The sequence below is a fragment of the Lysinibacillus sp. NPDC093197 genome (assembly GCF_044754025.1).
GTDB lineage: Bacteria > Bacillota > Bacilli > Bacillales_A > Planococcaceae > Lysinibacillus.
Genome location: NZ_JBIVOH010000010.1, coordinates 83,663 through 166,308 on the forward strand (window position 1 = coordinate 83,663; position 82,646 = coordinate 166,308).

70 protein-coding genes, 1 rRNA gene, 1 pseudogene and 1 riboswitch are annotated in these 82,646 nt (G+C 37.6%); of the genes and pseudogenes, 10 read left to right on the forward strand and 62 right to left on the reverse strand.

Annotation, left to right across the window (positions count from 1 at the left end; genetic code table 11):
• Nucleotides 1-600: 600 nt before the first annotated feature.
• On the reverse strand, nucleotides 601-1,485 hold the full coding sequence (locus ACIP9G_RS20600; protein ID WP_340822278.1) for a radical SAM/SPASM domain-containing protein: 885 nt from the start codon (nucleotides 1,483-1,485) through the stop codon (nucleotides 601-603).
• 209 nt (nucleotides 1,486-1,694) lie between these two features.
• Here ACIP9G_RS20600 and ACIP9G_RS20605 point away from each other — a divergent pair, with 209 nt between their 5' ends.
• A complete protein-coding gene (locus tag ACIP9G_RS20605; protein WP_401021861.1) occupies nucleotides 1,695-2,135 on the forward strand; it encodes a hypothetical protein in 441 nt (146 codons plus the stop codon).
• 69 nt (nucleotides 2,136-2,204) lie between these two features.
• Here the strand turns inward: ACIP9G_RS20605 and ACIP9G_RS20610 are convergent, their stop codons facing one another.
• The 3 genes from ACIP9G_RS20610 to ACIP9G_RS20620 all read right to left on the reverse strand — a co-directional run bounded on the left by ACIP9G_RS20610 (nucleotide 2,205) and on the right by ACIP9G_RS20620 (nucleotide 6,883).
• Complete coding sequence (locus ACIP9G_RS20610) at nucleotides 2,205-3,605, reverse strand: SpoVR family protein (RefSeq protein WP_340822276.1); 1,401 nt, start codon at nucleotides 3,603-3,605, stop codon at nucleotides 2,205-2,207.
• A gap of 49 nt (nucleotides 3,606-3,654) precedes the next feature.
• A complete protein-coding gene (yhbH, locus tag ACIP9G_RS20615; protein WP_401021863.1) occupies nucleotides 3,655-4,821 on the reverse strand; it encodes a sporulation protein YhbH in 1,167 nt (388 codons plus the stop codon).
• A 166-nt stretch (nucleotides 4,822-4,987) separates the two neighbouring features.
• Nucleotides 4,988-6,883: a PrkA family serine protein kinase gene (locus ACIP9G_RS20620; RefSeq protein WP_401021964.1), complete on the reverse strand. Its 1,896-nt coding sequence runs from the start codon at nucleotides 6,881-6,883 to the stop codon at nucleotides 4,988-4,990.
• A 200-nt stretch (nucleotides 6,884-7,083) separates the two neighbouring features.
• Between ACIP9G_RS20620 and ACIP9G_RS20625 the strand changes: the two genes are divergently transcribed.
• On the forward strand, nucleotides 7,084-8,079 hold the full coding sequence (locus ACIP9G_RS20625) for a M23 family metallopeptidase (RefSeq protein ID WP_340822272.1): 996 nt from the start codon (nucleotides 7,084-7,086) through the stop codon (nucleotides 8,077-8,079).
• Between the two features lie 361 nt (nucleotides 8,080-8,440).
• Complete coding sequence (locus ACIP9G_RS20630) at nucleotides 8,441-10,135, forward strand: methyl-accepting chemotaxis protein (protein ID WP_401021867.1); 1,695 nt, start codon at nucleotides 8,441-8,443, stop codon at nucleotides 10,133-10,135.
• A gap of 46 nt (nucleotides 10,136-10,181) precedes the next feature.
• Here the strand turns inward: ACIP9G_RS20630 and ACIP9G_RS20635 are convergent, their stop codons facing one another.
• From ACIP9G_RS20635 to ACIP9G_RS20645, 3 genes are all read right to left on the reverse strand, one after another.
• Nucleotides 10,182-10,877 carry a hypothetical protein gene (locus ACIP9G_RS20635; RefSeq protein WP_401021869.1) on the reverse strand — a complete coding sequence of 232 codons (696 nt, stop codon included), beginning with the start codon at nucleotides 10,875-10,877 and terminating at the stop codon, nucleotides 10,182-10,184.
• Nucleotides 10,878-11,071: 194 nt separating this feature from the next.
• Entirely contained in the window at nucleotides 11,072-11,266 is a 195-nt protein-coding gene (locus ACIP9G_RS20640) for a hypothetical protein (protein ID WP_401021872.1), read from the reverse strand.
• 153 nt (nucleotides 11,267-11,419) lie between these two features.
• Nucleotides 11,420-11,920, reverse strand: coding sequence for a YehS family protein (locus ACIP9G_RS20645; RefSeq protein ID WP_401021874.1), 501 nt, complete (start codon nucleotides 11,918-11,920; stop codon nucleotides 11,420-11,422).
• A 192-nt stretch (nucleotides 11,921-12,112) separates the two neighbouring features.
• Between ACIP9G_RS20645 and ACIP9G_RS20650 the strand changes: the two genes are divergently transcribed.
• Nucleotides 12,113-12,313, forward strand: coding sequence for an alpha/beta-type small acid-soluble spore protein (locus ACIP9G_RS20650; protein WP_340822267.1), 201 nt, complete (start codon nucleotides 12,113-12,115; stop codon nucleotides 12,311-12,313).
• Nucleotides 12,314-12,368: 55 nt separating this feature from the next.
• Here the strand turns inward: ACIP9G_RS20650 and ACIP9G_RS20655 are convergent, their stop codons facing one another.
• From ACIP9G_RS20655 to ACIP9G_RS20690, 8 genes are all read right to left on the reverse strand, one after another.
• Nucleotides 12,369-13,004 (reverse strand): ABC transporter ATP-binding protein, encoded by a 636-nt coding sequence (locus tag ACIP9G_RS20655; protein WP_401021876.1) that lies wholly within the window; start codon nucleotides 13,002-13,004, stop codon nucleotides 12,369-12,371.
• Nucleotides 13,005-13,008: 4 nt separating this feature from the next.
• A complete protein-coding gene (locus ACIP9G_RS20660; RefSeq protein WP_401021878.1) occupies nucleotides 13,009-14,652 on the reverse strand; it encodes an ABC transporter permease in 1,644 nt (547 codons plus the stop codon).
• 3 nt (nucleotides 14,653-14,655) lie between these two features.
• The gene (locus tag ACIP9G_RS20665; protein WP_401021879.1) at nucleotides 14,656-15,774 is read right to left on the reverse strand and encodes a Fe(3+) ABC transporter substrate-binding protein; all 1,119 of its coding nucleotides are present in this window, start codon (nucleotides 15,772-15,774) and stop codon (nucleotides 14,656-14,658) included.
• Nucleotides 15,775-15,957: 183 nt separating this feature from the next.
• A complete protein-coding gene (locus ACIP9G_RS20670; RefSeq protein WP_401021966.1) occupies nucleotides 15,958-16,995 on the reverse strand; it encodes a Fe(3+) ABC transporter substrate-binding protein in 1,038 nt (345 codons plus the stop codon).
• A gap of 19 nt (nucleotides 16,996-17,014) precedes the next feature.
• On the reverse strand, nucleotides 17,015-18,460 hold the full coding sequence (locus ACIP9G_RS20675) for a HAMP domain-containing sensor histidine kinase (protein WP_401021882.1): 1,446 nt from the start codon (nucleotides 18,458-18,460) through the stop codon (nucleotides 17,015-17,017).
• Nucleotides 18,457-19,134: a response regulator transcription factor gene (locus tag ACIP9G_RS20680; RefSeq protein ID WP_401021884.1), complete on the reverse strand. Its 678-nt coding sequence runs from the start codon at nucleotides 19,132-19,134 to the stop codon at nucleotides 18,457-18,459. Before ACIP9G_RS20680 ends, ACIP9G_RS20675 begins: the two co-directional genes overlap by 4 nt.
• A 507-nt stretch (nucleotides 19,135-19,641) precedes the next feature.
• On the reverse strand, nucleotides 19,642-20,883 hold the full coding sequence (locus ACIP9G_RS20685) for an MFS transporter (protein WP_401021885.1): 1,242 nt from the start codon (nucleotides 20,881-20,883) through the stop codon (nucleotides 19,642-19,644).
• A gap of 73 nt (nucleotides 20,884-20,956) precedes the next feature.
• The gene (locus ACIP9G_RS20690) at nucleotides 20,957-21,874 is read right to left on the reverse strand and encodes a LysR family transcriptional regulator (RefSeq protein ID WP_401021886.1); all 918 of its coding nucleotides are present in this window, start codon (nucleotides 21,872-21,874) and stop codon (nucleotides 20,957-20,959) included.
• Nucleotides 21,875-22,107: 233 nt separating this feature from the next.
• Between ACIP9G_RS20690 and ACIP9G_RS20695 the strand changes: the two genes are divergently transcribed.
• Together ACIP9G_RS20695 and ACIP9G_RS20700 are read left to right on the forward strand one after the other, a co-directional pair.
• The gene (locus ACIP9G_RS20695; RefSeq protein ID WP_401021887.1) at nucleotides 22,108-23,418 is read left to right on the forward strand and encodes a GntP family permease; all 1,311 of its coding nucleotides are present in this window, start codon (nucleotides 22,108-22,110) and stop codon (nucleotides 23,416-23,418) included.
• Between the two features lie 65 nt (nucleotides 23,419-23,483).
• Nucleotides 23,484-24,239: a 3-hydroxybutyrate dehydrogenase gene (locus tag ACIP9G_RS20700; protein ID WP_401021889.1), complete on the forward strand. Its 756-nt coding sequence runs from the start codon at nucleotides 23,484-23,486 to the stop codon at nucleotides 24,237-24,239.
• Nucleotides 24,240-24,269: 30 nt separating this feature from the next.
• On the opposite strand, the gene nikE is transcribed toward ACIP9G_RS20700, so the two are convergent.
• From nikE to ACIP9G_RS20755, 11 genes and pseudogenes are all read right to left on the reverse strand, one after another.
• Nucleotides 24,270-25,091, reverse strand: coding sequence for a nickel import ATP-binding protein NikE (gene nikE, locus ACIP9G_RS20705; protein ID WP_401021890.1), 822 nt, complete (start codon nucleotides 25,089-25,091; stop codon nucleotides 24,270-24,272).
• A 32-nt stretch (nucleotides 25,092-25,123) separates the two neighbouring features.
• Complete coding sequence (gene nikD / locus ACIP9G_RS20710; protein WP_401021892.1) at nucleotides 25,124-25,942, reverse strand: nickel import ATP-binding protein NikD; 819 nt, start codon at nucleotides 25,940-25,942, stop codon at nucleotides 25,124-25,126.
• Between the two features lie 15 nt (nucleotides 25,943-25,957).
• Nucleotides 25,958-26,791: pseudogene (gene nikC, locus ACIP9G_RS20715) on the reverse strand (nickel ABC transporter permease subunit NikC).
• Nucleotides 26,788-27,732, reverse strand: coding sequence for a nickel ABC transporter permease subunit NikB (nikB, locus tag ACIP9G_RS20720; RefSeq protein ID WP_401021893.1), 945 nt, complete (start codon nucleotides 27,730-27,732; stop codon nucleotides 26,788-26,790). Before nikB ends, nikC begins: the two are co-directional and overlap by 4 nt.
• Before the next feature lie 17 nt (nucleotides 27,733-27,749).
• On the reverse strand, nucleotides 27,750-29,381 hold the full coding sequence (gene nikA, locus ACIP9G_RS20725; protein ID WP_401021896.1) for a nickel ABC transporter substrate-binding protein: 1,632 nt from the start codon (nucleotides 29,379-29,381) through the stop codon (nucleotides 27,750-27,752).
• Between the two features lie 135 nt (nucleotides 29,382-29,516).
• Nucleotides 29,517-30,470 (reverse strand): tRNA dihydrouridine synthase, encoded by a 954-nt coding sequence (locus tag ACIP9G_RS20730; RefSeq protein ID WP_401021969.1) that lies wholly within the window; start codon nucleotides 30,468-30,470, stop codon nucleotides 29,517-29,519.
• Between the two features lie 445 nt (nucleotides 30,471-30,915).
• Nucleotides 30,916-32,862 (reverse strand): lipoteichoic acid synthase, encoded by a 1,947-nt coding sequence (gene ltaS, locus ACIP9G_RS20735; protein WP_401021898.1) that lies wholly within the window; start codon nucleotides 32,860-32,862, stop codon nucleotides 30,916-30,918.
• 484 nt (nucleotides 32,863-33,346) lie between these two features.
• Nucleotides 33,347-34,192, reverse strand: coding sequence for a methyl-accepting chemotaxis protein (locus ACIP9G_RS20740; RefSeq protein ID WP_401021900.1), 846 nt, complete (start codon nucleotides 34,190-34,192; stop codon nucleotides 33,347-33,349).
• 20 nt (nucleotides 34,193-34,212) lie between these two features.
• Nucleotides 34,213-35,667, reverse strand: coding sequence for a benzaldehyde dehydrogenase (yfmT, locus tag ACIP9G_RS20745; RefSeq protein WP_401021902.1), 1,455 nt, complete (start codon nucleotides 35,665-35,667; stop codon nucleotides 34,213-34,215).
• A 454-nt stretch (nucleotides 35,668-36,121) separates the two neighbouring features.
• Nucleotides 36,122-36,904, reverse strand: a complete 783-nt coding sequence (locus ACIP9G_RS20750; protein WP_401021905.1) for an SDR family oxidoreductase — start codon at nucleotides 36,902-36,904, stop codon at nucleotides 36,122-36,124.
• Between the two features lie 17 nt (nucleotides 36,905-36,921).
• Nucleotides 36,922-37,692, reverse strand: coding sequence for an SDR family NAD(P)-dependent oxidoreductase (locus ACIP9G_RS20755; protein ID WP_401021907.1), 771 nt, complete (start codon nucleotides 37,690-37,692; stop codon nucleotides 36,922-36,924).
• 140 nt (nucleotides 37,693-37,832) lie between these two features.
• Here ACIP9G_RS20755 and ACIP9G_RS20760 point away from each other — a divergent pair, with 140 nt between their 5' ends.
• Nucleotides 37,833-38,426, forward strand: coding sequence for a TetR/AcrR family transcriptional regulator (locus ACIP9G_RS20760; protein WP_340822254.1), 594 nt, complete (start codon nucleotides 37,833-37,835; stop codon nucleotides 38,424-38,426).
• 100 nt (nucleotides 38,427-38,526) lie between these two features.
• Here ACIP9G_RS20760 and ACIP9G_RS20765 read toward each other — a convergent pair whose 3' ends face one another.
• Both ACIP9G_RS20765 and ACIP9G_RS20770 read right to left on the reverse strand, forming a co-directional pair.
• Nucleotides 38,527-39,510, reverse strand: coding sequence for a bile acid:sodium symporter family protein (locus tag ACIP9G_RS20765; protein ID WP_401021909.1), 984 nt, complete (start codon nucleotides 39,508-39,510; stop codon nucleotides 38,527-38,529).
• Between the two features lie 11 nt (nucleotides 39,511-39,521).
• Nucleotides 39,522-40,907: an FAD-binding oxidoreductase gene (locus ACIP9G_RS20770; protein WP_340822251.1), complete on the reverse strand. Its 1,386-nt coding sequence runs from the start codon at nucleotides 40,905-40,907 to the stop codon at nucleotides 39,522-39,524.
• Between the two features lie 239 nt (nucleotides 40,908-41,146).
• On the opposite strand from ACIP9G_RS20770, the gene ACIP9G_RS20775 reads away from it, so the two are divergent.
• Complete coding sequence (locus ACIP9G_RS20775; RefSeq protein ID WP_401021912.1) at nucleotides 41,147-41,857, forward strand: FadR/GntR family transcriptional regulator; 711 nt, start codon at nucleotides 41,147-41,149, stop codon at nucleotides 41,855-41,857.
• A 286-nt stretch (nucleotides 41,858-42,143) separates the two neighbouring features.
• Here ACIP9G_RS20775 and ACIP9G_RS20780 read toward each other — a convergent pair whose 3' ends face one another.
• On the reverse strand, nucleotides 42,144-43,226 hold the full coding sequence (locus ACIP9G_RS20780) for a LuxR C-terminal-related transcriptional regulator (RefSeq protein WP_340822249.1): 1,083 nt from the start codon (nucleotides 43,224-43,226) through the stop codon (nucleotides 42,144-42,146).
• 163 nt (nucleotides 43,227-43,389) lie between these two features.
• Here ACIP9G_RS20780 and ACIP9G_RS20785 point away from each other — a divergent pair, with 163 nt between their 5' ends.
• The gene (locus ACIP9G_RS20785; protein WP_401021915.1) at nucleotides 43,390-44,283 is read left to right on the forward strand and encodes a 3-hydroxyacyl-CoA dehydrogenase; all 894 of its coding nucleotides are present in this window, start codon (nucleotides 43,390-43,392) and stop codon (nucleotides 44,281-44,283) included.
• A 266-nt stretch (nucleotides 44,284-44,549) separates the two neighbouring features.
• On the opposite strand, the gene ACIP9G_RS20790 is transcribed toward ACIP9G_RS20785, so the two are convergent.
• The 19 genes from ACIP9G_RS20790 to ACIP9G_RS20880 form a co-directional block, all read right to left on the reverse strand.
• Nucleotides 44,550-44,810: a hypothetical protein gene (locus tag ACIP9G_RS20790; protein WP_401021917.1), complete on the reverse strand. Its 261-nt coding sequence runs from the start codon at nucleotides 44,808-44,810 to the stop codon at nucleotides 44,550-44,552.
• A 64-nt stretch (nucleotides 44,811-44,874) separates the two neighbouring features.
• Entirely contained in the window at nucleotides 44,875-46,083 is a 1,209-nt protein-coding gene (locus tag ACIP9G_RS20795; RefSeq protein ID WP_401021920.1) for an MFS transporter, read from the reverse strand.
• 732 nt (nucleotides 46,084-46,815) lie between these two features.
• Nucleotides 46,816-47,670 (reverse strand): malate synthase, encoded by an 855-nt coding sequence (locus ACIP9G_RS20800; protein WP_340822243.1) that lies wholly within the window; start codon nucleotides 47,668-47,670, stop codon nucleotides 46,816-46,818.
• Nucleotides 47,671-48,209: 539 nt separating this feature from the next.
• A complete protein-coding gene (gene rlmD, locus ACIP9G_RS20805) occupies nucleotides 48,210-49,574 on the reverse strand; it encodes a 23S rRNA (uracil(1939)-C(5))-methyltransferase RlmD (RefSeq protein WP_401021922.1) in 1,365 nt (454 codons plus the stop codon).
• A 209-nt stretch (nucleotides 49,575-49,783) separates the two neighbouring features.
• Nucleotides 49,784-49,906, reverse strand: coding sequence for a cytochrome bd oxidase small subunit CydS family protein (gene cydS / locus ACIP9G_RS20810; protein ID WP_340822240.1), 123 nt, complete (start codon nucleotides 49,904-49,906; stop codon nucleotides 49,784-49,786).
• Between the two features lie 12 nt (nucleotides 49,907-49,918).
• Complete coding sequence (locus ACIP9G_RS20815) at nucleotides 49,919-50,944, reverse strand: cytochrome d ubiquinol oxidase subunit II (RefSeq protein WP_340822237.1); 1,026 nt, start codon at nucleotides 50,942-50,944, stop codon at nucleotides 49,919-49,921.
• Entirely contained in the window at nucleotides 50,941-52,287 is a 1,347-nt protein-coding gene (locus tag ACIP9G_RS20820; RefSeq protein ID WP_340822235.1) for a cytochrome ubiquinol oxidase subunit I, read from the reverse strand. Before ACIP9G_RS20820 ends, ACIP9G_RS20815 begins: the two co-directional genes overlap by 4 nt.
• Nucleotides 52,288-52,642: 355 nt before the next feature.
• On the reverse strand, nucleotides 52,643-53,557 hold the full coding sequence (locus tag ACIP9G_RS20825) for a diacylglycerol kinase (protein WP_340822233.1): 915 nt from the start codon (nucleotides 53,555-53,557) through the stop codon (nucleotides 52,643-52,645).
• A gap of 177 nt (nucleotides 53,558-53,734) precedes the next feature.
• On the reverse strand, nucleotides 53,735-54,295 hold the full coding sequence (locus ACIP9G_RS20830) for a thioredoxin family protein (protein WP_401021925.1): 561 nt from the start codon (nucleotides 54,293-54,295) through the stop codon (nucleotides 53,735-53,737).
• 168 nt (nucleotides 54,296-54,463) lie between these two features.
• On the reverse strand, nucleotides 54,464-55,891 hold the full coding sequence (gene gatB / locus ACIP9G_RS20835; RefSeq protein WP_401021928.1) for an Asp-tRNA(Asn)/Glu-tRNA(Gln) amidotransferase subunit GatB: 1,428 nt from the start codon (nucleotides 55,889-55,891) through the stop codon (nucleotides 54,464-54,466).
• Nucleotide 55,892: 1 nt separating this feature from the next.
• On the reverse strand, nucleotides 55,893-57,356 hold the full coding sequence (gene gatA / locus ACIP9G_RS20840; protein ID WP_340822228.1) for an Asp-tRNA(Asn)/Glu-tRNA(Gln) amidotransferase subunit GatA: 1,464 nt from the start codon (nucleotides 57,354-57,356) through the stop codon (nucleotides 55,893-55,895).
• A gap of 24 nt (nucleotides 57,357-57,380) precedes the next feature.
• A complete protein-coding gene (gene gatC, locus ACIP9G_RS20845; protein WP_024364473.1) occupies nucleotides 57,381-57,668 on the reverse strand; it encodes an Asp-tRNA(Asn)/Glu-tRNA(Gln) amidotransferase subunit GatC in 288 nt (95 codons plus the stop codon).
• Between the two features lie 335 nt (nucleotides 57,669-58,003).
• Nucleotides 58,004-59,140 carry a CamS family sex pheromone protein gene (locus tag ACIP9G_RS20850; protein WP_340822225.1) on the reverse strand — a complete coding sequence of 379 codons (1,137 nt, stop codon included), beginning with the start codon at nucleotides 59,138-59,140 and terminating at the stop codon, nucleotides 58,004-58,006.
• A gap of 107 nt (nucleotides 59,141-59,247) precedes the next feature.
• Nucleotides 59,248-61,245, reverse strand: coding sequence for an NAD-dependent DNA ligase LigA (ligA, locus tag ACIP9G_RS20855; RefSeq protein WP_401021932.1), 1,998 nt, complete (start codon nucleotides 61,243-61,245; stop codon nucleotides 59,248-59,250).
• 14 nt (nucleotides 61,246-61,259) lie between these two features.
• Complete coding sequence (gene pcrA, locus ACIP9G_RS20860; RefSeq protein ID WP_401021933.1) at nucleotides 61,260-63,512, reverse strand: DNA helicase PcrA; 2,253 nt, start codon at nucleotides 63,510-63,512, stop codon at nucleotides 61,260-61,262.
• Nucleotides 63,513-63,543: 31 nt separating this feature from the next.
• Complete coding sequence (pcrB, locus tag ACIP9G_RS20865) at nucleotides 63,544-64,233, reverse strand: heptaprenylglyceryl phosphate synthase (RefSeq protein ID WP_401021935.1); 690 nt, start codon at nucleotides 64,231-64,233, stop codon at nucleotides 63,544-63,546.
• Nucleotides 64,234-64,341: 108 nt separating this feature from the next.
• Nucleotides 64,342-64,662: a YerC/YecD family TrpR-related protein gene (locus ACIP9G_RS20870; protein WP_004225717.1), complete on the reverse strand. Its 321-nt coding sequence runs from the start codon at nucleotides 64,660-64,662 to the stop codon at nucleotides 64,342-64,344.
• A gap of 16 nt (nucleotides 64,663-64,678) precedes the next feature.
• Complete coding sequence (locus tag ACIP9G_RS20875) at nucleotides 64,679-65,731, reverse strand: DUF3048 domain-containing protein (RefSeq protein ID WP_401021937.1); 1,053 nt, start codon at nucleotides 65,729-65,731, stop codon at nucleotides 64,679-64,681.
• 85 nt (nucleotides 65,732-65,816) lie between these two features.
• The gene (locus ACIP9G_RS20880; RefSeq protein ID WP_340822218.1) at nucleotides 65,817-67,538 is read right to left on the reverse strand and encodes an adenine deaminase C-terminal domain-containing protein; all 1,722 of its coding nucleotides are present in this window, start codon (nucleotides 67,536-67,538) and stop codon (nucleotides 65,817-65,819) included.
• Between the two features lie 301 nt (nucleotides 67,539-67,839).
• Between ACIP9G_RS20880 and ACIP9G_RS20885 the strand changes: the two genes are divergently transcribed.
• The gene (locus ACIP9G_RS20885) at nucleotides 67,840-68,280 is read left to right on the forward strand and encodes a hypothetical protein (RefSeq protein WP_401021940.1); all 441 of its coding nucleotides are present in this window, start codon (nucleotides 67,840-67,842) and stop codon (nucleotides 68,278-68,280) included.
• 92 nt (nucleotides 68,281-68,372) lie between these two features.
• On the opposite strand, the gene purD is transcribed toward ACIP9G_RS20885, so the two are convergent.
• From purD to rrf, 14 genes are all read right to left on the reverse strand, one after another.
• The gene (gene purD / locus ACIP9G_RS20890; protein WP_401021943.1) at nucleotides 68,373-69,629 is read right to left on the reverse strand and encodes a phosphoribosylamine--glycine ligase; all 1,257 of its coding nucleotides are present in this window, start codon (nucleotides 69,627-69,629) and stop codon (nucleotides 68,373-68,375) included.
• Between the two features lie 265 nt (nucleotides 69,630-69,894).
• On the reverse strand, nucleotides 69,895-71,421 hold the full coding sequence (purH, locus tag ACIP9G_RS20895; RefSeq protein ID WP_340822215.1) for a bifunctional phosphoribosylaminoimidazolecarboxamide formyltransferase/IMP cyclohydrolase: 1,527 nt from the start codon (nucleotides 71,419-71,421) through the stop codon (nucleotides 69,895-69,897).
• Between the two features lie 183 nt (nucleotides 71,422-71,604).
• Nucleotides 71,605-72,174: a phosphoribosylglycinamide formyltransferase gene (gene purN / locus ACIP9G_RS20900; RefSeq protein WP_401021946.1), complete on the reverse strand. Its 570-nt coding sequence runs from the start codon at nucleotides 72,172-72,174 to the stop codon at nucleotides 71,605-71,607.
• Entirely contained in the window at nucleotides 72,174-73,229 is a 1,056-nt protein-coding gene (purM, locus tag ACIP9G_RS20905) for a phosphoribosylformylglycinamidine cyclo-ligase (protein ID WP_401021949.1), read from the reverse strand. The genes purN and purM overlap by 1 nt, the downstream gene beginning before the upstream one ends.
• Nucleotides 73,230-73,408: 179 nt before the next feature.
• The gene (gene purF / locus ACIP9G_RS20910) at nucleotides 73,409-74,833 is read right to left on the reverse strand and encodes an amidophosphoribosyltransferase (protein WP_340822212.1); all 1,425 of its coding nucleotides are present in this window, start codon (nucleotides 74,831-74,833) and stop codon (nucleotides 73,409-73,411) included.
• Nucleotides 74,809-77,043: a phosphoribosylformylglycinamidine synthase subunit PurL gene (purL, locus tag ACIP9G_RS20915; protein WP_401021952.1), complete on the reverse strand. Its 2,235-nt coding sequence runs from the start codon at nucleotides 77,041-77,043 to the stop codon at nucleotides 74,809-74,811. The genes purF and purL overlap by 25 nt, the downstream gene beginning before the upstream one ends.
• On the reverse strand, nucleotides 77,030-77,713 hold the full coding sequence (gene purQ, locus ACIP9G_RS20920; RefSeq protein ID WP_340822209.1) for a phosphoribosylformylglycinamidine synthase subunit PurQ: 684 nt from the start codon (nucleotides 77,711-77,713) through the stop codon (nucleotides 77,030-77,032). Before purQ ends, purL begins: the two co-directional genes overlap by 14 nt.
• A gap of 2 nt (nucleotides 77,714-77,715) precedes the next feature.
• Nucleotides 77,716-77,964 carry a phosphoribosylformylglycinamidine synthase subunit PurS gene (gene purS, locus ACIP9G_RS20925; RefSeq protein ID WP_024364458.1) on the reverse strand — a complete coding sequence of 83 codons (249 nt, stop codon included), beginning with the start codon at nucleotides 77,962-77,964 and terminating at the stop codon, nucleotides 77,716-77,718.
• Between the two features lie 2 nt (nucleotides 77,965-77,966).
• Nucleotides 77,967-78,677, reverse strand: a complete 711-nt coding sequence (gene purC / locus ACIP9G_RS20930) for a phosphoribosylaminoimidazolesuccinocarboxamide synthase (protein WP_401021955.1) — start codon at nucleotides 78,675-78,677, stop codon at nucleotides 77,967-77,969.
• 127 nt (nucleotides 78,678-78,804) lie between these two features.
• Entirely contained in the window at nucleotides 78,805-80,100 is a 1,296-nt protein-coding gene (gene purB, locus ACIP9G_RS20935) for an adenylosuccinate lyase (RefSeq protein WP_340822206.1), read from the reverse strand.
• 13 nt (nucleotides 80,101-80,113) lie between these two features.
• Nucleotides 80,114-81,238: a 5-(carboxyamino)imidazole ribonucleotide synthase gene (purK, locus tag ACIP9G_RS20940; protein ID WP_340822205.1), complete on the reverse strand. Its 1,125-nt coding sequence runs from the start codon at nucleotides 81,236-81,238 to the stop codon at nucleotides 80,114-80,116.
• Entirely contained in the window at nucleotides 81,235-81,723 is a 489-nt protein-coding gene (purE, locus tag ACIP9G_RS20945) for a 5-(carboxyamino)imidazole ribonucleotide mutase (protein ID WP_340822204.1), read from the reverse strand. Before purE ends, purK begins: the two co-directional genes overlap by 4 nt.
• A 212-nt stretch (nucleotides 81,724-81,935) precedes the next feature.
• Nucleotides 81,936-82,034, reverse strand: a riboswitch (purine riboswitch).
• Nucleotides 82,035-82,125: 91 nt separating this feature from the next.
• Nucleotides 82,126-82,320 carry an NETI motif-containing protein gene (locus ACIP9G_RS20950; RefSeq protein WP_340822203.1) on the reverse strand — a complete coding sequence of 65 codons (195 nt, stop codon included), beginning with the start codon at nucleotides 82,318-82,320 and terminating at the stop codon, nucleotides 82,126-82,128.
• Nucleotides 82,321-82,558: 238 nt separating this feature from the next.
• Nucleotides 82,559-82,646 (reverse strand): 5S ribosomal RNA (gene rrf, locus ACIP9G_RS20955); the annotation flags it as partial.

Genomic DNA, 82,646 nt, shown 5'->3' on the forward strand with positions numbered 1-82,646 from the left:
CTTACGTGTGTGCCCGCGGAAAGCGCAGTGGATTTTTCCGTTTTAGGAACTACTACTCTTATGCCATGGGGCTATACCGTGTGCCAGTCACTCATACTATTTCTAAGCTTTGCATTCTAAACTAACAAAGGAAAAATCCACGTAGACTCCTGCGGGAACGCACGCAGCGTAAGACGCAACAAGCCGCGCGTTAGCGAGGGTTGCGGCTTACGTGTGTGCCCGCGGAAAGCGCAGTGGATTTTTCCGTTTTAGGAACTACTACTCTTATGCCATGGGGCTATACCGTGTGCCAGTCACTCATACAATTTCTAAGCTTTGCATTCTAAACTAACAAAGGAAAAATCCTCGTAGACTCCTGCGGGAACGCACACAGCGTAAGACGCAACAAGCCGCGCATTAGCGAGGATTGCGGCTTACGTGTGTGCCCGCGGAAAGCGCAGTGGATTTTTCCGTTTTAGGAACTATTCTTATGCCATGGGGCTATACGGCGTACCAGTCACTCATACTATTTCTATGCTTTGCAGAAAGCGACCGTCCGCAACGGATATCGACGGTCACAGCAAGATTCGTGCAGTCAAAGTAACACTTTTCTCTTTTACCCTATTCGCCTTCCATACCGAACTTTTGTCGGTAGCCACATTTTCTACATAACTCTTCGACCGCTTCTCGTCTTGAAAAACCATCAACTAAATTATTGGCACGCTCGCCTTCTACAATTTCACTAAAGGACTGCTCATGTACATTCCCCAAGTTGATAACACCTTCTCCATCAAGACAACATGGCACAACTGTACCATCTACAAGAATGGCTGCTTGGCTGCGTAACGCATGACAAAAGCCTTTGCCTTCATCCTCAGGCGCAAGCAAACTTGGCCATCTAAATTCATGATCCTGATTTAAATAAACATTGTTCGCAATTTTTACGCCCTTGCCCGGCTGAACTTTTTCCTCAATGCGAAAATCGAGATTATATTCATTTTCTAAAATTTCTAATGTCTCACGGTTTCTTCTAGCAGCAAGATCTGTAACATGATCCTGCTGTAAATTCCACAGACGATACGAAATTATTGTGTTAAATTCTTTTGCTTCGCGGACAAAATCTAAAATATCCCCTAAATATTTCTCACGATTTTCAGAGCCCTCATGGCCATCAAAGCTGTGTAATGAAAAATTAATTTGGCGTAGTGCTGGCTTGCCCAATAACTTTTCACGATTCTTTTTAATAAGTGTGCCGTTCGTCGTAATATTCACCTTAAAGCCCTTGTCATGTGCCGCGTCTAATAGCTGATTAATCCGCGGATGCAAAAGTGGTTCACCTTTAACATGCAAGTAAATGTATTTAGTATGAGGTCGTATTTCATCAAGTATTTTATTAAACTGTTCTACCTTGATAAGCCCTTTTGCACGCTCAGTTGGCGGGCAGAAACTACAAGCTAAATTACAGACGCTTGTTATTTCTATATAAACCTTTTTAAATGTTTTCAACGTTTATTCACCGTTCCAGTTCCATAGATATTCATATAATCTTATTCATTTTAACAAATTTTCGTTACGTCGCGCAGAAATTCATTATTAATAACTACTGCTTTATATAATATCTTCAATATTTCCGATATGTATAAGGCTACACGTACAAGTGAACCCCTAAAAAATTAATACTTTAATAATAATACTTAATGAAAGGGGTGAAAACTATGACAGGTTATAATAATGCCTCTAGAAATTCTAATCACTCTGAGGAACCAGAAAGAGATAAAGAAGCAAAAAATAACATTACTATAAATATCACTTTTAATATTGGCAACACAGAGAACCATTTTGAGCAAAGAGCTGAAGGTGGCGGTCAAATCAATAAAGATGTTGGTACAAATGCCAACCAAGGCGGACAAAATGCGCTCAATCATAGCCAAACAAGAAATCTTAATTCTAAATTCGCTGACGGTAATGGTAGAAGTGGAATTGCCGGAGATAATAATGATGAAGCTGGTGGACAACAAGGTATAAAAGTCCGAGATAGTTTAGTCATTGATAGTGATATACATTCGACTTCTAATCAATCACAAGACGTTGAAGAAGAAGAATTACAAGATTCAGCAATTGAAGAGCATCCTTCTAACAATGAAAACAATGAATAAAGTTATCTCAATAAAAAAGTAAAACTTCTATCTGTAGGGTTTTTCATCCTACCTGATAGAAGTTTTACTTTAGACAGAGCGCTTATAATTTTTTGTACCATCATACGAATAAAGCATCGGTTTTCCCTCAACAAACGTCTCTAAATGCACAGGACGCCCCCACAATTGATAAATATACGGCAATACATTTTCTAAATAATGTGGATCTAGCTCCATTCCCTCATAACCATGCACTAAATATAGCTCTCCATTTCGTAGATAATCGCCGTTTTTCACAACGATATATGGGAACCCTCCATTAACGCGCATCGATACAAGCTGATCACGAACCATTTCATGATCTTTGTCTGTAATGCGATATTCATTACCCTTTTTCTGGAATAAATATAGATCCTCTTGCTTTGCTAAATCCTTTGTTAAATAGTTGCGAATAAAGGAAATATCGGATTCAATTTCACGCACCTCAAACATCTTTTCACGTCCGCTATTTGGTAGTACCCCTAATCTTAGCATCTCTTCACTTGGATTATTATAGCGTTTTTCAATATCCTCAAATATTTTCAAGCCCAAATAATAAGGATTGATTGATGTTTTTGATGGCTGCACAACACCCGCGTTTAATTTGGCATATTCAATCGTCTCTACTGTTGTTAAATTGAGTTCACGCATGATGCGCTGATGCCAAAAGGAAGCCCAACCTTCATTCATTATTTTCGTTTCTAATTGAGGCCAAAAATATAGCATTTCCTCACGCATCATTGTTAAAATATCACGTTGCCATCCCTCTAGTTCACGACTATGCTCTTGGATAAAAAGTAATAAATCCTTTTCCGGTTTCATTGGAAACTGTTTAATTTTTCTACGTACCGACCTTTGCTCTTTTTCCTTATTATCTAAATTCCAAAGGTCATCATACGGCGATCTAGAAGTAACAATTTCTTCTTCATCATGCTCTTCATCTTCTGATGACAGCTTTGGTCTTAATAAAGAAGGATCGATATGTTCTTGAATAGCTAATATCGCATCTAAAAACTGTTCTACCTCTTCCTTCCCATATTCCCTTTCATAGCCCGCAATCCGCTCTGCAGTTGCTGTCATACTCTCTACCATATCTCGTCTTGTATTAGAAAATCGTACATTGTTTTTAAAGAAGTCACAGTGTGCTAATACATGCGCAATAATTAGCTTGTTTTGCGTGAGAGAATTCGTATCAAGTAAAAATGCATAGCACGGATTTGAGTTAATAACAAGCTCATAAATTTGACTTAGCCCTAAATCATACTGTAGCTTCATCTTATGAAATTGCTTTCCAAAGCTCCAGTGGGAAAAACGCGTAGGCATACCATATGCGCCAAATGTATAAATAATATCTGCAGGACATATTTCATAACGCATTGGGAAAAAATCTAACCCAAACCCTGTTGCAATTTCTGTTATTTCATCAATCGCACGGTGAAGCTCCTTCTCCATTTTTCAACCTCCTCCTCTGGAAAAATGAATGCTTCGCACCTTCCTAATATTAATTTTCATTTTGCAACTCATGTTTTTGGAAAAAGCTCTTTAAGGCATCATAGACATCGCCTTTTTTCTTTAAAATATGATACCTAAACTTTGGATCATCAATTTTTTTATACGTATACATTAATGTTGAAAAACGATTATGTTGATTTACTTCGCCATATCCAAACATGCTTGAGACGTCCATCAATTCATTAACTAGCTTTAAACATTTTTCATTATCCATTGAAATGTTTTCACCATCTGAAAAATGCACAGGATAAATATTATAACGACTAGGATTATACTTCTCACGAATCAACTCTAACGCTTTAATATAAGCCGAAGAACAGATCGTTCCGCCGCTTTCCCCTTTTGTGAAAAACTCTTCCTCTGTCACTACTTTTGCCTCTGTATGATGTGCTATAAATTCAATTTCAACTGTTTCATATTTCGACCGTAAAAATCTCGTCATCCAAAAGAAGAAACTTCTAGCACAATATTTTTCAAAAGCACCCATAGAACCACTTGTATCCATCATTGCAAGGACTACAGCCTTTGATTCAGGCTTCTCCACTTCATCCCATGTTTTAAAGCGTAAATCATCATTATGAATTGGTGTAATTTGCGCTTTTCCTTCCATGGCATTGCGTTTCAGCGCATTCAATATTGTGCGCTTCTTATCCACATTACCCATAAGCCCTTTTTTCCTTATATCATTAAATTCAATTTTTTCGGTTTTAATATCTGCTTTTTCTTTTTGCTGTAAATTAGGAAGCTCCAGCTCTTTAAATAACACACTTTGAATTTCTTCCATACTTACTTCTGCTTCATAATAATCTTGACCAGGCTTGTCACCAGCTTCTTTCCCATTGCCCTGCTGATTGCTCTTGCTACCGTCACGCGCGACAACATCCCCTACGCTACTATCACCTTGTCCTTGACCTACATGCTTAGAATTATCATAATTGTATCGAATTTTATATTCATCGAGGGAGCGTATAGGTATTTTAATTACCTCACGACCATTTGACATGACAATACTTTCTTCACTAACTAAATCGGGTAAATTATTTTTAATCGCTTCTTTAACCTTTTCCATATGACGTTGCTGGTCTTGGTGCCCTTTACGATGGAGGGACCAATTTTCCTGAGAGATGACAAAACCCTTATTTTCGTTTTCAGTCATTTTTATCCTCACCCATCTATCAAATTCGCTTTTTCTATACTATGCTAGTGATCCGCTTTATTGAACTTTTTTAGAGAAATAAAAGGAGTGCCCTAAAATTGGGACACTCCTATTACGTCTATCAATTACGCTTTTGGCATAATTGTGGCTGCCACTAAAATGAAAATTAACGATTCAGTAAGCTTCCTACATATTGTAATAACTCATTTGCTGACGTTGTATTATAGCCGTGTTCATCGACAAGTCTTGCTACAACTTCATTAATTTTCTTCAACTGTGACTCATCAGGCATTTTGGAAGAAGTCGTAATTTTCACAACATCTTTTAAATCAGCAAATAATTTCTTTTGAATCGCTTCTCGCAATCTTTCGTGAGAATTGTAGTCAAACCGTTTTCCATTTCTTGCATAAGCCGAAATACGAATTAATATTTCCTCACGGAATGCTTTTTTCGCATTTTCAGAAATACCAATTTGTTCTTCAATGGAGCGCATTAATTTTTCATCTGGATTCATTTCTTCACCAGTTAAGCGGTCAAATATTTTATTTTTATTACAAAATGCCTCTACATTATCGAGGTAATTATTCATTAACGTTTTTGCAGATTCCTCGTACGAATAAACGAACGCTTTTTGCACTTCATTTTTGGCAATATCATCATACTCTCTTCTTGCCACAGCTATATAGTTCATATATTTTTCTCGATCTTCCTGCGATATAGAAGCATGCTGATCAAGACCATCCTTCAGTGCGCGCAAAACATCCAATGCATTAATCGATGGAATTTCTTTTCGAATAATAGCTGAAGAAATACGATTTATAATATACCGTGGATCAATACCGTTCATGCCTTCGTTAGGAAACTCTTTTTTAAGCTCCTCTAAGTCAACGGAATTAAATCCCTCCACATTTTCTCCGTCGTACAAGCGCATTTTCTTTATAAGATCCACACCTTGTTTTTTCGGAACTTCCAGCCTTGTTAGGACCGAAAAGATTGCTGCGGCCTTCAATGCATGTGGCGCAATATGAACATGGGACATATCACTTTCATTAATCATTTTTTCATAAATCAGTTCTTCTTGGCTCACTTTTAAATTATAAGGAATTGGCATTACAATAATTCGCGAGTGTAATGCTTCGTTCTTTTTATTAGAAATGAAGGAACGATATTCAGTTTCATTAGTATGGGCTACGATTAACTCATCCGCACTAATTAAGGCAAATCTTCCTGCCTTAAAATTCCCTTCCTGCGTCAGTGACAACAAATTCCATAAAAACTTTTCATCTAATTTCAGCATTTCTTGGAATTCCATCATCCCTCGGTTTGCCTTGTTTAACTCTCCATCAAAGCGATAAGCACGAGGGTCTGACTCTGAGCCAAATACGCCAATTGTCGAGAAATCAATGCTACCCGTCAAATCCGCAATATCTTGAGATTTTGGATCAGAAGGTGTAAAGGTTCCTATACCTACACGTTTGTCTTCAGAAAAAGTTATACGTTCAATGATGACATTCTCAATACGTCCATCGTATTCTTTTTCAAGACGCATCGTATTTAAAGGCGATAAGCTACCCTCAATTCGTATTCCATACTCTTCAAAAAAGTCATGACGTAAATGATGTGGAATTAAATGCAGGGGATCCTCATGCATTGGACATCCTTTAATTGCATAAACTGCTCCCTCTTCCGTACGCGAAAACTGTTCAAGTCCACGCTTTAACAAGGTCACGATCGTTGACTTTCCTCCACTTACTGGCCCCATCAATAACAAAATTCGCTTTCTAACATCTAATCTTCTTGCTGCTGGATGGAAATATTCCTCCACCAGTCTTTCAATTGCTGATTCAAGCCCAAAAATTTCTTGCCCGAAAAATTGATACATTTTTTGCTCATCGCGTTCCTCTACTCCAGCGCTTTTAATCATATTGTAGACGCGAGAATGGGCTGTTTGAGCAACTTCAGGTCTTTCCTTCAGAATGCTTAGATAATCTGCAAATGTACCTTCCCACTTCAGTCGATTTTCTTCTTCGCGATAGCTTTTCACTTTATCTAAAATGTTGATAGCCTTCCCTCCATTCAGGGCTTGATTTATAACATAGTATGAAGTTAAAGACATTATGATACCCATTACTTTTTCTTTGATTAAGTTTCTTCTTATTGTTCCTTTTTTTTCTTGCTACAAAAAGGCATTTACTGTATGTAAAGCGGACTTATGAAATATAAAATTTCGGTTATTCTAATCTGTAGAAAGGAGGTTCAATTTTGAGTCGTCATTTTATTTTCCTTCTGACATGTATGCTAGTGTGGAGTTATTTCTTTCCAACAGTTACATTGGCAAATGAAGGACCTAGTAATGAGGAAATTTTACAACAACGCATGTCTTATTATGTTCAATACGATGAATTACTGATTCCATGGCATTTCTTAGCAGCAATCGACCAATATGAGCGCAATCTCCAATCTGTTCGTAAAGATATTCCTAAACGAGATGGCTACATTGCCATTCAATTTTCTGATGAATATTGGTCAGGCGCATTAAATCCTGTCAAGGAAGATACGATACCCGAAACAATCAGTTACTTCGGTGGAATGGGACTTGATGGCAATAATGATGGAATCGCTAGTCCTAAAGATGATCTAGATGTTATATACTCCATGGCAAGCTATTTAAGTAAATTTGGTTCTACAGATGAGGACTTCAAACTGGCTTTATGGGAATATTACAAAAGTGAAGAAGCTGTCAATCAAATCGTAACAATTTCTACTTTGTATAAACATTTTAAAACAACGGAGCTAGATGCTCATACATTCCCTATTCCAACTCGCTACAATTACAGCTTTAGAGGTACTTGGGGCGACAACAGAGGCTGGGGCGGTAGACGCATCCATGAAGGTACAGACATATTTGCCAGCTATGGGACGCCTATACTTTCCACTTCCTATGGTGTAGTCGAAATCAAAGGCTGGAACCAATTTGGTGGATGGCGAATTGGCATTCGAGATAATCATAATTCTTATCATTATTATGCCCATCTTGGTAGCTATAATAAGGACATTAAGGTTGGAGATGTTGTGGAGCCAGGAACAATACTCGGCTATGTCGGTAGCTCTGGTTATGGGAAAGAAGGAACTTCAGGAAAATTCCCACCACACCTTCATTACGGCATTTATAAATTTAATGGTCGAACAGAATGGGCATTCGATCCATATCCTTCCCTCTTGCAATGGGAGCGTCAGGCCAAAAAGGACAAGCAATAGTTGAAATTGCTAAGGGCAATTTTTTAGCGTTTATAGCCCTTTATACACAGCGTAAGCAGAGACATAAAGCAAGCCCCCCACGAAAACTATGTGGAGGGGCTTGTTTTTTTAATATATCTTTTTGATTAGTGTGCAGTGATGTAGGAAATTAATAATTTATCGCTTTCTAAAAATGACATTAACATAGGCAAATAGATAGACATTTTTTGCATTCTAACAAAAATATAAGAAAATTGTAAATTAATTATGCCAAAAAACCTTTTTTAGTATTTTCATCAAAAAAATTCTACTTTTCTTATGAAATAGTAATAAAATAAAAAGATAGGACTAGTTCTATAGAAAAAGCGAAAGGATGGGAAAAATGAACCATTTATTTCAGTTTAAATCAATCAAAGCGCGCATTTTAAGTAGATTTATAATTTTATTAGTATTATTTGTGTGTTTTACTACTTATACTTATTTTTCTAATACAAACATGGAGAAGCAAGCAACAGGACTTGTTAAGGAAGATTTAGTTGTTTTAGAAGCAAGTAAAAATCTATCTATGTCTATTAGTGTACGATTATCTTCAGCCCTAAGTTATGTTGTTACGGGCGATGAAAAATACATAGATACTTTTAATGAGTACCGTCAAATTGCTGAGGATAATAACCGTATCGTGGAGCAATATGAAAAAACGGCTGAACGTGAAAAGCTTGTAGAGAAAGCTCGTGAATGGAGCAACCGTGTTAATAGTGAAGTATTTGAAGTATATAAAAAGGGCGATAAACAATTAGCATTAGAAAATTTAACATCTATTAATCAGCTCGTCGATGAAGTTCGTGATGGCTATGAAGAAGTAGCTAATAAACGCGCTGAATCGATTACGCAAGTCGGCAATGATGTCGTTTCAACAAGTTCAAACAATAAATCCATTGGGTCCACTGTAAGTCTCATCTTAATTGTTGCAGGCATACTTTTAGCGATTTTTACAGCAAGTCGAATTGCTAAGCCAATTACGATTGTTTCAAATCGTATGAGAGAATTAGCTGATGGGAATTTGCGTCATGATAAGTTTTCAGTAACAAACCAAGATGAAATTGGGCAATTAATGCTTTCTGCCAATGACCTGAATGAGAAATTAAAGGATACTATAAGCTCTATTCATAATGTTTCAGAAACGGTCGCTGCTAGCAGCGAGGAATTAGCGCAATCTGCCAATGAAGTTCAAACAGGTACAGAACAAATTTCTTATACTATGCAAGAGCTTGCTACGGGAACTGAAACACAAGCATCTACAGCTAGTGATTTAGCAGAAACTATGACAACTTTCCAACGCAACATTCATGAAACAACGCAAGAAGGAATGGAGTTAAAAGAACATTCGGGGCATGTACATGATTTAACAACGTCAGGTAAAAAATTAATGGTACAATCAACAAAACAAATGGCAACTATTAATGACATTGTATTGGATTCTGTGAAAAAGGTAGAAGGCTTAAACGAGCAGTCTGCTGAAATTTCGAAGCTCGTTTCAGTAATTGATGAGATTTCAAACCAAACGAATTTACTTGCTTTAAATGCTGCAATTGAAGCGGCACGTGCAGGAGAGCATGGCAAAGGCTTTGCGGTTGTTGCCGATGAGGTACGTAAGCTTGCCGAACAAGTGCAATTCTCTGTTACTGATATTTCAACAATTGTTCACCGCATTCAAAACGAAACAGGAAGTGTAACAAATTCACTACAATCTGGCTATGAGGAAGTAAGAAAAGGTACTGCGCAATTAGATCAAACTAATAATACTTTCGATCAAATTTCTCAAGCTATTGAAGATATGAATGACAATATCAATGTCATTTCAACTAACATAACAAAAATTTCACAACACTCCGAAATGATTAATGGTTCTATTGATGAAATGGCTTCTATTTCCCAAGAGTCTGCTGCAGGCGTAGAGCAAACAACTGCAACTGTCGAAGAAACAGCCGCGACGATGGATGAAATTTCAAAGAGTGCAAATCAACTTGCAGAAATGGCTGAAGAACTAAATACACAACTACAAAAATTTACTTTATAACAGTTTTACAAGCTATCCGAAATGTTTTTCGAGATAGCTTTTTTTATTACTGCCACCGTCGAATTGGCACTCTTTCAAGTTCATAGCGTTTTATAATAATACTGATCTTTTGATACCATTGCTCACATAACTCCATTGCCTCTATATACGTTTCATCTTCTTTGGAAATCGCATCCTCTTGTTCTAAAAAGGCATATTCAATAATTGGAGCCGTAATATTATCTACCACCATCTTTATAGCTAATTGTGAAACCTCCTCCATTTCCTCATATTCTTCTTCCTCAATCTCATCTTCTTCTCCTAAAGAGCTTCCGTCTTCTTCTAGTAATGATTCACTAAAAAGTCCGTTACTAGTTCTGGCAATGATATGACCATCTTCAAAAATGGCTACTTCATAAATTTCATTAAAATGGACTTCCTTCTTTATTAACTCAGCTTCCCAATCTTCTTTAACAGCTACTAATAGTGTTTTTGTATGCTCATTGAGCAATAATGCATGTAAACCGTCACTGGCGATTGTGCCATGTGTATGTGGGATATTATTTAACTCCTCTTCACTTGCTCTTTTTAGCTCTGTCATTATTTTATAAGTATGATATTTCCATTTAATATAACGAATGACCCCAACAGTAATTAAAGCAAGTCCAATTAAAAAATACGCTTTCTTAATTAGTATGGCTTCCATTGCATTTGCTAAAAACAAATAAATTGTACCTAACAATAATAGAAAGACTGTTTTCATTATTATCCCACCTTCAAAATAAATAATAGATAGGAAAAATACATCTATATACTAGAAATCTTATTCAGTAATCTCTCTTTTCATTCTTCATTTGAATAGCTTGCCACTACAAAAAAGCAGCGACAACGTTTTTTAAGACGTGTCGCTGCTCTACTATTAATAAACACTTACCCCTAAATGTTTATTGTATAAAATCATGCAAATTGTGTTACGAGTAAAACAGATGGAATAAAGGATAAAGCAAAAACAAACATATACCATACTGAAGTACGGCGTAATGAAAAACGAACTTTTTTGTGTTCTGCATAAAAAATATCTAACATGATTGCTACTATTAATGGAATACTAATGCAAGAAACAACAATTAAAATAAGATCAAAAAATATCATAAAAGCACCCCTCTGTTCATGAACATTTCTTTTCCCTTTTGTGACAACATTGTGTCAATTCAAGTGTACACAATTTTGTCACATATTGCAATGGTCAAAAGAAAAAAATGGTACTTTTACAATATATTTTTTAATTAAGTAATGATTGTTGTTTTAGTCTCTATATTTATATGTTAAACCTTTTAAAAAATTCCTTACGAATCGATCACCGCATTCTTTGTAGTTACGATGGCTTGGATTTCTTAAGATTGCACCGAGTTCACCTTTCGATACTGACACGCCACCTTCAGCTAAAAGCTCAAGCATATCCTCAGTTGTTAAAGCTAGTGCAATTTTCACTTTTTTCATCAGCATATTATTTGAGCTTTCATTACCAGTCACTGGTGGGGGTCCTTCTTGTTGACCTTGTGTTGATGGTTGTGGGCCTCGTTTAAATGTAATTAAACCATTTAAAAATGCCTCTAACATTTTATTATTACATTTGATGTAATTTTCTGGGATGTTATCTTCTTCTTCATCTTTAATTTTTATTAGCATATTTAAAACATCTTCTTTTGAATACTTCATGCCACCTAGCTTAAAGATTTCCACCATATCCGTATTTTTAATATCTAATGCATATCGTAAACGAATCAAAATATCATTATTCGTCATATCAAAACCTCCTCGATCTTCTAGCTAAACCTTAATTTTAAGAGCCAGGATTTATTATAACAGAGTAAATTGCATTTTTAGCTAGCTTTCCTGTTATTCCTAACTATAGTATATAGTTTGCACATTTCCTTCTTTTTAAATGTATGAAATACTAGCTCACGACCATTCTAATATCACAAGGAGGTGAGAAAAATGGCTAACAACAATCGCAGTTCAAATAAGCTTCAAGTTCCTGGTGTACAAGAGGCTGTCAATCAAATGAAATATGAAATCGCACAAGAATTCGGCGTACAACTAGGGCCAGATGCTTCTTCTCGCGCAAACGGTTCAGTAGGTGGAGAAATTACAAAACGACTAGTAGAAATGGCTGAAAAAAGAGCAAAAGGTTTTTAAATAAAAAAAAGTGCCAGTCACTAAAACAATTTTGAATTGTTTTAGTGACTGGCACTTACATTTTAAGCACACGGTCACATATCGCATCAATGTCGGCAGGATCATGCGAAACAAACAAGCAGGTTATGTTCGCTTTTTGTAAAATTTGCCGAAGTTCATTGCGAATATTAGCTTTCAATTCTGCATCTAGACTGCTAAAAGGTTCATCCATCAGAAGCACAGAAGGCTGTGGAGCAAGCGCTCTAGCTAAGGCAACACGTTGTTGCTGTCCTCCACTGAGCTCATGGGGATAGCGCTTTGCATATTCTGTCATTTGCAATAACTCAAGCATTTGTTCCAAGCGTAAACGACGCAAAGTCCGATTTAGTTTATGTAATCCAAAAATAATATTATCCGCTACGGTCATATTTGGAAATAAGGCATAGTCTTGAAAAACCATTCCTACACAACGATGCTCAGGCTCTACAAAAGTACGCTCACCGGCTATCAACCGACCATCGATGGAAATAATCCCTCGTTCCGGCATTTCGAGTCCCGCTAACAATCGCAGAAGTGTACTTTTCCCGCTACCACTTGGACCGAGAACACCAACAATTTCTCCTTTAGACATTGTGAAAGAAAGTTCATCGATAACCGCTGGAAGTCCATTTGCAAAACGGAACGTCATTTTTTCAACGGATACAAAGGACATTTTGTCATCCCCTTTCTTTCTTAATAATAATAAGTACTGAAGCTAATCCGATTAGAACTAGCAATAAAGATGGTAGCGCAGCATCAAAGATACGTTCATCTGTTGCATATTGGTAAGCACGTGTCGCTAACGTATCAAAATTAAATGGTCTAAGTAGTAATGTCAGTGGAAGTTCCTTAATAATTTCCACAAAAGTTAATATAAAACCACTTAGCAACGCACCTCTTAAAAGTGGGAGCTCTATTCGAAAGAATGTCGACAAACTACCTCTCCCTAATGTTCGAGCCGCTTCTGTATAAGCCCGAGGCAACTTGTCATACCCCGCTTCCAATGAACCATACCCAGTTGCAATAAACCGAATTACATAGCCAGCTATAAGCATTGTTAATGACAAGCTGAGCACGAGCACGCCTTCCTCCTTGCCGAATAACGTATAGAGTGATGCCAGCTTTTCATCTAGCGCAAGAAATAGAGCGAGAACACCAATTGCAATAATCGCACCTGGTACAGAATATCCTGCTGACATCAAACGCGTAAGTGCTTGTAAAAACGGTGAAGCAAAAATTACTGCTGCCCTTGAGGATAAAAGTGCAATAACTAGAATAAGCGCCGTTCCTATAGTGGCTCCTTTTAGCGTATTGATAGTTAAGTCAAAAAAATCAGATCTCCAAATTTTGCTCCCATATTGAAATGTCCATACTATTAATTGGCTTACTGGTGCAACAAAAGAGAGTAGGAATATAATTGTACAAAATATCGTGGCAACCCAAGCTTTGATTCCCTTCAATTGTTGCGGTTTAAGCCTATTGCTTCGATTTGCCTTCGCTGCATAGCGACGATTTCTTCTCAACAGTCGTTCGAACATAAAAATAGCAATTACAACGAGCATAAGCCAGGCAGCCAATTTCAACGCTGACTCTATATCATACATACCAAACCAAATCTGAAATATTGCGGTGGAAACGGTCTGTACGCCAAAGTAATTGGCTACTCCGTAATCGCTCAATACTTCAAAAACAACAAGCATTACACCTGCCATAATAGCGGGTCTAGCAAGTGGCAGTACTACCTTAAAAAAAATTGAAAATGGCTTATGTCCAAGTAATCGTGCATTTTCAATAAAGGATGCACTCTGAGATTGTAAAAAAACCCGCGTTATAATGAATATATATGGAAATAAAAACAGTGTTAGTATAAAAATAGCTCCGCGCTCTGACATTACCTCAATGGAACCTGGTGGTAGCTCAATACCAAATTTATTGCGAAGCATTGCTTGAATAACACCGGTATAGCCAGTCATATAGCTATACGTATAAGCAGCTATATACGGTGGAACTGCTAGTGGCAAAATAAATGCCCATTTATAAAAGTTACGCAATGGGAATGTATATCCGACTACAAGCCAAGCAAGTACTACTGCAATTAATGTGGCAAAGAAGCTGGTGATTAGCACCAGCTTCAATGATCCCAAAATATAATCTGCCAATAAAAATTGCAAAATGTTGTCCCAATTTTCATTGGCAGGACGGAACAGACCAGTCAATACGTAAAGGATTGACAGCAATACCATTGCAGCACCCAAAATACTTGTTATCGTCCAAACATTTATACGTCTCCAAATGTATTTTGGAAGCAGAGTTTGTTTCATCTTTTACTTCCAACCAACTTTATTGGCGATTTCCACAGCTTTTGGATTTAACTCACCATACTTTGCAAAGTCAACGTTTTGGTGCTTGAACTTGCCCCAACTTTCTAGAAGCCCTGGAAGCGTTGCTTGACTGTTTACTGGAAACTCATAGTTGGCATGAGAAATTTTTGTTTGAGCTTCTGCCGCAGTTAAAAACTCTAATAGTTTTAAAGCATTTTCCTTGTTTTTGCTATGTTTAACAAGTCCGGCGCCGCTAATATTAATATGTGTTCCTGTCGTTTGCTGGTTCGGGAAAAATACGCCGATATTCTCAGCAACCTTGACCTCCTCAGCATCATCAGAAGAAGACATATGTCCAACATAATAAGTATTCAAAATCGCGACATCACCTACACCAGAAACGATTGCTTTGGCTTGATCGCGATCACCGCCCTCTGGCTCACGTGCAAAATTCGATACAAGACCAGCCGCCCAAGCCTCTGCTTCTTTTTCTCCCATAACATCAATAAAGGAAGCAAGCATCGATTGGTTATATAGGTTTGTTGAAGATCTTACAACTACTTTTCCTTTCCACTTATCAGTTGCTAAATCCTCGTAAGTCGAAAGCTGGCTAGGATCAACGCGGTCTTTTGCATAGACGATAACACGCGCTCGTGTAGATAATGCAATCCAATGATTTTCTTTGTCACGCAAATCACTAGGAACTTGTTTATCCAATTCGTCTGACACAATTGGTTGTAGAATCCCCTCAGTTTTAGCTGAATTTAGAATACCACCGTCTACAGTTATGAACAGATCAGCTGGTGTACTAGCTCCTTCACGCTTCATGCGTTCAATCAACTCTGGTGCTTTTCCTTCCACCACGTTTACTTTAATGCCCGTTTGCTCTGTGAATTGATCGTATAGCTCCTTATCCACATCATAATGACGAGCTGTATAAATATTAACTTCACCGCCCGATTTGCTAGACTCTGTATTATTTGCATTGGAAGCCTCCGCCGTTTTTGCTGATGAAGATTCCTTGGCACTACTTTGGCTAGAACTGTTTGCACTACATCCAGCCAGCACAAAAACAAGTACAAGTACAAATGTTAAAAACGTTGAACTGTATTTGTTGTACATCTTATTTCCTCCCTAAATTATTTTCAGCAATTGATAATAACATTCATTCTCATTTATCCTGAAAAAAAATAACCTTCAAGTCATAAATGAAAATTATTATCTATACTGTCTATAATTTAGTTTAGCAACTGAAAATGAGAAAACGCTGAGAAAGGAAAAATTTTTTCACTTTCAAATATCTCTTTATTGCCAGCCTACATTTTCAAAAATTTCCGTTGCATTGTTGTGTAATCTTCTTAGACTTGCAACATCAATCGGTTGCCTTTTGAAGTTTTGCCAATCTTTTAATAGTGTAGGCATCGTTGATTCTGGGTTCACTGGAAATTCAAAGCTTCCTTGTACTAACAAAGTTTGTCCCTCTTTGCTCGTCAAAAATTCAGCAAATTTAATGGCGTTTTCTTTATTTGGGGCATTCTTGGCCAAGCCAATTCCACTAATATTTACATGAGTACCTGTCGTCAGTTGATTCGGAAAAAACACCCCTAGTTTTTCAGCAATTTCCCGCTCTTCTGGATCGTTCGAGTTCAACATCTGACCAATATAATATGTGTTCATAATGGCGACATCTCCAACCTTTGCTACAATTGCCTTCGCTTGAGATTTGTCCCCGCCTTCTGGTTCACGGGCAAAATTTCGCACAATTCCTTGTGCCCATTTTTCTGCCTGCTGTTCCCCATGCAGTTCAATAAACGAAGCCAACAAGGATTGATTGTATAAGCTTGAGGAAGATCGGACCAATACTTTGCCCTTCCATCGCTCGTTTGTCAAATCTTCATATGTTGACAACTCTTCCATCCTTACACGGTCTTTTGCATAAACAATAACCCTAGCACGAGTAGCAATTCCAAACCAGTAATGCTCTTTGTCACGCCACTCCATAGGTACATTTCGTAGCAAAGTTTCCGTTTTTATTTTTTGCAGAACGTCTTGTTGCTTTGCGAATTCCAGTGCCCCTCCATCAACTGTTAACAATATGTCAGCAGATGAAGCTTCCCCTTCTTTTTTCATACGTTCTACAAGCTCCTCCGCTGTTCCCTTCACTTCATTGACATGAATGCCTGTACGCTTCGTAAATTCTTGAAACAACATACTGTCAACATAATAGTGTCTAGTTGTAAATACATTAACAACCTGTCGACTGTCTTCAGATTCCGCTTGTCGTGTCAAGCTACTAAGCGAACAACCCGTATTGATGAGCAGAATCCCCCCTGACAATAGCATGGCTATTCTTTTAACTAGCTTATTCACTTGGTTCAGCCTCCCTTTTTTTAAAACGAAGATGACATGTAAACGAAACTGTTACGGTCGTCCCTAAAGATTCCTTGCTTTGGATTGTTATTTGACCGTTGTACTGTTCTATTAACCGTTTAGCAATGGCAAGCCCTAGACCAGTTCCTCCCTGCTTGCGACTTCTTGTTTTATCCACCCGATAAAAACGCTCCATTACAAAAGGCAAATCTTTCTCTGGTATACCAATTCCACGATCAGTTACTTCAATGAACGCCTTATCATGTCTAACATAGCCTGCAATACGTATGGCAGAACCAATTTCTGAATATTTCACCGCATTGTCCAGCAATATCATTAAAATTTGTTCCAAATGACTATCAGAAACCATCATCTCTCGTTCCTCAAAACCTTCAAAAGACGTTTCAAATGTGTAATTGGGATGTAGTTGTTCACATTTTCCGACTGTCTTTAATATAGCTTGATCTGCTTGGAAAACTACTTCTTCACTAAAGTTTCCATCCCTCTCTGCACTCGTAAGAAGGAGCAGATCCTGAACGAGCGATTTCATACGAGTAAGTTCATGGTAGGAAATATTTAAAGATTCCTCCATCACTGAAGGATTATGCTTTCCCCAACGAAGTAGTAAGGACAAATGTCCATCGATAATCGCAATAGGTGTTCTTAATTCGTGTGAAGCATCCTCGACAAATTGGCTTTGTTGATGAAAAGACTGTTCAACTTGATCCATCATCTTATTAAACATTTTCATTAAGATGGCAATTTCATCATTACTTTTCGGAACTTCCATCCTTTCCTGTAGCCCTTTCCGCCCGACATTTTGTATCGTCATTGCCATCGACTGCAATGGCTTTAACAATTGTTGGGCAAGCAAGCCACCACCCAAACCGCTTAAAATAACTGCCCCTAATCCAGATAAAACAAAGACGCGTAAAATATCTTCAGTAAATTGCTTAAATTGATCTATGTTTTTTACAATCTCGACGGTTCCTTTAAAAGAATGAATCGTGATGGGGCTTCTCATGATTAAAAAAGAATGATCTGCATAATCTGTAATAACGATTTCTGTTAAAGCGCTTTGCTTTGGAGGAATCCATTCTTCTGGGATACCATCAGATACTGAGATAATCTTGTTATTTTGCTTATTAATAATACGTATTAATTGCCCTTTTTGATTTTTTTTATTTAAATCATTTCGTATTTGAGGCAATTCGGTTTCAGCAAATTCAACTTCCTTCTCTAGCAATTCATTCAGAACGTCATTCATTTGTTGACGTATATGTACTTTCTCTTGACCAATCATCCATTTTTCCACAAATATATATTGAACGCTATTATAAGCAATGAAAAGCAACAAAATAAAAAAAGCAGACCATAAAGTAAGCTTCCATTTAATCGGCATTGATGATAACCATCGTTTACGATTTCGTTGTATCATTGTTTCATCACGTAGCCCATTCCACGAACCGTTTGAATATAGCTTGCTTGTCCAGGTTGGTCAATTTTATTACGTAAATACCTAATATACACATCTACAACATTCGTATCGACGACTGTCTCAAAGCCCCATACTTTATCGAGGAGCGTTTCACGGTCCATTACCCGATTAATATTTTGCATAAGCGCTACTAATAAATCAAATTCACGCTTCGTTAGTCCAATTTCAACATCTCCTCGTTTAACAACTCTCAGATCTAGATTGACAGATAAATCTTGAAACGTAAGAAGTGCTTGGCTTGTAGCAGCACTGTCCTCTAGCCTTCTAAAAATAACTCTCATGCGCGCCTGAAGCTCCTCAATGGCAAATGGCTTTGGTATATAATCATCAGCTCCACAATCGAGACCCGAGACTTTATCCTTAATGCTATCCCTTGCCGTCAGCATGATGACAGGTGTTTTTTTCAATGCGCGAATTCTCCTACATACTTCTAATCCATCTAGCTGTGGAAGCATAAGGTCTAGTAAAATAAGGTCCCATTCCTCGGAAAGCGCAAGATGTAGCCCCGTCACACCATCATAAGCCAAAACAACATCATACCCTTCACGCTGGAGCTCCAATTCTACAAAACGTGAAAGATGCTGCTCGTCTTCTATGAATAGAATACGTTTCATTCCACTCAACTCTCCTTAATGCCTTTTTAAATTACTATTTTATGAGTCTAGTATAGCTTATCAAAAGCTAATTGAGAATCAATTGAGAATAAAAGTGCCAGTCACTAAAACAATTTTGAATTGTTTTAGTGACTGGCACTGCAATTACTTCTTCTTCGCTCCATTAATCATGACAATAATGAAGACTAATAAAAGAATAAGTAATCCACCTATAATTACGTATCCGACCATACTAGTTATACCCAAAACGTTGTTGCTCCTTCCCATACGTAAAGTGGAACAAAATCTTTCCGATAATAATGAAATTGTTAAAATTCCACTTTAGTTTACCTATTTAAAATAACCTTCTACTTCTATTTCTTCAACTAAACTGCTCTATTACTATAATAAATTCAACCACTACAACTTAATTTTTATTCACATTAATTTCATTTTTCCCGATAATGGCGAAATATAATCTTCTACTTATGCTTGTGGAAGAAGATTTCACTTTTGAAGTCCTATTTCTCAACGCTTTTCTTGAAAGAGCAACACACCAAACAAACCAATGATGGAGAAGATAACTGGGGCAAAAAAACCATAGTAGTAGCCATCGCCTAAATTACCTGAAGTAGATTGAAAATAATCCAATAAATATCCGAAAATAATCGGTAGTAAGACAGCACTTAGAAAACCACCTGTATTTGCAAACCCCGAAACTACCCCAGCTTCATTTAACGGGAATGATTGTCGTACAGCAGCAAAAGTTAAAGCACTTGCACCGTAGCCAAAGCCAATAATAAAAAATAATAACATTAATAAGAATAAAGATGGATGCCCATTGAATAAAAGAAACGAACACCAACCGAGTAAAACGATCATATGAACGGCAATATATGGTCTTTTTATTGTTTCTAACCTACTTGAAATCCAACTAGTTAAAGGAGCTCCAATAAGTGCCCCAATAAGACCTACCATAATGAATTGACTTGCATCCGAACGTGTCATGTCATACATATTCATCCCATATGGTACAGCCCAAGAGCTAATAAATCCCACATAGCCTCCTACTACACCAAAATGACAAAAGAATAGCGCCCATGCTTGGGGATGTGAAAATATTCGTTTCACTAAGACGAATGGTTTTTCGCGTTGTCCTTCTGCTGTGACAACTACTTGCTCATCCTTAAACAGTTTTTTCGGCTTTTTTACAAGGACAAAATAAAGAACAACACCACAAAAACATAATAATAACCCCGCTGAAAAAAATGCCGCTCTCCAACCAAGTAAATCTATCCATTCGGAAAAAGGGACTGTCGCCAATAAAAAACCAAGACTCCCAGTCATACCTGCTAAGCCAATTAACCGAACAAATTCCTTTCGATAAAACCATTGAGCTAAAATGAGCACCATATTAACCCATATGGTCGCATCCCCTACCCCAGTAAGTATTCTTGAAAAGAACAGCACGAATTCATGTGTACCAAAACTATAAATTATTGTGCCTAAACCTGTAAGCGTCGCACCAATAATTAAGAAAAAGTTCGGACCATAACGATCAGCCAAAATCCCCATTGGAATTTGCAAACTTGTGTATACAAAAAATTGTATACTCGTTAACAAGCCAATCGTTGCTGCTGTGACATGAAAATCCCGCATCAATTGCTCTGTAATTAATCCAGGTGCTGTTCGTTGACTCGCCATTAACAAATAAGTAAATAATACAACAACAAATACAATCCATCTGTATTTGCTATTTTGTTTGTCCATTAATATCTACTCCTATTGGCTTTTACTAAAATATATGAAAAGGTGCCAGTCACTAAAACAATTCAGAATTGTTTTAGTGACTGGCACCATATTTTTCTTTTGTGAATTGTAAAAATGCCGAAGCTGCAGGAGATAAGACACTATCCTTTTTGTAACTAATGACAACATTGTTTTTATAGGTGGGATTTCCTAATGTATAAAAATTCGATTCAAAGTTCAGTTGATCACGTGTAATGACACATTCGGGTATTATAGTCATACCTACCCCGCTGTTCGCTAATCTAAATGCATTTTCTATATTATTTGTTTCCAACACAATATTAGGTTTTATGTTGTACCGTTCAAAAATTTGATCCGTTAATCGGCGCAATCCAAGCCCTGGGTTTAGTAGCACAAACTTTTCTTTGTTTAAACTCGAAGGTTGAAAAGGTATATGAGTTGCTGTCTTAATATTTTTTTGATAGTAAGCGTGACCTGGTGGCACTACTAAATATATATCTTCTTCATAAAGACTTTCATAAACAAGCTCTGTATTCGTAATAGGTAACATATTGATACAAATATCAATTTTATTTTGAAGTACTAATGCTTCCATCTCATTGGCCGATGCTTCTTCAAGTTCAATTTCTATACCAGGATACTTTCTCATGAAATGCGGAAGAAATTTATAAAGTGTATGGGAAGCTAAAATTGGGTTAATGCCAATAATTAGTCGGCCCTTTTTTAAATTTGTTATCGATTCAATTTCACGTTCTAATCTCTCGTATGTTTTTTTTATATCTATCATATAAGAGACGTATAATTCGCCTGCATAAGTTAGTGTCAAAGGTGTTACTTGGCGATTAATTAATTCTACACCAAGCTTCTCCTCTAGATTTTTAAAAAACTTACTTAAATAGGGCTGCGAAACAAACAGTGCACTTGCTGCTTGGGATATATTCCCGTATTCTTCAATGGCCTGTAAATAGGCTAGTGATAAATCTTCCTTCATATATATTAACTCCTCAATTCCATGTATAAATATCACCTTATTATAGAATATATGCGACATTAATAGAATTTTTATGTATTTAGTAAAATATAAATTGCATTTTTTATGAATGATAACCATTTTGTTATAGACATGATAATAGAAATAGTATTATAAAATCCGACATATTTACGACATAATAAAACTGTCAAATAGCTGAAAATTGACACTAGAAAATGTGGAGGACAAATAGTATGGGTACATTAGGAATTATTGTTGCAATCTTTTTTGTCGTATTTTTGGCAATGAGAGGTTACAGCATTGTATTTATAGCGCCTGTAGCTTCAATTATTGTCATCGTAACAAATGGTATGAACTTTTTTCCATCGTTAATTGGAAATGAAGCTTCCTATATGACAGGGCTTACAGGGTTTATCATTAATTTTTTTGCAGTATTTTTATTAGGTGCTATTTTAGCACAGTATATCGAAAAGAGTGGTGCAGCTCAATCCATTGCTCAAAAAGTATTATCAATTACTGGAACAGAGAAACCATTTTCTGTATTAATCGCAATTTTCGTTATTAGTGCCATTTTAACTTTCGGTGGTATTAGCTTATTCGTGGTACTGTTCGTAATTATTCCATTAGCAAAACCATTATTTAAACAGTTAAACATTTCATGGAACCTTATTGTTATTCCTGTATTTTTAGGAATCGGTACATTTACTATGACAATGTTGCCAGGTACACCTTCTATACAAAACGTTGTACCAACAAATTATTTAGGCACTACTGTAACCGCTGCACCTTTAATAGGAATTATCGCAACCATTGTCGCGATTGTTGTTGGTGTTTGGTATATGAAAAACGCTCTAAATAAAAGTTTAGCTAAAAATGAAAAATTTGAAGCGAGTGAAGATAAAGATAATCAAGCCGTCTTAAAAGAAGATATCCCCCCTTTCTTCTTAAGTATTTTACCGATTTTAGTACTAATCCTGATTATCTTTGTTGGTAGTGCACTCAAAGTACCAAACATTGTCTTAATGGGTTTAGGTGCAGGCGTAGTTGTCTCTGCAATTGGTTTTCACAAATATATTCCATCACATAAGCAAGCTCTTAGCCTTGGAGCCAATGGAGCCATTAATCCAATCTTCTTTACGGCAGCTTCAGTAGCATTTGGTGTGGTCATTACATTAGCACCTGGTTTCAAAGTAATCTCTAATTTAATTTTAGGGATTCCAGGGAACCCACTGATTAGTTTAACGATTGCTTCAAGTGCGCTTGGTGCAATTACTGGTTCAGCATCTGGCGGTCTAGGTATTGCAATGGAAGCGTTCGCACAATCGTACTTAGCTATGGGTGTAAATCCAGAAGCAATGCATCGTATATCAGCAATTGCATCAGCAGTGTTTACAGGTTTACCACATTCCGGTGCCATTCTATCAACATTTGCTTTAACTGGATTAACTCATGAAAAGGCTTTTAAATATTCATTTTTAAGTATGACATTACCAAATTTATTAGCATTAATCGCAGCTTTAATCGTTGGCGTTTTATTCTATTAATGGTTTGGAGAAGATGAGAGTGCTTCTCCAATTATAAAAATATTAATAAAGGTAGGAGATATATGATGAATAAAGAACGTACAGTTATTATTACAGGTGCAGCTCAAGGAATTGGATATGCAATTGCTCAGGAATTCATTGCCAATGGTGACTATGTAGCAATATTCGATATTAACGAAGAAGCAGCCGTTAATGCAGCTTTACAATTAGGCAATGCTAAAGGCTACCGTGTAGACGTAACATCAGAAGAAAATGTAAAGACAGCTATGGATGCTGTAATTTCTGAACGTGGGTCTGTAGAGGTTGTTATAAACAATGCAGGTATTCAATTTATTTCAAAGGTTGAAGACTTCCCAGTAGAAAAATGGGATTTAGTAAATGGCATTATTTTAAAAGGGACATTCTTAATGACAAAACATGCACTTCCCAACATGAAACAAAATGGCTATGGCCGTATTATTAACATTGTATCTGCACACGGTCGTATCCCTGATGCATACAAATCCGCTTATTGTGCTGCTAAAGCTGGACAAGTTGGATTTACTAAAGTCGTGGCATTAGAAAATGCTACTAGTGGTATTACTTGTAATGCAATTGAGCCTGGCCCAGTTCGTACAGAATTAATCGAAAAGCAATTACCCGTATTAGCAGAAAAAGACGGTACTTCTGTAGAAGAGGCATTAAACCACCACATCCTAGGCAAACAATGGATGAAACGTTTACTTGAGCCATCTGAAATAGCAAAAACTGCAGTATTTTTAGCATCAGAAGGTGCGGCTGCAATCACAGGGGAAGCAATCCCTGTAACTGGTGGTATGTAAGAAATGTAGAGTGCCAGTCACTAAAACAATTCAGAATTGTTTTAGTGACTGGCACCTTTGTTGTGGATGCTCAGGCAACATAGAGTCTATCATTTTCTTTACAACAGGATGTTCTGATGCAAAAAATTGCCTTTTTGAATTGTATAAATTGACTAATTCTCCTCTTTCTATTACACCTAATGTATCACTAATCGCGCAGGCTGCTTTAATATCATGTGTAATAAAAAAATAAGATAATCCATAGTCATTTTTTAGATCTCTTAGTAACCCTAAAATAAGGGTTTGATTCACCATATCTAAACTACTAACAGATTCGTCTAAAACAATTAGCTTTGGCTTAAGTGAAATTGCCCTTGCTATATTGATACGTTGCAATTGGCCACCACTAAATTGATGCGGATATTTTTTCAAGTCCTTTTCACTGAGCCCTACCCTTTCCAATAATTCAATAACAACGCGCCTTTGTTCAGCTATTGTCAGCTTTTCATAATTTTCTAGTGGTTCTGCAATAATCCGTTCGGCAGTCATTCGAGGGTTAACGGACGAGTAAGAATCTTGAAAAACAGCTTGCAAATTACGGCGAATTTTTTGACGAGTGTGCTTATCTACTGTATAAATATCATGCCCTTGAAACAGAACTTGTCCATGCTGTGGTCGTTCCAAACCAAGAATCACTTTACCTAACGTGCTTTTACCAGCTCCACTCGTACCGAGTATTCCTAAGCAGTTTCCTTCCTCAATCGAAAGAGAGATACTAGAAAGCACTTTTTTAGGACGATTGTGCCTTTTAAAAAAGCTTCGGAAGCCAAATCCGTAGCTATGAGTTACTTCATTAACTTGCAATAAACTCATTTGTTCACCCCCGCTAACATGACTATCATCACTCAATTTATATATTCTTCTATGTGTAATATTGAACGTGCATTTAATAGCCTCTTCGTATAATCAGACTGTGGCTCATTAAATAATTGAAAGACATCTGCTTGTTCGACTATTTTGCCGTTTTGCATAACTACTACTTCATCAGCCATTTCTGAAATGACACCTAAATCATGAGAAATTAATAAAATGGCTGAGCCATATTCAGAACGTATTTGATGTAAGTGATGTAACACCTTCTTCTGATTGTTTACATCAAGTGCAGTTGTTGGTTCATCTGCAATAATAACAGCTGGATGTAAGCATGCTGCAGTAGCAATCATAACCCTTTGAAGCATACCGCCACTTAATTGAAAAGGATACTGTTTTAAAAGATTCACCGGATTAGGTAAGTTCACATGTTGTAAAGCCTCGATGGCAAGCTCTCTAGCTTGTTTTTTATTCCACTGTGTATGAGAGCGTATTGTTTCTATCAGTTGGTGTCCTATTGTAAAAACAGGTGTAAAAGCATTCATCGGGTTTTGCATAATAAACGCTATATCCTTACCACGTATTTTTCGCATTTCTTTCTCAGCTAAGCCATTCAATTCTCTTCCTTGTAGTGCTACGCTACCTATAGTAGTTGTTGTCTTCTTATCTAAAAGTTGAAGAATAGACATACTAGTAATAGTTTTACCGCTTCCACTTTCCCCAACAAGCCCAAGTATCCTCCCACGATTTAATTCAAAATTAATATCTCGAACGAGGATAGCATCGCCATTTTGGGATTTAACTTTGACATATAAATTTTTAACATTTAATACCTTCCTCTGTTCAATTCCCAATCTTCTCATCCCTTTTTAAAATCTTCGTTTGATACCGTAACGTTCTGCTAAAGCTTCGCCTAATAGATTGAAAGTAATAATCACAAGCATAATGCTCAAGCCTGGATAAAGCATTAATTCTGGATTTGTCCGAATATATGCTTTTCCTTCATGAATCATCGCCCCCCATTCTGGTATAGGGGGTTGTACCCCAAAGCCTAAGAACGACAGTGCCGATATATCGATGATAGCCCAGCCGATTTCTAATGTACCAATTACCACAAGAGGTGGGAGAACATTAGGAATAATATGCTATTTAATTATTTTTCGTTGTGAAGAGCCGCTAATTTTCGCGGCGGCAATAAAGTTCTGCTCCTTCAGACTAAGAACCATGCCTCGGAATATTCTGGCGTAATAAACCCATTGCACAAGCATTAGCGCTAAAATAACTTGTGGAAGCCCTGGACCGAATATGCCAACTAAGCCAAGAATAAGAATCAGATTCGGAAATGCCAAAATACCATCGCATAATCTCATCAACATATAATCGATCCATCCACCTTTATATCCCGAAAAGGTTCCTATAATTAAACCAATAACTAATGAAGAAATAAAAATAAGCATAGCAAACCCCAATGAAATGCGCGCGCCATATAATATCCGTGACAAGTTACATCTTCCTAAATGGTCTGTCCCTAATGGGAACTGCCAAGATGGAGACTTCAGCTTATATGCTAAATTAACAGCAACAGGATCATTTGGTGCTATCCAAGGAGCAAAGATTGCGATGACAAAAAGAACAGCTAAAATGATTGAACAAATGGTAATCGCTTTCTGATGTTTCAACAATGTACGTATTCTTATTCTCATTGAAGACGCCCTTCTTTCCTTGAAATACGGGGGTCGATATACATTTGAATAAGGTCTACGATTAAATTGCTAATAATAAATAAACAAGCTGCAATTAATACATAGCACTGAATGATAGGTATATCACGATTTAAGATAGCTTCAATAAAATAGCGACCAAACCCTGGCCAAGAAAAGACCGTTTCAACGATAATTGCTCCCGTTAGAAGTTTTCCAAGATTTATCCCTAGTCCAGTAATCATTGGAGAAATCGCAATCCTTAATACATGCTTTGCCATAATAATTGTTTCTTTTATTCCTCTCGTCCGGGCAAATAATACATAAGGCTCTTGTATATTTTCTAACACACTTGCACGCAACAGCCTTGTATACGTAGCCACTAAAGGAACAGCTAATGTAATGGAGGGCAGAACAAGATGCTGCCATGTCCCAATACCCTCCACTGGAAATAGATTAAGTTTGACAGAAAAGAAAAAAATCAATATATAACCTAGCCAAAAAGAAGGAATCGATGCTCCCATATACGAGAGTAAGCGACTAGTATAATCAATCAAGCTGTTTTTCTTCACTCCGGCTAAGAACCCAAGAGGAACACTGAACACCACCGCTATTAATAAACTTCCTAGAGCTAGCTGAATAGTGGCCGGTATTTTAGATGTAACCTCTTCCCAAACAGGCTTTTTAGAAACATACGAGTTACCAAAATCAAGCTGAATTATTTTAATAATAGAGTTTATATACTGTTTTAAAAATGGTTGATCTAAACCAAATTCTTGTCTTTTTTGAGCTAATATTTCATCTGTTGGTTGAATATGAGCCGCTGCTAAATACGCCTCAGCTGGATCCACCGGCGAAAGGTGGATCATTCCAGATGTAAGAAGTGTAGCCAAAAGAAAAACTGGAATAATCGACGTAATTCTTTTTAGAATATAAGTACCCATCAAATCCCCCTAGCTCACTATTTAATGCTTATTCCTGTGAATGGGTGCTCGTCTCGATTAGCAGGGAATGTGAAGTCAGAGACGTTCTTTTGATAGACCGCTGTCTGGCTTAAATAGGAAATAGGAACAAGAGCTCCTTGATCTTGTAGAGATGATAATATCGATGCGTATAATTGTTGACGCTCTTTTTCATCTGTAGTTTTAGGAACTTCTGTCATTTGTTTAAGCAATTCATCTTTGTTCGGATAAGCAGATATTGCTTCACTAAATCCAAAACCTTCTGTTGCTACAATATTAATAAATGTATGCGGATCATAAGGAGCACCATAGTTACTAAAGAAATTAATAGCAAAGTTATTATCTTTAAATCTTTGAATTTGTTCTGCCAATTCTAGCGGAACAATATTTAATTTCACCCCAATAGCAGCCCATTCTGATTGCAGTGTTTCCGCCATTACTTTTTGAATAGTTTCAGCTGAATTGTACATTAATTCCACTGCGAGCTGCTCTCCATCTTTTTCACGAACCGTTTTCCCCTCTGGAAGTATCCAGCCTGCTTCATCTAATAAAGACTTTGCCTTTTCGACATCATATTGAATCGACTTCACTTCAATTTTGGATGTATACGGGAAATTTGTTGATAAAATACGATCTGCTACTTTTTCTAAACCTGAGCTAATTCCTTCGACCATTAATTCTTTATTAAATCCATAATGTAAAGCCTGGCGCACACGCTCATCAGACAGTTGTTCTTGCTTTGTATTCATGACCAGTAACCTCGTCGCAACTGGCTCTGAAATACTAGTGTTATATTTACCAGTCGATTGTAATTGTAAGAAGGAATCTAAACTTATAGCCCCTTCACCGAAAATTAAATCTACTTCACCTTTTTCAAAGGCTAGTACCCTTGTTTCTGTATCAGGAATGACTTTCACCATTATTTTCTCCACTTTCGGCTTATCACCCCAATAATTGTCGTTCCGTTTGTACAGTGCATATTCATCAACCTTATGTTCTTCCAAAATCCAAGGGCCAGTACCAATCGCTTGCTCGACACCTTTTGAAGTATCAGAATCATTAGGGAATCCAGCCTCACCTAAAAAACGAACAGGCCGAACGACAGCTAACTCTTGAATCGTTGGATAATACGGCTCGGTTAATGTTATTTGAAACGTATTTTCATCCTTTACGTCCGTATGCTCTATTTTAGAAAGAAAACCCAGCCAACTATGTAATTGGAGATTGTTCATGATCGTATCAAAATTCTTTTTAACAATTTCCGCGTTAAAACTTGATCCATCAGAAAACTTTACGTCTTTACGAAGATGAAATGTATAAACTTTTCCATCTTCAGAAACTTCCCACGACTCAGCAAGGTGCGGTTTTAACTCACCCCCGCTTTGATAGCTTACTAAAGGTTCGTAAACCATCGACTGAGCAAATAATTGTGTAGGGTTATAAACATGTGGATTCATTTCACCTACATCTCTTGGCCATGCCATAGTTAGTATATTTTTTGCCTCTTCGCTCTCAGCCGTTGTTGGTGTAGCCTCTTCATCAGACTTTGTACAACCAAATAATACTGTTGATAGCAACAAAATAAACAAAGACGTTAAAAAAACTCCCGATTTATTCATTGCACAAAGCATTACAATTACCTCCTTGATTGATATTGATAATCATTATCAATTATATAATAAAAACTTGATTTTTCTTTGTCAAGAAAAAAAAGTGCCAGTCACTCAAACAATTCAAAATTGTTTGAGTGACTGGCACACATCTTTTTATTCAAATCTATTTAGCAATGCACGTACTTCATCTGTTGTTTTTGTATTCATCAATTGATTTCTTAATTCACCTGCTCCGCGGAATCCTTTAACATAAATTTTGAAAAAGCGATGCAGTGCTGTAACTGAACGTGGCAGTTCTTCTGCATATTTATCCTGAAGATCAAGCTGTAATCTTAAAAGATCTAAATATTCCTTACTACTATGTTCTTTCGGCTCTTTTTCAAAGGCAAAAGGATTTTTAAAAATACCTCGACCAATCATAACCCCATCAACACCATATTGTTCAACAAGCTTCATGCCAGTTTCACGATCAGGAATGTCCCCATTGATTGTTAACAGCGTATTAGGTGCAATTTCATCTCGTAATTTCTTAATATCCGGAATTAGCTCCCAGTGTGCTTCTACTTGGCTCATTTCCTTTCTCGTACGTAGGTGGATAGAAAGGTTTGCGATATCCTGCTTTAAAATATGTGTTAGCCATTCTTTCCACTCATCTACTTCAGTGTAACCAAGTCTTGTTTTAACACTTACAGGCAGACCGCCCGCTTTAGCTGCTTGTATTAGCTCCGCAGCAACTTCTGGGCGTAAAATTAGACCGCTACCCTTTCCTCTCGTTGCCACATTCGGTACAGGACAGCCCATGTTAATATCTATGCCTTTAAAGCCTAGCTCTGCCATTCCAACACTCATTTGACGGAAATATTCTGGATTGTCTCCCCATATATGTGCAACCATTGGCTGTTCGTCTTCAGTGAAAAGTAGACGCCCTCGCACACTTTTCTGTCCCTCTGGGTGACAGTAGCTATCCGAGTTTGTAAACTCCGTGAAAAATACATCTGGTCTACCTGCTTTACTTACGACATGACGAAAAACAACATCTGTCACATCCTCCATTGGTGCAAGTACAAAAAACGGTCGCGGTAAATCCCGCCAAAAATTATCTGTCATCTCTACTTCAAATCCTCTCATGATGGGATACATTAGTAAATTCTGCTCCCTAAAATGCTTCTACTTTTGCACATTTATGCCATGTTTAATACCTAAAACGTGCCCGAACAAAGGGCAAAATGTTAGGTTCAAGTAGTTAAGTCATTATTATAGTATAACCTAGCTTTTTTAATTTATCTTCACACAGATTCATCTTTAACTAGATTTTCATTTTGATTTATTTTTGATACTTAGAAATAAAAGCAGATGGCCAATTAGAAATGCATGTTTGCACTTTTAAACCGTCTGCTTTTTATGCTTTCACGAAAATTAAAATAGGAAGAGCCCTGTGTGTATTCATATAAAAAAAGGCAATTCAAGTTGACGGGAAGATATCCTAAAGCAGTCTTATTATAAACGCTTTGATATCCGACACATCTTCTTGAACTGCCCTCTTAACTAGTAATTATTTAGATTCTACACTCTCATCTTTGCTGTAGTTATACTTAGATGGATCTACGGGCGTGAATCCTGTTGGCGTATAAAATCTCAATAAGTCACCATTCACTACTTTGTCAGATAACCCTAACTTAAAGTCTACTTCTTTTTTCATAGCTTTCGCTGACTCTAATTGACTATCATCTAATAGTAAACCTGTTTTGTTATCGTAATATTTTTCATTAATTGAATAAATCGAAGGACTAACAAAATCACCATTTCTAAATGGTACAATTTCATTGTGCTCTTCTGATAATAAATCGGAACCGAATTGAACATAGTTTTGCGTTTCAATTCCTAGTAAATGTAATAGCGTTGGAAGAAGGTCTGTTTGACCACCATAAGTATGGTTAGTTTCACCTTGCATTCCTGGAACATGAATGAATAGTGGTACGCGTTGTAAATTAGCACTTTCATATGGTGTAATTTCTTTACCCATAACTTGCTCCATCGCCGCATTATGATTATCTGAAATACCATAATGGTCCCCATAAAGAACAATCATCGTATTATCATATAAGCCTGATTCTTTTAGTTGATTGAACATCTGCTCGATTGCTTCATCTGCATAACGTGCAGTCTGGAAATAATTATCTACACTTGCATCTCCAGTAGTAGCTTTATCGATTGTTACTAAGTCTTGATTCATTTTATATGGATAGTGATTCCCTACCGTAATTAACTTTGTATAAAACGGTTGTGGTAAAGAACTTAAAAGACTTTGAGATTGTTCAAAGAATGGTTTATCTAATAAACCATATTCAGCCATGTTATCTGAAGAGGCTGTGTCATAATAACTAGCATCATAAAATTTATCGAATCCAAATGATTTATAAATGACATTTCGGTTCCAGAAGCTTCCGTTGTTGCCGTGGAAGACAGCTGAAGTATAACCATAATTTTTTAAAATACTTGGTGCTGCTTGGTACGTATTTTGTGCTTTCGTAATATAAGCAGAACCTTGTGGTAATCCGAATAAAGAGTTTTCTAGCATAAATTCTGCATCAGATGTTTTACCTTGTCCTGTTTGATGGAAAAAGTTGTCAAAATACATTGTATTTTGATCTTTTGCTAATGAATTTAAAAATGGCGTAACTTCTTCACCATTTAATTTATAGTCGATAAGGAAGTTTTGGAATGATTCTAAATGTAAATAGACAACATTCATTCCTTTTGCCGCCCCAAAATATTTTGGATTAGGGTTGGCATAGTTAGATTTTGTATAGTTAATTACTTCTGTAATATCACTACTATCCGCCAATGCTCTTTCTGAAGATGCTTTCATCGTTTCTACTGTGTCATAAATAGTATAGTTATACATTCCTAAATATTTCACAATATAGTTTCTATCAAAACCTCGAGATAAAAGTTGCGGACGACTAGTTTCAGCTAATCCTAAGTTTACGATTGATATTGCTAAGGCAAATGCAATAATTGCAAATGCTTTCTTATATCCAAAACGATTTGTTTCTTTTTCTATTTTTCTTGAGAAACGTAGGTAAATCATGACAAGTACATCGACAAAGAATAAAATGTCATAAGGTTTCAATAACGATAAAATACTACCACCTAAATCGCCAAAGTTCTGTGTTTGGAAAATTGTTGGTAATGTAATGAAATCACTAAAAAATCTGTAATACACAACATTCGCATATAAAAGAATAGACATAAGCGTGTAAATTACAACGAGTGATGTATATTTTTTCTTTCCTTTAAATAAAAATGAGAACCCTAGGAATAGCATTGCTGAACCTAGTGGATTTAATAGTAAAAGGAAATGTTGAAGTGCTCCTTCTACACCTAAATCAAACTGTGCTGTTTGAGCGATGTATGTTTTAACCCATAACATTAAAACAGCTAATATATAAATCCCTAAAAATTTGTTTAATAAGTTTTTACTTACTAGATTTTTCATTTTTGCACCTACCTATTACTTATTTAAAAATATATCTAGATTAGAATATAAGTATAAATTTCGGAAAATTATTACTTCACTATAGCTTTTTTTCGGCGGCTAATGTATAATACTCCCGTTTTTACACTTCTGTCAAGTTGTAGACGATATTGCAAGAGAAATAGTTTCGTTTCTCTCTATTACTGGAATCCTTGCCATAAAAACACCCCGCAAACGTTAGTTTTTACTAACATTTGCAGGGATAAATTTTCCTTTTTATCTCGCTTAAATTTAACTATTCCACAGCCTTATACTATGTGTTGGTAGTTTCAGTTGGTCAAACTTCTGCTATAGTAAAACTGAGCTTTTTTTATCATCAAATAATTTTTCTACGGGTAATTACGTTTTTCACAATTCAAATATTAAACAGCAGCATATGGGATAATGAAAAAAGATTAAAGACATGCTCTTCCTTGAGCACATCTTTAATCTTTAAAATTTCTCTCTATTTTTTTTCCTTATCGTATAAAATCTCTTCAGCAAATTGTGCTAATTGTTGAGCTTTCAAGCTTATTTCTTGAATCGTCGAAGAAAACTCGTAGATTGAACCCGATTGCGTATCTGTTAATGTGTTGACTTCTGCAAATGATTGATTTAACACTTTTAGAAGCTGTTGAATATTTTTTGTAATATGATTAATTTGATCTGCATTTTGCTTCGAATTTGTAGCAAGCTTACGTATTTCATCGGCCACTACTGCAAATCCTTTACCCTGCTCGCCTGCACGTGCAGCCTCAATTGCCGCATTTAAACCTAATAAATTACTCTGATCTGAAATTCCTTTTACTACAGAAGAAATCTGACCAATTTCCTCCGCACTTGAACTCACATCTTTCATTGAAGAGGTCATATCTTTCACCCGGTCGGATAAATTGCCTACTGAGCCACTAATTTCTTCAATAGAAGCGGCCGTTTGCTCTACAATCGCAGAGAAACTTTCAGCCATTTCAAATAGTTTATGAGCTTTTTCCAAACTTGTTCCAATGCCTACCCCACCAATTACTTTCCCAGTACTATCGTGAAGCGGGATAGCTCTTGCAACAAGTGGGAAGCCGAATAATTCTTTCGGTATAACTGCTGATAAAGATTTATTCGCTTTAATCGCATTTGTGATGACATCACCTTCAACAAGTGGATCCCCTGGCGTAACATTTAAAGAGAATGTCTTCGCTGGAATATTAATGATTAGTTTCTCAGTATCGTAAATGCCTACCGTAATATCGTCTTGAATAAGCCCGTTTAACAAAGGAGCTACTTTAATAAACGCACTAATTACATCTGCTTCTTGCATATTTTCCGACCCCTTTGTCCTTAATAAGGTAAAATTCTTTTGCTATAGTTTACAGAAATCCATTTTAAAGTTGTAAACTCCTCAAGGCTCCATTCTCCGTTTAAGCGACCGATACCTGATTGTTTTTCTCCACCAAATGCAACATTTGGTTCATCATTGATTGTTAAATCATTTACATGAATCATACCTGTATGTACTTTCTTAGCCATTTCTACACCACGTTCAAGGTTAGCCGTATGAATTGCACCGCTTAATCCAAAACGAGTATCATTTGCGATTTGAATAGCTTCTTCTTCCGTTTCGAATGGAATAACACAAACAACTGGGCCAAATAGCTCTTCTTGTGCCACACTCATGTCTGTTGTTACATCTGCTAAAATCGTTGGCGCTACCATTCTACCTTTAATATTACCTTTAATAACGGCTTTCGCACCTTCAGCAATGCCTTTTTCAATCATTGCTTCTAGGTTAGCTGCTTGGCGATCATTAATGACTGGGCCGATGATTGTTTCAGGATCTCTTGGATCACCAACTTTCAGTGAAGAAACTTTCGCTACATACTTGTCAAGGAACTCATTGTAGATCGATTTCTGCACTAAAATGCGGTTTGCTGACATACAAATTTGCCCTTGGTGTGTGAATCGACTAAATGTCGCAGCACCAACTGCGTACTCCATATCTGCATCTTCTAATACGATAAATGCACTATTGCCACCTAACTCTAATAATGGCTTTTTGAAATTTTTAATCGCAACTTGACCAATATAACTTCCTACCTTTGTTGAGCCTGTGAAGGAAATAATTCTTGGAATCGGATGCTCAACAAATGCATCCCCGATTTCATTAATATCCGTTACAACAACATTCATTAATCCTTTTGGTACACCAGCTTCTTCAAAAATCTTTCCAATTAATGTTCCACCTGTAATAGGTGTATCTTCATGAGGTTTTAATACAACAGCGTTCCCAGCACCTAATGCAGGTGCTACAGATTTCATCGATAAAAAGAATGGGAAGTTAAATGGACTAATGACGCCAACAACGCCTGCTGGAATGCGATAAAGTCTGTTTTCTACATCATCGATTGTTGAAGGTAAAATCTTACCTTCCATACGAATTGGGAATGTTGCAGCCTCTTTAATAATATTCTTAACAAGACCAATTTCAAAAGCAGCTTTTAATCTTGTCCCACCTAATTCATCCATAATAATCGATGTAATGGCCTCTTCGTTTTCTTCAATATATTTCACTGCATTTTCAAGAATATCACGCTTTTTATATGGGTTTACTTTATCCCATTCTTGCTTCGCTTGTTGCGCGGCTTGATATGCATAATCAATATCAGAAACGTTTGCTAATTTAAATTCTGTTATGACTTCATCTGAATAGGGATTTATGTCATGTAAAAGGCTATTACTTTGTCCTTCTCTCCATTCCCCACCTATAAATTGATTTCCTAAATTTTTAATATCCATTTTATAACCTCCAAGTTTAATCGACGTGTGTAATACAAATATCGACAAATATTTAGAAAAATTTATAAAATAACAAAAATTTTGTAGGTTTTTCTTTCTAATTACAGCTTACTCCTATTATGCTTTGTCCCTATTTTTAAAATTCCCCATCTACAAAAAGGACCTTATCGTTTTAAATTTTTTTCTTTATATAATCTGTTTTACTCATTACATTTGACCCAAAGTCCTCAAATTGGTAATGAAAGGCGCTCACTCATCTTACCGATAGCCCAAAATAGCTCAGTCTCAGTACATACGGCGAATATCTGACTATCTGTATTTATTGTTAGTTAGCATTTATTTCAGTATTTCGATGCATCGCTAAAACAATTTTAAAAAGAGAAAGGTGAAATTGAACGTAGTTAATTTCACCTTTCTTACTATTGGAGATTGCTATCGTAGCTCTCCAGCATTATTAGTATTTATATGATTGTCCACCATCGATTGGTACAACAACACCATTTATGAAGTCTGCTTGGTTAGAAAGTAAGAAGGCAACTAAGTAACCAACCTCTGCTGGTTTACCGAAACGGCGCATTGGGTTTGGTTTTACGAATTCTTTACCTACCTCTTCCCAATTATCTCCACCAATTTGACGTAAAGAGCCCTCTACCATAGGCGTCATTATGGCACCTGGTGCGATTGCTTTAATAGAAACACCAAATTGTCCATATTCAATTGCTGAGTTACGTGTTAATCCGACTACACCATGTTTAGATGCTGCGTAGCCTGATTGATTTCCAACACCACGAATACCACCTACAGATGCTGTATTGACAATTGAACCTGACCCTTGTTCTTTCATTACTTTTAAGACGTATTTCATGCCGTAAAATACACCATTTAAGTTAATAGACACAACTTTTTGGAACTCATCAATACCAAAGTCTTCTGTTAAATTTTGTTTTCCTTCAATGCCTGCATTGTTAAAGAAACCGTCAATTTTGCCGAACTTTTCAACAGTCGCATCTACAAAACCTTTGACAGCATTTTCATCTGCTACGTTTGCTGCAATTAATAACAGTTCAGCCTGTGGTGAAACGGCTAACACTTTTTCTTCTGTTTCTTTTAAACCCGCTTCATTCAAGTCGACTAATACTAGTTTAGCACCTTCTTCTGCTAATTGAAGTGTTGCTGCTTGTCCAAGACCAGATCCTGCACCTGTTACAATGACTACTTTCTCTTCAAAACGTTTCATATTATATTCCTCCATTATTAAATATTATATAGTGACCCATCTACTGTGTAGGATGAAGAACTTACATAAGAAGCTTCATCTGATAGTAAAAACGCAATGACATTGGCTACTTCATTTGGTTCACCATAGCGCTTCATTGGCACTGCATCTTGATATGCAGATTGCGCTGCTTCGGCGGCACCTGGTGCAACTTTTGCCTCAATTTGACGCATCATTTGTGTATTAATAACACCAGGATTGACTGTATTCACTCGCACATTATATGGAGCAGCTTCTAATGCAGCTACTTTATTAATGCCCATTAGAGCATGTTTTGACGAATTGTATAGCATCATATTTGGCGAACCAATTAATCCAGCAACAGAAGCTGTATTGACAATTGAACCTGCTTTTTGCTGTTTCATAATTGGCATGACATATTTTAAACCGTAGAAAGCACCTTTTACGTTAATGCTATATACGAAATCGAAATCTTGTTCAGTAATTTCTTCTAAAATTTTTGCTGGACCTTCTACCCCTGCATTATTTGCAAATCCATCAATGCGACCAAATTTTGATACAGTTTGATCAACATAATTTTTTACTTCTGCCTCTTTAGAAACATCTGCCTTTAAAGTCAGTACGCGATCCTCACTTAAGTTAAGCTCCTCTGCAACCGCTTTCACAGCAGCTTCATTTAAATCTACTAGCGTTAACTTAGCTCCTTCACCTGCAAGCTTGCGAGCAATCTCTTTACCGATACCTCCTGCAGCACCTGTAATAATGACAACTTTGTTTTCGAATCTCATTTTTTGTACCTCCCCTAAAGATTGTTGTTACATTTATAGTTTAATCCGTTTCATTTTCTGTAAGCCATCCTTAATATTTGCTATAATGTCGAAGAAACCAACACTTTTTATCAATCTGTCTAATGTAGGAGATAAATTTGATGAAATCTAATTCCAATCAAGCTTTACGTACAAAGCATTTCTTAAAAAAGGCATTTATTGATATGGTCCATAAAAAGGGATTTAGTGCTGTTACAGTGAAGGATATTGTAGATTATGCTCAATATAATCGAACAACCTTTTATGTGTACTATCAAAATATAGATGATCTTGTGGAAGAGTTAATGGAAGAAATGTTTGAAGCTATCCAATATAACAGCATGTCTAAGTATGTAAGTAATAGTCGTGTGAAAGTACAGGAGTTGACTACCCATTCCTTTGAATTGTTGTATTACATTTACGATCACCGTGATTACTTCACATTATTATTGTTAGAAGATACGTTACCTCGTATCCACCAGCAACTACCTGAAGCGATTTTTAATTTGCTCAAAGATAAATTTGATATTCATTACGGCGTGTCGGTTGTTGATGATCATTCCCAAAAGCGCTATATGGCTTATGGGACAGCTGGTTTGATTTTAGACTGGATTGCACAAGATTTTGATGCGACACCTGGTGAAATGACAGAGCGTCTCAATCGAATTTTCAACACTTTTGCAAGAGGCTTTATTATAAAAGAAATCGATACTTAATAAACAAAAGAACGAATTCCACCGTCGGAAATTCGTTCTTTTAATTATTATTAAGCTAACTTCACCACGCAACATGGAAACGAACACTTTAATTTTACTTTTAAATATGTGTTCCGACGTTGCTTTCCTGTATGTTTTTGCTAAGATGCGTCTCTACGTTCTCCGTTTTTTTCGACCAATACGTGGCCAAAATTGGACCTGAAATATTATGCCACACAGCACCAAGAACACTCGGTAAGGCAGCTAACGGTCCAAAATGGGCAGTCGCTAACGCCACCCCAAGACCAGAGTTTTGCATACCTACTTCAATTGAAATAGCTCTTCGATTACTTTCATTTAGTCCTAACACAAGCGCTGTTAAATAGCCCAGCAGCAAACCGAATGCATTATGAAGCATTACTGCCGTAAAAATAATAAATCCAGCTGAAGCAATGCTATCAACATTTCCGGCAACAACCGCAGAGACAATAATAATAATAGCAACTACTGAGATTAGAGGAATGACGTTGATGCTTTTTTCTACAACTTGAGGAGCAAATCTTCTTATAACAATACCTAGAATAATAGGCAAAATAATTACTTGAATAATTGAAGTAAACATTGCCATTGGATCTACAGGCATCCATTTACCTGCAAGTAATAGTAAAATTAATGGTGTTGCAATTGGGGCTAGTAACGTCGAAAAAGATGTCATTGTAATTGACAACGGTACATTACCTTTAGCTAAATACACCATAACGTTTGAAGCAGTACCCCCTGGAACAGAACCGAGAAGGACTAGCCCCGCAGCTAATTCCGCTGGTAAGATCATAATGTAAGCAATTAAAAAAGCTGTCAGTGGCATAATAATATATTGAGCACATACACCAATGATGACTGGCAATGGATTCGTTAAAATCAATTTGAAATCAACCGCTTTTAACGTTAGCCCCATACCAAACATAACGATGCCTAGCAAAATCGTAATATATCCTCCAAATATTAAAAATGGATCAGGAACTATAAAGGCAATAACAGCTATACAGATAACCCATACGGCAAAGTATTTTCCCGCTATCGTACTAATGGCTTCTAAAATTTTCATATTTCCACTCCCTATTTCTTTATTTTTAATATTTTATTTGGATTCAAAAGAGCGTCAGGATCGAGCGCTTGCTTAATCTTTTCCATCACAAGCAGTGCTTTTCCATGTTCTTTCTCCTGGTATTTCTGTTTCCCAATACCGACACCATGCTCTCCTGTACAAGTTCCCCCTCTTTCAAGTGCATACATTACTATCAATTCATTGAATTCATCAGCTTTCTTTATTTCATCACAATCATTCATATCAATCATTAAAAGAACATGGAAATTACCATCACCGACGTGGCCCACAATCCCCCCTGTAAGTGCTAACAAATTAAGGGCTTCTCTTGCATGTTCAATTGCCCCTGCTAACTCTGAAATCGGTAAACAAACGTCGGTCACCATAAGTTTTTTCCCTGGGTGTCCATGGACATAGGCGTAAGCTAAATTATGACGAGCTTCCCACAGCTGATTGCGAGCTGCATTATCGGACTCAAATTCAATATTTTCACAATTATGCTCCACTACAATTTCTTTCATAAAGTCAACGTCTTGCTTTAAGCCAGCTTCATTTCCATGAAACTCTAAAAATAAGGTCGGTTGCTCCTCATAAGCTGTTTTACTATGCAAGTTCACTTGTTTCATCGAATGTTCATCAACCAGTTCTACTCTTGCAATGGGAATTCCCGCTTGTAAAATACTAACGACTGCCTCGACAGCATCATTGACTGTTTTAAACGATGCTCGAGCAGCCATTTCATGTTCAGGAAGCCCATAGACTTTTAGCGTCAATTCAGTAAAGCAACCAAGTGTTCCCTCAGACCCTACAAATAGACCATTTAAATGATAGCCAGAGGATGATTTTTCTGCTAAATTCCCAGTATGAATTACCTCACCATCTGAAAGAACAACCTCTAAATCTCGAACTTGGTCGCGCATAACTCCATATTTAACAGATGTTGTTCCACTAGCATTTGTTGCTGCCATCCCCCCAAGTGTTGCATCTGCTCCTGGATCGACAGAGAAAAACAATCCGTATTTTTTCAATTCTTTATTCAACTGAGAACGCGTTACCCCTGGTTGAACTTTTACGAGAAAGTCCTTCTCCCTAACTTCTACTATTTTGTTCATGTTGGAAAAATCTATCGTTATCCCGTGGTCGTAAGGGATAACATGTCCTTCTAAGCTTGTTCCTCTACCAAATGGCACTATTGGTACTTTGTATTGGTTTGCTATATTTATTGTCTTACTCACTTCTTCCGTCGTTGTCGGAAACACAACAATATCCGGTAAACTGACTCTATGATAGGATTCATCACTACTATGTTGTTCTAAAATCGTTTGATTGATTGTTACTTGGCTTTCAGAAAGAGCACTTCTTAGTGCAATCACCAATTCCTCATTTGTTGCAATCATTTTTTTCTCCCCTTTTTACTCTCATTCCTTCACAGTACTTGTTTATGGTGTTTTGATTGTGCAAATAATATATGTCATACCAATTTACAAAATAACGAAATTGGTCCAACCATTATTATTATACTTAATATTCTGAAAATATCAATAATTATTAATTTTCTTTAATTGATAACAATGTAGTATTTCTGTATGATTAAAGCGTTTATAATATTAGGTAATTGAGGGGAAGGACATAGGTAATGCTGCAACCAAGAAAAAAAGCCTATCAAGTAATTGTTGATCAAATAAATGAATATTTTTTAAATGGGGAATTACAACCTGGAGAAAAACTCCCGACAGAAAGAGAATTAGCGAGTCGGTTTAATGTTAGTCGAACATCGGTTAGGGAGGCACTTCGGAAGCTTGAAATAAAAGGAATTATTGAAATTAAACAAGGCAGTGGTAGCTTTGTTAAAACACAGGAAAGCCATTCAGTAGGACAAGAGCTTTCATCTACAATCTTAAAAACTGAAAAAAAATTAGTATATGAAATGTTAGAGCTACGCCAGACACTTGAAGTAGAATGTGCTTTTTTAGCTTCACAACGTGCCACTTCAGAAGACTTAGAACGCATTGGTCATGCATTAGAAATGATGGATCAAGTTAAAAATGATGTGGAACTAGGTATACAAGCTGATCTCATTTTCCATATTAGTATTGTTCTCGCCTCACATAACTCAATCTTCTCGCAATTGTTCCAAACCCTTAGCGAACATATGCAAGATACAATCCGAGTTACCCGAACACAACGCTTGAAAGATGTAGAACGAACGCAAGAGACTATTGATGAACATAAAGAAATTTACTTGGCAATCGCAGCTGGCGATGCAAATCAAGCTAAACAACTTATGGAAAAGCATATTAAGCAAATAAGAAGAGAATTGACAGAGTCACTTTTTAATCATATTTGAAAACTACAAATAAAGCTCCCTACTCGTTGATTGGAGCGGAGGACGGGCGACTCCTGCGGGAACGCACAGTACGTAAGACGCAACAGACCGCGCGTTAGCGAGGGTTGCGGCTTACGGTGTCCACGCGGAAAGCGCCCGTTCGTAGCAGAAATCAACGGCAGGAGACATCACTTCTATATTAATTTTAAATAAAAAAAGGACTATAGACAAACTCGAAAATCTTCGAGTTTGTCTATAGTCTGAACGAATCCTCTCTTAGGATTCTTCCTTTCATTCAAAGCTTAATTTATTCTAAAACAGCCATTCGAAAAGCCGTCGCAATTATTTGTGTACGGTTTTTTGCATTAAATACAGTTAGTAGCTTTTGAATATAGTCACGAATTGTGTACTCACTGAAAACGAGAAGCTCTGCCATTTCTTTATTACTGAATCCTTCCGCTAATAAAAATAAAACCGCCAAGTCTTTATCCGTTAACTTTAAGTCATGCAGTAGACGTTGTGTACTGCGTGTACGTGAAAAGTAACAGCCTAATAAGTTCCCTACTTCTTCAAGTAATTGCATTTCTTCTTCATTATATGAAAAAGGCGTTCCACATTGGTCAAACGTTAACCAACCAAATAATTGTCCATTTTGCTGAATCGGAATAAAAATAATCGTAGATAAATTCAACATTTCTATTGCAATCGGATTTATATATGGCGCTGGTTGTTCTAAATAGAGTGGCTTTTTAATAGCAAAAACGGCCACCTCTTCCAGCTTACCTTTTAGCATTTGTACTTTGTGTAGCTCAGAGCCGTATACACCTGAAAATTCATTGAGCCATGGATTATAGCTATGAAAAATGACACGTTGAAATCCGAAGTTTTCCTGTGCTTTGGATAAAATAGTTGGTATATGATCTACGCCATCTAATTGAATAAGCAATTTGCTAAAACGTTGTAACTTTAGCAAACTTTCAAGACTTATTTCAACCTTTAGTGGAGATTGTATTACTTTACTATTTACAAGACGTAATACATCTAGTACTTTTTCGTGATACTTTAGCATTTCGTCTGTATTCGGGTGCTTAATTTGTACAAGGACATCTTTTGTTGCGTAATAAGACAATGAAGGAAATATAGTGAGTAATTTTTCTGGTAAAAGTCGACTATGCATAGTCGCCCAGTTAATAAGTTCTTCGCGTTGAATCGTTTTATTTTTTAACTGACCATTTAAAAACGTCAACCAAGAACGATACCAATAACCAATTTGAATAATTTCTTGCTCATTTAACTCTCTTTTCGTTTGCAAATGCTTATTCCACGCATAGGCAATATCCTGATGGTGAATTTTATGAAACAATACATATTGAAAGTTGATTTTAGTCATAGTACACCTACATTTGCATGTTTATTTTCAATTAATATACCCTGAATTGCCGGTATCTTTGCATTAACTCTATCATTTACACTCTAGATGTAACAACTTTATTTTGTTATTTTGCTCCACTATTTATGTAAGGGTATTCAAATACAGAAATGAGGTACTAGATATGGAATTTAAAAAAATATTAGTCGCAGGTAGCGGCGTATTAGGAAGTCAAATTGCTTTTCAAACGGCATTTTTTGGATATGAAGTGAATGTATATGACATTAACGATGATGCGATTGCAGCAGCGCAACCACGCATGCAATCGTTATCGAACACATACGGAGATTATTTTAATGATACTGCACGTGCAGCCAAAGCATTAGAAAGCTTATCATTTTACACAGATTTAGCACAGGCAGTAACTGATGTAGATTTAGTTATTGAAGCTGTACCAGAACGTATTGAAATTAAACAATCATTTTATGAGCAACTAGCAAAAGTAGCACCAGCAAAAACTGTTTTCGCATCAAATTCTTCCACACTATTACCTAGTCAATTTGCACAATATACAGGACGACCTGAGAAGTTTTTAGCATTACACTTTGCAAATTCTATTTGGAAAAACAATACGGCTGAAGTAATGGGTCATGAAGGAACTGATCCACAGTACACTGAACAAGTAATTGAATTTGCTCGTACTATTGGCATGATTCCATTCCATTTAAAGAAGGAACAACCAGGCTATATTTTAAATTCATTACTTGTACCCTTTTTAAGTGCTGGTATGGAGCTTTGGGCAAATGGCATTGCAGACCCACATACAATTGATAAAGACTGGATGATTTCAACTGGTTCACCATCAGGGCCGTTCGGATTTTTAGATATCGTTGGTATGGAAACACCATATAACTTAAATATGATGAAGGCAGAAATTAATCCAATGGCTAAAATCATAGCGGAAAAAATTAAAGCCGAGTATATCGATTTAGGGAAAATGGGTGTATCTTCAGGGGAAGGTTTTTATAAATATCCAAATCCAGCCTATCAGGATAAAGACTTTCTTAAACAAAATTAATTAGCAACAAAAGTGAAAAAGTGTTAGATTGACTACATCAATCTAACACTTTTTTGCATCACCGTTGATGTCCGCTACGGCGATACTTTCCGCAGGAGTCACGCCTTCGTTACTATCAATTTGTGCTATCTTATTTATGCTAAAGAGCGATTAGCTAAAGCTTAATTCATTTTACATTGAAGAAAAATAACATCAATGGAATTCGTCGATATCCGCCACGGCGATGCTTTCCGTAGGCACATCGTAAGCCACAACCCTCACAAACTTTATAATTCTGAAAAAGTTGGTGGTTTCTTTTTGAAGCCTTTCGTCGTAAAGAAAGCATAGATAAAACCGATTGCAAGCCACAAAAAGCCGATCTTCAATGTCATCGGTGATAAATTAATGAATAAGTAGAAACAAATACCGAACCCTAACCCTGGAATTAATAAGTATCGAATTATTTTCTTTTCTTTTTTACGGAAGAAGTAATATACGATTACTGACAAGTTAACAAACATAAATCCTGTCAGGCCACCAAAGTTCATTAACTCTGCTACGAAATTTGCTGATAAAAACAGCGCTCCTAAAACACTAAATAAACTTACATTGTTATATAGTTTCGCTTACATTCCCTATATTATCTTTTTTAAGCATTAGCATGACAATAAAGGAAATACAATATAAACCTGCTAAGTAAAGCATCGCAACTTTCATATCATAACTTTGTAAAATATAGCCGACAAGGATTGGTGAAAAGCCTCCTATAGCTCGTCCAAAGTTAAAAATTGTATTTGTTGCGGTACTTCGAATTTGAACGGGATATAGACTACCAATCAATGCTCCATATCCAGCAAACATACCATTTGAGAAGAATCCGACAATTGCACCACCTATTAGGACACCAACACTACCCGTAGCATAAGAGTATAAAAACACAGCACATGCTGAGGCAATAAGGAAGACGCCAAAGGCACGCTTTGCGCCAAATCGATCTAGAAATAGTCCAAAGGTTAACATACCGATAATCATGCCAACCGCTGTACTAATTGTCCAAATGGCAGAACTTGAAACAGACAAACCTTGTGACTGTTGCAACATCGATGGTAACCAAATCATTAATCCGTTATAACCGGCAATTTGAACTGTTGCCATTATGATTAACGAGATTGTTGTAATCGCTGTTCGTGGCGTTTCAAACAATTGTACCAACTTACCCTTTTCATCTTTCTTACTAGCCTTTTTGTTTTTCTGAGCAGCGAGCCACTCAGGTGATTCATCTAAATTTTTCCTTACGATAAAGGCAAAAATAACAGGTATTACACCAACAAAGAATAATGCTCTCCATCCTAAAGTAGGAAGAATGATGGCACTTAGTAATGCTGCTAAAATAACACCATATTGAGCACCTACACTGACATATGAAGACGCACGCCCTTGTTTATTTTTCGGCCAAGCTTCTGCAACAAGCGCCATACCAATTCCATATTCTCCTCCGGCACCTATTCCTGCGATAAATCTAAATAGGTACACTTGTTCAATGCTAGTGGCTAATCCTGTTAAAGCAGTACCAATGGCAAACAAGATGACGGTATAAGTAAAGACTTTTACCCTTCCATACTTATCTGCTAAAACTCCGAAAACGATTCCTCCTAATAGCATCCCTACATTCGTTATAGAAGAAATAAGTCCTCCCGTTGCTAAATCAATGTTAAATTCTGCAATAATCATTGTCATCGCAAATGAGATAAACATGATGTCCATGCCTTCTAATGTTAAACCAGCTACCGATGCGACCACGGTTTTTTTTCGATAATCCATTCTACTCTCCTCCAGTATGTTCTAGATGAAATAAATCTCTTTTATTTACGAATGAATGGATGTATCTATATAAATATAACGTTTCCATTCTCCTTTTAAGCCTCACTGGACTTCCTTTAAAAGAGGTACGTTAGTTGTGTAATCACAGCTAAAATGCAAAATAAATGCCCTTTCGTCAGAACAGACAAAAGGGCATGAATAAACAAAGATATTACTAGCATAATAACTTAAAGTATCATATAGCCCTTTTCAGCCTCTCTGGACCGTATTAAAGGTAAATTATTTCAAAAGATATCTTAGCAAAATTATTTATAATTTCATACAAGAAAATTTTGGTAAAACCTCAATTAAGCTAGTTCTAGTAATGCTTCTAACTCAAATAAAAAAATTTTAACAGTTGCTCACACGAAAAAAAACTAGTTAAGATAGGCGGAGATTTGCTCCACACTCACGAAGAAGTGGAAGTGGAATCGAGCCAATTTTCTTCATCATATTTGGTTTTTGCTTATTTTATTAAAGTCCCACTTCGTTAGCTCAATAAATTCAACAAAAAACAGCTTTATTCATTTTTTAATACAAAAAGAACGAATCCCATTAATAAGAATTCGTTCTTGCTAAATAATTATATGAACTCCACATGTTAATTAGCAAACAGAGCAAAGCACTGTTCGGCATTAGTGATAGCTAGAAGATTATGTCAGTGTCCTGTCATTCTTATCTTTAGGCTAAAGTCTAAATACGCATTAATGCGCCATTAGGCTTTGGTAAATCATGATCTGTTATTTGATTCATTTTACAAAAATGTTTAAAAAATCGTTGTGCTAGCTCTTGTTCTGTTGGTTCACTCTTCAACGAAACGATATCAAGTAAAATTTGAGCCATCCATACATTATCAAAATAACGGTATTTACCTGAATTCCATGTCATTTTGTCAGGGGATTTTTTATCTGTATAATACTTCCATAAAAGTAATTGATTCGATTCCTGTTCTGAAAGTTGGAGTTTGTATTTTGAATGGGCAGGAATATTTCCATCTTCACACAGCTTACCGATAAAATCTTCATTCACCATATAGACACCTATGATACGTCTGTCTTTTTCAGGCATGCCAGGATCTAGTGCTGTTAACAGGACAGCGCTATTTTGGTGCATGCGGATAGGTTTGTTTGGCTTCCCCTTGTTATTACCACTTTTTATTGCGCCTGAAAAAACCTTCCACTCTGAAACAGAACTATTTTGTTCTTCTATGTCACATCTAAAAACCATTTGTGATTCAGGATGGAGTTTATGATGTTTCATAAGTTTTTCGTGTTCTAATCGAAGTTTCAGGTTTTTTCGCTGTAGTTTTTTTTCTTCTTCCTTCTTCCTTTCTTCCTCTTTTCTTTCCATTTCCTTTATTTGTATTATTTTTTCGATTAAATGAGCATCACTTTTATCATGTAGTTTTAGGTACTTTCCAAATACATCAGGGAAAACAAACATTTTATTTTCCGACGCAAAATGTATTTCAATAATAGACTCATTATGTTTAACTATACTACCCATGCCAAAACGCTTATGTGTAACTTTTTTATTGATTAGATTCATTATTCTAATCCTCCTTTTGGAATAAAAACGCGGTTACTATTAGATAGTAAATTAATTAGACCTATTATCTTAAAAGCTTAAATAACTGTTTTAAATTTTTTCCTTTGTCTTAAGGTAAAGGATATAAAAAAAACGTATCCGAATTCTATCTGCAAAAAAGGTCAGCGGAATTCGAAATACGATTTGAAAAAAACAACTATAAGACTATTATAACATTTTTTTAAAAAATCACAAATTTATTATTGACACCATATTTTATTATGAGGTAAAATAAAAAATTACTCTCTAAACCCTCATAAAATAAGACCCCTTATAAAAAGTCATGAAACTTATGGAAAGCCCCTATAAAAAGCAACTAATTTCCTGTGATAAGCATAGGATATCTTCATGAAATAAATCAATGATATTTTCCAATTAAGTTCCATATAAAAAGACCCCCATTTCGCAAAAGTTATTTGCAAAATCAGGGTCTGTATGGAACTTTTCTACTTTTAAAATTATAATCCGTATTATTAAGAATTATATGTGTACCCCATATATTAAGCTAACTCCAACCATGCAACTGCTTCACAATGCGTGGAGTGCGGGAACATATCGACAGGTTGAATTTCCTGCGTTTTGTATCCGCCATCTTCCAATATGCGAAGGTCACGTGCGAGTGTAGCTGGGTTACATGATACATAAACAACTCGTTTTGGGCGTTGCTCTAAAATTGTTTGTAAAAGTGCTTCATCGCATCCTTTACGTGGTGGGTCTACAACAAGGACATCTGCTTCTTTGCCTTCCTTATACCAGCGTGGAATCACTTCCTCTGCTGGACCTGCCTCAAAGAACGTATTTGTAAAGCCGTTAAGCTCTGCATTGCGTTTTGCATCTTCAATGGCTTGTGGGACGATTTCGACACCCATTACTGCCTTCGCTTTTTGAGCGAGGAATAATGAAATTGTACCGATGCCACAGTAGGCATCAATGACACGTTCATGACCTTGTAAATCAGCATAGTCTAGCGCTTGCTTGTATAGCACTTCCGTTTGCTGAGGATTTACTTGGTAGAACGAGCGTGCCGAAATTTCGAAGCGCACATCACCGATAGAATCAATGATTACATCATTGCCCCAAAGGTTGATCGTTTCATCACCAAAAATAACGTTTGTTTTATCGCTATTGATGTTTTGCATGATAGATGTAACGTTTGGCAATAGCTTTAATATGCTCGCTACAGCCGCTTCTTTTTGCGGGAATTTTTTCTTTTTCGTAACGAGTACGACCATAACCTCACCAGTTGCACGTGCAGTTCGGATAACGACGTGACGCAGCATCCCTTCATGTGATGCTTCATTATAAGGTTGAATACCGATTGCCGTTAATTCCTTTTTTAATCCCGAAAGAATTGCGTCCGCTTCGCCTGTTTGGATTAAACAGCGGTCCATATCGACAATTGTATGCGATTTTGTTTTGTAGAAACCAGCAATGACTTGTCCCGCGTCATTTGTAGAAAATGGAATTTGGGCTTTATTGCGATATTGCCAAGGCTCCTCCATCCCCTTCACTGGTAAAACGGGTGCGTCAATTTTGCCTAAGCGTTGCATAACATTCCGCACCATATTTTCCTTCCACTTTAACTGCCCCTCGTACGATAAGTGCTGTAACTGACAGCCACCGCATTGCTTAAAATAATCGCAAGGTGCATCTACTCGATCAGGTGAAGGTTGAATTATTTCTATCACTTTTGCAAATCCATAATTTTTTAACGTTTTTAAAACATGAATTTCTGCTGTTTCATTCGGTAATGCACCTTGAATAAATAATGGATAGCCATCAACTTTTGCGACACCATTGCCATCATGTGTTAAATCTTCTATATAAACTGTGAGTTGGTCATTCTTTTTTACGGGTGCTGACATTCGTACATCCTCCATTTCAATCTTCTTATTGTAGCATGTGATAGCGGAGGAAAAAAGAACAAGGCATGAATTTATCACGCTATTCTAGCTGTGCTAAAAAATAATGACCTGGAGCGACCACGACTCGCAATGTGAACGAGCTCCCCGTTTTCCTTAGCGTATCTTCAATTGATAGTTACCTTAGCCCAGACAGTGCTAAAAAAGAGTCGCTATTCGCGACTCTTTTCATTATTTTTCGTTACATAATCATCTTTTGGTGCCCACCAGAACATCACAATTATCCCGAGAATGACGACAATAAATGGTGCATAAAACATTAAAAATTTTTCCATCGCTATAACCTCCTATGCATGATGGTCTTCTTTCCCTGTCACATAATTTTTGTTGAATAAAAATAGTTTCAGCAATAAATATAGTGAAGGTAGAAGCAGGCATAATCCTAAAACAAATACGATAACTAATGCAATGGCCATTTGTGTGTTTGTAAAGCTATCATAAATCGTTAAATATGGATACAGTAAATATGGATATTGCGCGATACCGTAAGCAAAAAACGCTACTGCGAACTGAGCGATTAATAGTCCTACAGCAAGCCCATAATTTTTTCGCATCCATAACAATATGACAGTAATAATAAATAATACTGCGGAAATAGCAAACATCCACCATAAGTTGACCATATGCTGATAGCTTTCAGGGTTAATGGATTTCATTTCATACATAATCCCCAGTGCACTAATCATTAATGGTGCTGCCCAAATTAATGCATATTTTCGCATTAAATTTGTTGCCTCTACATCTGTTGCTTTATGTGCATACCACGTTAAAAATACTGCGGATATATAAAGAACAGCTGCTATGCTTAATACGACAATACTCCAAGCAAATGTACTCGTATATAGTGTCCAATAATTTAATACTGGTTGCCCTTCCACCATATCCACATAGCCGCCACCTGCAATAGCAAATACTACAGATAATGAGGCTGGTATAAGTAAACCTGTTAAGCCATATGTCAGAGAATAACCAACATGTCCTCGTGCGCCATACGATTCAAATGCATAGTACGAGCCACGAATCGCAAGTAACACTAATGAAATACTAACCGGCACAAGCAAAATTGTTCCATAGTAAAATGCCGTTTGAGGGAAAAATCCTACAATCCCAACAAAGAAAAACACTAAAAAGACATTCGTTACTTCCCATACAGGCGATAAATATCGTTTAATAATATTCGTTATAATATGGTTTTTCCCAATAAGGAGACTGTAAGCATTGAAAAAGCCTGCACCAAAATCAATGGATGCGACCATCACATAACCAAAAAGGAAAATCCACAATACTGAAATTCCTAATATCTCTAATGTCATATGATGTCACCGCCTTTTTCTATATTCCGATCTTCAATTTCACGCTCAATTGGATTCTTTTTAAACATGCGAATTAATACAACGGTACTACCTACTCCAAGTACCGCATAAACACCTGAGAATAACAGCATCATTAAATCCACATGATCGCTCGTTGTTGCGCCCTCTGGTGTTCGCATAATACCGTATAATATCCACGGTTGACGTCCAACTTCGGCAAGCCACCAGCCTGATTCAATCGCTATTATTGACAGTGGTGCACCTGCAACAATAATCCATCTAAACAACCGCGAATGAATAAACCGCCAACGACGTAATTTCCCTACTACATAAACTAAAGAAACTAATGCCATGAACATACCGATAAAGACCATCGTATTAAACAGATAGTGAATATAAAGCGGTGGTCGGTCTTCCTCCGCAAATTGGTCTAAGCCTATCACTTCTGCATTTGGATTATTAGCTGCTAGTATACTTAATGCATAAGGTACTTTAATGGCATACTTTACTTCCTCGCCATCTAGCACACCGAATAAAATAAGTGATGCTTTATCTGTTGTTTCAAAATGCCATTCAGCCGCAGCTAATTTTTCTGGTTGGTATTCCGCTAAGTATTTGCCTGAGAAGTCACCTATTATTGCAGCTGAAATTGATGTCACCAGACCAATCTTCATTAATAAAAATAATGATTTTTTATGATAAATATGGTCTGAGCCTTTAAGCATACGGTAGCCTGCAATTGCCGCCAACACAAATGCTGATGTCATGTAGGCTGTAACAAGCACGTGCGCTACTTTAGTTGGCATAGCTGGGTTAAACATTGCTAGAAATGGTTGAATATTAACGAGCTGACCGTCCACTATGTCAAAGCCTTGTGGTGCGTTCATAAAGGCATTCACGATTGTTATAAAAACTGCAGACATTGATGCACCTAAAGCAACAGGAATTAGAAGGAGCATATGTTTTTTCTGACTATCGAAACGATCCCAAGTGTATAAGTAGATACCTAAGAAAATGGCCTCAAAGAAGAATGCAAAGGTTTCCATAAAGAGTGGTAATGCTATAGTTTGCCCTGCGAGTTGCATAAAATTCGGCCATAGTAAAGATAATTGTAATCCGATAGCTGTACCTGTAACGACCCCTACAGCAACGGTAATGACGAAACCTCGTGCCCAACGTCGTGCCATTAAAATATAATGCTCGTCATTCTTTTTGTATCCAGTCCACTGCGCAATCATAATCATTAACGGCACGCCGACACCAATCGTTGCATAAATGATATGGAACGATAACGTAAGCTCCGTTAATGCACGACTCCAAAAGACTGCTGATTCATTAATCATCTCATTACCCTCCTAACTACCAAATATTCTTCCCAGTATGGAAAGTAGCATGATAATTGCAACACCGAAGCTTAACCAAATAAGCTTTCTTTCCTGTGACTTATACAAATTGCACCACTTCCTTTCCCTTATCCATACCCATATTTTCCACTATTTCAACGAAAAAAACCTTTATAATGGACCGAAACTTCGGCCTATTATAAAGGTTTCAAATTTTGTTCATTTAATATACGCATATTCGCCAAACATTTTTCTTAATTCGTTCACAACCCCAATTTATGAGGGGATTACAAACAAATAAGTGTAAATTTACAAAATTATTTACACTTATTTGTCATTGTTCCATAAGATTAATTTAAATCCGATCTTCCTCCCGAATATCTTCAATCGGTACAAAAATTTCAATATGGCGCTTCAAGTTTTCAAATGTTGCAGGTGCATCTCCACCATATTCGCCATCTAGATTTAAATGCACTTCGTTTTCCGTCGTAACTTTCACAACACTTGCCTTTTTATAAATAACACGATCATCCTTTAAATGTTCGCCTCGTAACGCCATTGCCGCAAGTTGAATAAATTCTGGAAGGCTCACTTTTTTCAATACTAATAATGTAAAGTAACCGTCGTTTATGCTCGCATCTGGTGCAAGCTTTTCAAAGCCGCCAACAGAGTTCGTTAAGCCACATAAAAACATCATTGCATCTCCATCAAATACTTCACCATCATATTCAATACGCATATGTGATGCCTTAATAGATGGAATCATTTCAACCGCTTTTAAATAGTAAGCTAACTGCCCTAGCATTGTTTTCATTTTGCTTGGCACTTCGTACGTTAGCTCAGTAATACGTCCCCCAGCAGCGATATTGATGAAATAGCGTTCTCCATTTAACAATCCAACATCTACTGGTAAGGTATCGCCTTTAATAATAATATCAACGGCTTCATCAATATTTCGTGGAATATGGACGGCACGTGCAAAATCATTCGTTGTCCCCATTGGAATTAAGCCAATCTTCGGACGTTTTTCAAATTGCCCGACACCAGAAACAACCTCATTTAACGTCCCATCTCCACCAACTGCTATGATAATATCAAAACCACGTTCTACTGCGTTTTTTGCTGCTTCTATAGCATCGCCTTCACAAGTCGTTGCGTGACATGATGTCTCATAGCCTGCTACCTCTAGTTTCTCCAATACTTCTGGTAAATGCTTTTTAAACGCTTCTCGCCCAGATGTAGGATTATAAATGATTCTTGCTCGTTTCATAACATACCTTCCTGCTTCATAAGATTCTAATACTTTCAACGAATAAACCATTGAAATGTTGCACTGATGATTAATGCGAAGTTCTACGCCTTGCAAAACAAATTACACCATATGCTTTCAATACGCCCGTACGAGCGCGTATTGTACGTTACACCTTTGACTAAGCCAATTGCTCCATTATTGTAATGCTGCTGTTACATGTTTTTTGAAATCTTCGTATACATATGTCCAATTTGCTTTGTTCGTAATATTATCTTCACGTATTTCAGTGTAAAGTGCTTTTTGTGCTTCCTCAAAAGTTGGATCTTCTTTGTCTGGTAATGTAGCTCTTTTCTTCACAACAATATCCTGTAACTCAGGCGCACGTGGTCCCCATTTACCGATAACTTGACCTGATTCATTAAGTAAAATATACATAGGAATTGCACGGCCACCGTTTGTTAAGTAACGGTCGATTAAATCTGTATCTGCATCGCGTAAAACGGTGCGCATATCTAATCCAGCTGCCTCTGCAACACGGCGAATAATTGGATTATTTAACATCGCATCTCCGCACCAATCTTCAGTAATTGTTAAAATTTTAGGTTGCTTGTCTTTTAATAAAGCGACAAAACCATCGTTCATTGGCACTTCAAAGCCATCATAAATACGGAAGCTATCTTCTTTAAGCGTTGTCATGTTTTCCATATATTGTTGAATTGAAATGGCTTCTTCAAAATATTGTTGTTCAGTTTTCATATACTTATCCCCTTTTTAAATGAAGTGTTTGTTCTATTCTATATTTTGCTATGAATACTCTTTTTAGACAACTATTTAGTGTTACGATTTGTTAGTATGTACAATTTTTACATTTAAAAAGCCAAGAAAGTGAATACACTCTCTTGACTCATCGAAATATCAAAAAAATTAGCGTTTTGCAATTTCTTGTTGTAATAATTTGTTGACCATTGGTGGGTTCGCTTGGCCTTTTGTAGCTTTCATAATTTGTCCAACTAAGAAGCCAATTGCACGATCCTTACCATTTTTGAAGTCTTCGATCGATTGTGCATTGTTATCTAATACTTCTGTTACGATTGCTAATAATGCACCCTCATCAGAAATTTGAACTAATCCTTTTGCCTTCACGATGTCATTAGCTGAACCACCGTTTTCGACTAACTCAGTAAATACTTTTTTACCGATTTTAGAAGAAATTGTACCGTCTGTAATCAATTTCACCATGCCTGCTAGGTTTTCTGGAGTTAACGCAGTATCTTTAAGATCTTTTTGTTCAGCATTTAAATATGCAGAAACATCACCCATCAACCAGTTTGCAGAAAGTTTTGCATCTGCTCCTTCAGCTATCATCGCTTCAAAGAAATCAGAAATTTCTTTAGAAATAACAAGAACGCCAGCGTCATAAGGTGTTAATCCTAATTCTTCAACATAACGTTTTTTACGAGCATCTGGAAGTTCTGGAATCTCTGATTTTACGCGCTCTAACCACTCATCATCGATTGACAGACGCACTAAATCTGGCTCTGGGAAGTAACGATAATCATCTGTTCCTTCTTTAACACGCATTAAAATAGTTTTACCTGTTTTTTCGTCAAAGCGACGCGTTTCTTGATCAATCACGCCACCTGACAGTAATACGTCCGCTTGACGTAACTCTTCGTGCTCAATACCACGACGTACGTAGTTAAATGAGTTAAGGTTTTTAAGCTCTGTTTTTGTACCAAATTCTTCTCGGCCATATGGGCGAATTGAAATGTTGGCATCACAGCGTAGTGAACCTTCTTCCATTTTACAGTCTGAAACATCTGTATATTGAATAATTGATTTCAATTTTTCAAGGTAAGCATACGCTTCATTTGCTGTGCGAAGATCTGGCTCAGAAACGATTTCTACAAGCGGTGTACCTTGACGGTTAAAGTCCACTAATGAATGGTCACCAGCATGAGATAGTTTACCAGCATCTTCTTCCATATGAAGGCGCGTAATACCGATACGTTTTGTGTAACCATCTACTTCAATATCAATCCAACCGTTTTTACCAATTGGCTTATCGAATTGTGAAATTTGATATGCTTTCGGATTATCCGGATAGAAGTAGTTTTTACGGTCAAATTTTGTTTCTTGCTCGATTTCCATGTTTAGTGCAAGAGCTGCACGCATTGCGAAATCTACAACATTTTTATTTAAGACAGGAAGGACACCAGGATAACCTAGGTCGATTACTGTTGTATTTGTATTTGGTTCAGCACCGAAGTGAGCTGGCGCTGGCGAGAAGATTTTTGAGTTTGTTTTTAACTCAACGTGTACTTCTAAACCAATGACTGTTTCAAAGTTCATGTTATTTTCCCTCCCAAATTTGAGGAACTTCTTTATGGAACGCAGTAGCTTGCTCGAACGCATGCGCTACACGGTAAATTGTTGCTTCATCGAAGTATTTACCAATGATTTGCAAGCCTAGTGGTAGACCGTTTTCAAAGCCACATGGAATTGAAATTGCTGGCACGCCCGCTAAGTTCATAGGAATTGTTAAAATATCGTTGGCATACATCGTCATTGGGTCATCAACATTTTCACCAATTTTAAATGCTGGCGTTGGTGCCGTAGGTCCAATGATTACATCAAAGTCTTCGAATACTTTGTCGTAGTCTGCTTTAATAAGTGTACGTGCTTGCTGTGCTTTTTTGTAATAAGCGTCGTAAGTACCAGCGCTAAGTGAATAAGTTCCTAGCATGATACGACGTTTTACTTCATCACCAAAGCCTTGTGCACGTGTTTCTTTGTAAAGGTCCATTAGGTTATTAACGTTTTCTGCGCGGAAACCGTAACGGATACCATCAAAACGAGAAAGGTTTGATGACGCTTCAGAAGAAGAAAGGATATAGTACGCTGCAAGTGCATATTTAGAATGAGGAAGTGATACTTCTTCTACTGTCGCACCTAAGCCTTTTAGTACTTCTAGTGCATCAAGTACTGATTGACGTGCCGCTTCGCCAACACCTTCACCTAAAAATTCCTTTGGTACAGCAATACGTAAACCTTTTACATCGCCAGTCAGTGCTGCTGCGAAGTTTGGTACTTCTACATTTGCTGATGTTGAATCATTAGTGTCTAATCCTGAAATAGCTTCTAGTAAAAGCGCATTGTCTTCAACATTACGTGTAATTGGTCCGATTTGATCTAACGAAGAAGCGAATGCCACAAGTCCAAATCGAGATACACGACCGTATGTAGGTTTCATCCCTACGACACCGCAATATGCTGCTGGTTGACGGATTGAACCACCTGTATCTGAACCAAGTGAGAATGATACTTCGCCTGCTGCTACTGCTGCCGCAGATGCACCTGAAGAACCACCTGGTACGTGATTTAAGTTCCATGGATTTTTTGTTGTTTTATAGAATGAGTTTTCATTTGAAGAACCCATTGCAAACTCGTCCATGTTCAATTTACCGATTGTAATCATGCCAGCTTCGCGTAGCTTATTAACGACTGTCGCATCGTAAATTGGCATAAATCCTTCAAGGATTTTAGAAGCACAAGTTGTTTCTAAGCCCTCTGTTACGATATTGTCTTTTACACCAATAGGAAGACCAAAAAGTGGTCCACGTTCTTCAAATGGCACTTTGTCCATTTCAGCTGCTTGTGCAGTTGCTTTTTCTTCGTTTGAAGCAAGGAATGCTTGTACATCGCCGTCAAGCTTTGTTACGCGTTCATATGCTTCTTTTGTTAAGTCAGCGATTGTTAGGTTACCAGCTTTAATTTCAGCTTGTAGCTCCTTTGCTGAACGTTCAAATAACGTCATGAGGAATCCTCCTATTTTTTAGTATTACATGATAGCTGGTACTTTTACTTGACCATCTTCTTGTTCTTTCACGTTTAACATCATTACATCACGGTCTAGACCTTTTGTTGCCACATCTTCACGCATTACGTTTACCAATGGTAAAACGTGTGTTGTTGGTTCAACATTTGTAGTATCTAACTCGTTTAGTTGCTCTGCAAAGTCAGTAATTTTCCCAAGTTGCTCAGCAAATTTTTCCGCTTCTTCTTCTGTAATTGCAAGACGTGCTAAATTCGCAACGTGCTTAACTTCTTCTTTTGTTAATTTTGCCATTTTTTACACCTCCGAATACGATCCAATTCATTGTTTTTGTTGATAACAATAGGGTTGAATAAAGTTAACCATGCCAATAATCATAACATTTTTCCTATTAAAAATCACAACTTTCACCAAAAATACAGAAACTTTCACTACTATAACAAAGTGTTGTCCAAAGATGTCTTCTTTTGTTGAACGTAGCTATAATTGTTAACTGATCTGGATTTCAGAAAAGCTTTACGAACCATTACTTACGTATGATGTACATTGTCCAAATTCTATTAAACGAACACTTATTGGATTTAAGTGCGATTATACATAAAAATAGCCAGCACAAGGCTGACTATTTTTTACTCATAAACGTGTACATACGGGTCTTTATCATTCGCTTCTTTCATAATTAAAGCCTCTGGACCATTAATTGAAGTAATGCTCACTTCGACATTTATATTATCAAATTGATTAATTAGGGCGCCCGTTAAATATTGTGTAAAGCCTATAATTTCAGCAGTGCCGAAAAATTGAATTGGAATTTCAATTGTTAGCTTTTGTATTTTTTTATTTTGATAGAAGCCTGTGCCAATAACACTTGTATAGTTAGAAAAATATTTATCGACATCTTGTTTGAAGTTTTTGAAGTTATTACTAACATCTCGATAAGTATCATGTGTATCATCTGTTGGGAACATCACATATTCTTCGTCAAGAGGTTGCCAATCGCCAATATCATTTTGCCCCTCTTTTGCAACACCATAAGTAAAATACGTACCTGGAATAATTTCATTGCGAGCCTGCTGTTTAAACAACCCAACGACTATCGGTACATCTTTTAATTCATCACGTGTACGCATACGGGAAACAATTTCAGCCGCCATTTTTTTGCCTTGCTCAACAAGAGCAGACTCAGGAATAGGCTCCTCGTAATACTCACCATATTTTTCTTTTTGATAATAATAGATAGAATTTAAAGATAGCCCTATTGAAATACCAGCTAATTTCACCTTATTATCATCCGTTTTCTTTAAATAATTTTGCTCAACAATATGAGATAAATAAATAGGTGCTTTTGTTGCACGTTCTTCTGGTGTCATAGCATCTGTTGTTGGAGGATTTAAACCATCCTCCGTTTGTGAACTACGTGCTAGCCAAGAGCTTACAGTGCTTTCAGCTAAATATTGGCCTTCTTGGAAGTAATAATTTTCAGTGTCAAACTCATTTTGAGAAAGACGCATTAATCCTGTTTCTACTTCCTTCATATCATACTTCGTGTAAATATTCGAAACGACTAACCCACGGCTTGCACTTTCTTTATATGGTATTAGTGTTTTATAGAAAGATTCATCAATCTGTAGACTAGGAATAATCGTTGTTTCCGCTTTTTCCTGTTGCGTTTCCTGTGTAAGCTCTGTCTCCTTCTTATTCGAAGGCACACAGCCGACTAGCATTGCAGCAGCTACAATTGCTGGAATGAGTCGAAATGACTTCATTATTTTAGTACCCCTTTACTAATTATCAGATTCACCTTTGACAAATTTTCTATACCGCTCTCATTTAAGAGCAAACATCTGCCAGTGCTATATCTTTTACGTATTGTTTAAGTTAGTTGCTCAATTAGGTCGTCTTCATTCCAAACTTCAATACCTAATTGTTCTGCCTTTGTCAGTTTAGACCCTGCATCCGAACCTGCAATAACAAGATCCGTTTTTTTACTGACACTTCCTGTGACAATTCCACCTAACTCTTCTATTTTCGCCTTTGCATCGTTCCGTGTCAATTGCTCAAGTTTACCAGTTAGCACGATTGTCTTGCCTGCAAATGGATTGTCACCTACGACTACCTCTACCTTTTTGCCTTTATAGGTCATATTGACACCAGCCTCAGCAAGACGCTGAATAACAGCACGTGCATCTTCATTGGCAAAATACTCAACGAGGGAAGATGCCATTTTATCGCCAATTTCATGAATTGCTATAAGCTGCTCCTCAGTTGCAGCCATTACCGCTTCCATCGTCTCAAATTGCTCTGAGACAATCTTTGCCGCCTTCTCGCCAACATGTCGTATCCCTAAACCAATGAGTAGACGTTCCATTGAATTGTCCTTCGATGCTTGAATAGCATTCACTAGGTTTGTAGCTGATTTTTCGCCCATACGTTCTAGCTCGACTAACTGCTCTACTGTTAACTGATATAAATCAGATACATCATGAATTAAATCTGCACGCAACAGCTGCTCAACAACCTTTTCACCAAGTCCGTCAATGTTCATGGCGTTACGGGAAACGAAGTATTTAATGCTCTCAGCAATTTGTGCAAAACATGCTGGATTTACACAACGCAGGGCAACCTCTCCCTCAATTCGAATAAGCTCACTATCGCAAACAGGGCAATTTGCTGGCATTTCATAAGGAATGGAATCCTCTGGACGTTGCTCTAGTAATACACCAACTACTTGTGGGATAATGTCGCCCGCTTTTCGGATAATGACTGTGTCCCCAATTCGAATATCTTTATCACGAATTAAATCTTCGTTGTGTAAAGATGCTCGTTGCACAGTAGTTCCCGCTACTTGTACAGGTGTTAAAATCGCCGTTGGTGTCACGACGCCTGTTCGACCTACTGTTAAATCGATATCAAGCAACGTTGTTACAACTTCTTCTGCAGGGAATTTGTAGGCAATTGCCCAACGTGGACTTTTTGCTGTATAGCCAAGTTCATCCTGCTGCGCAAAACGATCGACTTTGATTACGATACCATCTATTTCATAGGCTAAATTCGGGCGATTTTCTGTCCACGTTTCAATAAAGGACAAAACCTCTTCAATCGAAGCACAGCGTTGACGTTCTTTATTTGAAGGGAATCCAAGCCCTTCCAAATAATCTAGCATCTCGCCATGCCCATCAATGCCGTACGCTTCACCATCTCCTCCAATTGCATAAATGAAGGTTGATAGTTGACGACTTGCTGCAATTTTTGGATCTAATTGACGTAATGAACCAGCAGCAGCATTTCGAGGGTTTGCAAATAATTCTTCACTATTTTCAGCGCGCTGTGCATTTAATTTTTCAAACGACTTTTTAGGCATATATGCTTCACCGCGCACTTCAATCGTAATTGGTTCTTTTAATCGAAGTGGCACAGCACGAATTGTTCTTAAATTTGCTGTAATATCCTCACCAATAACGCCATCACCGCGTGTTGCTCCTTGGACAAAAACACCATTCTCATATTTAAGAGAAATCGCTAGACCATCTATTTTTAGTTCGCATACATAGGAAAAGTGATCTCCGATTGCTTGACGAATTTTACGGTCAAACTCGCGCAAGTCCGCTTCATTAAATGCGTTGGACAGACTTAGCATCGGATAATCATGCGTCACTTTTTTAAATCCCTCTATGACAGCACCGCCGACGCGCTGTGTCGGTGAATCTGGGTAAATTAGTGAAGGATTTGCCTCTTCTAATGCAATGAGTTCGTGTAATAGTTGGTCATATACACTATCTGCAACAAGAGGATTATCTAGCACGTAATACGCATGCCCATATTCATGCAATAATTTATTTAACTCCGCTATGCGCTGTTCAATTTCGTTCATTTAAGTTCCTCCGCTTACGCTTTTTCAATAGGTGCAAATTGCGCTAGTAATCGCTTAATACCAATTGGTTGTGGAAAAGCGATATCTAGTTCTGTACTATCACCCTCACCTTTTACGCTAACAACCATACCTGTTCCCCATTTTTTATGAATCGCTTTATCTCCAGCTTTCCAACCAAATTGGTCACCTCCAGTTGCTTGCAGGCGTGCCGTTGCTGGTTGTGTATGCTGTTGCGAGCCAAGTGTCCTCTTTTGATAACCACTTGCCGAACGATTACTTGAGCCAAATGGAACTTCAGGCTTTGGACCACCTTTTGAGATGGATTCTAAAATATCCTCTGAAATTTCACGTAAGAAACGGGAAGCATTGTTAAAGCTTAAACGACCAAAAATCGTTCGAGATTGCGCACATGTTAAATACAACCGTTCCTCTGCACGCGTAATGCCGACATACGCGAGACGTCGTTCCTCTTCCATTTCATCATTATCATCAAGAGAACGAGAATGTGGGAAAATATTTTCTTCCATGCCAATAATGAAAACTATAGGGAACTCTAACCCTTTAGCAGCATGCATTGTCATTAAAATGATATTGCCTTTAGATGCATCTTCCTTATCAAGCGCATCAATATCTGCAATTAAAGCTAAATCTGTCAGGAAGGCAATTAAGCTCTTATCTTCGCTACGTTCTTCAAACGCTTTTGTCACAGATAAAAACTCTTCAATATTTTCTAAACGACTTTCCGCTTCAATGCTCTTTTCATTTTGTAACATCGCTCGATAGCCTGATTTCTCAATAACTTGCTCTACGATTTCTGTTACGGACAAGTAATTTTGCATTTCAGTAAAGCCTTTAATCATCGCATAAAAATGTTCTGCTGAAGCAGCGGCTTTCCCTGTTAATCCCATAAACACAAGATCATTCATTGCATCAAAAATAGAGCGATCCTGATCGATTGCATAGCGTGCCATTTTTTCGAATGAGGTTGCACCAATACTACGCTTCGGTTCATTGATAATACGCGCAAGCGATAAATCATCGTCATTGTTCGCAATGAGACGCAAATAGGCTAATAAATCCTTTATTTCTTTACGATCATAGAACTTTGTACCACCGACAATTTGATAAGCCATATTAGACTTAACTAACACTTCCTCCATTACACGAGACTGTGCATTCGTGCGATATAAAATGGCAAAGTCATCAAATGAACGATTTTCCTTTTCCATCAACTGTTGAATCGTTTGTACGACAAACTGTGCTTCTTCCTGCTCATTATAAGCTTTGTACAAAGCAATCTTTTCACCATGTGCATTTTCGGTGCGCAGCTCTTTTGGGTAACGGCTTGTGTTATTTTGAATGACGTCATTTGCAGCTTGAAGGATGCGTTTTGTTGAGCGATAATTTTGCTCTAGCATAATGACTTTCGCATTCGGATAATCCTTTTCAAAAGACAGGATGTTCCCAATATCTGCGCCACGCCAGCGATAAATTGATTGATCCGAATCCCCTACTACGCAAATATTTTTAAATTTCTTCGCTAGTAATTGCACAAGTAAGTATTGGGATTTATTCGTATCTTGGTATTCATCAACATGGATATATTGAAATTTATTTTGATAAAATTCAAGCACTTCAGGTACTCGCTTAAATAATGTAATCGTCGTCATAATCAAGTCATCAAAATCAAGTGACTGATTGCGACGTAATCTTTTTTCATATCCTTTATAAACACGAGCAACCGTTTTTTCATAAGGATTTTGTTCATTAATTTGCCCTGCATATTCATCGGCAGTTATGCATTCGTTTTTTGCTGAGCTGATTGCATTTAAGATTGCCCGAGGTTCAAAACGCTTAGGGTCAATATTTTCATCCTTCAAGACATTTTTTATGACAGAAAGTTGGTCAGTAGAATCTAAAATCGAGAAATTACGCGAGATGCCAAGCTGCTCAATATTACGTCGTAAAATGCGTACACACATCGAGTGAAATGTTGATACCCACATGCTGTCGCCAGTACCATTTCCGAGAATACCATCTATACGCTCACGCATTTCACGAGCTGCTTTATTCGTGAACGTAATGGCTAAAATCTTCGAAGGGTATACTTCTTTTTCTATGATTAAATACGCAATACGATGCGTTAATACTCTTGTTTTTCCCGAACCAGCACCTGCCATAATTAGTAATGGCCCTTCTGTTGCTTTCACTGCTTTTTCCTGTTCAGGGTTCATACCTACTAATAAGTTTTTTGTTAAATGCTCCATTTCGCACCACCTTACAAACGTTTGTTCCTAATTATATCGCATTTTTTACGGCCTTAACAGTCGCAAGTGCAGCTTTTAAATCTTCATAAATAATATTTCCTACAACGACCGTATCAGCAAACTGTGCCATTTCTGCGGCTTGCTTTGTAGAAGTTATGCCACCACCGTAAAATAGCTTTGTATTTTGCAATTCATTTTTCACAGCACGTACCATTTCAATGTCGCCATATACACCGCTATATTCTAAATAAAATACAGGTAGCTTAAAGAAATTTTCAGCCATGCGCGCATACGCAACAACATCATCCACTGATAAATCTGTCTTTGCTTGTGTTACTTCTGCAACTTTACAATTTGGATTTAAAATACAATAACCTTCAGCGACTAACTCATCCCATACCATAATGTCTCCGTATTCTTTAATCGCCTCATGATGCAAATTTTTAATCCATTTCGGGTCATCACTATTTAATACCGTTGGAATAAAATAATAGTCATAGCCAGGTGTTACTGAATCAATCGTTGAAATTTCAAGCGCTATTGGTACTTCAAAGCGACGTACGCGGACAAGTAAATCTAAAACACCATCTAATGTTACCCCATCTGTTCCACCAACTAAAATGACATCTGTTCCAGATTCACAAATTTTTTCTAATGCTTCATCCGATATATCCTTTGCTGGATCTAGCTTGAACACATGTCTCCACTGTAAATAATCCATCTATTTTACCACCTATCATTTTCTATCTACTCGTTTACAAGTATAGCTTATGACTCTCGACAAAAAAATAAAAAAGCTGAGCAGAAACTCTACCCAGCCTCTTATCTACTATTCTTTTGGTGCTTGGAATGGCTTTTCATCTGGATACAAACGACCTAACATTTCATCATATGTATCATTTCCATAATCAAAGCATCGACGTACACGAGAAATCGTTGCTGTACTTGCCCCAGTCTCCTTTTTAATGGATTCATAGGTTTTCTTTAAACGTAATAAATGCGCTACCTCAAATCGTTGTGCTAGCGATTGAATCTCACTAATCGTACATAAATCATCAAAAAATTTATAGCATTCTTCAATGTCCTTCAGTTCTAATACTGCTTTAAATAACTGATCTGTTTGATGCCCTCGAATTTTTTCGATTTGCATGCAGTTTTCCTCCCTCTTACGGCTGCGTTTTCACCATTGCTTCTAACCCTGGTGAAGCTGGTACGAAATGAACCCATGTCTTTCCTGGAACTAGCTTCACAAGTTCACCAGTCTCTTCGACAGCCGTTGGTAATCCATCGATATTAGCCCATTTTACTTCTCTTAAATAACCATTTTGAAATACATACGCATTTCCACCAGAGGTTAAATCAATATCTTGGCGACCTACATCATCAATTGTTTGATGCTTCATTTCAAAAAATAAAACATTTGCAAATGTTAATGCTTCACCTGTCAACATATCCTTTGTTTCTACGCCTGCCGATTGTCGACCATAACGATTTGTTTCATGATCATATACATAGGTGTTGTGGAAAGAATTACTATTCCCATAGTAAATGTCAACTTGACTTGTTTCAACGCCTATTTTACCACGTTCATCGGGTTCATAAAAAGCCTGACGCACTTTTTCACTGTAATTCATTGAAGCGCCTACTTTTTCAGCACCATTTAATATATTTTCAGAAGTTATATAGGAATTGTGTGGGGCTACACGATCGTTAGAACGTTTAAATAGTGTGCCATCATAGTTCATCCCATTAATATTATCAACAACATTATTGCTAAGCATCGTTTTCGCCTCTGGACTATAGCCGTGTGCTACATAAAATGCACCAAGGCCCTTCGCCATATCAATAAAATAAGAACGAGCACTTCGGACCGGTCCAATATTTTCTGGTAATTCACTTTGATAGACTGCTAGGAAACGAGTGACATTTCCTTCTGCTAGCATTTCGTAAATAATATCTGCTGCTGCCAATCCTGATTGAGGACGAGCAGCAGGATGATTGTTAACAGTCACAATAATTGGACGCTGCGTCACTTCTTCTTTGACAGCCTCTCCCGTTAATGGGGCCACAATTATTTCTTCCTTCACAGGCTCTTCAATAGCTGGTTCATCATCTATTTTAGTTACGTCCTCTTCTGGTTCAGAGGTATCTTTAGAACATCCGCCGATAAACAAAGCGCTAAATGCTAGGCCAACTAGTAGTTTCTTTGATTTCAACACTTGCATTACTCTCCTTTAGTCAATACCGCCTCGATGTAAAAGTGTATGCTGCTGCTCTGGCGCTACAAAAAATGTGCTACTACACCTAACGCATAACTGCAGGTAATAATAATTTATTCTTCATTACATCGAAAATTCCTTTAGGTGTAATTCGAATATACGGTAAATGCGTCGATTGTAAAAATAGTAAAGTATAAATAGCGTCGCCTAGACGATAACCACGTTCTGCTAATGCTTGCTTTAAGGCAAGCTCTTTTACTGTAAGCTCCTCCACATCGCCTTGATATAGAAGACCACCAATTGCTAGCGGAACGGATGCGACAACTTCTCCTTTTTCTACAAGGACAATACCCCCACGCATAGCCTTCATCTCTTCAAACGCTTTAAGCATATCGTCTTTATTTTTCCCGATAAGCAAAATATCCCCAGTGTTTGAATATGACGATGCAAAGCCTTGAACATTTGTTGCAAATCCTTTAATCATCGTATTAACATGCCAGTTTCCACTTCGGTTAATGAGCATTAAATAGCTTTCATCATGGTTTGCAAGCTGTCCTTCTCTTGTGATTAACGAATTATAAGGTTTTGTAATAACATCATTTACTAATTCAATCCCAAAAGGCATTGAAAATTGGAAGTCATGGGAAGTTAGTGAAAAATCCAATTCAAATGATGGAATTGCTTTATAGTCGATTGCATTAAAGCGATGCACTCGTTCGCCATCACGTTTTAACCAAACACCTTTTGACAGTACACTTTCTGGAACTGGATGCCATTCATCTTGCAAAATATTAAGAGAGGCAAAGCGACCAGTCGCAATAAAGCCATGTAAGTTTGACATATTGTAATAACGCGCAACATTATATGATGCCATTTGGTAAGCATCTATTGGTGAGACACCTGCATCTAAAGCGACTTGAATACATTTATCCATTACGCCATCTTGATGGAATGAAGGCGTTGAGCCATCAGTTGTCATCATTAGATGGTCGAAAATAGGTAGTTGTTTTTCTACGATTCCTTTTAATAGATTCGGTAAATCAGGGCGGATAGAAGAATGACGAAGCGTTACTGCAAAACCTTGCATAATCCGTCGCTCTACTTCTTCCACCGTCATCGCCTCATGGTCGCCATCTGCACCAAGTAATTTCATACGCGCTAAAGTGCGTTCTGAAGCACCTGGGAAGTGGCCTTCAATCTTTTTGCCATGCGCCTTAGCCATTTGCATGCGATATAACATTAAATCATCACCATGCAATAATTTTGGCCAACCAGTTAGCTCGCCACCTAACAATACATCATCACGTTGTAACCATTCTAAAATAGAAGTATTTGAAAAAATTTCTTCTTCCTGTTCCATTTCAGTCTGTGAGTCAAACCGCGCCCACCAATAAAAAGAGAACGGTAACTTCTTTAACTCATCTAATATTGAAAACGCTTTCTTGTTCTCTAAAGATAATACAAAACTTAAATTATCTGAGATAAAAGCGGTAGTACCTAGTTGCCCACAAAAATCAGCAAAAGACTGTGGATGGTACAACTGGAACGGATGAACATGAGGTTCAATATAACCTGGAACAATCGTTTTATTCGTACAATCAACAATTTCTGTGCCTTCTATTAAAGGTGGCATTCTATCCCCTGCATAAACAATACGGTCTTCTGAAATCCAAATGTTTCCTACCACCCATTGCTTTAACATGCTATGTAAATAACGCGCATTTTTCAAGACAATATTAGGCGATTTTTTGCCATCTATGACAGCTATATGTTGACGCAATTGCGAAATTCTCCATGTTGGATCCATGTAAATCGCTCCTTCCTAATTTGCGTAAAATTTCATTGTGTAAATCCTACTTGAATTCACATACTACTATTGCATAAGCGCTTATTTGTTTTCATTGCGCCTTTTGCGTAATGATTCGCATTTTGAATAGGACTCGTTATTTGACGCCTTTCAAAATCCGTGCCACATATCCTCTTTACTAAAAGACGATAAAATAATGCTGCTTTATGCAATCATCTTGTTTCAATCGTAACACAGCACTTTCATAAAGCAAAGTGCACCCCGCTTTATTTTTTCCACTATGACTAAAGGAGGAAATTATATGATGCAACAAGCAAATCTAAGTGATAAAAATGCCTTTTGCCGCTTTGCCCTTGGGACAAGTATGACGGCGTTTGGTATCGCTAAGGTATCTAGAAATCCTAGCTGTATGAAAGGACGACTTATGATTGCATTAGGAGCCATGAAAATGGCTGAAGGTATTTTTAAATATTGTCCTTCGAAGGCAATGTTGAACACAAATGTGGAAAATGCCATGAACACCTCTATGCAAAGTATGTTCAGTGGACAAAATTCTATGTCTTCTGAACAAAATTCTATGTCTTCTGAACAAATCAGTAAACTTATGAAGGATTTCTCCTCTGCTATTACTGGAAATTCGTCAGAACTAACAGCAAGTTTTAATTCATCTGACACCAGCACTTCAACACAAAATTCCTCAGACAGTAAAAATTCTACAAATAAAGCACAAAATCCTTCTTAGTCAAAGAAGCCGTCTCAATCAACATGAGACGGCTCCTTACTTTTTTAGAGAAATGATATGTCTATGAAAAATAATTATTTCAAGTAAAACTGTTATTTAAATGTACGCCAGCCGATATCTTTGCGGTAGAAAAAATTATCCCATTCTGCTGTTGCGATACCAGCATAAACTTTTTCTTGTGCTTCCTGTAAAGAAGATGCTTTAGCAGCAACAAGTAAAACGCGCCCGCCATTCCCTACAAACTTTCCATCTACATGCTTCGTACCTGCATGGTAGACTGCATGGGATGCAGATAATGCTTCTAAGTTCGGTAAGGCATTTCCTTTTCCTACATCACCAGGATAACCTTCAGCAGCAATGACAACACCTAACATAGCTTCGTTTGACCATTGCAAATCAAATGGTTTTTCATCCATTAATGCGCTCATAAACGCACCGAAATCGGATTTCATGCGTGGTAATACGACCTGTGTTTCTGGGTCACCAAAGCGGGCATTGAACTCGATTACTTTAGGGCCACTTTTCGTTAAAATAAGACCTGCATATAAAATGCCAGTAAATGAGACCCCATCTGCTTCCATGCCTTTAACAGTAGGTTCAACAACTGTTTGATACGCTACATCTACTACATCCTGTGAAATTTGTGGAACAGGTGAATATGCACCCATTCCGCCAGTATTTGGTCCTTTATCGCCGTCATATGCACGTTTATGATCTTGTGCAATGACCATAGGATAAATTTGGCCCTTGTGAACAAAGGACATAAAGGAGAACTCTTCACCATCAAGGAATTCTTCAATGACAACACGAGATGAAGATTCACCGAAACGTTGATTACCAATCATATCTTGCACTGCTTCAATCGCTTCTTCTTCCGTCATTGCTACAACAACACCTTTACCAGCTGCTAAGCCGTCTGCTTTAATAACGATTGGTGCTCCTTGTGCTTTAATATAGTTAATCGCTTTTTCTGCTTCTGTAAACGTCTCGTGGGTTGCTGTTGGGATATTATATTTATTCATAATATCTTTCGCATATGATTTGCTACTTTCAATTTGTGCAGCTGCTTTCGTCGGACCAAATACGCGTAGACCACGATGTGTAAAGAAATCCACGATTCCTTCTGCTAGTGGTTGCTCTGGACCAACAAATGTTAAATCTACTGCATTTTCTTTTGCAAATTGTGCAAGACCTGCAAAGTCCATTGTATCAATAGCAACAACCTCTACATCTTCTCGCATACCGTCGTTACCTGGTGCAACGAATACTTTTTCTACGGACGGAGAAATGCTAAATTGTTTGGCAATTGCATGCTCACGACCGCCACTTCCTATTACTAATACGTTCATAATTAGTGAATCCTCCTCTTTAAAGGTAAGGACTGTCTCATAAATCGCTCCACACTTTCTAGAAAAGTCCACTTCGCTTTCCGCGGCACAGTATTCGTTACTTGCTGTTTAGTGCGTCATACCGTCTTGTGCTGTTTCTGCTTAAGTCGACTTGTACTTGGATATGAAAAAATAGCATACTAGAAACACGTCCAGTATACTATTTTTTTCTATTAGGACAGACCCTTTGTTTTTTATCTATTTGTAAATTACTGCATATCGACTATTAATGCTTGAAGTGACGTACACCTGTAAACACCATAGCAATGCCGTATTCATTTGCTTTATCAATTGAATCTTGGTCTTTAATAGAGCCACCTGGTTGAATAATCGCTGTAATACCTGCCGCATGCGCAGCCTCCACAGTATCACTCATAGGGAAGAATGCATCAGATGCAAGTGAAGCACCTTTCGCCTTATCACCCGCTTGCTCGAAAGCGATTTTTGCAGCACCTACTCGGTTCATTTGGCCAGCACCAACACCCAATGTCATTTGCGAATCTGTTACAACGATTGCATTTGATTTCACATGTTTAACTACAGACCAGCCAAGTTGTAATGCTTCCCATTCTTCCTCAGTCGGTTCTCTGTCTGTTACTACTTTAATGTCAGCGTCTGCAAAGCCATAGCTATCTGGCTCTTGTACAAGTAAACCACCTTCAACAGAAACAACGTTAAATTGATCTTTTTTAGCTTGCTCAAATGGAATTGTTAGTAATCGAATATTTTTCTTTTGTGTTAAAATGTCTAATGCTTCTTGAGAGAAAGCAGGTGCAATAATAATTTCTAAGAAAATATGGCTTAACTTTTCTGCAGTAGCCGCATCTACTTCCTGATTCAATGCAATAATACCACCGAAAATTGACGTAGAATCAGCTTCATATGCTTTATCAAAAGCTTCTTCTAGTGTTACGCCTGTACCAACACCACAAGGGTTCATATGCTTCACAGCAACCGCTGCAGGCATTTCAAACTCTTTTACGATTTGAAGTGCCGCGTTTCCGTCTTGGATGTTATTATATGATAATTCTTTTCCGTGCAGTTGCGTTGCATACGCCAATGAGAAATCAGAACCAAGGCGTTTTTGATAAAATGCTGCTTTTTGATGAGGATTTTCGCCATAACGTAAGTTTTGTTTTAACTCGTAAGTAAGCGTTAAGCTTTCAGGAAATGCTTCTTCAGTTAAATGATTCGAAATATAAGAATCATAAGCTGCTGTGTGACGAAAGACTTTTGCCGCTAGCTTACGACGTGTTTCAATTGTTGTAGCGCCAGTTGCTTTCAGTTCTTCTAATACTGTTGCATAGTCATTGCTATCTACAATAACTGTTACGTATTGATGGTTTTTAGCAGCAGAACGTAGCATAGTTGGCCCACCAATATCAATATTCTCGATGGCATCATCCCATGTTACATTAGGCTTTGAAATTGTTTCAACGAACGGATAAAGATTAACACATACAATTTCAATTGGTTCAATGCCGTGCTCATTCATTTGTGCTTGATGAGAAGCATCATCAAATTTCCCTAATAGTCCACCGTGAATCATTGGATTTAAAGTCTTCACACGACCATCTAAAATTTCTGGGAATTTTGTTACTTCATCCACTGCTGTTACAGCGACATCATTGTCTTGTAACATTTTTTTTGTACCACCAGTTGATAAAATTTCATAACCTAATGCCACTAATTCTTTTGCAAATTCTAAAATACCATCTTTATTGGAAACACTGATTAATGCACGTTTTGTCACAACGAAATCCTCCTAATTTGTCTCGTGTATAGCCACGAAAATATCTAGCCAACTTGATTTAGCGGAGTTAGGTGCTAATTGAACGACTCGTTCTATTTGAGCGGAGTTCATCATGAATTGATCGAATCTTACGGGTAATTAGCGTTTCCCGTTACAATAAGCCAGACCTAACTACCTACCAATCTACTTTAATAATTGCTGTAATGCCTTTGTATATAGTACATGCTCTTCTTTATGAATAGCAGTTTCAGTTGCCTCGCGATCCCCTTCGATAACTTCAACAGCGGCTTGCGCAATAATAGGCCCTGTATCCATGCCTTCATCCACAAAATGCACCGTAACACCGGTCACCTTAACACCGTGCTCTATTGCTTGGCCAATCGCATCTTTTCCTGGAAAGGATGGTAATAGTGAAGGGTGGATATTAACGATACGCTGTGGATATGCTGCCAATAGCACCTCACTAATTAAACGCATATACCCTGCAAGTACAATCCACTGCACACCACATTCACGTAAAGCTTCAATAATAGCGGTCTCGTACTCTACTTTCGAGGCAAATTGTTTTGGGCTCAAAGCTAGCACTGGGATGCCAAATTGTTTAGCACGTGTAGCGACAAATGCAGTAGGCTTATCTGTTACAACAAGCTCAACCTTTGCATGTAATTCTCCACGTTCAATCGCTTCTTGTATAGCTTGAAAATTACTGCCGCTCCCTGAAGCAAATACGGCAATTTTAACTGGTGCAGTCATTACACTAAACTCCCATCATGTGAGCCGTTAAATACAACACCCTCGCCTTTCACAACGCGACCGATTTTGTACGCTTTTTCACCATTCGCTTGTGCTGTAGCAATTACTTTCTCTGCTTCTGCTGCTGGTACAGCCAACACGAAACCAATACCCATATTGAAAACATTGTATAAATCTTTGTCCTCAAGCTGACCTTTTTCCTTTAAAAATTCGAAAATACGAAGAACTGGCCAAGAACCTAAGTCAATTTCTGTTGCTAAACCCTCTGGCATCATACGTGGAAGGTTTTCATAGAAGCCGCCACCTGTGACGTGTGCGCACCCATGAACGTCAGCTGCTTTTAATGCTGCAAGTACTGGTTTTGCATATAACTTAGTCGGTACTAGAAGCGCTTCACCGATTGGACCTAAATCTTCGAAGCCTTCAACAACTGCGTCTACTGCATAGCCGTTGTCAGCGAAAACAATTTTACGTACTAATGAATAGCCGTTTGAATGGACACCACTTGAAGCTAATCCAACAAGCACGTCACCTTCGACGATATTTTCACCTGTTACGATTGCCGATTTTTCACATGCGCCTACAGCGAATCCTGCTAAATCATACTCATCTTCTTCATAAAGGCCAGGCATCTCAGCAGTCTCACCACCGATTAAGGCAGCACCAGATTGTACACAGCCATCTGCAACACCTTTCACGATTTGTTCGATCTTCGCTGGCTCTGCTTTACCAAGTGCCACATAATCTAAAAAGTAAAGTGGCTCTGCACCTTGCGCTACGATATCATTTACACACATAGCAACACAGTCCACGCCAATTGTATCGTGCTTGTCTACCATAAATGCTAATTTTAATTTTGTCCCAACACCATCTGTACCTGAAATGAGAACAGGTTCTTTAAGATTTAGTTCTGACAAGTCAAACATACCACCAAATCCACCAAACGTACCCATCACACCTAGTCGTTTTGTACGTTCAACGTGAGACTTCATTCGTTTTACAGCTTCGTAGCCTGCTTCAATATTTACACCTGCTTGTTCATATGCCTTTGACATGCAGAGATCCTCCTTTAAATTATTTACGCAGCAGTCCATTACTTTTAAAAGTAGAGGACATATGCATGTTCAACATTCAGTGAGGAATCGTATTCCTTACTCAATGTTATTCCACCTTCAGCGGATACCCACAAAAAAACTGTGGGCAGTCCGACAAGGTTTCATCTATTAACATACACTTAGCGTAAAAGTTCTTTTTCATGTGGTAAGATTGTATCTGGGAAAATTTCAGTTGGGTATTTGCTTGTAAAGCATGCTAGGCAAAGACCTTTGTTCTCATCCTCAAATGGACGTGCTATCGTTTCTACCATACCTTCAACGGAAAGGAATGTTATTGAATCAGCACCGATCGCTTCTCGGATTTCATCTACACTATGACTCGAAGCGATAAGTTCTTCATGTGTCGAAGTATCAATGCCGTAATAACAAGGGTCAGTCATTGGTGGAGAAGAAATAACTACATGCACCTCAGCTGCACCTGCATCTTTCAGCATTTTGACAATACGACGTGAAGTAGTACCGCGCACAATCGAATCATCTACCATCACAACACGTTTTCCTTTGACAACTTGAACTACAGGTGAAAGCTTCATTTTTACACCGCGTTCACGTAATTCTTGCGTCGGTTGAATGAATGTACGGCCAACATAACGATTTTTAATTAAACCTAACTCATACGGAATACCACTTTCTTCAGCAAAGCCAATTGCTGCAGAAATACTTGAATCAGGTACACCTGTTACGACATCCGCTTCAATATGTGCACATTCACGTGCAAGTTGTTTCCCCATACGTTTACGTGCCATATGCACATTAATACCGTCAATATCAGAATCTGGACGTGCTAAGTATACATATTCCATCGCACACATTGCGCGATTTTCCATATTAGCAAAACGGTCAGATTTTACGCCCTCATCGTTTATAATTAATAATTCCCCTGGTTCCACAGAACGAACAAACTCTGCCCCTATTAAATCAAACGCACAAGTTTCAGAAGCAACAACCCAACCATCTCCTAGCTTTCCAAGAGATAATGGACGTAAACCATGTGGATCACGTGCAACAAGCATTTCATCTTTTGTCATAATTAAGAACGAATACGCACCCTTTAGTAATGAAAGGGCATTTTTCACCTTCGCTCGGAATGGTGAATGCGAGCTTTTCTTAATAAGATGCGCTAACACTTCTGTATCTGAGCTAGAGTGAAAAATACTACCTTGACGCTCTAGATATTGCTTTAAGTGTGTCGCATTGACTAAGTTACCGTTATGAGCAATTGAAAGGCTACCTGTAGATGAATGAAATAGTAATGGCTGTACATTTTCGATACCGCCACCTCCAGCAGTCGTATAACGAACATGCGCAATAGCCGCTTTTCCGTCCACTGCCTTTAACTTCTCTTCATTGAAAACATCATTCACTAATCCTTCACCTTTCACCGCGCGAAGGTGAAGACCGTCAGAAACGACGATACCAGCACCTTCTTGTCCACGGTGTTGAAGAGCATGAAGCCCGTAATAACTAAGGTGTGCTGGATTTGGATTGCCCCAAATACCAAACACCCCACATTCTTCGTTTAAGCCTCTGAGTTCAGCAAGCATGGGATTGCTCCTTTCCAATTAGAACGGAATTCCTCCACTGTACCTTCTACAAGCACACCGTTGTCCCCGTTGATTTTAACAAGTGCATCGTTCGTTACGACACCGATTTTCAGTGCACCTTCTACTGTTTCTACAAATGCAGCTGCATTTTCTTCTTTGACAGTTACAACAAAACGGGATTGTGTTTCACTGAATAGAGCCGTTGTTGCAGAACCTGTTAACGTTACATCAATACCAAGACCTTGCGCACCAAAAGTAGTTTCTGCAAGTGCTACAGCAAGTCCACCCTCTGCTACGTCATGCGCAGATTGTACAAGTCCCGCTTTAATCGCTTTTAGCAATGCTTGTTGGCGGGCTGCCTCCACAGCTAAGTCTATAGCTGGTGCTTTTCCTGAGATTACACCATTATTTAATAATTTTTGAAGCTCAGAGCCACCGAATTCAGTTTTCGTTTCACCAATAACGAATACGACATCACCAGTCGCTTTTACATCTTGTGTTGTTACATGTGCTAAATCTTCTATTAGTCCTACCATACCAATTGTTGGTGTTGGATAAACAGCTTCTCCTGAACGTTCGTTGTAAAGTGATACGTTACCACCGATTACTGGTGCATTTAATGCTGTACAAGCAGCAGAAATACCATCAGCAGATTTTTCAATTTGCCAGAAGATTTCTGGCTTCTCTGGATTACCGAAGTTTAAGCAGTCCGTAATTGCAAGTGGTGTACCACCCGTTGCCACAATGTTACGAGCCGCTTCTGCTACTGCAATGGCACCGCCCACTTCAGGATCAAGGTAAATGTAGCGAGAGTTACAGTCTGTTGTCATCGCAAGACCTTTGTTCGTACCACGCACACGGATAACTGCAGCATCTGAACCAGGTGCCACAACTGTTGACGTACGTACTTGATAATCATATTGATCATAAACCCATTCTTTTGAAGCAATTGTTGGTGCTTTTAAAAGCGCGTTTAATGTTTCTTTGTAATCTGTTATAGCTGGCTCAGCGTTGTCGATTGCTTGGAATTCTGCATAGTATGCAGGCTCAGCAGAAGGCTTATGGTAAACTGGCGCATCTTCCGCAAGTGCATCCGCTGGTACATTCGCTACAACTTCACCGTTGTGAAGTAAACGAAGCATTTTATCGTCTGTAACGACACCAATAGCTACTGCATCTAAATCATATTTATCGAAAATCGCTTTAATTTCATCTTCGCGACCTTTTTTCACAACTAATAACATACGCTCTTGAGATTCGGATAGCATCATCTCGTAAGCAGTCATGCCTGTTTCACGTTGAGGTACTAAATCTAAGTTCATTTCTACACCAGATCCAGCTTTAGAAGCCATCTCTGCTGAAGAAGAAGTAAGACCCGCAGCACCCATATCCTGAATACCAACTAGAGCATCCGATTTTACAACTTCTAAGCAAGCTTCAAGTAGTAGCTTTTCCATAAATGGGTCCCCTACTTGCACAGCTGGACGTTGGTTTTCTGATTCCTCTGTTAATTCTTCAGATGCAAATGTCGCACCATGAATTCCATCACGACCAGTTTTTGCACCTACGTACATAACTGTATTTCCTACACCTGCGGCAATACCGCGTTGAATATCTTTGTGGTCAATTAAACCAACACACATTGCGTTCACTAGTGGATTTCCTTCGTAGCAAGGGTCGAATTGAATTTCGCCACCAACCGTTGGAATCCCAATACAGTTACCATATCCAGCAATACCTGCAACAACTTCTTCAAATAAATATTTACCACGTGCTGATTTCAACTCACCAAAGCGTAGTGAATTTAGCATCGCGATTGGACGTGCACCCATTGAGAATACGTCACGAATAATGCCGCCTACACCTGTTGCTGCACCTTGATAAGGCTCGATTGCTGAAGGATGGTTATGTGATTCCATTTTAAATACAACTGCTTGCTCGTCACCAATATCTACAATACCTGCACCTTCACCAGGACCTTGTAATACTTGTGGTCCCTTTGTAGGGAATTTACGTAAAACTGGTTTCGAATTTTTGTATGAGCAGTGTTCAGACCACATTACTGAGAAAAGACCTGTCTCTGTCCAGTTTGGTAGACGGCCTAAAATACCTTCTACCATTGCAAATTCTTCGTCTGACATCCCCATTCCAGCGTATAGCTTTTCATCTTTAATTTGCTGTGCTGTTGGCTCAAACTTAGTTGTTGACATGATTTTCCCTCCACTGCTTCACAATTGATTTAAATACTGCTAGACCGTCTGCTCCGCCCACTAGTGCATCGACAGCTCTTTCTGGGTGAGGCATCATTCCTAATACATTTCCGCGCTCGTTAATAATCCCTGCGATATCTTCTAAAGAACCGTTTGGATTTTCTCCTGAGTATGTGAACACGATTTGATTGTTATCTTTTAGTTTTTGTAATGTTTCCTCATCACAGTAGTAATTGCCTTCACCGTGTGCGATTGGAATATTAATTACTTGACCTTGCTCATATTGATTTGTGAATAATGTATTGTTGTTTTCAACTTTAAGCTGTATAGTACGACACATGAATTTAAGATTTTTATTGCGAAGTAAAGCACCAGGCAATAATCCTGCCTCAGTAAGAATTTGGAACCCGTTACAAACGCCTAATACGGGCTTACCAGCATCTGCTGCTTTTTTAACTTCCGCCATAATGTTTGATTGGTTTGCCATAGCGCCACAACGTAAGTAGTCGCCATAAGAGAAACCACCAGGTACTAAAATACCGTCAAAGCCACTTAAATCTGATTCTGTGTGCCATACATATTCTACTTCTTCACCTAGTTCGTCTTTAATCGCATGATACATATCGATGTCACAGTTTGACCCAGGGAATACGAGTACTGCGAATTTCATGATTAGTTAGCCTCCTCGACTTCGTAACGGTAGTCCTCAATTACTACATTTGTTAAAACTTTTTCACACATTTCTTTAACTAGAGTATCTATATCACGCGCTGAATCTCCAACAGTTAGTTCAAGATATTTACCGATACGTAAATCTTCTACTTCACCATAGCCCATTTTTGCTAAAGAACCTTGTACTGCTGAACCTTGTGGATCTAGAATACTCTCACGTAATGTTACGTAAATTTTAACTTTTTTCATTGTTATTTGCCTCCGAGTCTAGAAAGAATAATAGTATATACTTCAGTTAAATTACCAAGGTCTCGACGAAAGACATCTTTGTCCAACTTTTGCTTTGTTTTTGTATCCCAAAGTCTGCACGTATCTGGTGAAATTTCATCTGCCAGTAGGACATCTCCGTTTGTGTCACGTCCAAATTCCAGTTTAAAGTCAATTAGCGTGACATCTACATCAGCGAAAATCGGTTGCAGTACTTTATTAACTGCTAATGCACCATCATACATAGCTGTTACTTCTTGTGCTGTTGCTAAGTCAAGTACATCAATATGCTCCGTTGTAATAAATGGATCGCCTAACGCATCATCCTTATAATAAAATTCAACGATTGGGCGTTTTAATGGTGTGCCTTCTTCAAAGCCAAGACGTTTTGCTAAGCTACCTGCCGCGATGTTACGTACGACAACCTCAATTGGAATAATATCAACCTTTTTCACTAGTTGTTCCGTAGCAGACAATTGTTTTACGAAATGTGACGCAATTCCGTTAGCTTTTAATTTTTCGAAAATTAAGGAGGTAATGCGGTTATTTAACACGCCTTTGCCTTCAATCTCTTCTTTTTTCTCACCATTAAATGCAGTTGCACTATCTTTGTATTCTACTAAAAGTATAGTAGGCTCTTCTGTCGCATATAATTTTTTGGCTTTACCTTCATACAAAAGTTGGTCTTTCGTCATTTCGTCATTCCCCCAGATTATTATGAAATACGCCTCGACGTATTGATGTTATGGATTTTGAATCTGGGATAAGATTCAAAACCCGTAACATCCGTCGTGGCACTAACTGTCTATCGTTTCAATACGGTTAGTTAAGTCCAAGACGTTCAAAAATCATGTCTACATGCTGTAAGTGGTAGTTGTAATCAAAGCACTCATCTAACTCTTCCTTCGTTAAGTATGAAGTGATTTTTTCACTTCCATCAACTAACGTACGGAATTGTACTTGCTCGTCCCACGCCTGCATCGCTAATGGCTGAACTGTATCATACGCTTCTTCACGTACTAATCCTTTATCGATTAGTGCTAATAAAATGCGTTGAGAGTAAATTAGCCCAAATGTTCGACCCATATTACGTTTCATGTTTTCAGGGAATACTGTTAAATTTTTCACGATGTTACCGAAGCGATTTAACATATAGTTCAATGTAATTGTCGCATCCGGTAAAATAACGCGCTCAGCAGATGAATGTGAAATATCACGCTCATGCCATAACGCTACGTTTTCATAAGCTGTCACCATGTAACCACGCATTAAACGTGACATACCAACCATGTTCTCAGAACCGATTGGATTACGTTTATGCGGCATAGCAGATGAACCCTTTTGCCCTTTCGCAAAGGCTTCTTCTACTTCTCTCGTTTCTGATTTTTGCAAACCACGAATTTCAGTTGCGAACTTTTCGATTGATGTTGCAATTAATGCAAGAGCACTCAAATATTGTGCATGTCGATCACGCTGTAATGTTTGCGTAGAAATCGGCGATGCTGCAAGCCCTAATTTATCACAAACATATTGTTCAACACGTGGGTCAATATTTGCATACGTGCCAACTGCGCCAGACATCTTACCTGTTTCAATTACAGCTGCAGCTGCATCAAAGCGTTCTAAGTTACGCTTCATCTCTTCATACCATAAGCCTAATTTTAAACCGAATGTTGTTGGTTCCGCATGCACACCATGTGTACGGCCCATCATAACGGTATGCTTATGCTCTTTTGCTTTTGCTGCAATAATATCAATAAAATTCACAATATCTTTTCTTAAAATATTATTTGCTTGTTTAATCACGTAAGAAAGGGCTGTGTCCACAACATCTGTTGAAGTTAAACCGTAGTGCACCCATTTCCGTTCTTCGCCTAGTGTTTCAGATACAGCACGTGTAAAGGCAACTACATCGTGACGTGTTTCTTTCTCAATTTCTAAAATACGATTTACATCAAATGAAGCATTTTCACGAATTTTAGCTACATCTTCTTTTGGAATATCGCCAATTTCTGCCCAAGCCTCACATGCTAAAATTTCAACCTCTAGCCAAGCTTGGTATTTATTTTGTTCTGTCCAAATTGCACCCATCTCAGGTCTTGTGTAACGTTCAATCATCGCTTATCTCCTTCTATTCTGACCAAATGCCAGAACTCTCGATTTGTTGTAGTGTTGCTTCTAAGTCTTTTGTCATAATCGTTACGTGGCCCATTTTACGGTTCACCTTAGCTTCAGCTTTCCCATAAAGATGTAATGACCATTCAGGATATTTTGCAATTGAGTTACTAAGTGGCATAACATGCTGCCCTAATACATTCACCATTATAGATGGCGCCCAAAGTTGTGGTTTACGCAATGGCCAACCACAAATAGCACGGATATGCTGATGGAATTGTGATATATTACATGCCTCTATCGAATAGTGACCAGAATTATGAGGTCTCGGTGCTAGTTCATTAATAATAATGTCGCCATTTTCTAAAACAAACATTTCTACTGCCAGCGTCCCTACTAGATTTAAGTAATCAGCTATTTTTATAGCCTCTTGTTCAGCAGCCTGTGCTGTCGCCTCTTGGATGCGAGCTGGTACAATTGTTTCGTGTAAAATATGATGAACATGAATGTTTTCACCAACTGGTTGACAATATAATTCGCCATCACCGTTTCGTTGTACAATAACTGATACTTCTTTCACAAAAGGTACGAAACCTTCAGCAATACATTGTGAATGAGCAAAAAGCCCTTTTGCCAATGGTAAATCTGCTGCTGAATTTAGAAGTTGCTGCCCTTTGCCATCATAACCACCTCTTGCAGTTTTTACGATACATGGGTAGTTAATCTGGTCAATGCTAGCTACTAACTCCTCATATGTATTTGCTACGATATAAGGAGCTACTGGACAGCCTGCTTTAACGATTGCTTCCTTCTCAGTCACACGGTTTTGTGTAATGCGTACTAATTCTGCTCCTTGTGGTACATAAGCCATTTGAGTTAAACGTTTTAAGCCTTCGTAATCGATATTTTCAAACTCATACGTAATAACGTCACTGACTTCGGCAAGTTCCTCGAGTGCAGCCTCATCATCGTAAGGTGCCACAATTCGAATATCTGCAACCTGTCCACATGGTGAATCCATTGTCGGTTCAAGAACAGCTATTTTAAAGCCTGCTTCCTTAGCAGCTAGTGCCATCATACGGCCAAGCTGTCCTCCTCCGATAATTCCTATCGTTTGTCCAGGATATATAATTTTTGTCACACTAAGTCACCTGTGCTTTCCAATACTTGTTGCTTCGTCGCCTCGCGTCTAGCATCTAGTTTATTAGCAAGCTCTACGTCTGTTGTCGACAAAATTTGCGCTGCAAGTAAGCCAGCATTTGTCGCACCTGCTTTTCCAATTGCCACAGTTGCTACAGGTACACCACCTGGCATTTGAACAATTGATAAGAGTGAATCAAGACCATTAAGTGCACGAGATTGTACAGGCACTCCAATGACAGGTAACGTTGTTTTAGCTGCTACCATACCTGGCAAATGCGCCGCACCACCAGCACCTGCAATAATCACCTGAATACCTCGCCCACGTGCTGCCTCTGCGTACTCAAACATTAAATCAGGCGTACGATGTGCAGATACTACTTTTTTCTCGTACGGTACTTGTAATTCATCTAAAATATCACACGCATGTTTCATAGTTTCCCAGTCACTTGAACTACCCATAATGACACCGATTTTCGGATTCATGAATTGTCGCTCCTTTTAAACGATAGAAAAATGATCGATTATTGTGCAAGCCTCTATTATTCAATAGTCACTGCATTTCTTTACTTTTTGAACAAAGAAAATCCTCAAATAAGCTACTCTCTACAATACACGTGAAAGCAGCCTACTTGAGGACTTATTATGAAAAGAATATGCAGATTTAGACATCTGTACACACATCTTCCCGTAACATGCCAAAAGTTGCTTTCCCGCATAGTCCAGCATTTACGGTGCCGGGTAGAGACACTAGAGCCAATCCTCTAGCATATATGGGGATTTAATTGTTTTCCTTATCACATTTTAACAATTGCAAACACTGACGTCAATGCTAAAATGCGAACAATTTATTTTCGGTATTAAATATTGTTCGGTTTTAAGTCGTGTTTATTCAGAATCTTGACACAACATTGCTTTAAATTGTATTTTTTGACGTAAATACGTCGGTTCACCATTCACTAGATGAAAGATAGGCTCTTCTTTCCGTCCCATCGCTATATAGCCATCCTGACGCATTCTTTCTAAACATTGATCAATTGTTTCATTTTCTTCTACTTCATACCAAATTTGCTTTTTCCCCAAACCGTTCTTCCTTCCAATCACTTGTCATTTTTATTCTTCCTTACTTGTACTCCATTATACCCGATTTGACTCATTCAAAATGTACAAAATTGTAACAATTACTACCGCCGCAATAACCCGAAAGATATGTAAACAACAACGGAGGTTATCCTCATATTTCATATCCAATATTGTTATTACATTCTAAAAAAATGAAAAAACAAAAAAGCCAAGGAATATATCCTTGGCTTTTTTTATTGCCTAGCGACGTCCTACTCTCACAGGGGGAAGCCCCCAACTACCATCGGCGCTAAAGAGCTTAACTTCCGTGTTCGGTATGGGAACGG

Coding starts and splice junctions, on each gene's coding strand:
- ACIP9G_RS20610 (WP_340822276.1), bottom strand. CDS start 3,605: ATGGAGAAGGAGCTTCACCGTGCGATTGATGAAATAACAGAAATTGCA.
- purQ (WP_340822209.1), bottom strand. CDS start 77,713: ATGAAATTCGCAGTACTCGTATTCCCTGGGTCAAACTGTGACATCGAT.
- purL (WP_401021952.1), bottom strand. CDS start 77,043: ATGTCAACAACTAAGTTTGAGCCAACAGCACAGCAAATTAAAGATGAA.
- ACIP9G_RS20785 (WP_401021915.1), top strand. CDS start 43,390: ATGGAATTTAAAAAAATATTAGTCGCAGGTAGCGGCGTATTAGGAAGT.
- pcrA (WP_401021933.1), bottom strand. CDS start 63,512: ATGGAGCATTTAACAAAAAACTTATTAGTAGGTATGAACCCTGAACAG.
- purB (WP_340822206.1), bottom strand. CDS start 80,100: ATGATTGAACGTTACACAAGACCTGAGATGGGTGCAATTTGGACAGAA.
- gatA (WP_340822228.1), bottom strand. CDS start 57,356: ATGACGTTATTTGAACGTTCAGCAAAGGAGCTACAAGCTGAAATTAAA.
- ACIP9G_RS20850 (WP_340822225.1), bottom strand. CDS start 59,140: ATGAAGTCATTTCGACTCATTCCAGCAATTGTAGCTGCTGCAATGCTA.
- ACIP9G_RS20830 (WP_401021925.1), bottom strand. CDS start 54,295: ATGAAAACTGAACAACAATATTTTGAAGAAGCCATTTCAATTCAACAA.
- rlmD (WP_401021922.1), bottom strand. CDS start 49,574: ATGTCAGCACCCGTAAAAAAGAATGACCAACTCACAGTTTATATAGAA.
- gatB (WP_401021928.1), bottom strand. CDS start 55,891: ATGAACTTTGAAACAGTCATTGGTTTAGAAGTACACGTTGAGTTAAAA.
- ACIP9G_RS20765 (WP_401021909.1), bottom strand. CDS start 39,510: ATGAAAATTTTAGAAGCCATTAGTACGATAGCGGGAAAATACTTTGCC.
- purN (WP_401021946.1), bottom strand. CDS start 72,174: ATGACTGCACCAGTTAAAATTGCCGTATTTGCTTCAGGGAGCGGCAGT.
- ACIP9G_RS20635 (WP_401021869.1), bottom strand. CDS start 10,877: ATGAAAACAGTCTTTCTATTATTGTTAGGTACAATTTATTTGTTTTTA.
- ACIP9G_RS20800 (WP_340822243.1), bottom strand. CDS start 47,670: ATGAATCTAATCAATAAAAAAGTTACACATAAGCGTTTTGGCATGGGT.
- ACIP9G_RS20665 (WP_401021879.1), bottom strand. CDS start 15,774: ATGTACAACAAATACAGTTCAACGTTTTTAACATTTGTACTTGTACTT.
- ACIP9G_RS20880 (WP_340822218.1), bottom strand. CDS start 67,538: ATGGATCCAACATGGAGAATTTCGCAATTGCGTCAACATATAGCTGTC.
- ACIP9G_RS20695 (WP_401021887.1), top strand. CDS start 22,108: ATGGGTACATTAGGAATTATTGTTGCAATCTTTTTTGTCGTATTTTTG.
- ACIP9G_RS20780 (WP_340822249.1), bottom strand. CDS start 43,226: ATGACTAAAATCAACTTTCAATATGTATTGTTTCATAAAATTCACCAT.
- ACIP9G_RS20770 (WP_340822251.1), bottom strand. CDS start 40,907: ATGATTGCAACAAATGAGGAATTGGTGATTGCACTAAGAAGTGCTCTT.
- ACIP9G_RS20740 (WP_401021900.1), bottom strand. CDS start 34,192: ATGCAAGAAGCAGATGTAATTAGTGCGTTTATTAAAGTAGCTCCTTTG.
- ACIP9G_RS20675 (WP_401021882.1), bottom strand. CDS start 18,460: ATGATACAACGAAATCGTAAACGATGGTTATCATCAATGCCGATTAAA.
- cydS (WP_340822240.1), bottom strand. CDS start 49,906: ATGGAAAAATTTTTAATGTTTTATGCACCATTTATTGTCGTCATTCTC.
- purS (WP_024364458.1), bottom strand. CDS start 77,964: ATGAAAAAAGTTAAAATTTACGTAACATTACGTGAGAGTATTCTAGAT.
- ACIP9G_RS20630 (WP_401021867.1), top strand. CDS start 8,441: ATGAACCATTTATTTCAGTTTAAATCAATCAAAGCGCGCATTTTAAGT.
- ACIP9G_RS20750 (WP_401021905.1), bottom strand. CDS start 36,904: ATGAAACGTTTTGAAGAGAAAGTAGTCATTGTAACAGGTGCAGGATCT.
- ligA (WP_401021932.1), bottom strand. CDS start 61,245: ATGAACGAAATTGAACAGCGCATAGCGGAGTTAAATAAATTATTGCAT.
- ACIP9G_RS20670 (WP_401021966.1), bottom strand. CDS start 16,995: ATGCTATTGTCAGGGGGGATTCTGCTCATCAATACGGGTTGTTCGCTT.
- ACIP9G_RS20790 (WP_401021917.1), bottom strand. CDS start 44,810: ATGAACTTTGGTGGCCTGACAGGATTTATGTTTGTTAACTTGTCAGTA.
- ACIP9G_RS20700 (WP_401021889.1), top strand. CDS start 23,484: ATGAATAAAGAACGTACAGTTATTATTACAGGTGCAGCTCAAGGAATT.
- yhbH (WP_401021863.1), bottom strand. CDS start 4,821: ATGACTGAAAACGAAAATAAGGGTTTTGTCATCTCTCAGGAAAATTGG.
- ACIP9G_RS20660 (WP_401021878.1), bottom strand. CDS start 14,652: ATGAAACAAACTCTGCTTCCAAAATACATTTGGAGACGTATAAATGTT.
- purE (WP_340822204.1), bottom strand. CDS start 81,723: ATGAATCCGAAAATCGGTGTCATTATGGGTAGTTCAAGTGACTGGGAA.
- ACIP9G_RS20755 (WP_401021907.1), bottom strand. CDS start 37,692: ATGAGATTCGAAAACAAAGTTGTCATTATTACAGGTGCTGCAGGAGGT.
- ACIP9G_RS20795 (WP_401021920.1), bottom strand. CDS start 46,083: ATGGATTATCGAAAAAAAACCGTGGTCGCATCGGTAGCTGGTTTAACA.
- ACIP9G_RS20680 (WP_401021884.1), bottom strand. CDS start 19,134: ATGAAACGTATTCTATTCATAGAAGACGAGCAGCATCTTTCACGTTTT.
- yfmT (WP_401021902.1), bottom strand. CDS start 35,667: ATGGATATTAAAAATTTAGGAAATCAATTTATAGGTGGGGAATGGAGA.
- ACIP9G_RS20775 (WP_401021912.1), top strand. CDS start 41,147: ATGCTGCAACCAAGAAAAAAAGCCTATCAAGTAATTGTTGATCAAATA.
- ACIP9G_RS20650 (WP_340822267.1), top strand. CDS start 12,113: ATGGCTAACAACAATCGCAGTTCAAATAAGCTTCAAGTTCCTGGTGTA.
- ACIP9G_RS20825 (WP_340822233.1), bottom strand. CDS start 53,557: ATGAAACGAGCAAGAATCATTTATAATCCTACATCTGGGCGAGAAGCG.
- purF (WP_340822212.1), bottom strand. CDS start 74,833: ATGCTTGCTGAACTCAGAGGCTTAAACGAAGAATGTGGGGTGTTTGGT.
- ACIP9G_RS20885 (WP_401021940.1), top strand. CDS start 67,840: ATGATGCAACAAGCAAATCTAAGTGATAAAAATGCCTTTTGCCGCTTT.
- purC (WP_401021955.1), bottom strand. CDS start 78,677: ATGACGAAAGACCAACTTTTGTATGAAGGTAAAGCCAAAAAATTATAT.
- ACIP9G_RS20605 (WP_401021861.1), top strand. CDS start 1,695: ATGACAGGTTATAATAATGCCTCTAGAAATTCTAATCACTCTGAGGAA.
- ACIP9G_RS20640 (WP_401021872.1), bottom strand. CDS start 11,266: ATGATATTTTTTGATCTTATTTTAATTGTTGTTTCTTGCATTAGTATT.
- ACIP9G_RS20645 (WP_401021874.1), bottom strand. CDS start 11,920: ATGACGAATAATGATATTTTGATTCGTTTACGATATGCATTAGATATT.
- ACIP9G_RS20655 (WP_401021876.1), bottom strand. CDS start 13,004: ATGTCCTTTGTATCCGTTGAAAAAATGACGTTCCGTTTTGCAAATGGA.
- ACIP9G_RS20820 (WP_340822235.1), bottom strand. CDS start 52,287: ATGATTAATGAATCAGCAGTCTTTTGGAGTCGTGCATTAACGGAGCTT.
- pcrB (WP_401021935.1), bottom strand. CDS start 64,233: ATGGATTATTTACAGTGGAGACATGTGTTCAAGCTAGATCCAGCAAAG.
- ACIP9G_RS20685 (WP_401021885.1), bottom strand. CDS start 20,883: ATGGACAAACAAAATAGCAAATACAGATGGATTGTATTTGTTGTTGTA.
- ACIP9G_RS20815 (WP_340822237.1), bottom strand. CDS start 50,944: ATGACATTAGAGATATTAGGAATTTCAGTATTGTGGATTTTCCTTTTT.
- ACIP9G_RS20730 (WP_401021969.1), bottom strand. CDS start 30,470: ATGACAGATAATTTTTGGCGGGATTTACCGCGACCGTTTTTTGTACTT.
- nikB (WP_401021893.1), bottom strand. CDS start 27,732: ATGGGTACTTATATTCTAAAAAGAATTACGTCGATTATTCCAGTTTTT.
- nikA (WP_401021896.1), bottom strand. CDS start 29,381: ATGCTTTGTGCAATGAATAAATCGGGAGTTTTTTTAACGTCTTTGTTT.
- purD (WP_401021943.1), bottom strand. CDS start 69,629: ATGAACGTATTAGTAATAGGAAGTGGCGGTCGTGAGCATGCAATTGCC.
- purM (WP_401021949.1), bottom strand. CDS start 73,229: ATGTCAAAGGCATATGAACAAGCAGGTGTAAATATTGAAGCAGGCTAC.
- ACIP9G_RS20760 (WP_340822254.1), top strand. CDS start 37,833: ATGAAATCTAATTCCAATCAAGCTTTACGTACAAAGCATTTCTTAAAA.
- ACIP9G_RS20870 (WP_004225717.1), bottom strand. CDS start 64,662: ATGCAAATCGAAAAAATTCGAGGGCATCAAACAGATCAGTTATTTAAA.
- ACIP9G_RS20690 (WP_401021886.1), bottom strand. CDS start 21,874: ATGAAGGAAGATTTATCACTAGCCTATTTACAGGCCATTGAAGAATAC.
- ltaS (WP_401021898.1), bottom strand. CDS start 32,862: ATGAAAAATCTAGTAAGTAAAAACTTATTAAACAAATTTTTAGGGATT.
- gatC (WP_024364473.1), bottom strand. CDS start 57,668: ATGGCAAAATTAACAAAAGAAGAAGTTAAGCACGTTGCGAATTTAGCA.
- nikE (WP_401021890.1), bottom strand. CDS start 25,091: ATGAGTTTATTGCAAGTTAATGAAGTAACTCATAGCTACGGATTTGGC.